The 115,343-nt window shown below is 38.8% G+C and carries 114 protein-coding genes and 1 other annotated feature (1 of these 115 only partly in view); of the genes, 10 read left to right on the forward strand and 104 right to left on the reverse strand.

Annotated features, from left to right (window positions below; translation table 11 throughout):
* Positions 1-157 precede the first annotated feature (157 nt).
* The 17 genes from AC4D4B_RS10220 to AC4D4B_RS10300 form a co-directional block, all read right to left on the reverse strand.
* Positions 158-388 carry a KH domain-containing protein gene (locus AC4D4B_RS10220; protein WP_490995912.1) on the reverse strand — a complete coding sequence of 77 codons (231 nt, stop codon included), beginning with the start codon at positions 386-388 and terminating at the stop codon, positions 158-160.
* Between the two features lie 14 nt (positions 389-402).
* Positions 403-675, reverse strand: coding sequence for a 30S ribosomal protein S16 (gene rpsP, locus AC4D4B_RS10225; RefSeq protein ID WP_490995913.1), 273 nt, complete (start codon positions 673-675; stop codon positions 403-405).
* A 95-nt stretch (positions 676-770) separates the two neighbouring features.
* Entirely contained in the window at positions 771-2,117 is a 1,347-nt protein-coding gene (ffh, locus tag AC4D4B_RS10230) for a signal recognition particle protein (protein ID WP_490995914.1), read from the reverse strand.
* Between the two features lie 11 nt (positions 2,118-2,128).
* A complete protein-coding gene (locus tag AC4D4B_RS10235) occupies positions 2,129-2,467 on the reverse strand; it encodes a putative DNA-binding protein (protein ID WP_490995915.1) in 339 nt (112 codons plus the stop codon).
* A 361-nt stretch (positions 2,468-2,828) separates the two neighbouring features.
* Positions 2,829-3,818 (reverse strand): signal recognition particle-docking protein FtsY, encoded by a 990-nt coding sequence (gene ftsY / locus AC4D4B_RS10240; protein ID WP_490999869.1) that lies wholly within the window; start codon positions 3,816-3,818, stop codon positions 2,829-2,831.
* Between the two features lie 13 nt (positions 3,819-3,831).
* Positions 3,832-7,401, reverse strand: coding sequence for a chromosome segregation protein SMC (gene smc, locus AC4D4B_RS10245; protein WP_490996026.1), 3,570 nt, complete (start codon positions 7,399-7,401; stop codon positions 3,832-3,834).
* Positions 7,402-7,443: 42 nt separating this feature from the next.
* Positions 7,444-8,169, reverse strand: coding sequence for a ribonuclease III (gene rnc, locus AC4D4B_RS10250; RefSeq protein WP_066100529.1), 726 nt, complete (start codon positions 8,167-8,169; stop codon positions 7,444-7,446).
* A 168-nt stretch (positions 8,170-8,337) separates the two neighbouring features.
* Positions 8,338-8,571 carry an acyl carrier protein gene (locus AC4D4B_RS10255; RefSeq protein ID WP_066100531.1) on the reverse strand — a complete coding sequence of 78 codons (234 nt, stop codon included), beginning with the start codon at positions 8,569-8,571 and terminating at the stop codon, positions 8,338-8,340.
* A gap of 73 nt (positions 8,572-8,644) precedes the next feature.
* A complete protein-coding gene (gene fabG, locus AC4D4B_RS10260) occupies positions 8,645-9,391 on the reverse strand; it encodes a 3-oxoacyl-[acyl-carrier-protein] reductase (protein WP_490999870.1) in 747 nt (248 codons plus the stop codon).
* Positions 9,384-10,343 (reverse strand): ACP S-malonyltransferase, encoded by a 960-nt coding sequence (fabD, locus tag AC4D4B_RS10265; RefSeq protein ID WP_490999871.1) that lies wholly within the window; start codon positions 10,341-10,343, stop codon positions 9,384-9,386. Before fabD ends, fabG begins: the two co-directional genes overlap by 8 nt.
* A gap of 52 nt (positions 10,344-10,395) precedes the next feature.
* Positions 10,396-11,373, reverse strand: coding sequence for a phosphate acyltransferase PlsX (plsX, locus tag AC4D4B_RS10270; RefSeq protein WP_490995919.1), 978 nt, complete (start codon positions 11,371-11,373; stop codon positions 10,396-10,398).
* Complete coding sequence (gene fapR / locus AC4D4B_RS10275; RefSeq protein ID WP_066100552.1) at positions 11,370-11,954, reverse strand: transcription factor FapR; 585 nt, start codon at positions 11,952-11,954, stop codon at positions 11,370-11,372. Before fapR ends, plsX begins: the two co-directional genes overlap by 4 nt.
* Positions 11,955-12,055: 101 nt before the next feature.
* Positions 12,056-14,104 (reverse strand): ATP-dependent DNA helicase RecG, encoded by a 2,049-nt coding sequence (gene recG / locus AC4D4B_RS10280; RefSeq protein ID WP_490999872.1) that lies wholly within the window; start codon positions 14,102-14,104, stop codon positions 12,056-12,058.
* On the reverse strand, positions 14,104-14,451 hold the full coding sequence (locus tag AC4D4B_RS10285; protein ID WP_490999873.1) for a hypothetical protein: 348 nt from the start codon (positions 14,449-14,451) through the stop codon (positions 14,104-14,106). The genes recG and AC4D4B_RS10285 overlap by 1 nt, the downstream gene beginning before the upstream one ends.
* A gap of 32 nt (positions 14,452-14,483) precedes the next feature.
* Positions 14,484-15,146: an L-serine ammonia-lyase, iron-sulfur-dependent subunit beta gene (sdaAB, locus tag AC4D4B_RS10290; protein ID WP_490995922.1), complete on the reverse strand. Its 663-nt coding sequence runs from the start codon at positions 15,144-15,146 to the stop codon at positions 14,484-14,486.
* A 95-nt stretch (positions 15,147-15,241) separates the two neighbouring features.
* A complete protein-coding gene (locus AC4D4B_RS10295) occupies positions 15,242-16,918 on the reverse strand; it encodes a DAK2 domain-containing protein (protein ID WP_490995923.1) in 1,677 nt (558 codons plus the stop codon).
* An 18-nt stretch (positions 16,919-16,936) separates the two neighbouring features.
* Positions 16,937-17,299 (reverse strand): Asp23/Gls24 family envelope stress response protein, encoded by a 363-nt coding sequence (locus tag AC4D4B_RS10300; RefSeq protein WP_490995924.1) that lies wholly within the window; start codon positions 17,297-17,299, stop codon positions 16,937-16,939.
* 244 nt (positions 17,300-17,543) lie between these two features.
* Here AC4D4B_RS10300 and rpmB point away from each other — a divergent pair, with 244 nt between their 5' ends.
* Entirely contained in the window at positions 17,544-17,732 is a 189-nt protein-coding gene (gene rpmB / locus AC4D4B_RS10305) for a 50S ribosomal protein L28 (protein ID WP_066100570.1), read from the forward strand.
* Positions 17,733-17,942: 210 nt separating this feature from the next.
* On the opposite strand, the gene spoVM is transcribed toward rpmB, so the two are convergent.
* From spoVM to AC4D4B_RS10390, 17 genes are all read right to left on the reverse strand, one after another.
* On the reverse strand, positions 17,943-18,023 hold the full coding sequence (gene spoVM / locus AC4D4B_RS10310) for a stage V sporulation protein SpoVM (protein ID WP_049671465.1): 81 nt from the start codon (positions 18,021-18,023) through the stop codon (positions 17,943-17,945).
* A gap of 74 nt (positions 18,024-18,097) precedes the next feature.
* Positions 18,098-18,742: a thiamine diphosphokinase gene (locus tag AC4D4B_RS10315; RefSeq protein ID WP_490999874.1), complete on the reverse strand. Its 645-nt coding sequence runs from the start codon at positions 18,740-18,742 to the stop codon at positions 18,098-18,100.
* 228 nt (positions 18,743-18,970) lie between these two features.
* A complete protein-coding gene (gene rpe, locus AC4D4B_RS10320; protein WP_490995926.1) occupies positions 18,971-19,618 on the reverse strand; it encodes a ribulose-phosphate 3-epimerase in 648 nt (215 codons plus the stop codon).
* A gap of 2 nt (positions 19,619-19,620) precedes the next feature.
* Positions 19,621-20,502 carry a ribosome small subunit-dependent GTPase A gene (gene rsgA, locus AC4D4B_RS10325; protein WP_490995927.1) on the reverse strand — a complete coding sequence of 294 codons (882 nt, stop codon included), beginning with the start codon at positions 20,500-20,502 and terminating at the stop codon, positions 19,621-19,623.
* Between the two features lie 18 nt (positions 20,503-20,520).
* Positions 20,521-22,554, reverse strand: coding sequence for a Stk1 family PASTA domain-containing Ser/Thr kinase (gene pknB, locus AC4D4B_RS10330; RefSeq protein ID WP_490995928.1), 2,034 nt, complete (start codon positions 22,552-22,554; stop codon positions 20,521-20,523).
* 5 nt (positions 22,555-22,559) lie between these two features.
* Positions 22,560-23,312 (reverse strand): Stp1/IreP family PP2C-type Ser/Thr phosphatase, encoded by a 753-nt coding sequence (locus AC4D4B_RS10335; protein WP_490995929.1) that lies wholly within the window; start codon positions 23,310-23,312, stop codon positions 22,560-22,562.
* A gap of 4 nt (positions 23,313-23,316) precedes the next feature.
* Positions 23,317-24,402, reverse strand: a complete 1,086-nt coding sequence (gene rlmN / locus AC4D4B_RS10340) for a dual-specificity RNA methyltransferase RlmN (protein WP_490551826.1) — start codon at positions 24,400-24,402, stop codon at positions 23,317-23,319.
* Positions 24,403-24,405: 3 nt separating this feature from the next.
* Positions 24,406-25,752, reverse strand: a complete 1,347-nt coding sequence (gene rsmB / locus AC4D4B_RS10345) for a 16S rRNA (cytosine(967)-C(5))-methyltransferase RsmB (RefSeq protein ID WP_490999875.1) — start codon at positions 25,750-25,752, stop codon at positions 24,406-24,408.
* A 3-nt stretch (positions 25,753-25,755) separates the two neighbouring features.
* On the reverse strand, positions 25,756-26,697 hold the full coding sequence (fmt, locus tag AC4D4B_RS10350) for a methionyl-tRNA formyltransferase (RefSeq protein ID WP_490995931.1): 942 nt from the start codon (positions 26,695-26,697) through the stop codon (positions 25,756-25,758).
* On the reverse strand, positions 26,694-27,179 hold the full coding sequence (gene def, locus AC4D4B_RS10355) for a peptide deformylase (RefSeq protein ID WP_490995932.1): 486 nt from the start codon (positions 27,177-27,179) through the stop codon (positions 26,694-26,696). The genes fmt and def overlap by 4 nt, the downstream gene beginning before the upstream one ends.
* A 22-nt stretch (positions 27,180-27,201) precedes the next feature.
* Positions 27,202-29,616 carry a primosomal protein N' gene (gene priA / locus AC4D4B_RS10360; protein ID WP_490999876.1) on the reverse strand — a complete coding sequence of 805 codons (2,415 nt, stop codon included), beginning with the start codon at positions 29,614-29,616 and terminating at the stop codon, positions 27,202-27,204.
* A complete protein-coding gene (coaBC, locus tag AC4D4B_RS10365; RefSeq protein WP_490999877.1) occupies positions 29,613-30,827 on the reverse strand; it encodes a bifunctional phosphopantothenoylcysteine decarboxylase/phosphopantothenate--cysteine ligase CoaBC in 1,215 nt (404 codons plus the stop codon). Before coaBC ends, priA begins: the two co-directional genes overlap by 4 nt.
* A gap of 178 nt (positions 30,828-31,005) precedes the next feature.
* On the reverse strand, positions 31,006-31,224 hold the full coding sequence (gene rpoZ / locus AC4D4B_RS10370) for a DNA-directed RNA polymerase subunit omega (RefSeq protein WP_066100606.1): 219 nt from the start codon (positions 31,222-31,224) through the stop codon (positions 31,006-31,008).
* Position 31,225: 1 nt separating this feature from the next.
* Positions 31,226-31,843, reverse strand: coding sequence for a guanylate kinase (gene gmk, locus AC4D4B_RS10375; RefSeq protein ID WP_490999878.1), 618 nt, complete (start codon positions 31,841-31,843; stop codon positions 31,226-31,228).
* 9 nt (positions 31,844-31,852) lie between these two features.
* Positions 31,853-32,116 (reverse strand): extracellular matrix/biofilm regulator RemA, encoded by a 264-nt coding sequence (gene remA / locus AC4D4B_RS10380; protein ID WP_066100607.1) that lies wholly within the window; start codon positions 32,114-32,116, stop codon positions 31,853-31,855.
* Between the two features lie 59 nt (positions 32,117-32,175).
* Positions 32,176-33,084 carry a YicC/YloC family endoribonuclease gene (locus AC4D4B_RS10385; protein ID WP_490999879.1) on the reverse strand — a complete coding sequence of 303 codons (909 nt, stop codon included), beginning with the start codon at positions 33,082-33,084 and terminating at the stop codon, positions 32,176-32,178.
* 61 nt (positions 33,085-33,145) lie between these two features.
* Positions 33,146-35,815: a calcium-translocating P-type ATPase, SERCA-type gene (locus AC4D4B_RS10390; protein WP_490995936.1), complete on the reverse strand. Its 2,670-nt coding sequence runs from the start codon at positions 35,813-35,815 to the stop codon at positions 33,146-33,148.
* A 136-nt stretch (positions 35,816-35,951) separates the two neighbouring features.
* Between AC4D4B_RS10390 and AC4D4B_RS10395 the strand changes: the two genes are divergently transcribed.
* Positions 35,952-37,655 (forward strand): Rqc2 family fibronectin-binding protein, encoded by a 1,704-nt coding sequence (locus AC4D4B_RS10395; RefSeq protein ID WP_490995937.1) that lies wholly within the window; start codon positions 35,952-35,954, stop codon positions 37,653-37,655.
* A gap of 43 nt (positions 37,656-37,698) precedes the next feature.
* Here the strand turns inward: AC4D4B_RS10395 and AC4D4B_RS10400 are convergent, their stop codons facing one another.
* The 44 genes from AC4D4B_RS10400 to AC4D4B_RS10615 all read right to left on the reverse strand — a co-directional run bounded on the left by AC4D4B_RS10400 (position 37,699) and on the right by AC4D4B_RS10615 (position 84,799).
* Positions 37,699-38,334: an SdpI family protein gene (locus AC4D4B_RS10400; RefSeq protein ID WP_066100617.1), complete on the reverse strand. Its 636-nt coding sequence runs from the start codon at positions 38,332-38,334 to the stop codon at positions 37,699-37,701.
* A gap of 26 nt (positions 38,335-38,360) precedes the next feature.
* Positions 38,361-38,627, reverse strand: coding sequence for an autorepressor SdpR family transcription factor (locus AC4D4B_RS10405; protein ID WP_066100620.1), 267 nt, complete (start codon positions 38,625-38,627; stop codon positions 38,361-38,363).
* Between the two features lie 314 nt (positions 38,628-38,941).
* Entirely contained in the window at positions 38,942-39,688 is a 747-nt protein-coding gene (locus AC4D4B_RS10410) for an SDR family NAD(P)-dependent oxidoreductase (protein WP_140461250.1), read from the reverse strand.
* Between the two features lie 138 nt (positions 39,689-39,826).
* The gene (locus AC4D4B_RS10415) at positions 39,827-40,528 is read right to left on the reverse strand and encodes a zinc finger domain-containing protein (RefSeq protein ID WP_490999895.1); all 702 of its coding nucleotides are present in this window, start codon (positions 40,526-40,528) and stop codon (positions 39,827-39,829) included.
* Positions 40,512-40,664, reverse strand: coding sequence for a hypothetical protein (locus AC4D4B_RS10420; protein ID WP_490999880.1), 153 nt, complete (start codon positions 40,662-40,664; stop codon positions 40,512-40,514). The genes AC4D4B_RS10415 and AC4D4B_RS10420 overlap by 17 nt, the downstream gene beginning before the upstream one ends.
* 255 nt (positions 40,665-40,919) lie before the next feature.
* Positions 40,920-41,549, reverse strand: a complete 630-nt coding sequence (gene pyrE / locus AC4D4B_RS10425) for an orotate phosphoribosyltransferase (protein ID WP_140461248.1) — start codon at positions 41,547-41,549, stop codon at positions 40,920-40,922.
* The gene (gene pyrF, locus AC4D4B_RS10430; protein ID WP_490999881.1) at positions 41,546-42,259 is read right to left on the reverse strand and encodes an orotidine-5'-phosphate decarboxylase; all 714 of its coding nucleotides are present in this window, start codon (positions 42,257-42,259) and stop codon (positions 41,546-41,548) included. The genes pyrE and pyrF overlap by 4 nt, the downstream gene beginning before the upstream one ends.
* A complete protein-coding gene (locus AC4D4B_RS10435) occupies positions 42,231-43,175 on the reverse strand; it encodes a dihydroorotate dehydrogenase (RefSeq protein ID WP_490999882.1) in 945 nt (314 codons plus the stop codon). Before AC4D4B_RS10435 ends, pyrF begins: the two co-directional genes overlap by 29 nt.
* The gene (locus AC4D4B_RS10440; protein ID WP_490999883.1) at positions 43,172-43,933 is read right to left on the reverse strand and encodes a dihydroorotate dehydrogenase electron transfer subunit; all 762 of its coding nucleotides are present in this window, start codon (positions 43,931-43,933) and stop codon (positions 43,172-43,174) included. The genes AC4D4B_RS10435 and AC4D4B_RS10440 overlap by 4 nt, the downstream gene beginning before the upstream one ends.
* Positions 43,930-47,142, reverse strand: a complete 3,213-nt coding sequence (carB, locus tag AC4D4B_RS10445) for a carbamoyl-phosphate synthase large subunit (RefSeq protein ID WP_490999884.1) — start codon at positions 47,140-47,142, stop codon at positions 43,930-43,932. Before carB ends, AC4D4B_RS10440 begins: the two co-directional genes overlap by 4 nt.
* Positions 47,139-48,227 (reverse strand): carbamoyl phosphate synthase small subunit, encoded by a 1,089-nt coding sequence (locus AC4D4B_RS10450; RefSeq protein WP_140461243.1) that lies wholly within the window; start codon positions 48,225-48,227, stop codon positions 47,139-47,141. The genes carB and AC4D4B_RS10450 overlap by 4 nt, the downstream gene beginning before the upstream one ends.
* The gene (gene pyrC, locus AC4D4B_RS10455; protein ID WP_490995944.1) at positions 48,224-49,510 is read right to left on the reverse strand and encodes a dihydroorotase; all 1,287 of its coding nucleotides are present in this window, start codon (positions 49,508-49,510) and stop codon (positions 48,224-48,226) included. Before pyrC ends, AC4D4B_RS10450 begins: the two co-directional genes overlap by 4 nt.
* Positions 49,473-50,411 (reverse strand): aspartate carbamoyltransferase catalytic subunit, encoded by a 939-nt coding sequence (locus AC4D4B_RS10460; RefSeq protein WP_490999885.1) that lies wholly within the window; start codon positions 50,409-50,411, stop codon positions 49,473-49,475. Before AC4D4B_RS10460 ends, pyrC begins: the two co-directional genes overlap by 38 nt.
* 150 nt (positions 50,412-50,561) lie before the next feature.
* A complete protein-coding gene (uraA, locus tag AC4D4B_RS10465) occupies positions 50,562-51,866 on the reverse strand; it encodes a uracil permease (protein ID WP_490999886.1) in 1,305 nt (434 codons plus the stop codon).
* A gap of 113 nt (positions 51,867-51,979) precedes the next feature.
* Entirely contained in the window at positions 51,980-52,519 is a 540-nt protein-coding gene (gene pyrR, locus AC4D4B_RS10470; protein ID WP_140461240.1) for a bifunctional pyr operon transcriptional regulator/uracil phosphoribosyltransferase PyrR, read from the reverse strand.
* 182 nt (positions 52,520-52,701) lie between these two features.
* A complete protein-coding gene (locus AC4D4B_RS10475) occupies positions 52,702-53,616 on the reverse strand; it encodes an RluA family pseudouridine synthase (RefSeq protein ID WP_490995947.1) in 915 nt (304 codons plus the stop codon).
* Positions 53,609-54,082: a signal peptidase II gene (gene lspA, locus AC4D4B_RS10480; RefSeq protein ID WP_490995948.1), complete on the reverse strand. Its 474-nt coding sequence runs from the start codon at positions 54,080-54,082 to the stop codon at positions 53,609-53,611. The genes AC4D4B_RS10475 and lspA overlap by 8 nt, the downstream gene beginning before the upstream one ends.
* A 274-nt stretch (positions 54,083-54,356) precedes the next feature.
* On the reverse strand, positions 54,357-57,131 hold the full coding sequence (gene ileS, locus AC4D4B_RS10485; RefSeq protein ID WP_490999887.1) for an isoleucine--tRNA ligase: 2,775 nt from the start codon (positions 57,129-57,131) through the stop codon (positions 54,357-54,359).
* Between the two features lie 69 nt (positions 57,132-57,200).
* Positions 57,201-57,434, reverse strand: a binding site (T-box leader).
* A 60-nt stretch (positions 57,435-57,494) separates the two neighbouring features.
* On the reverse strand, positions 57,495-58,007 hold the full coding sequence (locus AC4D4B_RS10490; RefSeq protein WP_139891289.1) for a DivIVA domain-containing protein: 513 nt from the start codon (positions 58,005-58,007) through the stop codon (positions 57,495-57,497).
* Positions 58,008-58,093: 86 nt separating this feature from the next.
* Positions 58,094-58,867, reverse strand: coding sequence for a YlmH family RNA-binding protein (locus tag AC4D4B_RS10495; RefSeq protein ID WP_490995950.1), 774 nt, complete (start codon positions 58,865-58,867; stop codon positions 58,094-58,096).
* 59 nt (positions 58,868-58,926) lie between these two features.
* Positions 58,927-59,187 carry a YggT family protein gene (locus AC4D4B_RS10500; RefSeq protein WP_490995951.1) on the reverse strand — a complete coding sequence of 87 codons (261 nt, stop codon included), beginning with the start codon at positions 59,185-59,187 and terminating at the stop codon, positions 58,927-58,929.
* A 7-nt stretch (positions 59,188-59,194) separates the two neighbouring features.
* The gene (locus tag AC4D4B_RS10505) at positions 59,195-59,638 is read right to left on the reverse strand and encodes a cell division protein SepF (RefSeq protein ID WP_066100673.1); all 444 of its coding nucleotides are present in this window, start codon (positions 59,636-59,638) and stop codon (positions 59,195-59,197) included.
* A 16-nt stretch (positions 59,639-59,654) separates the two neighbouring features.
* Positions 59,655-60,329, reverse strand: a complete 675-nt coding sequence (locus AC4D4B_RS10510; RefSeq protein WP_490999888.1) for a YggS family pyridoxal phosphate-dependent enzyme — start codon at positions 60,327-60,329, stop codon at positions 59,655-59,657.
* A 4-nt stretch (positions 60,330-60,333) separates the two neighbouring features.
* A complete protein-coding gene (gene pgeF, locus AC4D4B_RS10515) occupies positions 60,334-61,182 on the reverse strand; it encodes a peptidoglycan editing factor PgeF (RefSeq protein ID WP_490995953.1) in 849 nt (282 codons plus the stop codon).
* 27 nt (positions 61,183-61,209) lie between these two features.
* The gene (locus AC4D4B_RS10520) at positions 61,210-61,461 is read right to left on the reverse strand and encodes a YlmC/YmxH family sporulation protein (protein ID WP_066100677.1); all 252 of its coding nucleotides are present in this window, start codon (positions 61,459-61,461) and stop codon (positions 61,210-61,212) included.
* A gap of 333 nt (positions 61,462-61,794) precedes the next feature.
* A complete protein-coding gene (sigG, locus tag AC4D4B_RS10525) occupies positions 61,795-62,571 on the reverse strand; it encodes an RNA polymerase sporulation sigma factor SigG (RefSeq protein WP_066100680.1) in 777 nt (258 codons plus the stop codon).
* A 152-nt stretch (positions 62,572-62,723) separates the two neighbouring features.
* Entirely contained in the window at positions 62,724-63,443 is a 720-nt protein-coding gene (gene sigE / locus AC4D4B_RS10530; protein WP_490995954.1) for an RNA polymerase sporulation sigma factor SigE, read from the reverse strand.
* A gap of 68 nt (positions 63,444-63,511) precedes the next feature.
* Positions 63,512-64,441 (reverse strand): sigma-E processing peptidase SpoIIGA, encoded by a 930-nt coding sequence (spoIIGA, locus tag AC4D4B_RS10535; RefSeq protein ID WP_490995955.1) that lies wholly within the window; start codon positions 64,439-64,441, stop codon positions 63,512-63,514.
* A gap of 383 nt (positions 64,442-64,824) precedes the next feature.
* Positions 64,825-65,982 carry a cell division protein FtsZ gene (gene ftsZ, locus AC4D4B_RS10540; protein WP_490995956.1) on the reverse strand — a complete coding sequence of 386 codons (1,158 nt, stop codon included), beginning with the start codon at positions 65,980-65,982 and terminating at the stop codon, positions 64,825-64,827.
* 37 nt (positions 65,983-66,019) lie between these two features.
* Positions 66,020-67,309 carry a cell division protein FtsA gene (gene ftsA / locus AC4D4B_RS10545; RefSeq protein ID WP_139891296.1) on the reverse strand — a complete coding sequence of 430 codons (1,290 nt, stop codon included), beginning with the start codon at positions 67,307-67,309 and terminating at the stop codon, positions 66,020-66,022.
* Positions 67,310-67,720: 411 nt separating this feature from the next.
* Positions 67,721-68,467, reverse strand: coding sequence for a cell division protein FtsQ/DivIB (locus AC4D4B_RS10550; protein ID WP_490995957.1), 747 nt, complete (start codon positions 68,465-68,467; stop codon positions 67,721-67,723).
* Positions 68,468-68,935: 468 nt separating this feature from the next.
* Positions 68,936-70,024, reverse strand: coding sequence for an undecaprenyldiphospho-muramoylpentapeptide beta-N-acetylglucosaminyltransferase (gene murG, locus AC4D4B_RS10555; RefSeq protein WP_490995958.1), 1,089 nt, complete (start codon positions 70,022-70,024; stop codon positions 68,936-68,938).
* A 183-nt stretch (positions 70,025-70,207) separates the two neighbouring features.
* Complete coding sequence (spoVE, locus tag AC4D4B_RS10560; RefSeq protein WP_490995959.1) at positions 70,208-71,308, reverse strand: stage V sporulation protein E; 1,101 nt, start codon at positions 71,306-71,308, stop codon at positions 70,208-70,210.
* A 141-nt stretch (positions 71,309-71,449) separates the two neighbouring features.
* Entirely contained in the window at positions 71,450-72,802 is a 1,353-nt protein-coding gene (gene murD, locus AC4D4B_RS10565; RefSeq protein WP_490995960.1) for a UDP-N-acetylmuramoyl-L-alanine--D-glutamate ligase, read from the reverse strand.
* Position 72,803: 1 nt separating this feature from the next.
* Entirely contained in the window at positions 72,804-73,778 is a 975-nt protein-coding gene (gene mraY / locus AC4D4B_RS10570; protein ID WP_490995961.1) for a phospho-N-acetylmuramoyl-pentapeptide-transferase, read from the reverse strand.
* Between the two features lie 4 nt (positions 73,779-73,782).
* The gene (locus AC4D4B_RS10575) at positions 73,783-75,273 is read right to left on the reverse strand and encodes a UDP-N-acetylmuramoyl-L-alanyl-D-glutamate--2,6-diaminopimelate ligase (protein WP_490999889.1); all 1,491 of its coding nucleotides are present in this window, start codon (positions 75,271-75,273) and stop codon (positions 73,783-73,785) included.
* A gap of 215 nt (positions 75,274-75,488) precedes the next feature.
* On the reverse strand, positions 75,489-77,417 hold the full coding sequence (locus AC4D4B_RS10580; protein ID WP_490995963.1) for a stage V sporulation protein D: 1,929 nt from the start codon (positions 77,415-77,417) through the stop codon (positions 75,489-75,491).
* 124 nt (positions 77,418-77,541) lie between these two features.
* A complete protein-coding gene (locus AC4D4B_RS10585; RefSeq protein WP_490995964.1) occupies positions 77,542-79,746 on the reverse strand; it encodes a penicillin-binding protein in 2,205 nt (734 codons plus the stop codon).
* On the reverse strand, positions 79,746-80,096 hold the full coding sequence (gene ftsL, locus AC4D4B_RS10590) for a cell division protein FtsL (protein WP_490995965.1): 351 nt from the start codon (positions 80,094-80,096) through the stop codon (positions 79,746-79,748). Before ftsL ends, AC4D4B_RS10585 begins: the two co-directional genes overlap by 1 nt.
* 38 nt (positions 80,097-80,134) lie before the next feature.
* Positions 80,135-81,067: a 16S rRNA (cytosine(1402)-N(4))-methyltransferase RsmH gene (gene rsmH / locus AC4D4B_RS10595; RefSeq protein WP_490995966.1), complete on the reverse strand. Its 933-nt coding sequence runs from the start codon at positions 81,065-81,067 to the stop codon at positions 80,135-80,137.
* A gap of 31 nt (positions 81,068-81,098) precedes the next feature.
* The gene (gene mraZ, locus AC4D4B_RS10600; RefSeq protein ID WP_066102303.1) at positions 81,099-81,530 is read right to left on the reverse strand and encodes a division/cell wall cluster transcriptional repressor MraZ; all 432 of its coding nucleotides are present in this window, start codon (positions 81,528-81,530) and stop codon (positions 81,099-81,101) included.
* Between the two features lie 274 nt (positions 81,531-81,804).
* Entirely contained in the window at positions 81,805-83,430 is a 1,626-nt protein-coding gene (gene bshC / locus AC4D4B_RS10605) for a bacillithiol biosynthesis cysteine-adding enzyme BshC (RefSeq protein WP_490999890.1), read from the reverse strand.
* Positions 83,431-83,509: 79 nt separating this feature from the next.
* Positions 83,510-83,899: a DUF3397 domain-containing protein gene (locus AC4D4B_RS10610; protein WP_490995968.1), complete on the reverse strand. Its 390-nt coding sequence runs from the start codon at positions 83,897-83,899 to the stop codon at positions 83,510-83,512.
* Positions 83,900-84,799, reverse strand: a complete 900-nt coding sequence (locus tag AC4D4B_RS10615) for a 2-dehydropantoate 2-reductase (protein WP_490995969.1) — start codon at positions 84,797-84,799, stop codon at positions 83,900-83,902. It lies immediately after the preceding gene.
* Between the two features lie 282 nt (positions 84,800-85,081).
* Between AC4D4B_RS10615 and AC4D4B_RS10620 the strand changes: the two genes are divergently transcribed.
* The gene (locus AC4D4B_RS10620; protein ID WP_139891303.1) at positions 85,082-85,543 is read left to right on the forward strand and encodes an N-acetyltransferase; all 462 of its coding nucleotides are present in this window, start codon (positions 85,082-85,084) and stop codon (positions 85,541-85,543) included.
* A gap of 94 nt (positions 85,544-85,637) precedes the next feature.
* Here the strand turns inward: AC4D4B_RS10620 and AC4D4B_RS10625 are convergent, their stop codons facing one another.
* From AC4D4B_RS10625 to AC4D4B_RS10640, 4 genes are all read right to left on the reverse strand, one after another.
* Positions 85,638-86,192, reverse strand: a complete 555-nt coding sequence (locus tag AC4D4B_RS10625) for an RsfA family transcriptional regulator (protein WP_490995970.1) — start codon at positions 86,190-86,192, stop codon at positions 85,638-85,640.
* Between the two features lie 98 nt (positions 86,193-86,290).
* Entirely contained in the window at positions 86,291-87,049 is a 759-nt protein-coding gene (locus tag AC4D4B_RS10630; protein ID WP_490995971.1) for an enoyl-CoA hydratase/isomerase family protein, read from the reverse strand.
* Between the two features lie 58 nt (positions 87,050-87,107).
* Positions 87,108-87,281 carry a 50S ribosomal protein L32 gene (gene rpmF / locus AC4D4B_RS10635; RefSeq protein WP_066100735.1) on the reverse strand — a complete coding sequence of 58 codons (174 nt, stop codon included), beginning with the start codon at positions 87,279-87,281 and terminating at the stop codon, positions 87,108-87,110.
* Positions 87,282-87,333: 52 nt separating this feature from the next.
* Positions 87,334-87,867, reverse strand: coding sequence for a YceD family protein (locus AC4D4B_RS10640; RefSeq protein WP_490995972.1), 534 nt, complete (start codon positions 87,865-87,867; stop codon positions 87,334-87,336).
* A gap of 242 nt (positions 87,868-88,109) precedes the next feature.
* On the opposite strand from AC4D4B_RS10640, the gene AC4D4B_RS10645 reads away from it, so the two are divergent.
* Positions 88,110-89,321 carry a nucleotidyltransferase gene (locus AC4D4B_RS10645; RefSeq protein WP_490995973.1) on the forward strand — a complete coding sequence of 404 codons (1,212 nt, stop codon included), beginning with the start codon at positions 88,110-88,112 and terminating at the stop codon, positions 89,319-89,321.
* Between the two features lie 61 nt (positions 89,322-89,382).
* On the opposite strand, the gene AC4D4B_RS10650 is transcribed toward AC4D4B_RS10645, so the two are convergent.
* Positions 89,383-90,402, reverse strand: a complete 1,020-nt coding sequence (locus tag AC4D4B_RS10650) for a SepM family pheromone-processing serine protease (protein ID WP_490995974.1) — start codon at positions 90,400-90,402, stop codon at positions 89,383-89,385.
* Positions 90,392-91,222, reverse strand: a complete 831-nt coding sequence (locus tag AC4D4B_RS10655; protein ID WP_490999891.1) for a patatin-like phospholipase family protein — start codon at positions 91,220-91,222, stop codon at positions 90,392-90,394. The genes AC4D4B_RS10650 and AC4D4B_RS10655 overlap by 11 nt, the downstream gene beginning before the upstream one ends.
* A gap of 162 nt (positions 91,223-91,384) precedes the next feature.
* Between AC4D4B_RS10655 and ylbJ the strand changes: the two genes are divergently transcribed.
* Complete coding sequence (ylbJ, locus tag AC4D4B_RS10660; RefSeq protein WP_490995976.1) at positions 91,385-92,614, forward strand: sporulation integral membrane protein YlbJ; 1,230 nt, start codon at positions 91,385-91,387, stop codon at positions 92,612-92,614.
* 66 nt (positions 92,615-92,680) lie between these two features.
* Here ylbJ and coaD read toward each other — a convergent pair whose 3' ends face one another.
* Positions 92,681-93,163 (reverse strand): pantetheine-phosphate adenylyltransferase, encoded by a 483-nt coding sequence (gene coaD, locus AC4D4B_RS10665; RefSeq protein WP_490995977.1) that lies wholly within the window; start codon positions 93,161-93,163, stop codon positions 92,681-92,683.
* 29 nt (positions 93,164-93,192) lie between these two features.
* Entirely contained in the window at positions 93,193-93,744 is a 552-nt protein-coding gene (rsmD, locus tag AC4D4B_RS10670) for a 16S rRNA (guanine(966)-N(2))-methyltransferase RsmD (protein ID WP_490995978.1), read from the reverse strand.
* Positions 93,745-94,198: 454 nt separating this feature from the next.
* On the opposite strand from rsmD, the gene AC4D4B_RS10675 reads away from it, so the two are divergent.
* Positions 94,199-94,588, forward strand: coding sequence for a DUF7147 family protein (locus tag AC4D4B_RS10675; RefSeq protein WP_490995979.1), 390 nt, complete (start codon positions 94,199-94,201; stop codon positions 94,586-94,588).
* A gap of 34 nt (positions 94,589-94,622) precedes the next feature.
* On the opposite strand, the gene AC4D4B_RS10680 is transcribed toward AC4D4B_RS10675, so the two are convergent.
* From AC4D4B_RS10680 to AC4D4B_RS10700, 5 genes are all read right to left on the reverse strand, one after another.
* A complete protein-coding gene (locus AC4D4B_RS10680; RefSeq protein WP_066100758.1) occupies positions 94,623-94,895 on the reverse strand; it encodes a YlbG family protein in 273 nt (90 codons plus the stop codon).
* A gap of 395 nt (positions 94,896-95,290) precedes the next feature.
* Positions 95,291-95,728 (reverse strand): YlbF/YmcA family competence regulator, encoded by a 438-nt coding sequence (locus AC4D4B_RS10685; protein WP_490995980.1) that lies wholly within the window; start codon positions 95,726-95,728, stop codon positions 95,291-95,293.
* 193 nt (positions 95,729-95,921) lie between these two features.
* Positions 95,922-96,161, reverse strand: a complete 240-nt coding sequence (locus tag AC4D4B_RS10690) for a YlbE-like family protein (protein WP_490995981.1) — start codon at positions 96,159-96,161, stop codon at positions 95,922-95,924.
* Positions 96,162-96,179: 18 nt separating this feature from the next.
* Positions 96,180-96,581, reverse strand: coding sequence for a spore coat protein YlbD (ylbD, locus tag AC4D4B_RS10695; protein WP_490995982.1), 402 nt, complete (start codon positions 96,579-96,581; stop codon positions 96,180-96,182).
* 178 nt (positions 96,582-96,759) lie between these two features.
* The gene (locus tag AC4D4B_RS10700; protein WP_490995983.1) at positions 96,760-97,824 is read right to left on the reverse strand and encodes a CAP domain-containing protein; all 1,065 of its coding nucleotides are present in this window, start codon (positions 97,822-97,824) and stop codon (positions 96,760-96,762) included.
* 272 nt (positions 97,825-98,096) lie between these two features.
* Here AC4D4B_RS10700 and AC4D4B_RS10705 point away from each other — a divergent pair, with 272 nt between their 5' ends.
* Entirely contained in the window at positions 98,097-98,462 is a 366-nt protein-coding gene (locus tag AC4D4B_RS10705; RefSeq protein WP_490995984.1) for a YugN family protein, read from the forward strand.
* Between the two features lie 42 nt (positions 98,463-98,504).
* On the opposite strand, the gene AC4D4B_RS10710 is transcribed toward AC4D4B_RS10705, so the two are convergent.
* The 8 genes from AC4D4B_RS10710 to cyoE all read right to left on the reverse strand — a co-directional run bounded on the left by AC4D4B_RS10710 (position 98,505) and on the right by cyoE (position 105,759).
* Complete coding sequence (locus AC4D4B_RS10710; protein WP_490995985.1) at positions 98,505-99,002, reverse strand: hypothetical protein; 498 nt, start codon at positions 99,000-99,002, stop codon at positions 98,505-98,507.
* Between the two features lie 170 nt (positions 99,003-99,172).
* Positions 99,173-99,640: a DUF420 domain-containing protein gene (locus tag AC4D4B_RS10715; protein WP_490995986.1), complete on the reverse strand. Its 468-nt coding sequence runs from the start codon at positions 99,638-99,640 to the stop codon at positions 99,173-99,175.
* Between the two features lie 108 nt (positions 99,641-99,748).
* A complete protein-coding gene (gene ctaG, locus AC4D4B_RS10720; RefSeq protein WP_490995987.1) occupies positions 99,749-100,630 on the reverse strand; it encodes a cytochrome c oxidase assembly factor CtaG in 882 nt (293 codons plus the stop codon).
* Positions 100,631-100,753: 123 nt separating this feature from the next.
* Positions 100,754-101,086, reverse strand: a complete 333-nt coding sequence (ctaF, locus tag AC4D4B_RS10725) for a cytochrome c oxidase subunit IVB (protein WP_066100781.1) — start codon at positions 101,084-101,086, stop codon at positions 100,754-100,756.
* A 6-nt stretch (positions 101,087-101,092) separates the two neighbouring features.
* Complete coding sequence (locus AC4D4B_RS10730) at positions 101,093-101,725, reverse strand: cytochrome (ubi)quinol oxidase subunit III (RefSeq protein WP_066100784.1); 633 nt, start codon at positions 101,723-101,725, stop codon at positions 101,093-101,095.
* A complete protein-coding gene (gene ctaD, locus AC4D4B_RS10735) occupies positions 101,725-103,605 on the reverse strand; it encodes a cytochrome c oxidase subunit I (RefSeq protein ID WP_490995988.1) in 1,881 nt (626 codons plus the stop codon). The genes AC4D4B_RS10730 and ctaD overlap by 1 nt, the downstream gene beginning before the upstream one ends.
* A gap of 33 nt (positions 103,606-103,638) precedes the next feature.
* A complete protein-coding gene (coxB, locus tag AC4D4B_RS10740; protein WP_490995989.1) occupies positions 103,639-104,706 on the reverse strand; it encodes a cytochrome c oxidase subunit II in 1,068 nt (355 codons plus the stop codon).
* Positions 104,707-104,796: 90 nt separating this feature from the next.
* Complete coding sequence (cyoE, locus tag AC4D4B_RS10745) at positions 104,797-105,759, reverse strand: heme o synthase (RefSeq protein ID WP_490995990.1); 963 nt, start codon at positions 105,757-105,759, stop codon at positions 104,797-104,799.
* Positions 105,760-106,269: 510 nt separating this feature from the next.
* Here cyoE and AC4D4B_RS10750 point away from each other — a divergent pair.
* Entirely contained in the window at positions 106,270-107,214 is a 945-nt protein-coding gene (locus AC4D4B_RS10750) for a COX15/CtaA family protein (RefSeq protein ID WP_490995991.1), read from the forward strand.
* Between the two features lie 115 nt (positions 107,215-107,329).
* Here the strand turns inward: AC4D4B_RS10750 and pyc are convergent, their stop codons facing one another.
* The 3 genes from pyc to AC4D4B_RS10765 all read right to left on the reverse strand — a co-directional run bounded on the left by pyc (position 107,330) and on the right by AC4D4B_RS10765 (position 112,463).
* Positions 107,330-110,767 carry a pyruvate carboxylase gene (gene pyc, locus AC4D4B_RS10755; RefSeq protein ID WP_490995992.1) on the reverse strand — a complete coding sequence of 1,146 codons (3,438 nt, stop codon included), beginning with the start codon at positions 110,765-110,767 and terminating at the stop codon, positions 107,330-107,332.
* 99 nt (positions 110,768-110,866) lie between these two features.
* Positions 110,867-112,054, reverse strand: coding sequence for an FtsW/RodA/SpoVE family cell cycle protein (locus AC4D4B_RS10760; RefSeq protein WP_490995993.1), 1,188 nt, complete (start codon positions 112,052-112,054; stop codon positions 110,867-110,869).
* Positions 112,055-112,166: 112 nt separating this feature from the next.
* Entirely contained in the window at positions 112,167-112,463 is a 297-nt protein-coding gene (locus AC4D4B_RS10765) for an Fpa/YlaN family protein (protein ID WP_373925453.1), read from the reverse strand.
* Positions 112,464-112,638: 175 nt separating this feature from the next.
* On the opposite strand from AC4D4B_RS10765, the gene AC4D4B_RS10770 reads away from it, so the two are divergent.
* The gene (locus AC4D4B_RS10770) at positions 112,639-113,142 is read left to right on the forward strand and encodes a peptidyl-prolyl cis-trans isomerase (RefSeq protein ID WP_490995994.1); all 504 of its coding nucleotides are present in this window, start codon (positions 112,639-112,641) and stop codon (positions 113,140-113,142) included.
* A 137-nt stretch (positions 113,143-113,279) separates the two neighbouring features.
* Here the strand turns inward: AC4D4B_RS10770 and AC4D4B_RS10775 are convergent, their stop codons facing one another.
* Complete coding sequence (locus AC4D4B_RS10775; RefSeq protein WP_490995995.1) at positions 113,280-114,608, reverse strand: PhoH family protein; 1,329 nt, start codon at positions 114,606-114,608, stop codon at positions 113,280-113,282.
* A 361-nt stretch (positions 114,609-114,969) separates the two neighbouring features.
* Here AC4D4B_RS10775 and AC4D4B_RS10780 point away from each other — a divergent pair, with 361 nt between their 5' ends.
* The gene (locus AC4D4B_RS10780; protein ID WP_490995996.1) at positions 114,970-115,170 is read left to right on the forward strand and encodes a YlaI family protein; all 201 of its coding nucleotides are present in this window, start codon (positions 114,970-114,972) and stop codon (positions 115,168-115,170) included.
* An 87-nt stretch (positions 115,171-115,257) separates the two neighbouring features.
* On the opposite strand, the gene AC4D4B_RS10785 is transcribed toward AC4D4B_RS10780, so the two are convergent.
* Positions 115,258-115,343, reverse strand: the final stretch of a protein-coding gene (locus AC4D4B_RS10785; RefSeq protein ID WP_490995997.1) for a hypothetical protein. Its footprint extends 202 nt past the window's final position; the window shows 86 of its 288 coding nt (coding positions 203-288); the start codon falls outside the window, past its right edge; its stop codon occupies positions 115,258-115,260.

Consider the following 115,343-nt stretch of genomic DNA (forward strand, 5'->3'; position numbering starts at 1 on the left):
CCAAAAGCTGAAAGGCCCAAATTCAAGGAACGAAGACTAAAATCGCCACGTCCTGTGGCAACGTCTTCATGACCTACATCCTGCAGGCCCTCTTGCTCAGCCCTTAGTGAGTATACATGAATATATAAGAAAAAGGAGGGATTGCTCCCTCCTTTTTTCAATCGCGTATTTCCAGATAGACTTTTTTGTCATTCTTGGATGCAGCAGTATACACTACTGTTCGAATAGCTTTAGCTACACGCCCCTGTTTGCCGATTACCTTCCCCATGTCTTTCTGATTGACCGACAGGGTAAAGACAATCTTATTGGCTTGTTCATCCATTGATACGGTCACGTCATCCGGATGATCGACAAGAGGCTTTACGATTGTTTCAATCAATTCTATCATAACGGACCTTTATATTACTTGCTTTGCTTCGCGTTGTGGAATTTTTCCATGATGCCTTCTTTAGACAACAAGTTACGAACTGTGTCAGATGGTTTAGCACCGTTTTGAAGCCATTGTAAAGTAAGTTCCTCGTCAATTTTCACTTCAGCTGGGTTTGCAACTGGGTTGTAAGTTCCAACTGTCTCAATGAAACGACCGTCACGAGGAGAACGAGAATCTGCTACTACAATACGATAGAAAGGAGACTTTTTAGCTCCCATACGTTTTAAACGAATTTTTACTGCCATTTTATACTTGCACCTCCGAATAGTATCACACAAGATAGTATATTACCAAATCAATATACCCTTGTAAAGTGTTTTTTCTTAACACCCATATTTTTTTACATAAAAGGTAGCTTAAAGCCGCCTTTTTTCTTACCTTTTTGCTGCATGCCAGTCATTTGCTTCATCATCTTCTTCATGTCTTCAAATTGCTTCAGAAGTCGATTTACTTCCTGAATCGGTCTTCCGCTTCCTTTAGCAATCCGTTTACGTCTGCTGGCATTAATAATTTCAGGCTGATCCTTCTCTTTCTTCGTCATTGATTGAATGATTGCCTCAACATGAGCAATTTGCTTATCATCAATGGAAAGATTGTTCATCCCTTTAATTTTGTTTGCACCTGGAAGCATTTTTAAAATGTCATCCAGCGGTCCCATTTTTTTGACCTGTGCTAGCTGTTCGAGGAAATCATCAAATGTGAAAGAGTTTGTACGCATCTTCTTCTCGAGTTCGCGCGCTTTCTCCTCATCAACATCCGTTTGGGCCTTCTCAATCAGTGTGAGAACATCGCCCATCCCTAGAATCCTGGAAGCCATTCGTTCCGGGTGGAATGGCTCTAATGCATCCATCTTCTCACCCATACCGACAAACTTAATCGGCTTTTCAGCTACTGAACGAATTGATAATGCTGCACCACCACGTGTATCTCCATCCAATTTGGTTAAAATAACACCGGTGATTTCGAGTTGGTCGTTAAAGCTTTTAGCTACATTGACCGCATCCTGTCCTGTCATGGCATCTACAACTAAGAAAATCTCATCTGGTTTTACGGCTTCTTTAATTTCAGCCAATTCGCCCATCAGATTTTCATCAATATGCAAACGCCCTGCTGTATCGACTAAAACATAATCGCAATGCTCTTCTTTAGCTTTAGCAACCCCTTGCTTGGCAATTTCTACAGGACTTACTTGATCTCCCATAGAAAAGACAGGCATAGAGAGCTGACCACCTAAAGTTTCCAGCTGCTTAATCGCTGCCGGACGATAAATATCGGCTGCAACCAGCATTGGTTTTCGATTATATTTCTTGCGGAGCAGATTAGCCAGTTTACCTGTGGTGGTTGTTTTACCGGCACCCTGTAAACCAACCATGAGGATAACAGTTGGAGGACGATTTGAAACAGCAATCTTGCTTTGTTCGCCACCCATTAATTCCGTCAATTCTTCCTTAACGACCTTAATTACCTGTTGACCAGGTGTCAAGCTCTTTAAAACTTCTTGACCAATAGCCCTTTCATTGACACGTTTGATAAAATCCTTAACTACTTTAAAGTTAACGTCCGCTTCAAGAAGTGCGAGCTTTACTTCTCTCATCATTTCTTTTACATCAGCTTCCGTCACTTTACCCTTGCCTCGAATTCTTTGCAAAGTGCCCTGCAGTCGGTCGGCTAAACCTTCAAATGCCATTATGCCGCCTCCTAATCTAACTTTTCAAGAGATGCTATAATCTCAATCAGTTGTTCTTTAACATCATGTTCATTCATCTGTTCTGTTAAACTTCCTAACTTATTGAGCAAAAGGCTGCGTTCCTGTGATTTATAAAACAGTAAAAGCTTAGCCTCGTATTCTTCAAGCATCGCTTCTGTTCGCTTAATATTATCATAAACGGCCTGGCGGCTCACCTCATATTCATCGGCAATTTCACCCAGGGAATAATCGTCCAGATAATAAAGAGACATATAACTTTTTTGCTTTGGTGTCAGCAATGATTGATAGAAGTCATATAGGTAATTCATCCGCATTGTTTTCTCGAGCATTACTGACCCTCCAACTCTGTTAAGTGAAATACCTTTACAATATACAAGTTTAATCGGAAAATCAAAGAATGTCAAGAACCCTTATCTGAAGAGCTAAAGCTTGTGTTACCAATGGTTTACTGCCATATTTCAATTTTAAAATTACATGTAGAAAAGCGAAGTATTTATTATTTTAAAAGTTAGGTTAATCTCTAATGTGGCACCCATCGTTAAATTTCTTCTATCCTTTGCTCCTGCGTTCCCAACTGTCATATCTCGAACGATTCTCCCTACCTAAAAATCCTCTAAAATTACGTCATAGGCTCCATAAAAGAAAAAGGAGCCCGTGATCAACACTGGCTCTTCCCTTCAAAATAATGGTTTACTCTTCTGCTTCATCTACTAACTCAGCAAATAATCCATATACAAATTGTTCTGCATCGAATTCCTGCAAATCATCCATTTGCTCACCAAGGCCAGCAAATTTAACTGGAATGCCGAGCTCATTGCGAATGGCGATGACAATACCGCCTTTCGCTGTTCCATCTAGCTTTGTTAATACAATCCCGGAAACATCTGTTGCTTCCTTAAATGTTTTGGTTTGTATTAACGCATTCTGTCCAGTTGTGGCATCGAGAACCAGCAACACTTCATGTGGCGCACCCGGTACTTCACGTTCAATAACCTTCTTAACCTTTTCAAGCTCTTTCATAAGGTTAACCTTGTTTTGAAGCCTTCCCGCTGTGTCACATAGAAGGATATCGGCTTTACGTGATTTTGCAGCCTGTACAGCATCAAACATAACAGCAGCTGGATCTGAACCTGCTCCCTGTTTAATGACCTCTACACCAACCCGGTTACCCCATACTTCTAATTGTTCAATGGCACCGGCACGGAAAGTATCTCCTGCTGCCAAAAGGACCTTTTTACCCTCACTCTTATATTTATGAGCAAGCTTTCCAATCGTTGTCGTTTTACCCACACCATTCACACCAACAAACAAGATAACTGTCAGTTGATCGTCCTGGATGTTTACAGCACTGGATTTCTCCTCACCAGCCTGATAAATTTCAACAAGCTTCTCAGAAATAACGCTTCTCACATCTTTTGTATCTTTTATATTGCGGCGTTTCACTTCAAATTTCAGCTTATCAATCAATTCCATCACGGTTTCAACACCAATATCCGCCTGGATCATCACATCTTCAAGCTCTTCAAAGAAGTCTTCATCTACTTCTCTGTAGCGGGCAACTAAATCATTGACCTTTTCAGAAAATGAATTTCTTGTTTTAGTCAATCCCTGTTTGAACTTTTCAGATGTACTAGTTGTTTGTTCACTAAATTTTTCTTTTAGCTTCTTAAAAAAACTCATGTATTTACCACCTTTAAGTTGATTCAATTAATTCTTTTGATTCCTCTAACCGGACAGAAACCAGCTTCGAAACTCCTGATTCCTGCATAGTAACACCATACAGGACGTCCGCTTCTTCCATTGTTCCCTTGCGGTGCGTGATTACGATAAATTGCGTCTCTTTACTAAATTGCTTTAAGTATTGGCTGAAACGGTACACGTTCGCTTCATCAAGCGCCGCTTCCACTTCATCCAATATACAAAACGGAACCGGTCTTACGCGCAGAATAGCGAACAAGAGAGCGATGGCTGTTAGTGCACGTTCTCCACCTGATAATAAACTGAGATTTTGCAGCTTTTTACCAGGAGGCTGTGCAATGATATCCACACCGGTATTTAGTATGTCCTCTGGATCTGTTAACTTGAGCTCTGCTCGACCTCCACCAAACAGTGAAGGGAACACCAGATTAAATTCTTTTTTAATCGCATTGAAGGTAATCTCGAAACGGCGCTTCATTTCTTCATCCATTTCCTCAATCACATCAAATAATGTATCTTTTGCTTCCTGCAAATCATCTCTTTGAGCTGTTAAAAATTCATAACGCTCTGAAACGCGATCATATTCTTCAATCGCACCAATATTCACTGTGCCAAGCTCTTCGATAGAAAGCTTGATTAATTTCACTTTACGTTTCGCTTCTTCAGGTTCAACCGTAAGTGGGTATTGTTCTTTAGCTGCTTCAAAGGTGAGTGTATATTCCTCCCGAAGCGTATCCAAACGAGTATCCATTTCCACATCTAAACGATTGAGTTTGATTTCTTCGTCTTTTAATGTTTCTGATAACCCTCTATGCTGGCGTTTCCACTCTTTTAGTTCCAATTCATTTTCTTCAACAAGCTCTAATAATTCCTGTCGCTTTGCTCGTGAAGCTTCAATTTCACGAACCGCTTGTTCCTTTTGTTCCAGCTTCTCTGCTGCAGTTTGTTCCAGATTGGTTTCACCTGTGGAGCTTGATGACATTTCACCATTTAACAGGGAAAGATCTTCTTCATTTTCACGAATGTTTTGTTTAACCTCATTTAATTCTGATGTCAAACGCTCTACTTCATTCTGCTGATGCTGAAGCTGTTCGGTTTTTGATGCTAATTGAATCTTTAATTCATTCAATTCCTCTACGAGAGAATCCTTGCTCGATTGATCCATCTGCTTTTGCTCGGTATACCTGCTAATATCAGCATCCATTTGTTTAATGGATTGTTCATAGGAGGCGAGACTGTTTAGCAATTCCTTTATACGACTTTCTTTCATATGACGTTCTTCATCAAGTGACGATTTTTCCATATCATAAATCGTTAATCGTTCATTGACATTTCGTTCCTCAAGCTGCAGCTCTCTTATTTGTCCTTTAATGGATTCTTCATTTAAACGAAGCGTTTCACCAGCTTCACGAAGACGGGTGACTTGTTTCTCAGAATCAGCTAAATCTGCTTTGATTTTCTTTACATGAGCCTCCAGCTTGGCTGTCTGCTCGTCCATTTGCGCGATTTTCTCAACAAGCTCCTCTTTTTCTCCCTTACGCGAAAGAATAGATGAACCTGATTGTCTGTTCGCTCCACCTGTCATGGCTCCACCTGGACTGACAATGTCCCCTTCAAGGGTAACAATTCTATATCGATATCCTGTAAGCTTTGCGATTTCATTAGCTCCGACCAAATCCTGAACAATAAAAACATTGCCCAAAAGACTCGTCATAACTTCTTTATACTTCTCATCATACTGAACAAGATCAGCAGCAAGCCCAATAAAAGCCTGATGAGACCCAGCAGTCTGTAAAACCTGTGAAGGAACAGACTTACCTTTTATTGTGGATAAAGGCAAGAACGTAGCTCTTCCAAGTCGATTTCGTTTTAAGAAAGCAATCGCTGTACGGGCATGATGTTCTTCTTCCACGACGATATTTTGCAGAGCTCCACCCAGGGCCGTCTCAATGGCAACCGCATAATCCTTCGGCACATTAAGTAATTCTGCAATAGCGCCTTCAATTCCATGTAATTTTTTATTCTTTTCTTTAAGGATTTCTTTTACACCCTGGAAAAACCCGGAGTAATCCTCTTCCATCTCTTCAAGCATCTCTTTTCTAGATTTTGCTTTTTGCAAATACTGATATGCCTGATAAAGAGTTTTTTCCTGTTTTTCATATTGGGTTTTTAAATTTTCATGCGAATGCTGTAGTTCACGATAACGGTAAATCTGGTTTTCAAGATCCTGCTGGACAGCATGGAGGCGGATTTCCGTTTCTTTCAAACGAGCCGTCACCTGTTCCCTAGAGGATAATAATTTGCCATTATCAAGGTCTAATTTTGCATGCTTACTTTGCTGTTGGCTTAATTGCTGTTCTAAATAGGTCAGCTCATGTTTTGCCGCAGCCTGCTGGTTTAACTGTTCAATATATTCACTTTTCAGAGCATCTATTTTAGCCTCCAGGTCTCCAGCAAAGTTACTAAGCAAATTTTGCTTTTCCTGTAATTTTTGTTTAAAGTTTTTCGTTTCTGCCTGAAGAAGATGCAATGTACCCACTTTTTCATCTCGGATACGTGAGACCTGAATTAATTTATCTCTCCAGTTTTGCAGGCTTTTTTCTAAATGCTGCTTGTTTTGGCTTGCATTCTTCATTCGTTCAATTAAAACTTGTTTACGGCCTTCTACCTTTTCAAGTTCTTCACTGACAGATAACAAAGTAGACTGTAAGGACTGAATACGATTATCCAGCTCTGTCAATTGTAAGCGGGTCGCCTCTACTGTGGATTCCTTTTTCTGAATTAATAAACTGAATTCAGAATCCTTTACTTGATGCTCTTCAAGCTGCTTTGATAGTGCAGTCCATTTTTTGTGAAGGACTTCAATTTCATATACAAGCAAGGCAGCTTCAAATTCCTCAAGTTCCTCTTTTTGCTGAAGATAATCGCGGGCAATGGATGCCTGTATCTTGAGGGGTTCCACCTGTCCCTCCAGTTCATGTAGAATATCATGAACACGGTTCAGGTTAGCCCTGGTTTCCTCAAGCTTAACCTCCGCTTTCTTCTTCCTGGTTTTATATTTTAATACACCAGCCGCTTCTTCAAATATGGTGCGGCGTTCCTCCGCTTTACTGCTTAAAATCTCTTCTACTTTCCCTTGGCTAATGATCGAAAAAGCTTCCTTCCCGAGTCCTGAATCCATGAATAAATCAACGATGTCTTTCAGTCGACATGGTTTTTTATTAATGAAAAAGTCACTGTCACCAGAACGGGTCACCCTTCTTGTGACACTAACTTCATGGAAATCAATCGGAAGGAACTGACTTTCATTATTTAATGTAAGGGTAACCTCTGCAAAGTTAAGAGCTTTTCTGGAGTCACTTCCAGCGAATATTATATCCTCCATTTTAGAGCCCCTCAACGATTTTGCAGATTGTTCACCCAACACCCAACGGATTGAATCTGTGATATTGCTTTTTCCGCTTCCATTCGGACCTACTACAGCAGTTACGCCCGAAACAAATTCAACGGAAATACGTTCAGCAAAAGATTTGAAACCTACTATATCCAATCGTTTCAAAAACAATTGTTTATCTTCTGACATGGTACCCAACTGCCTTTTAATCATTTATTTACTGCTTTTCTGCAAGTGCATCAGTGCTTGCTGCGCAGCATGTTGTTCTGCTTCTTTTTTCGATTTGCCCTTACCTGCGCCAAATTCCTTCCCATTCAAGGATACTCTGGCGATAAATTCTCTGTTGTGTGCAGGACCTTTTTCATTAAGAATTTTGTACTCCAATGTACCAATTCCGTCTTTCTGAACCAATTCCTGTAACTGGCTCTTAAAATCCATCACATGAGAAAAAGCACCGTTATCGATTTTTGGGTAGACTGATTTTTTAAGGAATTCAATTACGACATCTAACCCCTGGTCTAAGTATAATGCCCCGATAAAAGCCTCAAAGACATCTGCCAAAAGAGCTGGACGTTCCCTTCCTCCAGTCATTTCTTCCCCTTTTCCAAGTAATATTAAAGGACCAAAGGAATATTCAGTGGCGAACTTAACAAGAGAAGGCTCACACACGATCGCTGCTCTGAGCTTTGTCAATTCTCCTTCACTCATCGTATTGAATTTTTTGTATAAAAATTGTGATACAGTCAATTCCAATACCGCATCCCCCAAAAATTCCAATCGCTCATTATCTTCATATGGCTTGCGACGATGCTCATTCACATAGGATGAATGTGTAAATGCTTGTTTTAATAAATTGATGTTTTCAAACGAAACACCAAGCCGATCCTGAAATGCAATAAAATCTGCATCATTGTTTATCTTTCTTTTACTTTTCTGCATATTGACCCCCTGCTAATCTGACTAAAAAGTTTCTCACATTTTAGTATATATAAATCCAAAGAAATGGAAAAGGTGCAAATTGATAACGGTATTCTTTGATATATACAGGCTTTTATTATAATAGCATGAAAAGCCCCGTATTTATACGGAGCTTTTCATAGGAACTAATTAGTTTTGGCTTTTTATGTAGTTCACAGCATCGCCAACTGTTGAAATTTTTTCAGCATCATCATCTGAAATTTCCATACCGAATTCATCTTCAAGTTCCATAACCAATTCCACAACATCAAGGGAATCAGCACCAAGATCATCTTTAAAAGAAGCTTCAAGTGTTACTTCGGATTCATCTACACCAAGGCGATCTACGATAATTTTAGATACTTTTTCTAATACGTCTGACACAACTTCACCTCCCTTCAAGCGTTGCATCTAGTATATTGTACAAGGGTTAATCGACATATTCAATCATGAGTTATTACATAACCATTCCGCCATCGACATGAATCGTTTGGCCTGTAATATATCCGGAATCTTCCGCAGCCAGGAAAACAGCTGTTTTAGCCACATCTTCCGGCTTCCCAAATCGTCCCAGCGGTATTTGCTTAAGCATTTGCTCTCCCAAATCTTCATTTAATGCATTTGTCATATCAGTCTCAATAAATCCAGGGGCAATCGCATTTACGGTTATTCCGCGTGTTGCCAATTCTTTAGCCGATGTTTTGGTTAACCCTATGACTCCAGATTTAGCAGCTACATAATTGGCCTGACCGGCATTTCCGCTTACACCCACCACAGACGAAATATTAATAATCCGTCCCTGCCTTTGCTTCATCATTTGCCTGGATACAGCTTTTGTACAAAGGAAAACACCTTTTAAGTTTGTATTGATGACAGAATCCCAATCATCTTCTTTCATACGGACCAACAAATTGTCACGTGTGATACCAGCATTATTTATTAAAATATCAATCTTGCCGAATTTTTCTGTGACAATTTTCACCATATCAGTAACAGACTCCGCATTTGTCACATCACCTTGGATGGATATTGCTTCTCTGCCTATCTCCGTTATTTCTTTAACAACATTTTCAGCTTTTTCGCTGTTCCCGGCATAATTAACAGCAACTGAAGCCCCTTCTTTTGCCAGAGCAATAGCAATGGCACGACCGATCCCTCTAGATGCGCCCGTCACAAGCGCAATTTTCCCATCCAATTTACCCATTTGCTTTAACCTCCGCATCAAGTGAACTGACCACATTTTTACATGATTCAATATCTTTGACTGAGTATACTTTAACACCGCGGTTGATTTTCTTAACCAGGCCTGAAAGAACAGTCCCAGGACCAAATTCGATAAAGGTTGTCACACCTTCATGAATCATATACTCAACCGATTGCTGCCATTTCACTGGAGAATACAGCTGTTTGACCAGACTGTCTTTTATTTCTTCGCCAGTTCCAGCCATGGTTCCCGTATAGTTCGATATGATTGGATAATCAGGAGTCCTAATTTCTATTGTATTGAGTGTATCCGCAAGCTTACTCGCTGCGGGTTTCATCAACGAAGAGTGAAAAGGACCGCTGACTTCCAGGGGAAGCACTCTCTTTGCTCCTTTTTCCTTTGCAAGCTCTCCTGCCAATCTTACCCCATCCATTGTTCCAGAGATAATAATTTGGCCTGGGGAATTTAAGTTTGCTAATTGTACAGGATCACCTTGATTCGTTATCGTTTTCGTTACTTCTTCTAGACTTGACTCATCCATACCAAGAACAGCACTCATCGTGCCTATCCCAGATGGAACAGCCTGCTCCATATATAAGCCTCGATTTCGTACGAGTTTTACCGCATCCTCGTATTGAATGGACCCAGCTGCAGCATAAGCCGTATATTCACCTAGGCTGTGGCCTGCCATATAATCAGGTTTTAAATCGGACATTTCACGAAATACGCTAAGAAGCGCTAAACTTGTAATTAACAGACTCGGCTGAGCATTGTATGTACGTGTCAATTTCTCTTGCGGTCCTTCGAAAATAAGCATACTGAACTCTTCAGCCAAGCATTCATCTGCTTTTAAAAAGAGTTTTTTCACATTTTGATAATTGTCGTAAGCATCTTTTCCCATACCTACAGTTTGTGAGCCCTGACCCGGAAAAATAAAAGCAAATTTAGTCATCATATCCCCCTAACTATTCGTCCCCTTACATTTCGTTCCCTTTTTTCTTCGTTTATTTTATTGCCTCATGAATTGTTTCTGCAACATGATGTTCGACCATAATTTTCGCCTGACGAATGGCATTATAGAATGCATTGGCATCTGAGGAACCATGCGCTTTAATGACAGGTGCTTTTAATCCAAATAGACCTGCACCGCCGTATTCAGAGTAATCCAGCTTATTTTTCAGCTCTTTAAAACCTGGCTTTAAAACAGCTGCGGCCAGTTTGCTCTTTAAATCGACCATCATTGCTTCTTTTAACATTTTAAATAAAGCAGAAGCCGTACCTTCAGTTGTTTTTAAAACCATGTTTCCGGTAAACCCGTCGGTTACGACAACATCAGCTACTCCATTTAACAAATCCCGAGCTTCTACATTACCGATAAAATTAAAGTCCGCATCCTTCAATAAAGCAAATGCCTGCTTGGTAAGCTCATTCCCTTTTTTATCCTCGGTACCAATATTCAATAAACCTACACGCGGTTTTTCAATATTGCGGACCTTCTCAGCATAAACAGACCCCATCAAGCCATATTGGTATAGATGCTCTGGCTTCGCATCAGCATTGGCTCCCACATCCAACAGAACAAATCCCTTTCCATCAATTGTCGGTAATGTCGGGCTAAGTGCAGGTCGATCAATTCCATCAATTCTTCCAACCACAAAGAGACCTGCGGCCATTAGAGCTCCCGTATTTCCTGCTGAGATGCACGCATCGGCCTGTCCATCTTTAACATATTGAGCAGCAAGCACCATGGAAGCATTTTTCTTTCTTCGCACGGCTCTTACTGGTTCATCATCACCCGTTATAACCTCATTCGTATGGATAATGGTTATCCGTTCATCTGAAGTTAAATGCTTTCTAATTTCAGCTTCATCGCCAATAAGCATAATTTCTAGTTCCGGGAAAGATTTAATCGCTTTTTCTGCGCCTTTCACAGACTCTTTTGGTCCGTGGTCTCCACCCATAGCATCTAATGCAATTTTCATTCTTGTTCATCCTTTTTCTCTGTAGTCGTTCGGTACATGGAAAACTCCCCTTTAAATACAAGCTCCTTACCTACATAGCTATGCACAGTAATCAGGGATCTTCCTTTATCGTTATCCACTTCAATAACCTTTGCTTTGGCAATTACACGATCGCCTTCATACACAGATTTTGTGAAGTGGATGGCAGCTTTTGCTGTTAATGCCAGTTCCTCATTCGTTACCGCAACTGCCAGTGAATTGGCTTGTGCGAATAAATGATGCCCTCTGGCTATTTTATTTCTTTTAAATACATGTTCAGGTTTTATATCCAACAAGGAAATAGCACTGTTATCTAAATCAAGATCAATAATATCCCCGATTATTTCATCAACAGGTAAAGATTTAATCTCGTCTGTCATTCTTTTCTCAGCGACAGACTTTATTCGTTCTCTCAATTCCGGGATGGATAGCTCGAGGCGATCCAGGCGAATCGTTTGGATACTAACCTTTAATTGTTCAGCCAGTTCCTCATCGGTAATAAAAGGATTATCCTGTATCATATCCTTTAATATAGCTTGTCTATCCTTCTTGTTTCTTTTCAAAAACTTCACCTTCCGAAGTGTTATGACTAGGTACTAATAGTAGTATATAATTTAGAAAACCAGATTGCAAGAATTTTTCGGGTTATCACGCAACCTGTCAATCAATCTAATTTCTCTCCCTCAAGAACTCCAGAGCCAGCCAGATAATCTCTTAGGTATTTATACTTTTCGTCAGTCCAGAATTCTTTTCCTGAAATTAACTCTTCGGCATCCTTCCTGGCCGTTTCAAGCGCACGGTAGTCATGTACCATGTCTGCTATCTTAAATTCAGGTACGCCACTCTGCTTTCTGCCAAAAAAGTCCCCAGGTCCTCGTAATTCCAGATCCTTCTCACTCAATGCGAAACCATCAGTTGTATCGCACATTGCATTCAATCGTTCAATTCCAACCTCTGTTTTTGGATCTGCAATTAAGATACAATAGGATTGATCTGCGCCCCGACCTACACGTCCTCTTAATTGATGAAGCTGCGACAAACCAAATCTTTCAGCATCATAAATCACCATCACAGTAGCATTGGGTACATTCACACCAACTTCCACAACGGTCGTTGATACGAGCACTTGAATGTCATTATTTCCGAAACCGCGCATGATTTCATCCTTTTCATCTGAATGAAGCTTACCATGCATAAGCCCAACAGAATATTTCGGACTAAAATACTGCGTCATAGCGGTATGAACATCCAATACATTTTGCAAATCCAGCTTTTCTGATTCCTCAATCAGAGGACAAATCACATATGCCTGCCGTCCATTGTCCAATTCCTTGCTCATAAATGCTAGAATTCTGTCTAACATATTATGCTTGGCCCAATACGTTTCTATTTTTTTCCTTCCGGATGGCATTTGATCAATGATTGATACATCCATTTCACCAAATACCGTTATCGCAAGAGTTCTTGGAATAGGCGTAGCGGTCATGAATAATACATCGGGGCTCTCCCCTTTTTCCCTCAATACACGACGTTGCTCCACACCAAAACGATGTTGTTCATCTGTAATGACAAGGCCTAGGTTTGTGAAATTAACATCCTTTTGTATTAAAGCATGTGTTCCTATTAATATATCGATTTCACCTTGTTCAAGCATCTCCATCATTTCTCGCCGGCGTTTTCCCTTCACACTCGATGTAAGAAGAGCTACATTTACACCAAAGGGCTGCAGGAGTTCAAACAGGGAATTGGCATGCTGCTCCGCCAAAATTTCAGTCGGTACCATTAAAGCGCCCTGATAACCAGCAGTTACTACAGCGTAAAGAAGGATTGCTGCCACTACCGTTTTTCCAGAACCAACATCCCCCTGGAGCAGTCGATTCATTCGATAAGGAGACCGTAAATCCTGCGCAATTTCATTTACGACCTTTTTTTGTGCATCTGTCAGCTCAAATGGTAGAGAAGCAATAAACTTCTTCAATTTCGTATTATCGTACATATGAGATTGTCCGTTTGAATTTTCCCTTTTAACTTTCCTAAGGGCTTGCATTTTAATTTGAAACAATAAAAATTCCTCGTAGACAAATCTCCTGTGTGCATGCTTTACTTCAGCAGCGTTTTGAGGAAAATGCAAGTAACGTAAGGCAAGGCCTCTTTCCGGTAATTTATATTGGGTAAGATAGTGTTCAGGTAGAATTTCTACAAGATCCTCTCTATGGGCAAGATACGCATTTTTAATCCATTTACGCAGTGATTTGACAGAGATATCACCTTTTGTATGATAAACTGGTTCAAATTCCTGCTCCCTCGCCTCTGAACCGAGTTTATATTCAGATGCCGTCAGGGTTAAGCGGTTTTTATCCCATTTACCTGTTACCGTTATCGTTTCATTCAGTTTTAATTTGTTTTTCATATAGGGTTGATTGAAGAATGTAACCGTAATAATGTGGCGTCCCGTTAAAAGCTTAACATTTAAGCGGGATTTTTTTCGTCCGAAATAGGTTAAATTAGGGGCTGATTGAATAACACCCTCAATCGTTAGACGTTCATCATGGGCTGCTTCCACGATATCTTTAATTCGAAAATCTTCATAGCGATACGGAAAATATTCAAGCAAATCCGCAACTGTATAGATGCCAAGGTTATTAAGCTGCAGAGCGGATTCAGGTCCTATCCCCTTTACTGTATCTACTGATAAATCATTTAGTCTACTCATTATTTATCCTTTGATGTTCTAAGTATTTTTTCATTCAATTCTTTGCCCGTTAGTGTAGCAGCTAATCCACCTTGAGCTGTTTTACGCAATGCAACCGGTATCGTTTGCCCGATGTTATCCATTGCTTCAATTCTTTCTTCACATAGGATGTTAAACCCTGAATGAGAACGAATGCCATCCCATCCTCTTTCGATAGTTTGTTCCAAAACAGCCGGAATTTGATCCATCTGCTTGATAAGCGTTTCCTTTGATAGTACGATGCACTTCATTTCCTGCTGAATCATGTCAAATATCTTCTCACCTTTACTTTCAGCAAGTTCAACTAATTCGGCAACATTGCGAAACATACAGTAACCTCCTAATAAAGGGTAGTCTGCTTTTAATCTGAAACTTTTGTAACTTGTGTTACATGATTCAGCAATGAAATTTCCTCTACTATATCATCACCGATATTTTGATCGACCTCTATTGTCATTAGAGCCATTTTCCCTACATCTTTTCGCGATACTTCCATATGACCAATATTAATCTCATGCTTGGCCAGGATATTAGAAACACTTGCTATAGCTCCGAAACGATCGTCGTGTACAACTAAAATGGCCGGGTGATGGCCTGATAAGCGTAATTCAAACCCATTCAGTTCAAGTATTTCTATTTTTCCACCGCCAATAGAAATGCCGACTAATTCCATTTCTCCGGCATCATCACCCATTCTAATTCTGGCTGTATTTGGATGATCTGTTACAGCATCTTCTTCTACAAAGGTAATTTCTATGTTCTGCTCTTTTGCTATGTCAAGAGATTGAATAAGGCGTGTATCCGAAGTATCGTAATCTAATAACCCAGCCACAATGGCGACATCTGTTCCATGTCCCTTGTACGTTTTAGCAAATGAACCATAAAATGAAATAATGGCCCATTTAGGCTGTCTATTAAACAGGCTTCTCGCCACCCGTCCTATTCGTGCAGCCCCAGCCGTATGAGAACTGGAAGGGCCAACCATGATTGGGCCGATTATATCAAATCCACTTTTATATTTCATTTCTTACCCTCTCCCAGTAAAAATTAAAAAATCTTTACATACTGAAATAGAAGGGGTATCCCCCTTCTATTAATGTGATGATCTATATATGCTTTTTATTCAGCAGCAAAAATATAGGAGTACAATGGCTGTTTTCCGTTATGCACTTCAACTTCTACTTCTGGGTAGCTATCCGCGCAGTATTGAACTAGACGGTCAACTTCATCCTGTGAGCTCTCTTCACCATAAAGAATCGTTAAGATTTCAGCATCATCCAGAATGTTTTCAAGCACTTGTTTAGCCGCTTCCACTCTATCCTTATTTTTCACTTTAATCTTACCATCAATTAGGCCCATATAGTCGTTTTTCTCGATTTCAAGCCCTTCAATGTTTGTGTCACGTACCGCAAACGTAACTTGTCCTGTTACGACACTCTCTAGAGCGTCCTTCATTATACCTTCATTCTCGCTCGCTGATGCAGCAGGATTAAAGGATAGCAAGGCAGTTAACCCTTGAGGAATCGTCTTACTAGGAATTACGGTAACAGCCTTTTCCATTACATCGGAAGCCTGTTCAGCTGCCATAATAATATTTTTATTATTTGGAAGGATGTATACATGATCTGCATTAACAGATTCAATTGCTTTTACGATATCTTCAGTTGAAGGGTTCATAGTTTGTCCGCCTTCAATCACCACATCTGCACCGATGCTTCTGAACAAATCAGCAATCCCTTCACCCATAGCAATCGCCACTACACCAAAATCTTTCTTCTCCATTTTTACAGGTGCAGCTTCTCGTAAGTCATTCGCAGTTTCGTTTAAGATCGTTGAATGCTGTTCACGCATATTCTCAATTTTGATTTTAATCAAGCTGCCGTATTGTTGAGCGTAATTTAAACAGTTCCCTGGATTTTCTGCATGCACATGGACTTTTACGATATCCTCATCTGCAATGACAAGCAGGGAATCACCGTATTGGCTTAAGTCATTTCTGAACTGCTCTTCATTGAAAGGATTCTCAGCAATCTTTTCAGGTTCAAAACGGACCATGAACTCTGTGCAATATCCAAATTCGATATCTTCTGTTTTCATATGTCCCTGAACATTGATATGATGCTCTGCCTTTACAAGCTCATCCATTTTAGGCATGGATTCAGGTGTTTCAGCAAGCTTTTCACCTTTCAATTCAGCCAGAAATCCTTCATAAACGAAAACTAATCCCTGACCGCCACTATCTACTACGCCTACTTCTTTAAGCACTGGCAATAAATCAGGAGTACGTTTTAATGAAGCTTTAGCCTCTTTCAAAATAGCTTCCATTATTGCAATGATATTTGTTTCCGTTTCAGAAGCCGCAAGGCCTGCTTTGGAAGCTTCTCTTGCAACCGTCAGGATTGTTCCTTCAACAGGTTTCATAACCGCTTTGTAGGCAGTTTCTACACCAGCTTCAAATGCCAAGGCAAATTCCTTACCATCAATGGTTGCTTTTGGTTCAATGTTTTTTGCAAATCCCCTGAATAATTGGGATAAAATAACGCCTGAGTTTCCACGCGCTCCCATCAACAATCCTTTAGCTAAAGAAGAACCAACCTTACCAATATGGTCCTGTACATTATTTTTCACTTCTTTAGCACCTGATGTCATGGAAAGATTCATATTTGTTCCTGTATCCCCATCAGGCACAGGAAATACGTTTAATGAATCAACTAATTTAGCGTTGGCAGACAGCCTGTTCGCACCCTGTATGACCATTTCGGCGAATCTTTTGCCGTCAATAGATGTTATAGCCACTCAAATTTCCTCCTTAAATTACGGATTCGTAACACGAACCCCTTGAACATAGATATTAACGGATTCTACCGAAAGTCCAACAGTTTGGCTTAATGTATATTTAACCTTAGATTGAACATTATGAGCTATTTCGGATATTTTTGTTCCGTAGCTTACAATGATATACATATCGATATGTAATTCATCTTCAACCTGTCTGACTACGACTCCTTTGGAAAAGTTCTCTTTACGCAGTATTTCACTTATTCCGTCTTTAATCTGATGTTTTGAAGCCATACCGACGATCCCGTAACAATCTACGGCTGCTCCACCAGCAATGATTGCTAATACATCATTAGAAATATCTATTTGTCCGTATTTTGTACTCATTTCAATGGACATGTTTGTTCCCCCTTTATAGTAACCATAGCTAGAATCCATTTTACTATAATCACTTTTGAATGGAAAGCCTTTATCCTTTTCCAATTAATCAAAGATAAAATAGTATGTCAAGGTTTTTTTCTTGAAAGACCCTTTCAATTGTATTGCATTATAGCGATAGGTATGTTAAATTATTAAAGTATCTTTTGAAGAGACCGACTAAAAAAGAAATGATTAATATAGGCAGTAAGGAGGGAATTGGGCTATGTCACGCAAATGTGTTATTACCGGCAGAAAAACAACTTCCGGAAACCATCGTTCTCATGCCATGAACGCTAACAAACGTACATGGAAAGCTAACGTTCAAAAAGTTCGTATTCTTGTTAACGGAAAACCGAAAAGAGTATACGTTTCTACAAGAGCGTTAAAATCTGGTAAAGTTGAACGCGTATAATAAACGAAAACAAGCATCCTTTTAAAGGATGCTTGTTTATTTTTCCCATTATAAACCCTGTTTAGTCTTGTGTTCTTGAATATTTTTATAAAAATAAAACCACTTGAGGAAAAATTTTATATTTTCCAGGACTAAGCGTAAGGCATGAAATTTTTATAAAGATTTAAATTAAACATAAGAAAAACACCCTTTTACAGGGTGCATATTTAATTATCCTTTCTTAAAAGCTCCCAACATCGCCTTGACGATTCCTCCTAAAAAGCGGGGCAATTTAATTGTATAAAATTTCATTGTGTCCCTCCTTAGCTCTGCCCGGTTCTCATTATTCATTTTTCATTTATATAGTAAAAATTCCAACACATAAATTAATCTGTGCTTCTTATCACCAATAATATGCCTTTCAAAAACGAAAAAGTACCAGTTTTAAAATTTAATTCATTGCTAACAGATATTGTCCGGCCACGATAAAGAGTGACATTTGATAATGGATATTTAAAGTTTACAAGGGTTATCCCCTCTATTTCTTCGGTTATTGGTATAAACGATATGTATTTAAACTTAGTCTCATCCAACACATAGGAACCGGGTTTAAAAAGTGTGATTTCATTGTTACGATCCACTATTCTTGTAGGAATCCCTGCTTTCATATGCTTATCCTCTGCCAGCATCATAATATTCGCCAATGTATGGTCCATTCTGCCGCCCGTAGCCCCATAAATCGTGATTCTATCCGGTGCTTGCTTATAAGCCCATTCAAGAGCTAATTCCAGGTCTGTAGCATCTTTTTCAGGAGGATACTCATAAAAATGTTCACTATGCTTCCGTACACGTTTGAGCTCATCCTTAGAGATTGAATCAAAATCACCAAACACACTATGCAGATGAATACCCGCCTCTAAAATTTGTAGCGAGCCCCGATCAACACCAACCCAAATCATCTCTTTGCTATTTAACTTCCTTAAATCTGGAATATATATGTCAGGTCCGCCGGCGACGATATTTATTTCCATAACGTCAGCTCCTTTACTTATTTTCACAAAAAAAGGGTTATCCTCTTTTAGTGAATGGACAACCCTTTACTTTTTTATTATATGATTCTTTACTAATTCAGATACCAGATCTGAATACCCTTGAGATCCAAAATCTGCTCACTACTTTTATACTTACACTGACCTGGCTAATAGGCTTAGAATCATTTGTAGGCCATAAATAAACGGCTTTACTAACCAATAAGAAAATCATTCACCACGGATGGCTGCAATTGCTTTCTTTCTATCTTCCTTATTATATATAGCCGATCCGGCCACTAGAACTGTTGCACCTTTTTCAATGCATAACTTGGCAGTTTCCTCATTAACACCGCCATCAATCTCTATTTCTATAGATAAGCCTTTTTCTTTGATCATTTTATCTACTTGCTCTATTTTATCAAGAACACTTGGAATAAAGGCTTGTCCACCAAAACCAGGATTGACTGACATGAGGAGGACCATATCAAGATCATCCAAAATATATTCCAATACGGCAGGTGACGTCGCTGGATTTAATACTACTCCTGCCTTTACCCCATAGGATTTGATTAATTGAATCGTACGATGCAAGTGTGTACATGCTTCCGCATGAACTGTTATATAGTCAGCACCGGCCTTTGCAAAGGCTTCAATATATTGGTCGGGATTTTCAATCATGAGATGAACATCAAGCGTTAATTTGGTGATAGGACGTATAGAGTCAACAATAAGCGGACCAATCGTGATATTAGGAACAAAATGACCATCCATTACATCGATATGAATCCAATCTGCTCCCCCTCTTTCTACATCCCGTATTTCCTCTCCCAATTTCGAAAAATCAGCTGATAATATGGATGGAGCAATTTTAACCATCGTTAATACCTCGGCTTTCTCTCTTTTATTTCCTCCAGAAACTGCAAATAATGCTCGTATCTATATTTCTGGATTTCCCCAGCTTCAACACTATGCTTTACAGCACATTTTGGTTCTTTTACATGCAGGCAGCCTCTAAATTTGCATTCTGAGCCTTTCTCCCTAATTTCAGGGAAACAGCCCGGCAGCTCCTCCGCTTCTATTTCTGTAAATTCTAGCGAACTGAAACCCGGTGTGTCAGCTAATAAGCCATCACCAAGGTCAATAAGCTCCACATGTCTCGTTGTATGCTTACCCCTGCCCAAATGGGAGGAAATGATATTAGTTTTTAAATTAAGAGTAGGATCAAGCACATTTAACAAGGATGACTTTCCTACTCCGGATTGTCCTGCAAATACTGAGATTTTCCCCCGCAAGAAAGGCATTAACTCTGAAACTCCCGCTTCTTCCAGGGAAGACGTTAATATAACATCATAGCCAATTGCCCTGTATTGATCGGCATAATCATGAATCCTTTTTTCATCCTTAGCTTCCAGCAAATCCATTTTACTGATACAAATAATTGGAGCAATATTCTTGGATTCAACCAAAACGAGAAATCGATCCAATAAACTTGTACTGAAATCTGGTTCTGCAGCGGAAAATACGAGAATCGCTTGATCCACATTCGAAATAGGAGGACGTACCAATTCATTTTTGCGTTCTTTAATTTCCATTATATATCCATCTGTTGGATTTTCCGCTTGATAAATAACTCTATCTCCAACAAGCGGAGTAACCTTTTGTTTTCTGAAAACACCTCGGCCTCTGCATTGAATGATTTGATCTTCATCCGCTACATAATAAAAGCCGCTCAGTGCCTTAATAATTTTTCCTTCAGGCATATATTCCCTCCTTTAAAATTAACTGTCCGAATAACTAATAACGCCCTCATCATAAACACTGTTATCCTTTATAATCTTATACCCTGCTTTTCCATCATGCGGGATAGTAAATTGCAACGTTTTTTTGACAGTTGAAGTCATTTCAAACGTTTCAACAGGTTCTGTCATATTGTTATTTAAGTCCTCAATTAGAATGGTCACTGTTTGTGGCACACCGGCTAATTCTTCATCATACGTTATGGTAACCTCTTTACTCATAACCTTAGGAGGAATTTCTTCTTCTCCTTTTGAAACTGTTACTTTGACTTCCGACCCAATCTCAACAGCAGTCCCGGCAGCCGGTTCCTGGGAAATTACTTGTCCCTCTTTAATTTTCGAACTGTACTCCTCTTTTGCGATTGTTATCTTTAACCCGGTATCAGCCTCATAATCATCCAGTGCTCTCTGGTTGTAATCCGTTAAATCTTTCAGGGTAATTTTAGCTGGTCCGCTGCTCAACGTTAATTTCAAAATTGTTTCCGAAGGGATGACCTCGTCCCCTTGTCTAGGATCCTGTTCAAGTACAGTCCCTACTTCTGAATCGTCATTTACTCGCTCTATCTCAATATCTTTGAATCCGAAACCCTCAATGAGTGATTTAATATCTTCATAATTGCGGTCCTCATAATCGAGAACTTCTACCTGTTCTTTGCCACTGCTGAAAAATACATTAATAACTGAACCTTCCTTAACGGTATCACCTGCTTCAGGATCAGTGTTTATGACATTTCCTGCGGCAATTTCCTCATCAGGCTTTTCAACCGTCTCACCGATTTCAAAACCTTGTTCAATTAGAGTCGACAGGGCGTTTTCCAATTGTTCATCCCTTACATCAGGTACTTTAACATCCTTTGCTGCGAGCATTCCCGGCAAAAATAAGACAGCCAGAACAGCAAGCAAAATTAGACTGGCTAAAATAATCCCAATTATTTTAGGCCATTTTTTCTTTTTCTTCGGCTGTTGCTTTTGCTTTGTTTTATCTTTCTTTTGCTTCTGTTTTTGCTTTTTGTTTTTTAAAAATCCTTTTTTACCACTTGATTGTTCCGCGGGTTCCATCATCACGGTATCTTCATCCGGAGTGAGGATTTTCGTTTCATCGTGATCTTCATACAATTCATCGTTTGTAATAATCGGAATCGCTTTTGTCACATCATCATCACTTGGTATGGTAAATTTACTTTCATTTAATCTTTCTGGATTTAAAGCCGTCTCTATATCTTGTTCCATTTCATCTACACTTGAATATCGGTGAAATGTATCCTTTGCGGTTGCCTTCAGAATGATATTTTCCACACTTTGAGGTATGGCCGGATTCCATCTTCTTGGAGACGGCGTCTCTGATTGAAGGTGCTTCAGGGCTATAGAAACAGCAGACTCTCCTGAAAAAGGCAGTCGACCTGTAAGTAATTCAAACATCACGATCCCCAAAGAATAGATATCGGACTTTTTATTTGCCATACCGCCTCTTGCTTGTTCAGGAGACAAATAATGAACCGACCCAAGAACAGAGTTCGTTTGAGTTATGGACGTTGCACTGAGAGCCATCGCAATCCCAAAGTCAGTAATTTTCACATTGCCGTCATGATCAATTAATACATTATGCGGCTTAATGTCTCTATGTACAATATGGTTCTGATGGGCATGTGTGACCGCTGATGTAATTTGTTTCATGATATCCAATGCTTTTTCAACTGGAATTGGCGAATAGGCCTGAATATATTGCTTTAAGGTCATACCATCGACAAATTCCATCACAATATAATAGATATCGCCTTCTTCTCCAACATCATAAATACTTACAATGTTTGGGTGAGTCAGACTTGTGGCGGATTGTGCTTCCCGATGAAAGCGCCTGATAAATTCCTCATCATTGGAAAAGTCCATACGAAGAATTTTTAATGCTACATCCCGATCAAGAATCATATCTCTTGCCAGATAAACATTAGCCATGCCGCCTCCGCCAATCATACGGAGGATTTTATATCTATCGCTAATTCGTTTGCCGGTCAACATATAACTCACCCTCTTTCACTTTCAAAGCTGTGCAGAAGGATTACTAGAGTTATATTATCTTCTCCTCCGTTTTCATTAGCTTTTTGAATAAATGTATCTGCAATATGGTCTAAAGAATCATTGCCTGTAATAATGGTTTCTATTTCGGTTTCAGATAGTTTATCAGAGAGGCCGTCTGAACATAATAACAGACGGTCCCCTTCCTCAAAACTGATTGTTTTAATATCAACATCCACACTATTTTCTGTTCCAAGAGCGCGAAGAATGACATTTTTTCTAGGATGATGTGCGGCGTCTTCTTTAGATATTTGACCGGAACGGACAAGCTCATTAACCAGGGAATGGTCTTCTGTTACTTGTTTAAATCCGCTATCATTCAGCAGATAACATCTCGAATCTCCAACATTCACAATGGTGGCTGTTTTGTCTGTACAAATTACGCCAACTATTGTTGTCCCCATTCCTTCACATTCCTCGTGTGACATGGAGTGCTCAAAAATTTCATGGTTAACCCGTTTAATCTGCTCCTCCAAAAACAATTCGATTGAACTTGGCGAATCAGACTGCAACTCGGTTTCCCATGCTTCTTTTAGTTTGGAAACAGCCATTTCACTTGCTACATCACCAGCTTTGTGACCACCCATTCCGTCGGCAATGACAGCAAAAACCATTTGAGGATTTTCCTTGTAAAATATACCACCCTGATCCTCATTATGGATTCTCACCTTGCCCCGGTCTGTCCTAAAAACTGCCTTCATCCCTTCACCTCGTCTCTTCTTTCCTCTCTTTTGCTCTTAGTTGTCCGCAAGCCGCATCAATATCATGCCCTTGCTCTCTTCTCGTAGTGACATTTATGCCTTGATCCTTCAATGTTTTTTCAAACAGATCGATTTGCTCTCTTGGTGTCCGGACATAATCCCGTTCTGGAACATAGTTAACCGGTATTAAATTCACATGGCATTTTATATCTTTGATAAGTGCGGCAAGTTCGAGCGCATGCTCTACCTGGTCATTTTCACCACCAAAGAGACCATATTCAAATGTAATCCTTCTGCCCGTTTTTTCAACATAGTACTTAACAGCTTCCATTAACTGCGGAAGCTTGTATGCTCTGTTAATAGGCATAAGCTTACTGCGAAGTTCAGTGTTTGGTGCATGCAGGGAAATCGCAAAATTAATTTGCAATTTCTCATCTGCAAATTTATATATTTTAGGAATGATTCCACTAGTTGAAACCGTTATATGACGTGCTCCGATATTTAACCCTTTATCATGGTTAATGATCCGTAAGAATCCCATCATATTATCATAGTTATCAAATGGTTCTCCGATACCCATGATGACTACGGAGCTAACACGCTCATTAGTTTCATCAAGGGCCTGCTGCACTTTTACAACCTGCGCAACAATTTCGCCTGCTTCAAGATTTCGCTTTAACCCGCCCAGAGTGGATGCACAGAATGTACAGCCTATTCTGCAGCCAACCTGTGTGGTTACACAGACTGAGTTTCCATAATCATGGCGCATTAATACGGTCTCGATTGAATAACCATCCTTCAATTCAAATAAGAATTTAATCGTGCCGTCTTTTGATGTTTGCTTGATTAGTGTATTTAAAGTGGTTAATGTAAATGATTCTTCCAATTTTGTACGTAAATTTTTAGAAAGGTTCGTCATATCTTCATAAGTAGAAACCCTTTTTTCATATAACCATTCAAAAATTTGTGTTGCCCGGAATGCTTTTTCTCCGTTTTCTTCAAGCCATTCTTTCAGTTGATCTAATTGTAAGGAATATATAGATGGGAGTTGCTCCTGTTTCTTTACTTCCTTAGCTGTTGTTTGTTCCATTCCTTATGCCTTCTTTCGAATAGAAGCAATAAAAAATCCGTCGCTTCCAAAATATTGAGGTAGTACTTGCAAACTATTATCCATTATATATGGTCTTACCGGTTCCGGCATTCTATCCTTTAGGGTAAGATCCTTTTCAAACTCAGGATGCGCCTGTACAAACGCATCAATCACATCATTATTTTCATCATTGCCAACAGTACAAGTACTGTAAACTATTGTACCGCCTTTTTTTACCAATTGGGACACTTGATGTAAAATATCAAATTGAATTTTCGCAAGCGCGCTCAAATCGTTCTCGCTTTTTGTATACTTAGCATCCGGTTTACGCTTTAACACTCCCAGTCCTGAACAAGGAGCATCGACAAGGACTTTATCAAACATCTCTGTTTCAAAAAATTCTTGCGTTTTTCTTGCGTCCATTTGTTTGGTTACAATATTCGATAAACCAAGGCGTTTTGCCTGCATATCAATTAATTTAGTTTTATGTGCATGAAGGTCAAGTGCGTAAATTTGTCCGGTATCATTCATCTTTTCTGCCATATGCATGGTTTTCCCGCCTGGAGCTGCACAGCTATCAAGAATCGTATCATTTTCTTTCGGTGCTAATGCATAAGCTACAAGCATAGAGCTCTCATCCTGTATGCTAAAAAGTCCTTCTTTAAAGCTAGCTGACAAAGCCATATTACCTTTGAGGCAGCGAATTCCTTCTTCTATTAAAAGACTTGGTTCAACCATGTATCCTTCGCTTTTCAGCTTTTCCATCAATTCTTCCCTGCTGATTTTCGTCAGGTTTACTCTTCCGGTTTGAACAGGAGCATGCAAGTTCTCCTCACACATTTCCTTGGTTTTATCCACTCCAAATTCCTCTGCCCACTTTCTTACAAGCCATAATGGATGGCTTGTTGCGACTGAGATCTTTTCCAGGGGATCTTTTATGTCATCCAAAGACGGAACTCCTTCACGCTGGATAGACCTCAGTACACCATTAACCAATGAGGCAATTCCGCGATGACCGCGTTTTTTCGCAATTTCCACTGCTTCATGAATCGCAGCCCGATCAGGAACCCGATCAAGATATAGCATTTGAAAAACAGTCATTTCAATGAGCAATAACACCCATGATTGAAGCTTTTTAGGGTTTTTAATAAACGGCCTTACATAGTATTCCAATGTCATTTTCCGTTGTATTGTTCCATACGTCAGCTCGGTCAACAATCCTACATCCTGCGGGGAAAGTTCATTTTCTTTTATGGCATGGTTTAATGATAGATTACTGTATGCCTGGCTTTTTTCGACAGACACCAGAATATCAAGCGCTACTTCTCTTACATTCTTTTTTTGTGGCATTCTTTATTCTCCCAATTTCATTCCTGTTGATATGATTGCAGTACCTCGGAGCATTTGTTCAGCGGTCATTCTCTTTTTACCAGCCAGTTGTAAATCAGTAATTTTAATTGCTGTATCATTACCTGTTTTCACAACAAATCCATCTTTTTCAATATCAAGTATTTCACCGGCACTTCCTTGCTTGGCGGTCTTCACTTTTTCGCCCCACCAAACCTTTAAAACTGTTCCATTTAACAAAGTATAGGCTACCGGCCATGGATGTAAACCGCGGATATGGTTATAAATTGCTTCTCCGCCTTGTGTCCAATCGATTAATTCCTGTTCTCTTTTAATATTGAAAGCAAAGGTAGCATCTTCCTCATTTTGTTTAATTGGAGTGATTTCTCCATTCAATAATTTTGGAATGGTCTCAGAAACCAGTTGTGCACCAGCTTTACTCAATTTATCATGTAAACTGCCTGTATGGTCAGTTTCCTCAATTGGAACTTCTACTTTTGCCAGCATGTCACCTGCATCCAGCTTTTCTACCATGTACATAATGGTTACACCCGTCTTTGCTTTCCCCTGCATGATTGCATAGTGAATAGGTGCACCACCTCTTAATTCAGGCAGCAAGGAAGCATGTACGTTTATACATCCATACTTTGGAGCCTCTAATAAACGATTCGGCAGGATTTGTCCAAATGCCGCGGTAACAATTAAGTCTGGATTTAAAGCAAGTACCTTGTCAACTTCTGAATCCACACGAATTTTTTCTGGTTGGAGAACTGGAATACCATGTTTCTCGGCTGTCACCTTTACAGGAGGTGGTGTCAAAATGCGTTTCCGGCCAACTGGACGGTCAGGCTGGGTTACGACACCAACGATTTCATATCCATCATTTATTAAACGTTCTAATACACCGACAGAAAAATCAGGTGTTCCCATAAATATTATTCTAGTCATTCTACTTCATACCCTTCTAACTCTTCTTCACTTATATAACGCACAACTTTTGAAGTAAATAAGATTCCTTCCAAATGATCCATTTCATGTTGAATCGCTCTGGCCAGGTAATCCTCAGCTTCTAAAATATACGTTCGTCCCTGACGATCCTGTGCCTGTATTTTAACATATGCAGGTCGTTCAACCTCTCCATACAGATTCGGAAAACTTAAACAGCCCTCTACATCACGATCCTTACCCTTCGTGGAAAGAATTGTCGGATTGATTAATTCAAATGTTCCTGACTCATCATCTACATCAACAATCGCTACTCTTATATTTTGGCCGATCTGCGGCGCAGCCAATCCCACGCCATCCGCGTCTATCATTGTGTCGTACATATCATCAAGTAACTTCGCTAATTTACGATCAAAAACTTCAACCTTTTTACAGGGAGTTTCAAGAATTTTATCCGGATGCTTTACTATAGGTAATACTGCCACTTATTCTTTTCCGCCTTTCTATTTACATCATAATGAACGGATTGACATCAATCGATAATTGTAACCCTGTTTGGGTGGCATTACGTCCATATGTTTCATTCAATTTTTTTAAAATTGTACTTAGATTTGGTTCCCGCTTGTATTTTATCAAACATTGGTACCTATATCTATTGTTGATTCTAGACATTGGAGAAGCAGATGGTCCAAATACAACCGTTTCCGGCCCTACCTGCCGCTTAATAAATGCCGTTATTTTCTCGGCTGCTTCCACCGTTTTCATCACATCTTCATGAGAGATTGTTAAAAGAGCGATATAATAATAGGGAGGATAGTCATTTTGTTTCCGTAAAAACATCTCTCTCATAAAGAAACCGTCATAATCCTGCTCTGATGCCAGTTGAATGCTGTAATGTTCAGGAGTATAGGTCTGGATTACCACTTCGCCTGGCAATTCGTGTCTTCCGGCACGCCCACTGACCTGCGTTAATAGCTGAAAGGTACGTTCTGATGAGCGGAAGTCAGGTAAGTGCAGCATCGTGTCTGCAGTAAGGACCCCTACCAAGGTCACTCTTGGAAAGTCGAGACCTTTGGCAATCATCTGCGTACCAAGAAGAATATCTGCTTGTCCATCTTCGAATTTTTTCAGCAATGCTTCATGTGCGCCTTTACGTCTGGTTGTATCCACATCCATTCGAATGACTCTGGCATGCGGCAGCAATTTCCCCAGCTCTTCCTCAACCTTTTGAGTTCCTGTACCAAAAAAACGGATATGGTCACTGCCACAGTCAGGACAAACCTCCGGAACCCGTTCTTCAAGTCCGCAATAATGGCACTTCATAAGCGCTTGGACACGATGATACGTCATTGATATATCACAATTTGGACATGTAACTACTAGTCCACAGTTGCGGCACATCACAAAGGATGAATGTCCTCTTTTATTTAACAAGAGAACAGTCTGTTCCCCTTTATCTACACGATCCTTCAGTTTTTCAAATAATAGACCGGAGAACATCGAGCGGTTTCCCCCTCTCATTTCATCCCTCATATCAACGACTGAAACAGCTGGTAAAGCCTGATCGTTCACTCTGCTATTTAACGTTAACAACGTATATACACCTTTTTTTGCTCTTGCAAAACTCTCGAGAGACGGTGTAGCACTGCCAAGTACAATCGGACAATTATGATAGGCCGCCCGTTTAAGCGCTACATCACGCGCATGATAACGCGGTGTTTCTTCCTGTTTATAACTACCCTCATGCTCCTCATCAATAATAATCAGACCCAAGTTAGTGAACGGGGCAAAAACTGCGGAACGGGCACCAACTACAACCTTAACCTCTCCGCGTTGAATTTTGCGCCATTCATCATATTTTTCACCATGAGACAGGCCGCTATGTAATACGGCTACCAAATCTCCAAACCGTCGCTTAAATCTAGTTACCATCATGGGTGTTAAAGAAATTTCAGGCACCAAAACAATGGCTTCCTTCCCTTTATCTACGATTTGCTTGATGGATTGTAAATAGATCTCCGTTTTTCCGCTTCCTGTCACACCATATAATAGGAAATTTTCATTTCGATTTTCCTTTATAGCTAACTTAATCGGATTGATAGCTGCCTGTTGGTTCTCTGTTAACTTCAGGCATTGATCCTTTGTAAATTGGCCTTCGGCGTATGGATTACGATATTCCTCTTTCTCAGTTATCTGAACGATACCCTTTGACACAAGAGGTTTGATAGCAGAGGAACTGTTAATATTCGTTTCTTCCAGCACTTTTGCCAGCAATTGCTCCCCTGGATGTTCTACCAGATAGGATACTAGTTTTTTCTGATTGCTGGCATTGGCATTTAAGTGTTCTAATTGTTCAAGCAACTCGTTCCTGGTTAGCATTGATTCTATATATTTTAGCTTTTTTATTTTTGTTTTATCAGATACCTGAACGGTAATTTCAAGATTTCCATTGTCAATTTCAGTCTTTATACAGGACAAAAGCTCGTCATTTTGAATCTTAATCCAGCTGACGGCTTCCGCTTTACTGAACAAATACTGAATCTGTTTTGGGAGATCATTTGTCTGCTTACCTGGAGCAATCCGAATTTGTTTTTCATACTTTGCTTTCAATGCTGCCGGAAGCATTGCCTGGAATGCTGATATTTTAAAACACATCGTCTCATCCGCGAGCCAATGTCCAACATCCAATAATTCGTTATTTAACGCTGGTTCAATATCCAATAGACTGCTGATTGATTTTAAACCCTTTACTTCTGTATGCTCCTTTAGCCTTACGACGAAGCCAAGTAATTTCCTCGGGCCAAACGGAACCGTCACACGCATTCCTTCTCGAATAATACCGGCCCATTTTTCCGGAATTTTATAATCAAATGGACGGTCCGTTTGCTGGGCCGGTACATCTACAATTACTTCCGCTATCATAAAGAGTGATCCTCATTTACTTGAAATGATTCTATTTCTTTCAATATTTCTTTGGCAACATCACCTTTACTTAATAAAGGAAGTTCTCTGAAACTGCCATCTTTTTTATATAGGGTAACAATGTTGGTATCCGTTCCAAACCCGGCACCTTCATGGGTAACATTATTAGCGACAATCATATCAGCATTTTTCTTAACCAGCTTTTTCTTTGCATACTCATCCAAATTATTCGTTTCAGCTGCAAAACCAATCAAGATTTGGTTCGTTTTTCTCTTACCAACCTCTCGGAGAATATCCTTTGTACGAGTCAGTTCAAGCGTACTGTCGCCTGCTTGTTTCTTCACCTTTTGATTCTCATAAACAGCTGGTTTATAATCAGCTACAGCTGCTGTACCAATAATAATATGCTGGTCATCCATTACTTCCATTACCGCTTCATACATTTCGGAAGCACTTTCTACTTTAATTACTTTGACACCTGCAGGAGCATTCAATGCAACCGGACCTGACACCAATGTAACCTCAGCTCCCATGTTTCTTGCCGCCTCCGCTAAAGCATATCCCATTTTACCGCTTGAAAAATTAGATATATAACGAACCGGGTCGATCCGTTCACGGGTTGGACCTGCTGTGATCAGGACTTTTCTGCCACTTAATGATTTCTTTTCTTCAGCAAAAAAATCTTCTAAATTAGCAACAATTGTTTCGGGTTCCTCCAGCCTTCCCTTACCAACATACCCACAGGCTAAATAGCCTTCTGAAGGCTCCATAAATAAATAGCCATCTTCTCGAAGCTGCGCCATATTTCGCTGCACAGCTTTATGGTGATACATATGGACATTCATGGCCGGAGCAATCATAACAGGTGCCGTTGCTGCCAGCAAGGTAGTTGAAATCATATCATCAGCAATTCCATTTGCCAATTTCCCTATAATATTGGCTGTAGCAGGTGCAACCAGAATAACATCTGCCCAGTCAGCAAGCTCAATATGAGCGATTTTACCAGGGATTTTCTCGTCGAATGTATCTATATAAACATCGTTTCTGGATAAAGCCTGAAAAGTTAACGGCATCACAAATTTAGTTGCTGATTCACTCATTAAAACCTTTACTTGCGCACCAGCCTGAACAAGTTTACTTGTTAATGCGGCCGATTTGTATACAGCAATACCTCCTGTTACACAAACAAGTATCTTCTTATTATCAAGCATCTAATCACTCCATAACTGGTATTCTTGAGAATTCCTATATATACATCTTTTATATCATATATTATCTATTAAATTTGCACTAATATGTTTTACTATAATTCGAAAACATATCATTAGCCAGCAAAAAAAAACAACCTTATTACCAATCGTAAGGTTGTTTTTTCGAAAGCATTGCCTATTAAAAGTCTTGACGACCTTCAGTTACCACTCGATACGTTAAGTCACCAGAATGGATTTCCTCAAGCGCTTTTCCAACATATTTATGAGATACCGGCTTAGCAATTTTTGTGCTTTCTCCAGATTCCTGCATATAACGTGCACGTTTAGCTGCAACGGATACCAAAGAATATTTAGAATCAATTTTTGTTAATAGTGAGTCAATAGATGGGTACAACATATTATTTATCATCCTCCAATAATTTTTTGTATCTTTTTTCTACTCGTTCACGACGTAGATGTTCAGCCACCACGATTGCATTGATGCGCTCGCATGCATGTTCTACACGATCATTTTCTACTACATAATCGTAAAGATTCATCATTTCGATTTCTTCACGAGCGGCTTTCATTCTGTTACGGATTAACTCATCTGTTTCAGTACCTCTTGTTACAATCCGATTTTCAAGTTCTTTAAGGCTTGGCGGAGCAAGGAAAATAAATAAACCGTCAGGAAACTTCTCACGAACCTGACGCGCTCCTTGTACTTCTATTTCTAGAAATACATCCTTGCCTTCATTTAAGGTTTTGCGAACGTAATCAATTGGTGTGCCATAATAATTTCCCACATATTCGGCATGCTCCAAAAGTTCATCATTGGCGATCATATCTTCAAATTGTTCCTTCGATTTAAAGAAATAATCCACCCCATCAACTTCTCCCTCACGAGGTTTTCTGGAAGTTGCTGAAATTGAATATTGAAAATCAACATCAGGCTGAGAAAAAATTGCTTTTCTGACTGTACCTTTCCCCACTCCAGATGGACCTGATAAAACTATTAATAACCCTTTTTCCTCCAAAACAATCACCTATCCTTCCAACACGCTCTCATCACGGTCATGTAACCTCGCAGCCACGGTCTCCGGCTGTACCGCAGAAAGAACCACATGGTCACTATCGGTTATAATCACTGCGCGTGTTCTTCTTCCATATGTAGCATCTATAAGCGAACCCTTGTCCCTGGCATCCTGAATAATCCTTTTAATAGGTGCAGATTCAGGACTTACAATGGTAACAATGCGATTAGCAGAAACTATATTCCCAAATCCAATATTAATCAACTTTATGGACATTGAAGCAGCCTCCATCCCTCTTACCTAGTGTATGCTTGTATGTACTGTCATAAACTGTATTATTCTACATTTTGAACCTGTTCCTTCATTTTCTCAAGAATTGTTTTCATCTCGACAACTTTTCTTGCGATTATGGCATCGTTTGCTTTAGAGCCGATTGTATTTGTTTCCCGATTCATCTCCTGGATGAGAAAATCAAGCTTTCTGCCAATCGGACCGCTTGCCTCTAATGATTCTAGAAATTGCGCGATATGGCTTTTTAACCTTGAAACTTCTTCATGTATATCTGCTTTATCTGTAAATAAAGCTACTTCTGTTAATAGCCTGTTTTGATCAAAAATATCTCCAACTGCTTCTTCAAGCTTTTGTTTGAGCCGGCTGCTATATTGCTTAACAACTTCCGGTGCACGTTCCCTGACATCCTCAACCTCTGCATCAAATTTTTTGATATGCTCGGTTAAATCGCTCTTTAGGAACTCACCTTCTGTTTCCCGCATATTTGACAAGCGAGAAGCAGCTTTTTCTACCGTACCAAGCAGCATTTTCTCGAGATCGGCATTAACTTCTTCCTTTTCATCAATAGAGATAATATGTTCGAGATGAAGCAAATCAGTCATCTCCGGTTCTGCAAACGCACTGTACTTATTATTGAATTCAGTAGATATATTCATGAATTGGTCAATTAAATCCCAATTAGGTGTCATCGTTCTTTTAACGGTTCCATCACCCTGAAGGCTGATAAATACTTCTATTCTACCTCTATGCAGCTTTTGCTGAATAATCTTTTTAATCCTGTCTTCATACATGAGCAGTTGACGAGGTGATCGGATACTGCATTCAAAAAAACGATGATTCACACTTTTCATCTCAATGGTTATGGATAATGCATCATTTTCTGTCTTCGCTCTTCCATACCCTGTCATGCTTAAAATCATCCGGCCCCAGCTCCAATCAGTAACATTATACATGCTAATATAAAATAAAAAGGTAATAGAGCTCACTCTACTACCTTAAAAATTATATCACAATTTATTTAGATTTACTTACAAAAAATGTACCTGCCAATAAAAAAGTTGGGATAGACGCCATTCCGACAATTAATAGCCAATCCCGAGGCGCTATCGGCACCGTATGGAAAACGGCTTGTAAAGGTGGATAGTACAAGGCAATCATCATAAGAATTAAAGAAGAAACGACTGCCCATACAAGATACATATTGCCAAATGGGTTTCTTGAAAAGATTGATTTTTCACTTCTGCAATCAAATACATGAATTAATTGTGCAAGGACCAGAGTTACAAAGGCTACCGTCTGAGCATATTGTAAATTATCAGGATTCGATTTATATACGGTTATAAACGCGAGCAATGTGGCAATACCAATCAAGAATCCTCTTGATATGATTTTCCAACCTAATCCTCTAGCGAATACCCCCTCTTTTGGATGACGAGGACCTCGCTTCATCACATTTTCTTCAGGTTGATCGAGTCCCAGTGCCATAGCCGGCAATCCATCCGTAACTAGGTTTACCCATAAAATCTGGATCGGCAATAAAGGTAAGGGCAGTCCAATGATCATTGCAAATAACATAACTAAAATTTCTCCTACATTTGATGCTAATAAATAGCGTACGAATTTACGAATATTTTCGTAAATATTTCTACCTTCTCTTATGGCCGATTTTATGGTTGCAAAATTATCGTCCAATAAAATTAACGAAGATGTTTCTTTAGCCACATCCGTACCGGATATACCCATCGCTATTCCAATATCTGCAGCCTTTATAGCTGGTGCATCATTCACTCCGTCTCCTGTCATAGCCACTATATGTCCTACTCGTTGAAAGGCACTGACTATTTTCAATTTATGCTCTGGTGAAACACGGGCAAAAACAGTCGTCTCGTCAACGATATTTTCCAAATCATCCACAGACATCGCATCTAAATCTTTACCGGTCAGCACACGGTCCCCTTCGCGGAATATTTCCAATTGTTTACCGATAGCCTTTGCTGTTATTAAGTGATCGCCGGTTATCATCACCGTTTTAATACCTGCATCGCGACATTCTAGCACCGCTTTCCTTACTTCTGGACGCGGTGGATCCATCATTCCTTCAAGGCCAAGGAATATCAATTCATTTTCAGCATCCGTTTGGTCAAGAATTGCTTGATTGGCCGGTACACTTTTGTAGGCAACCGCAATTGTCCTTAATGCTTGTTCAGCCATATGTTCAGTTGTATTCCCAATGGACTCACGAAGTTGCTCGTCCATATGCTGCACTCTGCCATTGGTCATAACCGTTGTACATTTCCCAAGTAAGACATCAGGTGCCCCTTTTGTAATGACAAATTGCCTTCCGTTATGATCCTTTACCAGCACACTCATTAATTTACGTTCTGATTCAAAAGGAAACTCCTTTAAAATCTTATACTTTTCAAATAAAAGCTGGCGGTCGATTCCCTTCTTCATAGCGGCAACAAGCATAGCTCCTTCAGTCGGATCCCCATCTATATAGTACTTTTTCTTTTTAAGCTTTAGCTCAGCGTTGTTACAAAGGATACCATAGGTGAGCAGTTGCTTTAACTCCGTATCATCCTGATGACCGCTGACACATTCAAACTTACCTGTTGGGTCAAACCCCTTCCCGGACACTGACCACTGCTGCCCTGAAACCCAAACCTTAATCACCATCATCTTATTTTCTGTCATCGTCCCTGTTTTATCAGAACAAATAACCGATGCACAGCCCAATGTTTCTACAGCAGGCAGTTTCCTTACGATCGCTTTCTGGCGAATCATTCGCTGGACTCCGAGGGATAAGGCTACCGTAACGATTGCCGGCAAACCTTCAGGAATAGCAGCTACGGCTAAAGATACTCCCGCAAGAACCATGGTGTATAAGTTATTTCCTTGTAAAACACCAATACCTACAACTAATAAAGTCAGCAGTAAAGCAACAACAATAAGTATTTTTCCCAGTTGTTCAAGTCGAAGCTGCAAAGGCGTCTGCTGCGTATTGGCACTTTGCAACAGATCTGCGATTTGGCCCATTGCCGTTTTCATTCCTGTCGCAACAACTATACCCTCACCTGACCCACGTGTTACCATCGTTCCCATAAATGCCATATTAACCTGATCGCCGATTCCCTCTTGACCATCACTTCTTGATTCTTCCGTTTTAGCGACCGGGAGAGATTCACCTGTCAATGCAGATTCTTCTATTTCAAGATTGTACTGTTTGAAAATCCTCATATCAGCACCTATACGGTCGCCGCTTGAAAACTTCACTATATCTCCTGGTACACATTCTTTAGCAGGTATTTTCGACCATAACCCATCTCGTAATACAATCATTTGCGGTGCAGCCATTTCCTTTAAAGCAGACAGCGATTTTTCTGCTTTCCTTTCCTGAAAAAACCCCAATAAACCATTAATCAATACAATCATGATAATGGCAATGGCATCAATATACTCTCCCAGCAAACCCGAAACGAGAGTAGCCGCAAGCAGGATAAGTACCATAAAATCTTTAAACTGCTGAAAAAACAGAATTAAAGCGGATTGCTTTTCTCCTTCTGCCAATTCATTTTCTCCGTATTGGTTTAACCTTTTTTTTGCTTCCTGATGACTTAACCCTTTTTTTGTATGTACTCCAAAAGCGGATTGTAGCTTTTCTTTGTCCATTTCTACAAGTTTCATGTGACGGATACTACCTCCTTAACAATCCGAATAACTTTCTTTGGTACATGTTTATTCAGAGTTGTCCTAAAAAATGCTATACTTGTTAGAATGGAGATTTATAATTTGAATACTTACTAAAGAAGGTGTCACACATATGTCCTTTGACGGTTTTTTTACAAGAGCAATGACCGAAGAATTATCAGCGACGTTAACTGGTGGACGAATAACAAAAATTCATCAGCCCTATAAAAATGAATTACTGCTAGTCATTCGCGCAGGCAGAACCAATCATAAGCTTCTGCTGTCTGCACATCCAAGCTATGCCCGTGTACAACTAACAGAAGAAAACACGGATAATCCTTCAGAAGCACCCATGTTTTGCATGCTGCTTCGTAAACATTTGGAAGGCTATTTTATAGAGAAAATCGAACAGCCTGAATTGGAAAGAATTATTAAATTTGAAATTAGAGGGCGCAATGAAATCGGCGATATAACTCAAAAGTTATTAATCATCGAGATAATGGGCAAACACAGCAATATTATTCTTGTTGATAAAGAAAGAAATATGATCATAGACTGTATCAAGCATGTACCGCCTGCTTTAAATAGCTACAGGACATTATTGCCAGGTCATTCCTATGTTTTGCCGCCAGCTCAGAATAAAGTCAATCCGCTCTCAGATATTGATAAAGGCTTGACATACATTGATTATTTTGCAGGCAGAATTGATAAACAATTGGTCACACAATTTGCCGGTATCTCTCCTCTGCTTGCGAAAGAAATAACCTACAGGGCTGGTCTCGTAAACAGGGAGACCGTTCCAGAGAGCTTTAATACGATCATGGAGCAGTTAAAATCACATAATTATCAGCCAACATTGGTTACAGGAGATAAGGAAGCTTTCTACCTCATCCCCCTTCAGCATTTGAAAGGTGATCAGAAGGAATTTCCTTCTCTAAGCTTATTGTTAGATCGCTTTTATTATCAAAAAGCGGATCGGGATCGCGTCAAGCAGCAAGCGCATGACCTGGAAAGAATTCTCTCAAATGAAAAAGAAAAAAATGAAAAGAAACTAATAAAATTAGAAGAGACTCTGCAGGATTCAGAGAAGGCAGAAATATTCAAGAAATACGGGGAACTGATAACCGGTCATATTTACGCTTTAAACAAAGGAATGAAGAGTGCTGAAGTAATTGATTATTATGATGAAAATCAACCTACTCTTTTGATTGAGCTCGATGTCCGAAAAACCCCTTCTGAAAATGCTCAATGGTATTTTTCTAAATATCAAAAGGCAAAGAACGCCAAATCCTTTGTAATCGATCAAATCGAAAAAACAAATGAAGAAATTCAATATCTCGATAATTTAATCCATCAAATGAACACCGCCTCACCAAGAGATTTGCAGGAAATCCGTGAAGAGCTTGAAGAAGGCGGATATGTAAAAAAAAGATATACCAAAAAGCAAGGGAAGAAAAAAGATTTGAAGCCTGTCCTTGATTCCTATTTGTCCAGTGATGGCATTGAAATTTTGGTAGGTAAAAATAATAAGCAGAATGAATATTTAACCAATCGCTTAGCGGCTAAAAACCAGCTTTGGTTCCATACAAAGGATATTCCGGGATCCCATGTTGTCATCCGCGATACAAATCCTACCGAACAAACGATAAAAGAAGCCGCCATTCTGGCTGCCTATTTCAGTAAGGCAAGGCAATCAAGCCAAGTCCCGGTAGACTCCACTCTAATCAGACATGTAAAAAAACCAGCCGGCTCAAAACCAGGCTTTGTAACCTATGATAATCAAACAACCTACTATGTTACACCGGATGAAGAATTGGTTTTATCCTTAAAAGCATAGAAAAAACGCAGCGGACTAAATCTTCCGCTGCGTTTTCATTATATTATTCTTTTGTTATTGCTCTAAATAGAAAATATGAATAGCCTGTTGGCACAATCACTATAATGGCAGTTACACCCATGATCATATAATACTCCCAATCTGCAGGCATGAAAATCGTAAGGAAAATGAGTAGGCCCCCACCCATAAATAACTTGCCGCCTAAACGATGCGTCTTTCTCCAAACTTCATCATTGCTGAGTGTCCAGGGCGTTCGTATACCAACAAAAAAATTAGTTCTTGCTTGCTGAATATAATTTCCAAGAATCATAAATAGCAGACCTACAATAGGCCCAGCCAAACGTTCCATTGGGATATCAATTCCCAGACATATGAGTAATGTAATCATATTGATAACAAAAAACAATGTAATAAGTGCATAATTAATGATCAGATAACCTTTTGAAAAATAATTAAAATTTTTCTTTTTCGGATCAATTTTAGGAATTACCATCATGAGAACATAAGTAAAAATCATAATGGAATGCAAGGTAAAAAAAGCAGCTCCCTTCGATTGAAATCCATCTGCTCCATCTTTACCCCAATGAATCGGCACCTCTGCAGGTAAGGATGGGAAAAAGGCCAGCCAGCTAATGATTGATATGGCAATTAAAGTAATTGGAAAAATATTCCTTTTCATAATTTTCCCCTCTTTCTTCATCTGTTTTAATCTTTTTGGGGCTGAGTAATCCCATATGCCCAACTGATCAGATCCTGCAGAACAGTTGTATTTAAAGAATAATACACATATTGCCCCTTTTTGATATGATGGACTAAGCCTGCGCTTTTCAAGATTTTTAAATGCTGAGATATGCTTGGCTTGGACATATCAAAATGTTCATGTATCTCCCCGGCTGTTAAATCACCATCTTTTAATAAATCAAGAATTTTTCTGCGTGTGGGGTCCGATAAAGCTTTAAAAGTCTCATTCATTTTCAATAACCCCCATAAATATTTGATGATGTATAAGTAATTAAGTAATTACTTAAATAATAAACGGTAAAGATAGCCTTGTAAATAGGTAGCAACCTAAGAATTAAAAAATTTAATTATGAACAGGATCAAAGTGTATCCACAGTTATATTAATCTGTTTTTGTTTTCTTCTTGAAATTTCCCTCTTATACACAACTCGCTAAAGTATGGAAGCAAAAAAAGACTGCAATAAAAAAATATCAGGGATCATCCCTGATATTTTTTAGCCTCCGTGATGGCCAGTCAGTTGATTTTCACCTATCGCCCGATTGAGCTATCTAGCTAATAGTCCCCCATCCACGACATACTCCGCTCCCGTTATATAGGAGGCGTCGTCCGAGGCTAAAAACAAGACTGGTTTAGAGATTTCTTGTGGGTCTGATAATCGTCCTATCGGAGCTGTAGCATACATATCCAGTTGTTCTTGTGTATAGGTTTCTTTTAGCAGCGGGGTTAATACACCTCCTGGACATATCACATTGATTCGAATATTCTTGTCGGCGTATTCTACGGCTGCTGCTTTCGTCAACCCGTTCACTGCATGTTTGGCTGCCGTATACGCCACATTGGGGGTTCCATTGACATGTCTTAATCCTGCGGTAGATGATATATTTACAATGGAGCCTCCACCCGCCTCGATCATATGCGGAATTAACGCTTTCATCCCATAGAAGGTTCCATGTTGGTCTATACTTATGATTTTGAGGTAGTCTTCATCTGCCAAATCGGTCAGCGAAGACACAGGACCAGCATATCCAGCATTATTCACCAAAACCGTCACAGGTCCAAAGGCTTCAACCGCTTGGTTTATGACATGTTTCCAATCGTCTGGATTGGTTACATCGTGTTTCACAAATAGTGTGTTCTCCCCGAGCTCTTTCGATAACGTCCTTCCCTCCGCTTCGAGTACATCCGTAATCACCACTTTAGCTCCTTCTTTGACAAACTCTCTTACGTGTTCAGAACCCATTCCTCGTGATGCACCCGTGATAATTGCCACTTTTCCATCCAGTCTCCCCATGCTCTTTTCCTCCTTTTTATTCACATTCACACTCATACTTTTACCCAATTTTTGGTATTTGCAAGCGTCTTTTAGTGGGATTGTCTAACTAAAACTGATGTTTCCTGGATGAACAAAATCAAAAAAAGACAGAATATTTCATTCCGTCTTTGACAACCTCTGACACGCAGGACAAATGTACGAGGTGGTGCTTCCTGTTTTGATCGATTGAATGGTCTCCCCGCATCTAGGGCAAGGTTCCCCTTTTTTATACGCTATCTGAAAATCACTCGTCGAGTACCCACCGTTGTGTCCATAAAAATCCTTTTCAAGAGAAAAACTCCCCTTGGATAAAGAATGGTGCAATTGTTCCTGCATGCTGTCATAGAGGTTTTTGACCTCTTCTTCCGATAGGTCGGATACTTTCTTCTGAGGATGAATTCCGCTTTCAAACAAGATATCGTGAATATACATATTGCCGATTCCGCCAACGTTTTTTTGATTCAACAAGAAGGATTTAATTCCCGCTTTTTTTCCGTTAACCAACCGTCTGATATAGTCATAGGTAAATTCCTCATCGAATGGAGTGAAGGCAATATCTTTGATTGATTTTTCTTCTTTGATTTCTTGTTCATTGGCGATATACACTTTTCCAAACCACCAAAATCGGATGGAAAACCCTGTCCCATCTTGAAATTGGATAAGGAATTGATATTTTTCCTGAACGGGATTGGATGAAATGTGTTCAAAATAAAGCAAATCTCCTCCCATCCCAAGCGAAATTAACATATTTTCTCCATTCGATAAGGAAACGATGATCCATTTTCCTTTATTTTGAACCGCTTTAACCGTTGATCCTATTACTCGTGATGAAAATACAAACGCCGAAACATTGCAGCACTTTTTGCTGCTTTATTTCCACCCGTTCAATTTGTTTACCCGTGAGAGAGTCATTCATCTGGGTGCTAAATTGATAGATTTCGGGTAACTCTGCCATTCTCCATTCCTCCTTTTATGCCAGTTTACCTTATCCGGAGACTATTACGAGAGCCGAATGAACAAAAAGACTGAATGAAACCACTCAGTCTTTTTCCTTATGATATTTCTTATTGGCGGCTCGCGGTATACTCTCCCTCTAATTCTAGCAATCGCTCAATCAGATCACCTATAATCAACATAACGTTTAACAGACATAAACAAAAAGGGGAAACTCAAACAAATTCAAATCATTTCTCGCTGACTCTTTATGTATTTAGTTGACCCAACTCTCATCATAAGGATTTTGCTTCCATTTACGGAGCTTATTCAGCTCCTCCTTTGTCACGTATTGGTGTTCTTCCGCAACTTCAATAAGAGTTGAATAATCGCTTAAGGAATAGTATGGAATCTCAATATCAGCAAATGCACTAGTTGCTTTATCCATTTCATATGTAAAGATTGATACAACCCCTAGTACATCACAGCCGGCTTCACGCAATGCCTTGGCACATGTGATTGAGCTTCCTCCCGTTGAGATCAAATCCTCCACGATGACCACTTTATCGCTTTTTTCCGCTTTCCCCTCAATTTGATTTCCTTTTCCATGCCCTTTTGCACTGGAACGTACATAAATCATCGGGAAATCCAGTTGTTCACTTACCCAGGCAGCATGCGGTATACCTGCTGTAGCTGTTCCTGCAATAATCTCTGCTTCAGGAAATTTTTCTTTTATTAATTGAGCCAGACCTTTCGCTATATCCTTCCGTACTTCCGGATAAGACATCGTTAATCGATTATCACAATAAATGGGAGATTTGATCCCAGATGACCAGGTAAAAGGATGGCTTGGCTGTAAGGCAACGGCTTGAATAGATAATAAACGCTCTGCTATTTTTCTTTTCATATCGTTCTCTCCCATTCTTCAACAATCTTATAATAGGCCTCTATTGGATTCTCTGCCTTTGTAATAATTCTACCCACAACGATATAATCACTTCCCTGCACACTAGCCATAAATGGTGTAGCCACTCTTTGTTGGTCTTCTGCTGTATCACTAGCCAGACGAATTCCAGGAGTAACGGTTATAAAATTTCGGCCAACCTGATTTTTAATTTGCTGGACTTCATGTACGGAACAAACCACTCCATCAAGGTCTGATTCTTTTGCTAATTGACTATAATGAATGACACTTTCAGCCAGGGTTGACTGAATGAATTGCTCTCTTTGCATCTGCTCTTCACTTGTACTCGTCAATTGAGTAACTGCTATACATAGCGGTCTTTTTTCTCCAGGAGGAGTACCCTTTTCAAGACCTTCAAGTGCATATTCCATCATCTTTCTTCCGCCTGCTGCATGAACATTAACCATATCGACTCGCAGTCTTGCCACTGTTTCCATTGCTTTCCCAACCGTATTGGGAATATCGTGCAATTTTAAGTCCAGAAAAATGTCATGTCCCAATTCTTTAATTGCCGTAATGATAGAAGGACCTTCCCCGTAATAAAGCTCCATACCTACTTTAACAGCCAGTTTTTCCTCATTAAATTTATGTAAAAAACGCAAGGTAAGCTCTCTATTAGGAAAATCAAGCGCGATAACCGGTGTACTGCGCATTCTTATTCCAACTCCTTCCTATACATTCAGATATATGATCAAACCCGAGTGATAAAATAAGATCTGGCAGAGCGTCAATAATCTCTGGAATTACAAACGGATTAATGAAGTTTGCTGTTCCAACCGCAACCGCACTCGCACCTGCATATAGGAATTCAATTACATCCTCTGCTGTTTCAATGCCGCCCATGCCAATGATAGGAATCGAAACCTGTGAGCTAACATCATGAATCATTCGAATCGCAACCGGCTTAATAGTCGGCCCTGATAAACCGCCTGTCCGATTCGCTAAAATCGGCTGGGCTGTTTTGAGATCAATACGCATTCCTATTAGTGTATTAATCATCGTCAGTCCATCAGCACCGCCTTCTTCGACTGCCTTCGCAATGGAAACTATATCGCTGACATTCGGAGACAATTTAACGTAGACTGGCACTGAAGATACTTCTTTTACCGCTTTAGTTAATTCTTTAGCCACAGACGGATCGGTACCAAATTGAATACCGCCGCATTTTACATTCGGACAGGAAATATTTAGTTCAAGAGCATGCACATTCGGAGCTGTACTTATCCGTTTCGCCGTCTCCACGTAATCCTCCATCAAGGTTCCTGCCACATTAGCAATAATCGGTACATCGTACGTATTAAGCCATGGAAGTTCCTCATTCATCACATGCTCCAAGCCAGGGTTTTGAAGTCCAATAGCATTTAGCATCCCTGCATTTGTTTCCGCTACTCTTGGGGTCGGATTTCCAAAACGCGGTTCAAGAGTCGTTGATTTAATGATGACGGCACCCAACTTGCCGAGATCATAGAACTGGCTGTATTCCCTGCCAAACCCGAAACAACCAGATGCCGGCATAATCGGATTTTTTAAGGCTAATCCAGGCAGCTGCATACGTAATTGATTATTCATATGACCACCTCCTCTGAACGAAATACCGGGCCATCCGTACATATCTTCCGGTAACCATTTTCCGGGGTACGGCACACACAGGCAAAGCAGGCTCCTATTCCGCAGCCCATTCTCTCTTCAAGCGAAATAAACACCTTTTTCCCTTCATATTTATCCTTAACGGCCTTTAGCATCGGTGTTGGTCCACATGCATAAACCACATCAATGTCCAACGGAGCTGAAGCATTTGTTACATATCCTTTTATTCCGTACGTCCCGTCTTCAGTTGTGACAATGGTCTCCCCGAGCTCAGCAAATTCGTTCTCATAAAAAATATCAGCTTTGGTACGGAGACCAAAAATATGAATGACAGATACACCTTTTGCCGTTAAATCTCTTGATAGCTGTAATAAAGGTGGTATTCCAATTCCTCCGCCAATCAAAAGTGCTTTTCCTCCCGGGTTCACTTCCTCAATCGTAAACCCATTGCCAAGCGGACCAAGCACATCGACTTTTTCCCCCGGCTTTTTTTCAGAAAGAATGCTGGTTCCCTTTCCTTCCGCTCTGTAAACGATTGTAAAACGAGATTGCTCAGGGTCAATCTGACATATGCTGATTGGCCTGCGCAGCAAAGGGCCTATCCCATCCGATACTTTGATATGTACAAATTGTCCGGGCATTGTCATGGAGGAGACAAGCGTCCCCTCCATAATCATTTCAAATATTTTCGGTGCAATCATTCGATGGCTGACGACTGTCATCATCTCTTTTTGAATCATAAGCTGATTGCCTCCTTGGCTGTTTGCATATGGTTCATTTTAGTTGTCGAAAACGTTAGCGATTCCAGTACTGTTAAAATGGCATTGGCCGTATCCAAGGAAGTCATGCAAGGAATCCCATTTTCAACCGACTCACGACGAATTCTAAAGCCATCACGTTCAGGCTGTTTTCCCTTGGTTAACGTATTAATCACCAGCTGTGCTTTGCCGTTATGAATCATATCCAATAAGTTCGGCTCTTCACTGCCAATTTTTCCAACAATTCGACATGGAATATTCGCTTGATCTAACGCTTGAGCCGTTCCCTCTGTAGCAATGATTTGATAGCCGATTTCATTGAAACGTTCCGCAAGTAAAACGGCCTCTTCTTTGTCTTTATCCGCAACAGTCAAGAGGACAGTTCCATATTGCTTTATCTGAATTCCTGATGCAATTAACCCTTTATACAAGGCCTTTTGTAATGTATCGTCTTTTCCCAGCACCTCACCTGTTGACTTCATTTCTGGTCCGAGCGTAATTTCAACCTGGCGTAGCTTCGCGAATGAAAATACCGGTACTTTTACGTAAACACCCGTCTTTTCAGGTACAAGACCATTTTCGAAACCATAATCTTTAAGCTTTTGTCCCAAAATGACCTTAGTAGCCAAGTTTGCCATTGGAACATTAGTGATCTTGCTTAAGAACGGCACAGTCCTGCTTGAACGGGGATTAACTTCAATTACATACACTTCATTATTGGAGACTACATATTGGATATTAAACAAGCCAATGATATTTAAACCCTTTGCCAGTTTAATCGTATAATCTATGATTTTTTCTTTCATACTCTCTGATAGATTCTGTGGAGGGTAGACTGCTATAGAATCGCCGGAATGAACGCCAGCCCGTTCAATATGCTCCATGATTCCCGGAATAACAACTGTTTCACCATCAGAAATCGCATCCACTTCAATTTCTTTCCCTGTTAAATAACGATCGATTAATACAGGATGCTTCGGATTTATCTTTACGGCATTTTCCATATAATGCAGTAAATCCTCCTGATCATCCACGATCTCCATTGCCCTTCCACCGAGAACATAGGACGGCCTTACCAAAATAGGGTATCCAATCTCATCAGCCACTTCGACTGCTTCCTCCACTGACAAGGCTGTTTTCCCTTTAGGCTGCGGGATATTCAGTTCCGTTAAGGCTTGCTCAAACATATCGCGATTTTCAGATCGATCCACATCCTCTAAAGACGTTCCCAGTATCTTAACTCCTCTTTCTACAAGGGCTGAGGCAAGATTAATGGCAGTCTGGCCGCCAAATTGTACAATAACTCCTTCTGGTTTTTCTAAATCTATGACATTCATCACATCTTCAATCGTTAAGGGCTCAAAATATAATTTGTCTGATATGCTAAAATCAGTTGAGACCGTTTCCGGATTGCTGTTTATAATAATCGCTTCATAGCCGGCCTCTTTAATCGCCCAGACAGAATGAACAGTTGCGTAATCAAATTCAACTCCCTGCCCGATTCGAATGGGTCCTGAACCAAGTACGACGACACTCCTCTTTGGTGTTACGATTGATTCATTCTCATCCTCATAAGTGGAGTAAAAATATGGTGTTTCAGATTCAAACTCCGCAGCACAGGTATCGACCATTTTAAATACCGGTTTAATTTGATTGTCCATGCGCCATTGATACACTTCCAATTCAGAGCTATTCCAAAGCTTTGCCAAGATATAATCAGAGAAACCAAGTTTTTTGGCTATTAATGTATATCCCGGATGGAAGGGGGCTTCTAATAGTTTAGCTTCCATTTCAACAATCTTTGCAAATTTATGCAGAAAGAATAAATCAATCCGAGACCATTCATGGATCAACTGAATCGTTAATCCGCGCTTCAGCCCTTCAGCAATATAAAATAGACGTTCATCTGTTGCTTTTTTAATTTGTTTTTCAATCTCTTCATCCATAATCATCTCAGCCTTGGGCAATTCAAAGTGTAAGATTCCAACCTCTAGGGAGCGAATTGCTTTTAATAGAGATTCCTCGAACGTTCTGCCAATTGCCATAACCTCACCAGTTGCTTTCATTTGCGTTCCGAGGGTTCTGTTCCCTTCCTCAAATTTATCAAAAGGCCAGCGTGGTATTTTGGTTACGACATAATCAAGTGCCGGTTCAAAGCTCGCATATGTTTTACCGGTTACGGGATTGATCATCTCATCAAGTGTCAAACCAACTGCAATTTTAGCTGCAAGCTTTGCAATGGGATAACCGGTTGCTTTAGAAGCAAGTGCAGACGAACGGCTCACCCTTGGGTTAACCTCGATAATGTAGTAATTGAAGCTATCTGGATCAAGAGCAAGCTGAACATTACAGCCTCCTTCAATTTTTAAAGAACGAATAATTTTCAACGACGCATTGCGCAATAATTGATATTCTCGATCGCTCAATGTTTGGCTCGGTGCCACTACAATCGAATCTCCCGTATGTATTCCGACAGGATCGATATTTTCCATGTTACAAACCACGATTGCATTATCATTCGAATCTCTCATGACTTCATATTCAATTTCCTTGAACCCTGCAATACTTTTTTCCAGCAAGCATTGGGTGACAGGACTGCTCTTGAGACCACCGGCTACAATCTCGCGTAATTCCTCTTCGTTTGAACAGATTCCGCCGCCTGTCCCTCCAAGTGTATAAGCCGGTCGTACAATTACAGGGTATCCTACAGTCTGAACAAAAGCCTCGGCTTCTTCCAGATTATGAATAATTGCGCTGTCAGGAACCGGTTCATTCAATTCGTTCATTAAGGTTCGGAATAGATCACGGTCCTCAGCCTGCTCAATTGCCGATAGCTTTGTTCCCAGAATTTCAACACTGCATTCCTCGAGCACTCCAGAATTGGACAGTTCTACAGCCAGATTTAGTCCAGTTTGCCCTCCAAGTGTGGGCAATAAAGCATCAGGGCGTTCTTTACGGATGATTTTACTGACAAACTCTAACGTTAATGGCTCAATATAAACCGCATCTGCAATTTCCGTGTCTGTCATAATTGTAGCCGGGTTGGAATTTACCAGGACTACACGATACCCTTCTTCTTTTAATGCCAGACAAGCTTGTGTACCCGCATAATCAAATTCTGCTGCCTGGCCGATTACAATCGGTCCGGATCCAATAACCAGGATGGATTTAATATCTGTACGTTTACTCATTTTACTGCCTCCTTCAGTTTGGATCTCTCAATCATGCTAATGAATTGATCAAATAAATAATTTGCGTCCTCCGGGCCAGGCGATGATTCCGGGTGATATTGGACGGTGAAAGCATCGTAGTATTTATGTCTTAATCCCTCAATCGTTCCATCATTTAATGCAATATGCGTAACTTCCAAGTCTGTTTGTTCAATAGAGTCATATTTTACTGTGTATCCATGGTTTTGCGAGGTCAGTGCAATTTTACCTGTTTTTAAATCTTTAACTGGGTGATTGGAACCGCGATGCCCAAATTTCATTTTTTCAGTTTCAGCATTACATGCTAAAGCGAACAACTGGTGACCGAGACAAATACCGAACATTGGCACTTTTCCGATAATTTTTCTTATCATTTCAATCGCTTCCGGAACATTTTCAGGGTCTCCCGGTCCATTTGTCAGCATGATACCATCCGGACGCAGCGTCATAATTTCTTCAAAGGTAGTATTATAAGGAACAACGATTACATCACAGCCTCGATTATTTAATTCTCTTAATATTCCATGCTTCATTCCGAAATCCACCACGACTACTCGATAACCGCGTCCTGGACTGGGAAACGCTTTTTTTGTAGATACCTTTTGAACCTGATTACGAGGCAGCACAGTTGCTTTCACTTGGTGGAGCATCGTTTCAGCATCTTTAGTTATTGAACAAATTACACCTTTTACTGTACCTCTTTCACGAATCATTCTTGTCAATTTCCGAGTATCAATCCCTGCAATGCCAGGAATATTCTTTATTTTCATATATTCATCAAGAGAAAAATCACTTCTCCAATTCGAAGGAAAATCAGCCACTTCTTTTACAATTAGGCCACTAAGACTCGGAGCGATTGACTCAAAATCATCCCTATTGATTCCATAGTTACCGATTAAAGGATAAGTCATCGTAATAATTTGACCACAATAAGAAGGGTCAGATAAAATCTCCTGATAACCGGTCATCCCCGTATTAAATACAACCTCACCAATTTTATCGCTTTCTCCTCCAAATGCTTCACCAATAAAAATTGTTCCATCTTCTAAAATTAATTGTCTCTTCATTCAGTTAGACTTCCTTTCTGCCAAACTACTTTACCTTCCACAATCGTCATAACCGGCCATCCTTGACAGCTCAGGCCAGCAAATGGTGTGTTTTTTCCTTTGGAAAGAAAGGTTTGAGGATTAATTACTTGCTCTTCTTCTAAATCAATCAGAACTAGATCCGCTTGTCTTCCTATTTCTATTTTTCCGTAGTTAAGTTTAAATGCTTGAGCTGGTTTTATCGTCAAGAAATCAATTAATTGTTTCAGGGTCATCGCTCCCTTTTTCACCAAATATGTATACAACAGCGGAAAAGCTGTTTCTAATCCAACTATGCCAAACGGTGCAAGCCTGATATGTTGTGATTTTTCTTCTTCTGAATGGGGGGCATGATCCGTAGCGATAAAATCAATCGTCCCGTCTAACAGGCCTTCTAGCAATGCTTTTTTGTCATCCTCACCTCTTAAAGGCGGATTCATTTTAAAATTAGGATCCAGCTCCTTAATGTCCATTTCGGACAGTAACAAATGATGTGGGGTTACCTCTGCTGTTACATGTATGCCTGCTTTCTTGGCATCACGAACCGTTCTTACAGACTCCTTCGTGCTGATGTGGCAAACATGATAATGGCACCCTGTTGTCTCAGCCAGTAATACATCCCTGGCAATATGGACCGCTTCACATACTGAAGGGATGCCGGGTAATTCATGTTCTCTCGAATAGATTCCTTCATGTACACATCCACTTTGAATTAACGAATTATCCTCACAATGAGCGACAATGGTCATATCCAGTTTTGCAGCTTTTTTCATAGCTTCAAGCATCATACCAGCTGACTGGATGCCGACTCCGTCATCTGTAAAGGCAAATGCTCCGGATTTTTTCAGAGATTCAAAATCAGTTAATTCCTTTCCGAGCTCCCTGACTGTAATTGATGCATAGGGCAATACCCTTGTGCTCGCCGTTTCTCTTATTCTATTATTTAACGAACGTAAATGTTCGGCTGTATCCGGAACGGGTCGTGTATTCGGCATAGCAGCTACAGTGGTAAATCCGCCTTTTGCTGCAGCCTGTGTACCTGTTTCAATCGTTTCTTTATGTTCTCCTCCCGGCTCTCTTAGGTGAACATGCAAATCGATAAAACCAGGTGCCAATAAAAATCCTTTAGCATGAATGATGTTTGCCTGCTGATTTGGCAATTCATCCTGGATATCGGAAATCACTCCGTTTTGAATTAAAATATCCTTTGTGACCTGTGTTCCATCCTCAAGATAAAATTGCGCACTTTTTATAATTGTATTCATGATTTGCCGCTCCTCCCCTTTGCTCGATACTATTTTTTAAAGCAGCCATTCTCACATATACTCCATTGGTCATTTGTTTAAATATTCGCGAACGTGCGCATTCAACTAAAGAATCATCAATTTCCACACCTCTGTTCACTGGCGCAGGATGCATAATTATACAATTACTCCTCAGCCGCCTCTCCCTTTCAATCGTCAATCCGTATCTGTTCAAATATTCTATTTTGCTCATAGGCATTTCCTCTGAATGACGTTCATGCTGGATCCGAAGCAACATAACTACATCTGCATTTTCGATAGCGTCATCAATTGGTTGATAGGACACATTACTTCCCGGAAGATTCGCCCAATCATGCGGGCCGGAGAATACAATCTTTGCACCTAGCCTGGTCAGTGTTTCCGCATTTGTCCGAGCTACGCGGCTATGCCTGATATCTCCTACGATCGCCACTTTTAAACCTCGGAACGTTTGAAATTCCTGCTTAATGGTCATCAAATCCAATAAACATTGCGTAGGATGATGCCCGCATCCATCACCAGCATTCATTATGGATAAATATACACCACTTTGTATTAAATTTGCAAAAAAATTATCTTCTGAATGACGAATTACTACGGTTTCCACTCCAATTGCTTCTAAAGTCTTCACTGTATCGGATAGGCTTTCGCCTTTTAATACACTTGATGTTTGCACTTCAAAAGGGATTACATCCAGCCCAAGCTTCCGCTGTGCCATTTCAAAGCTGATTTTAGTACGCGTGCTCGCTTCAAAAAATAAATTTGCTACAAAGTGTCTTTTTGCTGGCATCCACGTTTCCCCATTAGCAAATGCCTCAGCATCTAAAAGCAAGCCTGTAATTTCCTCAATCGACAAATCTGTCATCGTAAGTAAATGTTTCACAATCAACCAGCCTCCCATATTCTAAAAAAAAACCCTAATTCGTTTTTTACGAATCAGGGTTTTAGTTTATTTAGTCGATTCATCCCAATATCGCATACTGGAATTGTCGTACTTAACCTAATCCCTGTATTTTACTTGTTGGATCTACTATCAACCCTGACTTTCGCTGGTTTCCTTACCGGGAAGTACAAGATTTAAGATGACACCTACAATGGCGGCTAATGCCATTCCTGAAATGGAGGCATGATCGGTGATTTTGAGCATTGCACCACCTACACCAATGATTAAAATGACAGAGGATATGACTAAGTTTCTATTTTTAGATAAATCGATTTTGCTGTCAATCAACATCCGTAAACCACTTGATGCTATGATACCGAACAGAAGAATGGATACCCCACCCATCACAGCTGATGGAATGGATTGAATAAGGGCTGAAATTTTTCCAATAAATCCGAACAGGATTGCAAAGACTGCCGCTCCGCCTATAACATACACACTGAATACCCGTGTAAGAGCCATAACACCTATATTTTCTCCATAGGTTGTATTCGGAGGACCACCAAGACAAGAGGCAATCATAATGGATACTCCATCTCCTAACAATGAGCGATGCAATCCTGGTTTCTCAACAAAATTACGTCCTGCGATTTTACTAATAACCAATTGATCACCTATATGTTCTGATATAGGGACGATGGCAATCGGAATCATAACCAGAATAATCTCCCAGCTTAACGTTGGCGTATAATCAACAAATGGCATCGTGAAGTTTGGAAGCTGGAACCAGGCTGCTTCTTTTACCGGAGTGAAATCTACAATTCCAAAGAAGAGGGCTGTAACATATCCACCAATAATACCGATTAATACTGGAATCAGTGAAAAAAAGTTTTTTAAGACTACACTGCATGTGATCGTGATAGCAAGTGTAATTAAGGCAACCGTAATATGTTTTGTGCTGTAAACAAGCACTTCTGCATTCGGATTTTCATACATGGCCATATTGACTGCTGTTGAGGCAAGACCAAGACCAATTACCATAATGACAGGACCAACTACTACAGGCGGTAAAAAATTTAGGATTGTTTTAGTGCCTAGTTTTTTAACTAATAAAGCAACGAGTGCATAAACAAGTCCAATCAAAAAGCCGCCTACTAAAGCAGAGCCAACACCACTGCTTTCATTTAGTAAAGTAATCGGATAGATAAAGGCAAAGGATGAACCGAGATAGGCTGGTATTTGCCCTTTGGTGATCAGGATGTAAACCAGTGTACCAATACCGCTTGTCAATAGGGCAATTCCCGGATCAAGGCCTGTTAGAATCGGCACAAGAATGGTTGAACCAAACATCGCAAATAAATGCTGCAGGCTTAATATAAACCATTGCTTCGGAGTTGGTTTTTCATTGACATCGTACCTTATATGAGGATTGTTTGCTATTTCTGTAGAAGTCATAATTATTGCCTCCCTGATGAAAGAATTGGTTTCGACGGGAGATGATTATTTGCATAAGCAAATATCACTTGCTCCCCTTTTCAGCCTCACAGGACTGAATTAAAAAGGTTTATTTATTCAAAAATGGAGACTTGTTCACCGTCATCCATTTCTTTTAATTTGACGACAATCTTTTCATTTTTTGCAGTAGGTATATTCTTGCCTACATAATCAGCTCGGATTGGAAGCTCTCTGTGCCCTCTGTCGATCAGGACAGCTAATTGGATTTGAGCCGGTCTGCCGATATCTATAAGGGCATCCAGAGCCGCTCTCACTGTTCTTCCGGTATATAAAACATCATCAACCAGAATGACTTTTTTATCTTTCAAGCTAAATGGTATATCTGATCCATTTACCTGTGGATCCCCACTTTTTGTCTTTGTGCTTAAATCATCCCGGTACAAGGTAATATCCAGTTCACCAACAGGAATTTCCGCTCCTTCAATTTCATGAATTCTTTGTCCCAGACGTTTGGCTAGAAATATACCACGGGTACGAATACCGATCAACACACAATCACTAATACCCTTATTTTTCTCGATAATTTCATGAGAAATCCTTGTTAACGCTCTTGAGATTGCTTTTTCATCAAGCAATGTTGCTTTCTCTAACATATCATCGACCCTTTCCTAAAAATGAAAAAATCCTTTTGCCGCGTGGGCAAAAGGATATAATAAACCATAGAAAAAAGACATACTTCTTCCATTAGTTTTCACGTACCTTTTCAGCCTCACGGGACTGTATTTAAAGGACCCTATTCAGTTGTATCTATATTACTTTAGGATTGTTATCCTTGTCAACAGTCAATTCTTAAAGTTTCCAAATAATCGACAAAATATGCTGGCAATGGCGCTTCAAATTCCAAATATTCCTCTGTTCTTGGATGGATAAATCCCAGAACTGCTGCATGTAAAGCCTGTCCATTTAAATCAGGAGTTTTTCTTGGTCCATACTTAGGATCACCGGCAAGAGGATAACCAATATATTTCATATGGACACGAATTTGATGAGTACGTCCTGTTTCAAGCTGACATTCAATAAATGTAAAGTCCTTAAATCTTTCCAGTACATGAAAATGTGTAACTGCATGCCTTGAATTATCGTCCGTTACTGTCATGCTTTGACGGTCTCGTTTATCACGGCCTATCGGCGCATCTACCGTTCCTGCATCATGCGGAATGATACCGTGGACAAGTGCCTTATACTTCCGGGTAACTGTTTTTTCAGTTAATTGCTTTACAAGTCTCTCATGTGCATAATCATTTTTAGCGACCATGAGCAATCCTGAAGTATCCTTGTCGATACGGTGAACGATACCTGGACGCATCACACCATTGATTCCTGATAAATCCTTGCAATGGTACATTAAAGCATTTACAAGTGTACCTGATCCATGTCCTGCTGCCGGATGCACAACCATTCCTTTAGGTTTATTCACAACAATGACATCCGCATCCTCATAATAAATATCAAGAGGTATGTTCTCAGCTACAACATCTAGTTCCTCTGGCTCTGATGGTGTGATTTCAATAGAGTCACCAAGCTGACATTTATAATTTGCCTTTACCTGCTTTTCATTAACCAGAATATTTCCTTCTTTTATCCACTGCTGGACTTGAGAACGTGACCATTCTTCATTTAAAACGGAAAGGACCTTATCAAGCCTTTCACCTTTATGTTCTTCTGTTACTATCAGTCTTTGACTATCCATTCTTTAGCTCCTTAGCTCTTTTTTCCTCCAAAAACATAGCAATCACCAATAATCCAACTCCTACACAAAGAGCAGAATCTGCCACATTAAAGACAGGAAAACTGTATGAGAATATATACGTATGCACAAAATCAACTACTTCATTGCGGAAAATCCGATCAATAAAATTACCAATCGCTCCTCCAAGAATAAGTCCAAGGGATATCCCCGTCAACTTATCGGTACTGAATTTTCTTATGTAAAAGACAATTCCAATAATAACCACGGTTGTTACGATATAAAAAAACCACATTTGTCCCTGAAGAATTCCCCAGGCTGCCCCTCGGTTTCTGTGAGAGGTAATGTATAGAAAGTTTTCAATGATTGGTATACTTTCCCCTAAGGTCATATACTTAACGACCAACCATTTCGTAAATTGGTCAATCATGATAATGAGCAACGCAATCAAATAATACATATATAACATAAGCTTGCCCCCTGCCTGCTTAAAATGTACATACTGCCTAACAAATTGTAGCATATCTATCTAACAAATGTTTTAAAACTTTAACAAAAATACAGGCCCTTTCGAATAGATGAAAGGGCCTATAGAAGGAATAGCATCCCAGTATTTTGGAGCAGGTCGGTCTATCACCTCTACTGCCCACACATAAAAGCTCTTCAAATGAGAGAGTGCCTCACTTTTCACTGATTGCATAAGCACTCAGGAAATCGGCTCTCTATCATCTTAAAATACACGATTATCCGAGTTCTGGATATTCGTTAACTACCACTGTGGAGCAGCGTTCACATAAAGTTGGGTGTTTTTCAATTGTACCAACCTCTTCACTGATATTCCAGCAACGTTCACAAGTTTCTCCATCTGCTTTTGTGACTAAAATTGCCGCATGCTCTAACTTAATTGCTTCTTCCGGTGCATCGTAAATGTATCCGGCAACTTCCACTGAAGAAACGATAAATAATTGTTCAAGGCTTTCTTCAATGCTTTCAAGCAAATCTTTTGTTTCTTCACTTACATACAATGCTACTTTCGCATTTAATGATTTACCAATCACTTTTGCATTCCTTGCTTCTTCAAGCGCTTTAAGGACATCATCTCGTAAAGTCATGAACAGATCCCATTTCGCTTTAACAGCTTCACTATTTGAATACTTTTCAACGGACGGCATATCTGTCAATTGTACGCTCTCTGCATCAGCATCATCGATAAAAGTCCATACTTCATCAGCTGTATGCGGCAGAATAGGCGCAATCAATTTAACCAGTTTCAATAAGCATTCATGCAATACAGTTTGAATTGCACGGCGGCTATCACTGTTTTCCGCATCGCAGTATAGAATATCCTTTGCATAATCCAGATAGAAGGAACTTAAATCCTGTGTACAGAAATTATTAATACCATTATAGATATCAGCAAATTCATAATTGTCATAGGATTGTTTTACCTGATCAACCAAATCATTTAACTTAATGAGCATATACTGGTCCACTTCACGAAGATTCTCGTAAGAAACAGCATCACGCTCTGCGCTAAATCCGCTCAGGTTTCCAAGCAGGAATCTGAATGTGTTACGAATTTTACGATATACTTCGGACACTTGTTTCAGGATATTATCAGAAACACGTACATCAGCCTGATAATCGACACTCGCTACCCAAAGACGCAGAATATCTGCACCCATTTGATTAATAACTTTTAATGGATCGATTGTATTGCCAAGGGATTTACTCATTTTGCGCCCTTCACCATCCAGTGTAAATCCGTGGCTCAATACCTCCTTGTAAGGAGCTTTACCAGTAACAGCAACAGACGTGATTAAAGAGGAATTAAACCATCCGCGATACTGGTCTGAACCCTCAAGGTAAAGGTCAGCTGGTCTTCTCAAATCTTCTCTTGCTTCAAGAACTGATTGATGGGAGGAACCAGAGTCAAACCATACGTCCATAATATCTGTTTCTTTCGTAAATAAGCCATTCGGGCTGCCTTCATGTGTAAAGCCTTCTGGGAGAAGATCTTTTGCATCTTTCTCAAACCAAACAGTGGAACCGTATTGTCGGAATAAATCGGATACATGCTTAATCGTTTCATCCGTAATGATTGCTTCCCCATTCTCTGCATAAAACACCGGAATCGGTACGCCCCATGCACGCTGACGGGAAATACACCAGTCTCCACGATCACGAATCATGTTAAATAATCTCGTTTCACCCCATGCAGGTACCCAATTAGTTTCTTTGATTTGCTGCAATAAATCTTCACGGATATCATCAACAGAAGCAAACCATTGGTCAGTCGCACGGAAGATTGTTGGCTTTTTCGTTCTCCAATCATGTGGATAAGAGTGTGTTATGAAATCAAGTTTTAACAGAGCTCCGACTTCCTCAAGTTTATCTGTGATTTCTTTGTTTGCTTTATCATAGAATAATCCTTCAAATCCAGGAGCATCAGAAGTCATATGACCTTTTCCATCCACTGGGCAGAGTACACCAAGATTATATTTTTGACCTACGATAAAGTCATCCTCACCATGTCCTGGAGCAGTATGAACACAGCCTGTACCTGCATCAGTTGTTACATGCTCTCCTAAAATAACCAGTGAGTCACGATCATACAATGGATGTTTAGCGACTACATATTCCAGTTCAGCACCCTTAACAGTCTTCTCAACCTCAGCATTCTCCCATCCTAGTGTTTCTTTAACGGAAGGCAATAATGTTTCAGCCACAATATATTTTGTACCATCCACATTCACAAGTACATAATCAAGGCGTGGGTGAACAGCAATTCCTAGGTTAGCTGGAATGGTCCAAGGTGTCGTAGTCCAAATAATGAACTTCGCTCCCTCTTCCACTACTCCTTTGCCGTCCTTCACATCAAATGCAACAAAGATAGATGCTGATTTTTTGTCGTGGTATTCGATTTCCGCTTCAGCCAGTGCAGATTCACTGGAAGGAGACCAATAAACCGGTTTTAACCCTTTATAGATATAGCCCTTTTTCGCCATATCACCGAAAACTTTGATTTGCTCAGCTTCATATTCAGGTTTCAGCGTGATGTAAGGATTTTCCCAGTCCCCTCTTACGCCTAAACGTTTAAATTGAGTTCGCTGTTGATCAATTTGTGTATATGCATATTCCTCACAAAGTTTACGGAATTCAGCGATCGTCATTTCCTTACGATTTACTTTTTTGTTTTTTGTTAGAGCTGTTTCAATTGGTAAACCATGAGTATCCCAACCTGGTACATATGGCGCATTATAACCATTCATAGATTTAAAACGAACAATAAAATCCTTTAAAATTTTGTTCATCGCATGCCCGATATGGATGTTTCCGTTCGCATAAGGAGGTCCGTCATGCAGCACAAATTTAGGAAGGTCCTTTGTGCGCTCCTGTACTAATTTGTAAATATCTTTTTCTTCCCAACCTGCTTGAACTTCCGGTTCTCTTTTTGGTAAATTCCCACGCATTGGAAATTCTGTTTTAGGCATCAATAATGTGTCTTTAAATTCCATTCCATTCACTCCTTAAACTTCCGTTAAACGATTTTCATAAATAAATACAAAAAAGCCTCTTCATCCCGGTAAAGGGACGAAAAGGCTATATTTCCGCGGTACCACCCTTTTAGAATATTGCCTGACAATATTCCTCTTGGTATTCGTAACGTGAATGACTCGCCGCTATTTACTGCCAGTAAACTGGGTTCAAAAGCAGACTCAGGGATGATCTTCCAACCAGATTCTTTTACCGGGCTCCCACCTTCCCCGGCTCGCTACAAAAAGTATAATCTGATGTACTGTTCCCGTCTTCGTTTTATCAATTTTTTGATTAGATTTGTTAAGATATTATATTCAATAACTTATGATAAAGTCAAGACCTTACATTTCTTCTTCATTCAGGTCGATATCAAATTCAGTGGCATCCACGTCATATTTAAGAAGTTTATCCCAGTCTTCACTATTTAATAAATCAAGCTGGGCTTCAACTAGCATTTTAAAACGCATTCTGAATACTTTAGATTGCTTTTTAAGATCTTCAATTTCAATAGCAATTTTTCGTGCTTTAGATAAAGCCTCATTGACAATTCGGTCAGCATTTTTTTCCGCTTCCTTCATAATCAATTTAGCCTCTTTTTGAGAATTACGTTTGACATCTTCTCCGGCTTCCTGAGCAATGACGATTGATTTATTCAACGTTTCCTCAATGCTGGAGAAATGCTCAAGGCGTTGTTCCAACTCTTCCACTTTAGCTTCAAGATCTTTCTTATCTCGAAGGACCAACTCGTAATCTTTAATTATTTGGTCAAGAAACTCATTTACTTCATCTTCATCGTAACCGCGGAATCCTCTGCCGAATTCCTTGTTATGTATGTCTAGCGGTGATAATGGCATAGACTGCACCTCCGAATACTGATTCTTCTCTTAATTATTATACTATGCTTTCGACAGTAATGGTGATATTCCTTCTAAATTCCTGATTATTTTTGTATACCACACTTTATTTTCCATTTATCTTTCTTTGTTTTTCCTTCAATGGAAAATATCTTCATTCTTCCTATCCCACGAGTGGATAACACATCACTTTCTCTGATTTCATATGATGGATTATCGACTTGTTTCCAGTTTACCTTAACACGCCCCTGCTGTACGAGTGTTTGGCTCTTTTGCCTCGAAATATTAGCAATAGCCGACAATATCGTATCAATTCTCATGGAGGAAACCGTCACTTGGCATTCCTTCCATTGCTCAGTAACCGTCATGACTTGATCAGCAGAGATTTCCTGAAACTTTACCCCCGCATTGCCCATTTTAGATATATTCATTTCCAGATAGGATGCTACATCTTTTGCGACAACGAATTGTACTCGCTCCCCTTCGATCCAAATATCACCAAATTTTTCTCTCTTTAAGCCAACAGACATTAACGTGCCTAGAATCTGCCTGTGTTTCAGTGTCGTAAATTTTGTAGAATAAAACAATTCATAAATAGTCAGTTCGTAATCCTCGAATTGCGGTTCATAATAATCCGGATAGAGGAATGCTCTTTGTCGCTCGGCTGCTTCGCTTCCTCCAAAAAAGGAAACAAGAACATCTCCATTTGTACCAATTAGCATCCTTACAATCTCTGATTCTCTGGGGTCAAGAAAATCTGTCAATTTAGGGGCGTATTGCTCCTTGACTTGATCAATCCATCCAAGCACCTGATCGATAAATTCTCTTTCTTCCTGACGAAAATGCTGATAAATATCCATTTACATCCTCCAGCTAAAATATAAAAGCTCCCTGTTTAGAAAGGGAGCTAACATTCTTCTTAAAAAGCGCCTGCTAATGCGGAGATTCCTACTCGTGCCATATTTAACACAAGGATTGCTATAATTGGAGAAATATCAATCATGCCGAGTGAAGGTACAATTCTCCTGAACGGTTCCAAAAACGGCTCACATATGCGTGCCAAAAACATTCCAATTCCTGTATCCCTTGCATTTGGAAACCACGACATTAATATGTAAATAATCAAGGCCCAGGAATATATATCTACTGCTTTATAAAGTATATAAAAAACGATATCCATTATTTACTTACCACCTTATATCCTCCAGTTCATCTTCTTGAGCATATCCAGAGATGGAACCTGAAACATCAACATTATCAGGAGTACATAAGAATATATTTGACCCGATACGCTGAATATCCCCACCGATTGCATAGACTGTCCCACTTAAAAAGTCAACAATTCTTCTAGCCTGGTCTGGTGAAATCCTTTGTAAATTCACAACAACTCCACGGCGGTTTTTTAAATGGTCGGCAATCTCCTGAGCATCTGCATACGCTCTTGGTTCCAGCAATACTAATTTAGAAGATTTCTGTATGCTTTGAAGACTCACTATATTTTGTTGTTTTTGCTGCTGATCATGTTTATTCACTTTTGCCGGAACTTTTTCTTCTTCAACATATTGTTCCTCATACTCATATTCTTCATCCTCGAGTGCAAAGAACGTTTTCATTTTTGATACGATAGACATTATCTACACCTCTCTTTTATTCATTCCCTACCAAGGCAGTTCCAATTCTAACCATGGTTGCACCTTCTTCAATGGCAATTTCATAGTCATTTGACATACCCATTGAGAGTTCTGTGCATGGGGCATTGGGCAACTTCATATTTTGTATCACTACTTGCAATTCTTTGAGTTTACGGAAACAAGTACGTATTTCTTCTTCATCATCTGTGAAAGGAGCCATCGTCATAAGTCCCATTACCCTAATTTTTTTAAATTCAGCAAGATGTTGTACAAACTCAATTGCAACCTGAGGCTGTATCCCATGTTTAGTATCTTCTCCGCTTACATTTATCTGAACAAAACAGTCAATCGGGCGGGTGACTCTCTTTTCTATTTCTTCAGCCAATGATAAGCGATCCAGGGAATGAAGAACGTCCACACGATTTATGATCGATTTTACCTTTCTCGTTTGAAGCGAACCGATAAAATGCCATACTGGTCGTTCTTTTATACCCTCTTGCTTGGCAATTAATCCTTCCGGGCGGTTTTCGCCAAGGTTTGTAATTCCAGCTTTATAGGCTTCTAGAGCGCGTTTTGTTGAAACATATTTTGTAACAGCAATTATTTGTATATCTTGTGGATTACGACCTGCACGTTTTGCAGCACTCTCTATTTTTTCATGAATGATCTGCAGGTTTTCTGACACTTTCAAAGTTCTATTCCTCCTTCCAGCCGATTAACCCCAACATTCGACCAGTTTTCCCCTCATCACGTCGGTGAGAAAAAAAGTAAGAATCATCACAACTTGTACAAAAATCAGTTGTCATAATATTCTCTGGTAAAATACCGGCTTTCTGAAGAATTAAAGCATTCGCCAGCTTTAAATCAAGCTGATATTGATTCTCCGTAATTTGATTATAAGCGGTTTTTGTCTGTTCTTCTAGTATAACCTCTAAATAGTTAATTACTTTTTTGTCGACCGTATAACAGTTTTGGCAAATAGATGGCCCTATTGCAGCATATATCTCTGCAGGCTGTACGCCTTCAGCCTGTCTCCATATATCAATCATAGATGAACCTATGCCGGCAACCGTCCCCTTCCAGCCCGCATGTACAATCCCAATCAAATGATGGTTTGGCGCCATAAAATATACGGGTACACAATCCGCAAAGCAAAGCGTCAGTACTATTCCGCTTTCTTTTGTATATAAACCATCCGTTGCTTTTAATGCTGTTTTATAATCTAACGCTCCAAGCCCGGCATGACTTTTTTCAATTTTCACAATAGAAGCATCATGCGTCTGCTCAGCCCCAACCCATCTTTCAACAGGAAAATGGAGCTGGTCAGCCAGAATACGCCTGTTTTCTATTACTTTTCCATCCATATCATACACGTGAAAAGCTGTATTCATCGAATGAAACGGAAAATCGCTGATGCCTCCGTTCTTCGTAGTAAATCCCGCCAATAAATTCGGATGCTGATCCTTCCAATCTTTTATCGACAAAAATGATTCGGAAAACTGAACAAATGGTTCCAAGCTAATACCCCTCGATTTTTCTTTCATTTTATCATAATCCCGCATAATTTTCTTCTATTCATTAAAACTTCCGTATCCCTTGTATTCCACAAGAATCACATCTTCTCCAATCATTTTAATTTTATACCACGGAATGACAGTGTCTTCCTCTTTATTTAAAAACGAAAGCATTTTACTGTTTGCTACCGTTATACTTTCTATTTTCCCAGTACTTAGATTAATTTCTATATCTTCAACATTTCCCAATCGTTTTCCATCGAATGTATTTACGATATCTTTGACTTGTAACTCAGAAATTTTAATCATGCTCTATCTCCTCCACTCGGGATCTGTAGTTACAGGCATTATATGAATGGAAAGAACAATAAAGAACTTCTCTCTCCGGCACTCTTATCCATCAAATCTTGAACGTTTAATAAAACAGATTTTCATTTTCGATATTCTTTCATATCTGGCCATCTATATAACCCTAAAATCTTAAATAACAGATGTAAGTGCTGCAGGGTTTTTTTAGTTCCCTTTTTCAAAACCGGAGCCACCCGTTATTATAAATATTCCTACATACAAATAAAAACTATCCTGCAAACGAGGATAGCTTAAGGGCAATACATATTTAATTATAAGTTCATTAATCAGCAGCTAGATATTTTTATTCATTTGGCGAATAGCCGCTTTTTCCAAGCGGGATACCTGTGCCTGTGAAATACCGATTTCCTCAGCAACTTCCATTTGCGTTTTCCCTTGGAAGAAACGTTTCTTAAGGATCATTTTCTCACGCTCATTTAACCTGCGCATGCCATCTTTTAATGCAATCTCATTAATCCATGTGCTATCTTTACTCTTCTCATCACTGAGCTGATCCATTACAAAGATCGGATCGCCTCCATCATTGTAGATAGGTTCAAATAATGACACCGGGTCCTGGATTGCATCTAGTGCAAATACTACCTCTTCATACGTAACATCAAGAGCTTTTGCAATTTCTTCAGATGTCGGTTCTCTCGATGTTTCACTCATCAGTCTCTCTCTGACCTGTAAAGCCTTGTATGCAATATCTCTCAACGATCTGGAAACCCTAATCGGATTATTATCCCGTAAATAACGGCGAATTTCCCCAATGATCATTGGTACAGCATACGTAGAAAATTTTACATTCTGACTTAAGTCAAAGTTGTCAATCGATTTCATTAAACCAATGCATCCAACCTGGAAGAGGTCATCAACATACTCACCCCTGTTATTAAAGCGCTGAATGACACTTAGGACAAGTCTAAGATTACCATTAACCAACTTCTCCCGTGCTGATGATGATTCTCCAGATTGCATCTGTTTAAACAACTCTCGCATTTCATCATTTTTTAAAACAGGTAATTTTGATGTATCCACACCACATATTTCTACTTTGTTTCGTGTCAATCCATTCCCTCCTAGCAGGAGCTGCTGTACAAAGTAAAGTATCTCCGCAGGAGGGAATTATATGCATATAAAAATTATTTCCGTATAGTGACTAAATGAAAATCCCCTGATTCATAAAGCTTTTATACGACTAAATATTTTTTACACCTTTCTTAAACCATTTTATTAAATTCTTTTCTAAGTCTTTTTATAATTCGCTTTTCAAGACGGGAGATATAGGATTGCGATATCCCCAGTAAATCAGCAACATCCTTTTGTGTCTTTTCCTCTCCACCAACAAGACCAAATCTTAGTTCCATAATCTGCTTCTCACGATCATTCAATTGTTCGAGTGCTTTAGCCAAAAGTTTTTTATCAATACTTGTCTCTAAATTTTTTGTGATGATATCATCATCGGTTCCCAATACATCTGATAAGAGTAGTTCATTCCCATCCCAATCAATATTCAGAGGTTCATCAAATGAGACTTCGGAACGCGTTTTACTGTTTCGTCGTAAATACATTAAAATTTCATTTTCAATACATCTTGATGCGTATGTCGCAAGCTTTATTTTTTTTTCTGGATTAAAGGTATTCACAGCTTTAATAAGTCCGATTGTGCCTATACTGATTAAATCTTCAATGTTAATACCCGTATTCTCGAATTTGCGTGCTATGTATACAACTAAACGAAGATTTCGTTCAATTAGCATAGATCTTGCTGTTTCATCACCAGCAGGCAGTTTATGAATTAATATTTCTTCCTCTTCCTTACTTAGTGGCGGTGGAAGAGCCTCGCTGCCGCCAATATAATATACTTCATCTGACTTGAGCCTTAATTTCACTAAAACTTTTGTCCAATAATAGGATAGTCTAAAGCGGAAATTTCTCAATTGTTTAACCCCTTTCCTAATCCTTTAACGTCTATTTTCTTCTTGAAATGAGTATAGTGATTATTACATTAAGAGGCAGATGCTGAATCACCGGCCGGTACCATTTTTGGATGAACAATGGAATCGAAAAGCCCTTCTCCTGATAATTGCTGCATGGTAAAAGAAATTAAACATTTTTGAACCTCGCGGCATTCATTCGCTGCTTTTATGGATAGGGCATCTGGTTTAAACGCAATTAACAATTGACTGTCATTGCCAACAACCTTACATGGAATAATTCTCATTTTTTCTTGCCACTCATCAGGGAGATCAGCAAAATCGACATTCATATTCTGTATACCTTTATCAATCAACTTAGATACAGGCGCAGGTATCATTGTTTCCCTGCCATAGAGTGAAATAATTGCTACAGGCGAACCTGATATCGGATCGAGTAATTGGTTTCCTGTGTCAACAAGCCCTTCTGATTCAAATGAGACGCCATTAATTTCTACAACCATTGTCACCCTCTGCTCTTTATTCCATTTGGCAAGATCAAGGATGTTAATATGCTTTTTTGAAAAATGCCAAGCCAACGGAAATCCAATCATAACAAAAATCCAACTGACCGGGTCACCAAAGCTTCCTGCTCCACTTGCAAAACCGTTGAAATATTCAGTCACTTTAAAACTAAAAAAATAGTGACTGCCTAAGAGGATCCCGCCAATGGTAAAGGTCACCGCATATAAAGTTACTACTCTTTTTAAAAATGCTCGAATACTTCTAAAACCAAATGCAGTTAAAACCATCAAAATAGAAACCATGCATTTCAGCCAGATTTGATCTGCCAAATAGGAATAGGGTGTGATATATAGCCAAACAACCATAGATCCCACTAACCCTCCTGCCAGCATTCTAATCCATTTTATATGGTTTTTTAATAAAACTGCAGTCCAGACCAGTATACTTGTATCAAAGATCCAATTGAGAAACCAAATGGCATCAATATAAATAGTCATATTGTTTCCCCATACTTTTTTTAATAGAACATATGAAAAATTATAACCTGACGTAATCCAAAAGGTTGTCACTTCGTGTAAAGAGTGCAACCGTTTTTTATTTATATTTTCATCAATATTTGTCGATGGTTTACTGCAAAATTTTCATGGTCATATTTACTTTAATTAGCAGAACTACCGAAGTGGAAAAACGAATTAAAACAATCAAACAGGCCTGTAATTAAAATGTTTGAAAATAGATACCATCCAACTAAATTCATAGGACAAGCTAATAACCCTTTAGCCTTTTTCTACAAACCAGCTGGTAATAAATATCTATACAAACAAAAAAGAAGATGACGAGTAATTTACCATTACATCATCATCTTCCTCTATGAATTATATTATCTACGACGATTACGATTTCTTAAGAACGTAGGAATATCAAGTGTATCATCAGTATTGCTGCTCACTTGATTGTTTCTGCTAGGTTCTGAAGTATAAGATTCTTCACGCTTAGGTACTTCGCGCTTGATCGGATTCGGATTCGTTTGAGGAGCAGGTCGTGATTGGCCAAAGTTCGGTCTTGCCGCTGGACGTTGTTGTTCAATTTCATTGAATCCAGTCGCAATCACAGTTACTACAATTTCATCTTTTAAATTCTCATTAATAACAGATCCAAAAATCATATTTACTTCCTGATCGGAGGCTGATGCTACAATATCAGCAGCTTCCTGAACTTCGAATAAGCTTAAGTTCGTTCCTCCTGTGATGTTCATTAACACACCTTGAGCACCATCAATTGATGTTTCAAGCAATGGACTGGAGATAGCTTTTTTAGCCGCTTCTGCAGCACGGCTTTCACCTGATGCCACCCCGATTCCCATTAAAGCGGATCCTTTATTGGACATAATTGTTTTCACATCTGCAAAGTCAAGGTTAATTAATCCTGGTACTGCGATTAAGTCAGAAATACCTTGTACACCTTGTCTTAAAACATTATCTGCTTCACGGAAGGCTTCAAGCATTGGTGTACTTTTATCAACGATTTCTAATAATCGATCATTTGGAATAACAATTAAAGTATCAACAGATTCTTTCATAGCAGCAATTCCACCCTGAGCCTGCGTGGAACGCTTACGGCCTTCGAATGTAAATGGCCTTGTCACTACACCAACCGTCAGGGCACCCAACTCACGGGCAATCTGAGCTACAACTGGAGCAGCTCCTGTTCCGGTACCACCGCCCATACCGGCTGTAACAAATACCATATCTGCTCCTTGAAGGGCTTGCTCAATTTGTTCCTTACTTTCTTCTGCAGCTTTTTTTCCAACATCCGGATTGGCGCCAGCGCCAAGTCCACGTGTCAATTTACCGCCTATTTGCATTTTTATTTCAGCTTTTGATAGATTCAAAGCTTGGGCATCTGTGTTAACCGCAATGAATTCTACCCCTTGTAAGCCGTGTTCAATCATTCGGTTAACGGCGTTATTTCCGCCGCCCCCTACTCCGATTACTTTTATCGTTGCTAACGAATCAATATTTGTATCAAATTCTAGCATGGAAAGTCCTCCTATTATTTTCGGTAAAGTGTTTCCCTTATTCGAAAAATACTCCGAAGAATTTTTTCATTTTTGTACTCACTTTATCTTCCGGATTTTTTGGTGCTTTTTCTTTTGGAGCTGGTTTTTGAGCCGGACGCTTTTCTGTTGTTTCTCTGGTAGCAGCAACAGTATGCGCTCCTAACTTCAAGCCTTGCGATCTGGCTTTGTTACAAGCATATGTGATAAGACCAACAGAAGTTGTGTACTGAGGTTCTCTGACACCTATGTAATTTGGTTCCGCTCCACGAACGCGATTTTGCAGGATATTTTGTGCTAAATCCAGTATACCAGGGGTTTTTACTACTCCACCAGTGAGAACATATCCCCCAAGTAAATCAGTTACACCCATATTTACTATAGCATCTTCTACCATTTCAAAGATTTCTGTTAATCTATCTTCCATAATATCAGATACAATAAATTGATTGCAGGTCTGTTGTTTTTCACTGCCAATCACCGGCACTGTAAATGTTTCTTCTTCCGCATCATCATCAATAAATGCATGGCCATGTCTAACTTTAATTTGTTCGGATACATCTGTTGGTGTTTTTAACACAATACTGATATCTTTTGTAATATTATTTCCGCCAAGCGGGATAACTGTAGCTCCTTTTAACTCCCCATCTTCAAATACAGCGACCTGTGTAGAACCGCCGCCTATATCAACTAGGGCTATTCCAAGATTACGCTCATCCTTGGATAAAACAAGTGAGCCGGCCGCCATAGGCTGCAATGCAATATCAGTTATTTCTAATCCTGCACGTTCTACAGCGCGAAGGGTATTATGTAAAATGGTTCTTAGTCCGGTAATTAATACGCCCCTCATTTCAAGGCGAACTCCAGTCATACCTTTTGGGTCGCTGATTTCATCTATTTCATCCACTTTGTAATGAACAGGAATAACATCAATAATTTCTCGATCAGAAGGAATTGTGACTAATTCCGCCTGTTCTCTAACACGAGTTTTATCCTCTTCTGTAATCTCCCGATTGTCATTGGATACAGCGACTACCCCATGGCATGGCTGAAGCATAATATGATTGGCGCTGATTCCGACAATCACTTTACGAATCTCCATACCTACCATTCTTTCAGCTTGTTCAACTGCTTTTCGAATGGATTTGACAGTTTCATCTATATCAACAATCTGACCTTTTTTCAAGCCTTCAGATGCTGCATTACCCACACCGATTATGTTCAAGGAGTCATTTTCCATTTCTCCTATTATCACTTTCACAGTGGATGTACCGATGTCAAGGCTAACATAAATTTCATTGTTGTGCACCCTTTGGCACCTCCTTCAATAGCTATCTATATTATGTTTGAGCTTTTTGAAACCCTACAAAACAACTATTCGCCAAAACCCTTTATTATCCTGTTATTTCATGTAAATTATCAGGATGTATAAAGAATGTCTGTTTTTTAATGATAAGAAATATTTCAGAAAAACAATTTGTTACTTCATATTACCTTATTAACTACAAGTCTACACCAATATGAACGCCTAGAAAAGTCAAATTTGTAGCATATATCATATAAAAAAAGAATTTTCTCACATCCGACCAATTCATTCTGTTTTATTTTAGAAAATTAAGCTACTGAAATAATACGGTATGTCCTAATTGGCTGAAAATTTACATCCTATGATTCTTTTAATGTTTCTAATTATAATTCTTCGAAATTCTTCATTATGAATCTAATAAGAATGGAAATATGAACCAACCTCGAGATCGATAACCCCTTTGCTGCCTTCCTCTAATTGACTCACAATTGCAGCATAATGCACCAGTTTATCAGCAAGAGTTTCTCCACTCGCTGTTACTTCAAAACCGTCATTCATGTAAAGAGTGACTTTCGTTTTATCCGTCTTAGATGGATTATGGTGAATCTCTGATATTGAGTTCATCACATCCTCGGACATTTCTTCAAGCTGATCAATAACGATTGACAAAGGTTTCCCTTCTTTAAATGAAACGAGTAAAGGGCCCGAATCAGGAATATGGCTTAGCTTCTTGTCCAATATCTTACCATTTGATAATATCGGATAATATTCCTTTCCCTTTTGTACATAAGCGGTGTATTTATACTCACTGACTTCTAATGTTATATGGTTGGGAAATCCTTTTTTTAATCTGACATCCTCAATCTCGGGATGTTTTTTGATCGTTTTTTCAATTTTGTTAGCTTTAATCTCCCAAATATTATCATCTACTTCCAAACCGCTTTGCTCAATGATTTCTTTATCTGTCAAATACGCATTGCCTTCCACTTGTATAGATTGGATTCGACTTAATGGAGATTGCAAATAGATAATACTGAATATAAGTAAAAAGAAAATCGTTAACAGCCCGATTAGGCGCCTATTTGCTTTCTTTTTTCTCATCTGTTTCAATTTAGGAATTCGATCTTCAAGAGATACCAAATTCTTATCCAATACAAACACCTCATTTAACCAACAACTAAGAATCTGCATACCCTCGTCGTTTTACATATACATAATAAAATACTCACCATGATATATTGCGAAATTATATCGATAGAAGAAGATTTTATTTTTCAAGTTTCAAAGAAGATATTTACCAAAAATTGATAGACAACACATCAATTATGAGAAAATTATAACATATTATCTCTTATTTTTTTCTGCTTTTTTTATAGGATGAATCTAGAAATCCGCTTCCGATCCCATCGTTTTAAAAAACTTAGACGATTGGATTATGATGAATCGGAAGGGATCATGTACTGATTTATCTTAGCAGACCATCATTCGGTAAAGCCGGCATATCTAATAAATCCTTTAATGATGATTAGAACATGACATAAATCTAAGTCATCAAACGATAGCCATGCATGTTATCTTCCATACCCGAAAAATTTTTCTATACATTTTTTGATTTTTAATTCGTTTTATTTACTGCAGATCCTGCATGATTTTCAACAACCGCTCAGCTGAATCAGGTATACCCATTTGCTTCGCTGACTTCTTCATAGATTCAATCCTATCTGTATCGAGCATAATTTCATCAATCGCTTTTATTAAGGTGACCCCATTTAATTCACTTTCTTTTATCATGGTTGCTGCCCCTTTTTGTACTAAAGCCTGCGCGTTCTTTTCCTGATGATTATTCGTTACATATGGACTTGGAATCAGGATACTGGCTATTCCCAATGCTGTTAATTCAGCCAAAGTGGTCGCTCCTGCTCGCGATACAACCAAATCAACTGAAGGCAGTATTTCTGGCATATTGTGTATAAACGGTTTTACAATGACATTATCCGGAGTTCCTACTAAATCGAGCTCTTCTTTTACAGATTGATAATGAACATCACCAGTTATATAAATAATTTGATATGGTTTATCCTTTAATACTTCAATATTTTTTAAAACAGCTTCATTAATTGCTTTTGCTCCACGACTTCCTCCGAATATGAGCACAGAAGGAATGCCTTTCTTAATCCCTAGTTGCTGGATTGCATTTGAGCCAATATGTGACACAACCTCTGAACCCCTCGGATTTCCTGTAAAGACTACTTTTTCCTTCGGGAAATATTGCCGAGCCTCTTCAAAGCTTATAGCCACTTTATTAACATATCGACTTAAAAATTTATTTGTTAAACCTGGTACGCTATTTTGTTCATGTATAATCGTTGGAATTTTCATTTTGGACGCTGCATAAACAACCGGTCCACATACATAACCGCCGGTTCCGATGACGACATCTGGCTTAAACTCTTTTAATAGTTTTTTGCTGTTTGAAACACCTTTTAAGAAGCGCCATATAGTTTTGACATTTTCTAAGCTTAAAGATCGTTTAAATCCTGTAATCTCAATCGCTTTAAAATCAAGACCCTCTCGACTGACGAGGTCTTTTTCTAATCCTTTTTCGGTACCTATATATAGAAAAGATGCCTCCGGATTTAACTTCTTAATTTCTCTTGCCATGGCCAGTGCAGGATAAATATGTCCTCCCGTACCTCCACCACTTAATACTATTTTCATGATTGATTCACCTTTCACTTTACATACATTGTTTCTAACTATTTGATTTACCCATATTCTACTACACTCTAAACCAGGTTTACATAGGTTCTTCATTATATATATTACTTAAAAATACCATTATACTTAAATAATGATAATCTGTAAAAAAAAAGAAGCTAAATGAATCAGCTTCATGGCACTCTAATAATTAGAATACCTGCTTATATTCAGCAATACACCAACCGCCATTAACATCAAGGTTAACGAAGAACCTCCATAGCTTAAAAACGGTAATGTAATCCCAGTAACTGGCATAAGTCCTGTCACAACACCAATATTGATCATCACCTGTATAGCAATCATAATGATGATGCCAACCGCTAAAAAGGATCCAAATAAATCAGGTGCTCCAAGCGCAATTCTGATACCTCTCCATAGTAAGAGAGAGAATAATAGTATAACAAGCGAACCACCTATAAAACCCAATTCTTCGGAGAGAATAGCAAAGATGAAATCTGTTTGCGGTTCAGGCAAATAGAAGAACTTTTGTCTGCTTTGGCCCAGACCAAGCCCAAACAAACCGCCAGGTCCGATAGCATAGAGTGACTGAATGATTTGAAATCCACTTCCAAGAGGATCCTGCCAAGGGTCAAGAAATGATGTAATTCTCTTCATCCGGTAAGGTGCGGATATAACAAGTATAACAAAGCCAGCAACCCCAAGCATCCCAAGACCTACGAAGTGGCTTATCCTGGCACCTGCAATAAAAATCATCGCTATACATGTTCCTACCATTACAGTTCCTGTTCCAAGATCCGGCTGCATCATAATTAACCCAAATGCTAAAAAGACAAGACCTAAAGAGGGGGCTAATCCTTTTTTAAAAGAAGTTATGTACTTTTGTCTTTCAGATAAAAATTTAGCAAGAAAGACGATCATCGCCAGCTTCATAAATTCAGAAGGTTGAATGGAAAAAGCCCCTACTCCAATCCAACTCCTCGAACCATTTCTTAATGTTCCTATTCCTGGGATGAGTACCACCAGCAATAAAATAAAACAAATGATGATTAAAGGCTTTGCCCATCTTCTCCAATTCCAATAATCAATATTCATAATAACGAGCATAGCCACAATTCCTACACCTGCAAATAATAATTGTCTCTTTGCAAAGAAAAAGGTGTCATCAAATTTATAGGTAGCCCATATTGCACTGGCGCTATATACCATGATTAGCCCTATTGAAAGCAAGGAAAACATTGCGATGATTAAAATAAAGTCAGGAGTGGTTTTTTTTGCAGGCACTTCCATGCACCTCTTCGTTTTAAATTAGGGAAGTATTTCCAGGCGTGATAAATGCTAACAAAAAGAGACGACTTCAAAATCGTCTCTATTGCATTTAGGCAGTGCCTTTCATGAGAAATACTGACTCTCCGAACAAGCTCCCTATTTTAACTTATGCACGGCATCCATAAACATGTCTCCCCGGGCTTCAAAAGTTTTATATTGATCCCAACTTGCACATGCCGGTGAAAGTAAAATAGTATCGCCACTTTCTGAAAGTTTATATGCTTCATTGGCGGCTATAGCTACATTATCGACATGTTTGATTATAGATATCCCTGCTTTCTGTGCAGTTTTCGTTAATTTCTCAGCTGTTTCTCCAAAAACAATCATTGCCTTAACATGAGTGAGAAGCGGAATTAATTCATCAAATTCATTTCCTCGATCCAAGCCTCCGGCCAATAAAATCAGCGGGCTCTTAAATGATGATATAGCAGCTGATGCAGCCAGAATATTTGTTGCTTTGGAATCGTTATAAAATTTTCGTCCATTTATTTCTGCAACAAATTGAGTACGATGTTTAACACCGCTGAATGTTTTTAGTACATATTGAATCGCTTCATTAGCTACACCATATAATTTAACAGCAGCAACAGCGGATAAAATATTTTCGAGATTATGCTTACCAGGCAATACTATCTCATCTATAGCAATAATCTTTTCATCTCTGAACCAAATAAATCCGTCTTTCGTGTAAGCACCTGTTTCATCCACGGATACAGTGCTAAATGGAACTGAAATAGCAGCTGAGCCCTCTGCAGCCTTTTTAGTAGGCTCCTGGTTGGCATTAAACACGATGAAGTCAGTATCTTTTTGGTTTTTGGTTATTTGTGCTTTAGCAAATGCATATTCATCTTTCGTCCCATGATAATCCAAATGGGCATCAAATAGATTTAAATAGACCGAAATATAAGGTCTGAACGTTTGAATTCCCATCAACTGAAACGAAGACAATTCAATAACAATGACATTCTCCGCCGTTGCTTCCTGAGCCACTCCGCTCGCTACCGTCCCTATATTCCCGGCTATAAGCGGCTTTTTTCCTCCGCGTTCAAGCATCTCGTAAATCAATGTTGTAGTTGTTGTTTTTCCGTTCGTACCTGTTATTCCAATAAAAGGAGCCTCAGATATTCGGTAAGCAAGCTCTACTTCAGTAATAATTTCTATATTCTTTTTCAGTGCTTCCTGTATCATCGGATTTGTATATGGAATCCCCGGGTTTTTTACGATTAACTCGAACCCTTCATCCAATAATTCAATCGGATGGCTGCCGCAAACGACCTTAATACCTTCTTCCAGTAAACCTTGAGCTTCTGGGTTTTCATTCAAAGGCTTAAAATCATTTACAGTTACAAAAGCACCAAGTTTATGCAAAAGTGAAGCCGCACTTACCCCGCTCTTTGCCAGCCCGAGGACAAGCACTTTTTTTCTTAAATAATCATTTATTTGCTTCATATTATAACCACACCTCTAAGTAGATTCCTAAAATAGCGAAAAGCAAGCCAACCGTCCAAAACGTTACAACTACACGCCACTCTGACCATCCGCTTAATTCATAATGATGGTGTAATGGACTCATTTTAAATACACGCTTACCTGTCGTTTTAAAAGAAGCTACCTGAATAATAACGGATAAAGTCTCAATAACAAAAACACCGCCAATAATAACAAGAAGTAATTCTAATTTTAGCAATATCGCCACTGTCGCAATAGCTCCACCTAAGGCAAGTGATCCGGTATCACCCATAAACACCTTCGCAGGATGAGCATTAAAAACCAGGAATCCCAACACAGCCCCGACAACAGCTACACAGAATAAAGCAATATCATACTCTTTTAAATCCCAGGCTAATACAGCAAATGCTCCAAACGCGATAGCAGAAGCCCCAGATACCAACCCATCAAGACCATCAGTTAAATTGACAGCATTCGAAAAACCGACTAACCAGAAAATAATAATAAAGATGTAAAACCATCCAAAATCAATGCTGTAATCAGTCAATGGAATACTAATTTCAGTAGACATATTGCTCTGTCTCATAATGAAATAAAAGATACAGGATATAACTATTTGCCCAAGCAATTTTTGTCTGGATGTTAATCCAAGATTTCTCTTCATGACGATTTTAATAAAATCATCCAGGAAACCAAGTAAACCAAAACCGATGGTTACAAATAGCAGTAAATAGGTTTCAGTACCCGGATCTCTAAATTTACCAGTCATTACAAGGGTTGTAACAAGGATTGACAGTAAGAATACAACCCCTCCCATCGTAGGTGTACCTGTTTTTTTCTGATGGGATTTCGGTCCTTCTTCTCTAATACTCTGACCAAATTTCAAACGTCTTAGGAACGGTATAAAAATAGGGGCGAGAAGAACCGTAATCAAGAATGATACGAGTATAGTAAAAAATAAAACTTGCTCCAACATGGTTCTACTCCCTTTCGTCTCTTCGGTTCAATTTTAATTTCTGTTCAATTGCTTCTAATGCGACTTCTTTATCGTCAAAATGATGAACTTCCTTACCAATAATCTGATAATTTTCATGACCTTTTCCGGCAATTAGGACTACATCACCAGGTTCAGCACTGAACACGGCATCATAAATGGCTTCCTTACGATCTGCGATAACTTTGTAATCATAGCCGGCGACACCATTTTCCATATCAGAAAGGATCGATAAAGCATCTTCACTCCTCGGATTATCAGATGTGAATATGGCATTTGAACTATATTCACATGCTACCCGAGCCATAATTGGACGTTTTGTACGATCACGGTCACCACCGCAGCCAACAATCGTATATACTTTTTTAGAAGCAAACTCATTGATTGTCTTCAGAACATTTTCCAAGCTATCCGGTGTATGTGCATAATCTACTATCACTGTAAATTCCTGTCCTCCGAATACCGGCTCAAAGCGACCCGTCACTCCTTTAATATTCTGTAAAGACGATAAGATTTGATCGATATGAAGACCTGAAACAAGTCCAACAGCAATGGCAGCCAGACAATTGTATACATTGAATTTTCCAATCATCGGAATTGTTATTGGACAGCTATGGTCTGGCGTTGTCAAAGTAAATTTTGTTCCTTCTGAAGTAATAATAATATCAGTTGCCCTTACATCTGCTTTTTGAATAATGCCATATGTTACGACACTGGCAGAAGTTGCTTTTTCGAACATGATGGATGCTGAATCATCCGCGTTTAAAATGGCATACTTCGGCTGATTATCCTGATAAGTATTTCCTAAACGGGAGAATAATAAGCTTTTTGCATAACGGTAATTATCCATTGTTCCATGGTAATCAAGATGGTCCTGAGTCAAGTTTGAAAAAACAGCAATATCGTAATCACAGCCAAATACACGCCCCATATCGAGTGCATGCGAAGATACTTCCATAACTGCAGTATGTATACGATTGTTTACCATATCTGCAAAGGTTTTTTGTAAGGTTAGGCTATCAGGTGTTGTATTTTTTGTTTCGAACTTTTCAGATCCAATCTTCGTATACATGGTTCCGATTAAACCAGTTGTATAGTTTGCATCCTGAAATATTCTTTCTACCAGATGACTAATTGTTGTTTTTCCATTTGTTCCGGTAATTCCGATTAAATTAAGTTTTTGTGTAGGATGGCCATAAAAGAAATCGGCCAGTAAAGCCATTAATTTTTGTGTGCTTTTAACAATTACGACAGGTACAGAGAGTGATAGAGGCTTCTCTGCAACAATAGCGACTGCTCCATTTCTAACCGCCTCTTCTGCAAGATCATGGCCGTCGACAGTATATCCCTTAATACAGATAAACAAGCTGCCTTCCTTGACCTTGCGGTGGTCATTCTCAATGGATGAAATAAGAGGGTTGCCATCTCCCTGTTTCTGTTTAAACGGTATTCTAGAGATTAATTCATCGAGTTTCATAAAACTGTTCCTTTCTTTTTAAAGCAATCTTCACTATTGTATCGTAATTTTAGCCGTTTAGAAATAATAAAGTATATAATCTTCTAGTCCGGTAAAAGAATAACCGCTTACACTTTTTTTAAATGACTAAGAGGCAGCTGAATAGAACTTTTGTCAGCTGCCAATTTGTAATTCAATGCAGAAATATCCTGGAAGCCGCACCACTTTATGACCGATTATTCCTCTGCATCATCCTCTTCAAGATATATACGGATCGAGGAACCCTCTTTTAGTTTGACACCCGCTTGCGGTGATTGCTGAACAATTCGATTTCCGCTCCCAGACTTTTCGACTTTGAAGGTAGAGTATTGCTCACCCAAATCCTTTAATGTCATTCCAATCAAATCAGGAACTTCTTCCATTCTCGGATCTAAATAGTTCTTTTCTTTCTCCACTTGGTTTTTACGCGGCTCAATTCCAAGTGCCGGCATACTATCCTTCATGATCCTTCCAACAATAGGAGCGGCTACGACCCCTCCAAATTGCACTGTTCCTTTTGGATTATCAATCGCTAAATAGACAACCAATTGCGGGTCATCAGCTGGCGCAAAACCGATAAACGAGACAATGAAATTATTTTCTAAATATCTCCCGTTTTGAGCCTTCTGGGCTGTACCGGTTTTCCCGCCAACTCGATACCCATCAACAAATGCACCTTTACCTGAACCTTGTGCCACTACAGTTTCTAGAGCTTCGCGAATTTGCTTTGATGTTTCCTTTGAGATAACATTCCTTTTCGCCTTTGGAGTTTTCTTAATGATGGTTTCACCCGTAGCTGGATTAACAATTTCTTTTGCGATATAGGGGGTATAAAGTGTTCCGCCATTAATTGCCGCCGACACAGCCATCACTTGTTGGATTGGCGTAACTGAGACTCCTTGTCCAAAAGCAGTTGTTGCCTGTTCTACCGGACCCACTCGATTTATATTAAATAAAATCCCTTTCCCTTCTCCCTGCAAATCAATACCCGTTTTTTCTCCAAATCCAAAGTCATGAATATAATTAAACAATTTTTCTTTTCCCAGTCTTTGACCAAGCTCAACGAACCCTGGGTTACAGGAGTTCTGTACTACTTCAAGGAATGTTTCTGATCCATGTCCACCGCGTTTCCAGCATCTTAAACTGGCTCCGCCGACTTTTGTATAACCCGGATCATAAAAATGGTCATTTTTCAAATCCACTTTACCTTCTTCAAGTGCCGCAGCCAGCGTAATAATTTTAAACGTTGAACCCGGTTCATACGTACTCCACACAGGTAAATTACGATTATAAATCTCGGGTGCTACATTTCTAAAGTTTGTTGGATCAAAAGTGGGTCTGCTTGACATACCAAGTATTTCACCTGTATTTGGATTAACAGCTATGGCGACAATACCATCGGGATTATATGTTTCTTCGGCAATTTCCAGTTCTCGATCGATAATCGTTTGTATTCTGTTGTCAACTGTTAACTTCAAATCATATCCATTTGCTGGAGCTTTATAGTCATCAGCCATATTCTCCATCCGTTTTCCTTTTGCATCTGCATAAAACTTTACATACCCTTTTTCTCCCTTCAGCTCATCATCATAGGCCAATTCAAGTCCCATCAACCCTTGATTATCGATACCCGCAAATCCAAGAACATGCGCCAGAGTAGATCCTTTAGGATAATAACGAATGGAGTCCTCAGCAATATACACTCCTTTTAAATCTAAGTTTCTGATTTCTTTTGCTTTATTATGGCTGATTTTTCGGCCTTCAGGTATCTTTACGATAGACGTATTTGAGGTTATGAGTTTAAAAGCTTTATCTGTCCTCATATTCAATACTGAGGCAATTTGTTTAGCTGTATCCGCTGGATTCACCACCTGGCGAGGGACAATATAAACAGTAGGGGCGGATTTATTGGTAGCATAAACCACTCCATTACGATCCTTGATTTCTCCACGTTTCGGCTCAAATGGAACATTTCTGCTCCACGAATCTTTCGCTAAGCCCGTCAGAAAATCTCCTAAATAAAACTGAACATATCCAAGTCTGATGATGATCACCAGAAATACGAACAACCCAATTAACAATGCTGCGATTAATCGTTTTCGGACAGTAATATTTGTTGCTCTCATGCCCATCCCTCCAATGCACGACTCTTTTTCACTGTATGCTTGTACCCTTTCTTTTATGTCTATGCATTATCAAAAGAAAAAAAGAGCCTGACAGCTATAAAAGCTATCAGGCTCATAAATAAATCTAATCGGATTCTACTTCCTCATCCTTAGTTTTGGAGCTATTCTCTTTTGATTTTTCATAAATGGTTTTAGGATTCTCAAATTGAACAACCAGGAAAGCATCATCCTTCATTTTTGTGCCTGCTTTTGGTTTTTGAGTAACAGCATACCCGGAGCCTGAGTTATTTAACTCTACATCCATTAAGGAAGCTGCCTTCATAACATCCCTAATTGACCATCCTGAAAAATCAGGAACTGTTAAATCGCCATCAGTCAGAAGAAGAACTTTCTCTCCTTGTATAATCTGAGATCCTGCACTTGGCGATTGTTTAGAAACACTCATTCCGTTCCCTATAACAACAGGAGTTAGTCCAAGCTCTTCAACCTTAGTCTTAGCAGTTTCAACATTCGTTTCTTTTAATTCTGGAACTTTACTCGTTGATTTTTTCTTTGTATTATCTGACTTAATATTTAAGTACTTTAATGTATTTTCCATCACCGAGTTAAATACTTGGGATACTGGAGCTGAGCCAGATTCACTTTCGCTAATCTGCGGCTGTTGGATGGCGACATATACCACAACTTCAGGATTATCCTTCGGTGCCATTCCTAAGAAAGAGAACAAATAATTTTCATGGCCTGTAGCGTAGCCCGCACCAGTTTGACTGCGTATCTGAGCCGTTCCCGTTTTCCCTATAACATCATAGCCATCCAATTTATATGGCTTACCGGTTCCTTTTTTCGAGGTTACGACCGTTTCCAATATATCCCGAACCTCAGCTGCCGTTTCTTTCGAAATAGGAGTACCTGCTACGGTAGGCTTCGTTTCTTTTATGACTTTATTGGTGTTGGAATCAGAAATTTTTTCTACTACATACGGCTTCATCATTTTTCCGTCATTTGCGACGGCAGTTGCTGCCTGAATCATTTGGATCGGCGTAACAGTTGACCCTTGGCCAAAGGCAGTCGTAATTTGTTCAGATTTATATTTATAAACAAATTTTCCGGTCGTTTCACTAGGTAGATCAATGCCGGTTTTTTTACCAAAACCAAAGCTTTCAAAGTATGTTAAAAGTTTTTCAGTTCCGATTTTTTCATCAGCCAATTTAGCAAAAGCAACATTTGAAGAACGTTGAACCCCTTCTAGATAGCTAATCGTCCCCCACCCTGCTCCACCGTTATGGTCTCTTATCGGTCTAGAGCCTTTAATCTTAAACGTGCCTGATTTATATTGTTCATTAGGATTAAATACTCCTTCTTCAACAGCAGCCGCCAATGTAAAGATCTTCATGGTAGAACCAGGTTCAAAGGATTCTTCAACCGCTAGATTCTGCCAGGTATCTGCAAGTCCATCCCTAGTGTTTAAATCAAAAGTAGGGCGCTGTGACATAGCTAATATTTTCCCTGTCTTTGGATCTGCTACGATACCAATCATTTTAGTTGGATTGTATTTCTTATTGACATCTGACATTGCGTCTTCTAAAAAGATTTGAATTTTTTTATCGAGCGTCAGCTGAACAGAAGCTCCATTTGAAGGATCGTTCACTACCGTCTCTTTATTAGGAAGAATATTACGCCATAGATCACCCTCGAACTTGATAGATCCATCCTCCTCTTGTAAATACTTATCCAATTCTTTTTCTAGTCCTAACGCTCCAGTTGTTTTCCCTGTTTCTTCATCATTCTCTACAAATCCTATTACATGTGAGGAGAAGACTCCATTCGGATAAAATCTCTTGGTATCCTTTACAAATGTGATACCTGGTAAATTTAATTCTTCGATATCATTTTTTTGTTGATGGGTTAAATCACGCCCGGCAGCACCAAATTCAGTTTGATAAAGACCCTTTTTGTTCAAGCGCCTTAATATTTCGCTTTCATCCATATCAATATGCTCAGCCAATACTCTTGCTGTTTCTTCCTTATCTACAACATGTTTAGGCTTTTTCGGATCTTCAGTTACAGATGAATTGAGGAGGGCAATTAACTTATAGGTTGACGTATCCCTTGCCAGTACCTCGCCATTTTTGTCAACAATCGTTCCTCTTTGTGCTGACAAGGTCCGGGTGACTTCATACTTATCCTGCGCTTTAGCAGCAAGCTCCTGCCCCCCGGCAACACCAGTATATTGAATATACAAAAAGCGAAAAAATACTACACAAAAAAGCAGCCCAAATATTACAAATAAGAGTGCTGCTCCCCTATTACGGCTTTTTCGATTACTCATTAATCTTGCACTACCTTAACATTTTTATCTTTTAGTGTTAATCCCAATTCTTTTGCTTTTTGCCAGATTCGGTCATATGTACTTAACTCGGCCACTTGATCTGCATAATCTTTATTAAGCTTTTCCTGGTTCTCTATCTTGCTTTCAAGTGCAATAATTTCATTATTAGTGGAGTATATATTTGCTTGCGCGGAAATGATTTTTACAGCAAAGAAAGCGATAAACAATGAGAATGTTAAATATAGAATCTTCTCACCAATCGTAATGCCGCCTTTTACTTTTATCTTCTTTGTTTTTGTTCCTACATGACGTTGCTGCTCTTGCTGAAGTTTTCTTGCTATACTACTCAAGTTTATCCCCTCCCATTAAATAATCTTTCATAATCTATTTATTTCTTTTCTGCTATTCTTAATTTAGCTGAACGCGCTCTTTTATTCGCTTCGACTTCTTCTTCACTCGGTAAAATTGGTTTTCTGGTTATCAACTTTAGATCTGGCTCGAATTCTTTCGGAATAATCGGCAAACCATGTGGCATTGGCGGTAATTCCGAATGTTCTTTAAAGAAGCTTTTGCAAATCCGGTCTTCCAGCGAATGGAACGTAATCACTGAAATTCTGCCGCCTTTATTGAGCATCGGAAGCACTTTTTCTAAAGATACTTCAAAAACTCTTAGTTCATCATTCACCGCTATTCGTATCGCCTGAAATATTCGCTTAGCGGGATGTCCGCCTTTTCGCCTTGCTGGAGCAGGTATGGCTTCCTTAATAATATCTACCAAATCAAAGGTTGTACGAATTGGCCCAATCTCTCTGGCTTGTTCGATTTTGCGGGCGATTTGTTTCGAAAATTTTTCTTCACCATACTTAAAGAATATCCGGACCAACTCTTCGTATGTCCAGCTGTTCACTACATCATAAGCTGTTAAAGGAGATGATAGATCCATTCGCATATCAAGTAATGCGTCGTGGTTATAGCTGAATCCTCTTTCCGGGGTATCGAATTGAGGAGACGAAACACCCAGATCGTATAGAATACCATCTATCTTTGTAATACCGATTTCAGCGAGTTTTTCATCAAAATAAACAAAATTACTATTAATTAATGTTACTTTGTCCATATAAGGCTCTAGCTTCTTCTCTGCATGCTTTAATGCAGTCTCATCCTGGTCAAACGATATTAATCTTCCTTGTCCGGATAAAGACTTCGCAATTAGTTCACTGTGTCCTGCGCCCCCAAGGGTACAATCTACATAGATACCGTCAGGTTTTATATTTAGTCCATCCACAGCTTCTTTTAATAGTACAGTCGTATGATTAAACATTTCTTCACCTTCCTGAAAGGAAGTATGCGCATTAAATATCAAAACCAATCATATTTTCAGCAATCTCTGAGAAAGATTCTTCCGATTCCGAGAAATATTCTTCCCATATTGATTTACTCCATATTTCTATCCGGTTAGATACTCCTAAAACTACGCATTCTTTTTCCAATTTTCCATAGTTTAAAAGTGGTCCCGGGATGTTCACACGTCCCTGTTTATCCAGTTCACATTCAGTCGCACCTGAAAAAAAGAAACGGGTAAATGCTCTTGCATCCTTCTTCGTAAGTGGAAGGCCTTTTAGTTTTTCTTCAAGTTGAGACCATTCATCCAGTGGATATCCAAACAGGCATTGATCAAGGCCGCGTGTAATTACAAACATATCGCCTAAACTTTCCCGAAATTTAGATGGTATGATTATGCGTCCTTTTGAATCAATTGAATGATGGTATTCACCCATGAACATGTCCTTCACCCCACTTCTCCACCTTAGAGTACCACATTGCCCCACTTTTCACCACAATTTATATAAAAAAACTTTAATATTTGAATAAAATTTCAGACTATGATTCCTTGATCACCGGCAATCCCATAAAAACAAAAAAACTGCCTTTCTAAGACAGTTTTTTCTAGATATTATTATCTGTTTTTTTATAGTCCAATTGGACAAAAACTTCCATCATTCACTCTATATTTATTGTCAAACGAAGCAAATCTCCACTTAAGTTCTTACAGCATCTTTATATGGTTACGACATAATGCGACCCATCAAATTCGAGTGATTCCGCTAAGAGGCAATCAACCCATAATGTCCCATATTGATTGAAAAAGTAAAACGGATTGAGAATTCTTTCTTGCAGGCCGCCTGCCGGATGGAGACTATTTTCGACACGATTGTATTTTGCAATCGTTTCTTCATTTTTTCTCTCTAAATGGCTCTCCACCTTTTTCTGCATAAAAAGGAGCTGTTCTTTAATCAAGTGGCGATTTTTTTCGAAAAGAGGTTCCAATCCTTTATCGAAATCAACCGCTTTTTGTTGCCACGTAAGATGAGCAGATTCCAGATTTTTAATTATACTGCTATATGTATCTGGAGCCTGTTTACGCAATTCTTCCAGATAGAATTCCCTCTCCTCTGAACAGCCTTTTCTCAAAACTTTTTCCAAGGAAAGATTAAGTTCCTCTAATAATCTTTCAATATTTCCTTCCAATAACGTAAAGGAAAGTCGAGGCCATATCGGTGGCATCTTTTCTCCAGTCATGGCAAACGCGGGTTTAATTTCACTCCAATAGGCAATCTCGCCGGGTCCAGCTATAAATCCTAAGACAGGAAACATTTTTTCCTGTAAAAGTGGACGAGACACAACATTTGTACTGAAGTACTCCGGATGTTTAGATAGTAAACGATCCAGCTCTATTTGGGATAATTTAATTCCGCTACCCTTCCCAATTAAGTCACTTGAACCTTCTTCACGTTCTAATAGCAACCGGTTAAGAGTTGTAGGCTCGTAATAAAATAAGTTCGTACATTGTTCATCAAGGTCAATAATCGGATTATATCCGTTTTCTTTTAAAAGATTTTGCTGTTCAATCACCGCTTTGCTAATTCCTGATTCATACGCAATTTGCTGATAGACAGGCCCAGCCAGTTTCCTAAAGCTAGGATCACCAGAATCCACCATTAAGAGACCATGCATGCTAAAAAGATCATTAATAAGAATGGCGAAAAAGTCGGTGATGGTTTCGGATTGATCGATTGCTTTTTCCACCCATTCCAGCAATTCGTTCGTACGCTCTGTTTCTCCCCATAAAGAAAATACATCCTGCAACCACTCTTTTGCAGTATTCACATCCATACCAATATCAGATATCATTTTTTTCGATAGAGGTTTTTCCGGATACACGATTTTTTTAAATTCATGTCCTTCTTCAGCGTAAACATGATTAACCTCTTGGTAATCATGGTCCTCACCAGCGATCCAGAAGACTGGGACGACCCTTTTATTTAATCTTTCACTTTGTTCCTTCGCTAGTTTTATAATCGAGATAATTTTATGAATAGAATACAGCGGTCCAGTCAATAATCCTGCTTGCTGGCCTCCAACGATTACTAAAGCATCCTCACGCAAGGCATCAATATTTTCCTTTACTTGCTCAGATATTCCATATTTACTCATGAAGGACTCAATATAGGTTGCCATTTCATCGCGTGGGTATGTTCTTCCCGCTAGCCAATCCGCCCGATCTTGAATATGGTTCTCATTCTTCCAATCATACTCTGTAAAAGATTTATTTATACTTCCGGTGATATAGTCAGATGCAAAACTATTCATAGCTGGAAGATTTATTTTTATGTATTCCATCATCAAGGTTGTCTCCTTTTGAACAAATTCATATAACAGTATATCATTCCCTTTGAAGGCTTTAAAAGGTATTGCTTTTCGCCTATGTAAATACTTTTACTATTCTCTCCACAATCCCAATTGTGGCCAATAAAAAATAGGCGGCAGAGAATAACAGGAAAGAAGCTCTCCAAAAACCAGTAAAAACTCTTTTTAAGTCAACCTCTTCCCTTACTTTATAATGCATAAACAATACAGTGGAGGCGATTATAATCAAGATAATCATAATAACCCATAAGTATGAATGTTCAAAAAGAGCGATAACTGCATAATGAACTGCCATAATCAAAAAAATCGTCGTAGTATCGGCAGAAAGCCTGACTGCCTTTTTATTATTTTTAAGCATCTGCCTGGAAATTGTATATACGGTCAAATAAACAATAATTGGCATGATTACGCAAATAGCAATAAGGCCTGCTAATAAGCTGTCCACTCACATCTCCTCACTTTCTTCCATACCACACACCATATTAAATAGCATTTTACATTGAGGTGCAGGGATACCATTCTTATCTGCTTCGCGAATACAATATCCAAGGATTGTCTCTATTTCAGTTTTTCTATCCAGCTGAAGATCCCTTAACATAGAAGAGGTATTCTCGGCTGTTCGATCACATATTGTAATAATTCTCTCTAAATAAGCTTGATGCTCAGAGTCCGGAATTAAAAACGACTGACAAACCTCCTGACAGATGGATTCCACTAACTTAATGAAATATGTATTTTTTATTAATTCACCGTTACGAACTCCCAGAATACTGGTCAATGGGTTAATAACAGAATTAATGATTAGTTTTTCAATATGAATAGATCTGATATCAGGGAGCAATTGAACAGGAAAATCATCCGTATCCAAATATTCTATACCTGGCAGCTTCATTCCTCTATACAAGCCGATTTTTATCATTCCAATCCCTGTATGATGAACCGTATGAGTATTCTCCCGAATGGCACCATGCTCAACAATCCCAGTATAGATGGTTGAAACCCGCAATGCAGGTAAATGAGCGAAATGACTCATTCCGTTTTGCAAAAAGATCACTGCAGATGCATTCTCTTCTAGCAGGGACCATAGTTCAATGAGAGCCGTCTGCTTTACGGTTAGAATGATGATATCTTGTCTTTGAATCCATTCCTCCGAATCATCAATACATAACGCATTCATATTTTTATAAGTATACTCACCCTGCCTGTCAATCAGGGTAATTCCTTTTTTATTAATGTCGTCCGCTTGTAATGGTGTATGCGTGAATAGCGTAATTTGATGGTTATCACTCAGCTTTGAGGCTGTCAATAATCCAATTGCTCCTCCCCCTATTATCCCAATCCTCATGTTTTCCTCCAAGTGATCTTTTGCAATAATTTTAACATTAGCAATGTATGATGGAAAGATAACTACACCTAGTTTTGAATTAACATCATTTCGGCTGAATTATTTATGGATTCACTTCTATTTCTTTTTCGATTTACCGAAAGCATACATCGTCCAAGTACTCATTCATTCATCCAACCAAACGTAGCCTTTAGATGATTAAAAATTATGATTTTTCTATACATTTAGCTATAATGGAAATATAAGTATAAACTTTTCACATACATTTAAGGGGGCTATGAAGTGAGTGTAAAGGTCGAGAAATTACGCGTTAACTACCGCACGCTTGAAGAATTCAAGAAATTTAAGGAATATGGTTTGCAAGAATTATCCATGCTTGAAGATTTGCAGGCAAATCTTATAGAAGATAATAGCGAATCACCTTTTTACGGTATCTATTTTGGGGATAAATTAGTTGCCAGGATGAGTCTTTATAAAATCGATGCCAGGTTTGATAAATATTTTGACCCTCCACAGGATTACTATGAAATATGGAAGCTTGAAGTTTTACCGGATTATCAAAAAAAGGGATACGGCTCCATGCTCGTTCAGTTCTCCAAAGATCTTGGCCTACCAATCAAAACAAACCCAAGAGTCCATTCCCGTACTTTTTGGGAAAAACAGGGCTTCGAACCCGTAGAGTATGATATGGAAAGAGATTTAGGGGAGAACCCACTGATTTGGCAGCCTAATAATGATAAATAAATCTACTTTAAGCTTTCCAGCGAGAAAGCTTTTTCTTTTCATTTAACATTAATAGAAGCACACCTTTTAAAAAGGCATGCTCCTATAACAATCCTCATTTTTCCTCCGATAATTGACGTGCCCGATTCAGTAAATCAAGCAATCCACGGTAATCCTTCTCCATCTGTTTAAATCGTATTTCTACTGTATCTCTCTCTTGAACTAAATAATCGGCATGCTTTTTTAACTCTGAATATTCCAGCAGTAATTCCTCAGGCGAACGGAATGATCGTTCTTCCAACCTACTCTTTAAACTGGTTAAATAGGTAATAACTGTATCTAAAGAAAGATTAAGCTCAGCATCACCCTTTATTCCGACCAAGATTTCTTGATCCTCACGATGTGGCTGCTCCGCCTCCAATTCCGCAGTCCCTATCGATTTTTTAAGATCTTTACGTACCTTTTTAGCCAGCTCTATCCCTTCCGAATATTGTTTACGGACATAAGAATTCCATCTAAAGCCACACGCAGCCGGAGTTCTCGACAACCCTTTTCCAACCTCTTCAAATGCTTTTAATTGCGTGCTTCCCTCACGGATATGCCGTAATACGACCTCCGCCAAATATACATCCTCATCCTGCGACCATCCATCCTGTCTCGAACCTGTCATCCTCTATTCCCCCCAATAAGCATTCATAATATTTATTCATATGCGTCTGGTAGGAAAGATAGAATAAACAAGATTCTATTAACATGATAATCGGCTTCTTATTGAGACTTTTTCTGAAATTGTTGCACAGTCTGCATATGGATTGGTAATACCCATAAATCAGAACATCGTTTAATCTCTTCTTGCATCCGTTTATACAGATCAGATGCTTTCCTTTTGCGGATAGTTATACTTTTATATGCCATCAATGCCTCAATATCATTTTTAATAATAGGCTCAATAACGCTTAAAATGGTTTTCTCGTCTATTTCTGACACAATACCATTTACAAATCCATTTGAGTACGCTTCTTCTTCAGAAAACTTCCGCCCCGACATCAACCATTCCAGCCCCTTAGATTCTGCTACCTTTTCAAGCAAAAGAGCTCCACCTCCCCACCCAGTGGTTATTCCCTGCCCAATTTGAATAAAGCCCATCAAAGTTCCTTTTTTTACATATCGAAAATCACATGCTGTAGCCAGTTCTAATCCACCGCCCACAGCCGGCCCATTTAAAAAAGCCAAAACGGGCTTCGGCAAAGTAGCTATTTTATATAAAATTTCTCCCATACGCGATAACATGTGATAAGCGTTCTTTTGATCATCAAGAAGATGAAAAACCTTTAGATCACCACCCGAACTAAAAACATTACCGGCTCCAGTTATCACCATGGCCTTACTGTCATCATCCGTTTTCACATGTTCGATAGCCTCTTCCAATAAATCCATAACCTCAAAATTTATGGCGTTCCTAACATGCGGCCGGTTTAGCGTAACAAGCAAATACCCCTCTTTTTTCTCCACAATCACTTCTTTCACCGCGAATCCCCCTTAAAAACAAAAAGAACACAGGTTTCCCTGTGTTCTCTCAAGTTGATTATTTATTTACAACTTCTTTTCCTTTGTATGTTCCACATGCTTTACAGATACGGTGGGATAATTTCATTTCACCGCAGTTTGGGCATTCAACCATACCAGGGACTTGAAGTTTGAAATGCGTACGACGCAATCTCTTTCTAGTTTTCGAAGTTCTTCTGAAAGGTACAGCCATGTTTTACACCTCCTTAAAAAACGATGGTTCTATGGAAGACTTATGTAGTCTTTCATTTTTCACTGTTATCATCATTGTTGTCAAAAAAATGGGCCAACTTTGCCAGTCTTGGGTCAACCTTTTTAACTTGCTGGTCCTCTAAGATTAATTCCCAGTCATCTCCAGCTAGCGGAGCAGCACCTACAGGATGATCCGTATCACAGAATACCTGCAATGGAATCTCCGTGAGAATTATTTCTTTGATTACTGGCGTAAGATCCACTACATCTCCCTCAGCCACATGATATTCTCCATCCTCAATCTCCATACCTTCATATTGATTAAAAAGATAAGTCTCTGTTGTTTGAACATCGATTGGGAATGGGACATCAACTAAGGTTCTTGAACATGGTAATGTTAATGTACCTGATATTTTCAGATGAAAAGTAACTCGATTAGAACTCAAGTCAGCTTTCCCAAATACACGAATTGGTGAAATATCACGAATTTGTGGATCCGCCTTTTTCAGTTCAGAAAGATCTGCTGTCTCATCTACATTAAAACCATTGTCGCGAAATTTTTGCAGTTGTGGAATTGTCCATTTCATATTATATCACCTCAAGGCAACAAAGGTAATTATAGCTTTGGTAAATTCATTTGTCAATGTTTTTTCTTTACAGCCATATGCGATACCCTCATGCAAATTTTAAGCGCTTATCTAACTATTTTACCCGAAAAGTTTCATTTTGAAAACAGAATTAATCTCGTATAAGATTATGGCATGCTTGCTTCCTGATTCCTCCATCATATACTATTAAAAAAACAACCATTTATCAGGAGGTGTACAATATGAATGCCCTGGGACTTGTAGTAGAATATAATCCTTTTCATAATGGACATTTATATCATTTACAACAAGCCAAAGCTATTACAAAAGCTGATGTGACTATAGGCGTAATGAGCGGAAATTTCCTTCAGCGAGGGGAGCCAGCCCTGGTGGATAAATGGACAAGGGCTTCCATGGCCTTAAAGGCTGGTATTGATCTAATCATCGAGCTTCCATTTGTTCATGCCGTCCAAAAGGCAGAATATTTCTCCGAAGCAGCTATCTTATTATTAGAAGAAGTTGGCTGTCAGTCTGTTTGTTTTGGGAGCGAGCAAGGAGAAATAGAACCCTTTATAGATACATATTCAATTATTCAGGAAAATTCTAAGGAAATCGATCAATGGATACAGCACTATAGCAAGGAGGGATACAGCTACCCCAAGGCTGCTTCTCTGGCCTTTTCGGAATTACAAGCGCGTCATCCTTCTATGCTTTCTTTAGACCAGCCAAATAATATCCTTGGGTATCACTATGTATCCGCAATTTTAAAACACAAATTATCCATCGAGCCAGTGACCATTAAACGAACCGGTTCGGGGTATCACGATCCAACTCTCATGCCAGGCACAATAGCCAGTGCAACTGGTATACGGAAAGAACTAATGGAAAGCGGTAAACTGGATGCTATCTCATCCTTTGTTCCGGATACAACATTTGCCCATCTCCAAGCTTATACAACTGAGCAGCGCACGTTACATAATTGGGAGCTGTATTGGCCATTTTTAAAAGTTAAATTAATCACGACGCCCGCAGAATCTCTTGCCAAAATTTACGAAATGAAAGAAGGTTTAGAGAACCGACTAATTGAAGCCGCTGAACGCGCCAGTAATTTCATGGAATTTATGTCATTAATTAAAACGAAGCGATATACCTGGACTCGGCTGCAAAGAATACTAACCTATACGCTATTAAATTTCACAAAAGATGAAATGCCAAAAGACCTGACTCCACCTTATATACGCGTGTTGGGCTTTACAGCTGCCGGGCAGCACTATTTAAAAAGTATAAAAAAAGAAAAGGGAAATCAAATCGTATCACGCCTAGCAGCCTGTAAAAATCCATTAATAAATATTGATAAGCGAGCTGCCATTGTTCATGCTGCCGCTCTTCCCCCTGCTATTGCTATGAAAGCTCAAAAACGTGAATATATGTCACCCATCGTCTTAGCTGATTGAAAAAACGAAGCCATTGATTCACTGTCCGAATCAATGGCTTCTTCTTTAAAACCAACTTCTCTTATTTCATGCTTTTTAAATAATCCAGTGCATCATCAACTGTGTCCACAGGAACAATAATCATATCTGTTCCAATCTCTTCTGCTGTTTTTACAGCTAATTTATAATCTGATTCCTCAGCACCTTGTTGATTAGGGGCAAAAAACACTTCTGCATCCGCATTATCAGCTGCTACAATTTTCTGATCAATACCACCGATAGGACCGACTGTTCCATCATCAGAAATGGTACCTGTTCCTGCTATTTTCTTCCCTTTCGTATAATCCTCTTCCGTTAATTGATTAAAGATTTCCAAAGTAAACATTAACCCAGCAGAAGGTCCTCCAATGCTATCTGCGTCGATCTCGATTTCTCGGTCCGTTTCAACACTTCGATCTTCGACCAAGGTAATGCCCACACCAACCTTTCCAGTTTCCTCCAGCATCTCCAATTGCAGTGTCTTAACAATATTTTTATTATCACGCTTAATATCTAATTTTACTTGGTCTCCAGCTTTTTTCGAGGAAATATAGTCTATGAAAAATTCACTTGACTCGATTCCACTTCCATCGACTTTAATAATTCGATCTCCCGGCTTCAATACTCCATCTGCAGGTTTACCCTTGGCAATCTGCAGCACGTATATTCCTTCTACTTTCACTTTGGCTTCATAGCCTGCTTTTTTATACCCGTTCAGGATTGCAGATGTTTGGGAATCATCCATTAGTTTTAATTGTCTAACCGTATATTCTTCATCGGTTTCATCCTGGCTTCTGATTTCTTCCAGTTCATATATTTTATGATAATCTGCTATTTTAGCCCATGCATATGTATAAATATTCGCTCTGCCCATTCGGATTGTTGTCAGCATAAAAGAGCCGTCCGCTTCACTTCCATCTTCAACCTCTACAAATTGCTCCAGTGTCTCCGCCGACCCAGGGGTGGAAACATAATAAGGCAATTTATAAAATGCAGCCAGAAATGCCAACAATAAAACTGCGATCCCGATTTTGCCTATATTAAGTTTACGGTTATGCTTCATCTTTTTTCTCCTTCCAATGCTGTATGACCTGTTTAATCTCCGGCAGTCTTTTTCTTGCTTCTTGCTCCCCAATCATAATAATTTCCTGAATGTTTGTAAATGCCAATGAACTAAAAGACTCAACAGGGGGCTGAATCATTACATCAGCGTTAATCCCTTTAATTTTGACAATTTCCATTTGCAGTATATCTAAACTTTTAAAAATAACATCGTATATAGACCCAATATCTGCATCTCCTTTTGTTGCGGAAACATTGCTTGCAATCACGATATCCGCTCCCATTTCTTTCACAACCGAAACAGGGACCCGATCCATTAATCCTCCATCCACAAGCAATTTACCATTGATTCTTTTAGGTACGAAAATGCCGGGTATTGATATACTGGCTCTTACCGCTTCATATACAGGACCTTCCGTAAAAATAACTCTCTCTCCTTTTTCTATATCCGTTGCCACTATCGCTAAAGGAATTGAGAGATCCTCTATATTTTGATTTTTTGTAAATAATCGAATGTATTCCTCAATCTTTTTCCCAGCTACAAATCCTAATCTCGGTACAGTCAGATCCATAAAGTATTTTCTTTTAAATTGCAATGAAACTTTTTGTAACAGGTCTAAGTCTGATCCACTTGCATAAAAACTGCCTATTAAAGCCCCCATACTGCTCCCGGCTATGTAATCGATGTTTATACCTTCACTATTTAGCACTTTTAATAAACCAATATGTGCAAATCCCCTTGCACCGCCAGAGCCAAGCGCTAATCCAATTTTAGGTTCCATTTCTTTTGACTCTCCTTTATCCGTACTGATTCCAAGCATGCTCCTTTAACAGGAGTATTAGTTCTAAATTATTTTCCTATGAGTATATTTTGATATTGGGGACAACCCAGCCATCTGAAAAAACTTCTATTCATTTTACTAAATATATTTTAGCACCAGATTATTTACCACGCTTAAATTCAATAAGGGAAGGGATATAAATTGGATAAATCAATCTTAAAATCAATGCTTTTTGCATTAATTGCAGTTATTATGGCAGCTGCATTGATCTTGATGCCACAGGAAGCCTTCGAAGCCTCTGTTCGAGGGTTGAATATTTGGCTTGAAATTGTCTTTCCTTCCTTATTGCCTTTTTTAATTATTGCAGAAATGTTGATTGCATTTGGTGTAGTAAAACTACTGGGTGTCTTTTTAGAGCCTCTCATGCGGCCATTATTTAAGGTACCAGGTGCAGGAGGGTTTGTATGGGCAATGGGACTTGCATCTGGTAATCCATCTGGAGCAAAACTAACAGCCAGACTAAGAGATGAAGGTCAGCTATCGAGAATAGAGGCTGAACGATTAGTGTCGTTTACAAGTTCATCAAATCCATTATTTATTTTCGGTGCTGTATCTATCGGTTTTTTTAATAATGCTAAACTTGGAATACTATTAGGGTTAACCCATTATGCAGCGAATATTTTTGTTGGTTTAGTAATGAGGTTTTACGGGAGAAATGAAGAGAAAAACAAACTTGACCGCAGCAAAAAAGATACAACTATTTTCCCGATCATGACAGCTTTAAAAAGCATGCACCGCACCCGTCTAAATGACCAGCGGCCATTTGGAAAAATTTTAGGAGATGCAGTTAATTCCTCCATACAAACACTTTTGATGATTGGAGGATTTATCATCATTTTTTCCGTGATTAACAAGCTATTGTTTCACTTACATATTACCGGCTTCTTTGCATCCATTTTCAGCAGCCTGTTTCATACACTTCACCTGCCGTCCACTTTAAGCATTCCTTTTATTTCGGGGTTATTTGAAATCACGTTGGGATCACAATTAACAAGCCAAGCTGGTGGTGCAACATTATTGACACAAGCAATCATTGTAAGTGCTCTACTCGCATTTGGAGGATTCAGTATACAAGCTCAAGTTGCCAGCATCTTAGCTGAAACGGATATACGCTTTAAACCTTTCTTCCTCGCACGCATTATTCATACGTTTTTTGCTGCGATTCTTACAGTGATCTTATGGAAACCCGTATACTTGCGGTTATCTACTTCTGAAAATACATCAATTACCGAATTTGTTTTTTCAATGGAAACGCAGGGATTATCCAGCACTATCCTGAATTTCTTCCTTAACTACGGTGCATTAATTACTATTCTTTCTTTGGCCGGCTACACCCTTTTATTATACATACAGTATAAGAAATCCATATAAAAAGCCAATTCCTATTAAAGTAGGATTGGCTTCTTTTTAACAGTAAATTGATAGATTGAGCATATTTTATTCAGACATCTTTATTCTCAGCCGTTTTTGTACACATTCAGGAACAAGCTCTGAAACATCTCCACCGTACTTCGCTACTTCTTTAACGATCGAGGAGCTCAAAAAGGAATATTGATTATTTGTCATGATAAAAAATGTTTCAATTTGATCGTTCAATAACCGATTCATAGATGTGATTTGCATCTCATACTCGAAGTCAGAAACAGCTCTCAACCCTCGGATGACTGCATTAGCATTTCTTGCCTTAGCATAATCCACGAGCAACCCCTGAAAACTGTCCACTTTCACATTTGGTATATGAGCAGTTGCTTCTTCAATGATTTGCACTCTTTCCTCCACCGTAAATAAAGATTTTTTAGCAGAGTTATGAAGGACACCGACATATATTTCGTCAAATATGCGTGCTCCTCTTTGAATAATATCAAGATGTCCGTATGTTATAGGATCAAAACTTCCAGGACATACAGCTATTTTCTTCACCATTCTCCCCCCCATTTCTTCATAGATATTTAACGTTCGAAAAAGGACACAGCAGTAATACCATACTTTTCAACACGGAACTTAGTAAAATCGCCAATTTTTTCAGGCAATGTTAATTCTTCTCCATGTTCACATATTATCATACCGTCTTCTTCCAATAATTCCGCACTTTCAATTTCTTCAATAAGAGCAGGTATCATCGTAGCTATTTTATAGGGAGGATCCATAAAAATGAGATCAAATTGAGCTTTTCTCTTTCCAAGAGCTTTTAGTGATCTCAGTGCATCACTCCTATGAACCTCAGCTTGATTTTCGAATTTACATGCACTGATATTCATTTTGATAATTTGAATAGCTTTTGAGTCTTTATCAACAAAAACTCCTTTTTCCATTCCTCTGCTCAAGGCTTCAAGCCCAAGGGATCCGCTTCCCGAAAATAAATCCAGGACCGCTCCACCTTCAAAATATGGTCCTACAATATTAAATAAAGATTCTTTTACTTTGTCCGTAGTTGGCCGAGTTGTCATGCCTGGAACAGCCTTTAATGGCCTTCCCTTACAAGTACCTGAAATGACTCGCATAATCTGTCACCAAATTTCATATGTATTCAACTTTCTAAAATATCCTACCATAAAATCTTGATTTCACAAATAGAAATCAAATTTCTGCTAACAATGAATAGTTCAGTTCGATTTGGTCATACTACTAACAACAACATCTTCAGAGGTGTTGTTGCCAACCGCGGAGAAGACTTACGTTTCCCCATAAGTTCTTCCTCCGGTTTCTCCTCTCCCTTTGCCTTCTGCGTTTGTAAAAGCGCGTAGAAGGAAGCCCTGGCGCCCTTGTGTGCCAGGGCTTTTCTTTTGGGTGAATTAACTGCCACCTATTTCCACAGTGAATAAGTTTCAAAAATAACTAATTTAATTAAAAGACCAGTTGATGCGAACACTTATTGGGATACAGTAATATTCCTGATGTACATGACCGGATTATGATACACTTATCAATATCCGATTTACAGGAGGAAATACAAGAATGAATCAACGTTTTATAGAATTAGGACCCGGATATTCTGACCTTTATGAGCTATTGGAATTAGCAAAGGCTAATCAATATCGAATCAATCATTTTTTAAGCTTACAGTCAGATGGACCCAGCGGTAAAGTCATGTCGTTTGTATTGATTATGAAAAAATCAAGCTATGGCGATTTCATCCCAATTTATATTTGCAGAGAAGGAATACCTGTCCTAGATAATAAGCCAAGCAAGCGTTATGAACTATTTGACCAGGCAGCTAAGGAGCAAGGTAAAGAAATTATAACGTTGGAAGTCAGACATTCATCTACTTTTGCTGATCCTGACCTTTATTATCAGTATTTAATAGGTATTCTGCGCATGAATCGTTTTTTACCCCCATGGCAATAAAGAAAAACCGGACCCATCAGGATCCGGTTTTTCTTTAAATACCTATTCTATATTCTTCCTTTTCTTTTTCATGCTTTTTACTCTCAAATTCAGTTTTAATAAAAGGTTTTTGAGAAAATTCAACTTTTTTGACAAAAGCATAGGAAGATAATTTTTCTGAAACTGCTTCTATTTCGTCCATATTTACATATAATACGGCATATTTTAATTTGCGGGAAACATAATGCAGATTGCCTGTTTTACGCAGAGTTTTCACTTGTTTTAGACTATGTAGCCAAACAATCAGGCTTTGCCTTTCTACAAACATATACATACCCCTTTAGGATGCAATTTATATTTAGTGTACCATATTACTAAAAGGTGTATCAATATTTAGAGAGAATGGTATGTAAGATCTACTGAACAAATCGGAGAGATTTGCATCCAACTGAATTATATCCTTGGCAAGACTGCCTTATCAGAATTTATAACAAAAATGATTGGAGTACTTTAAATGAAACAGCATAGTTATATCTAAGTACGCAATAGAAAAGATACCAGCTCCACTTTCCTATGGAGGATCGAATAGGTTTATCATACACCCTTAATACTTGTTTCTAAAAAAACGTTTATTTTAGTTTTACAGAATTCTAATGTCGGCCATATACACAAAAAGACAACCCCATTTGATTCTGGGATTGCCCTTTTTTTATCTCGTTCCCGTTAGGAACATCCACAACTTCCCCCGCTGCCACAACCTCCGCTACAGGAGGATTCAAAAAACGGATTTCCTGTCGGGACTTTTATATGAGGGGATACTGAATGACCAATCAGCATACTAATTTCATCAAGTATTTGCTGTAAGTTTGTTTCAGCCAGTTTATATTCAATAATAGATGGATGAAGGTCCATTTCCCTTTTAGCCTCACGAATTGCTTTAGAGACAGTTCGATAATCCGGATGGTATCTTCCGAAACGCTGTACTTCCTCGTAAGCATCCTTTAAAGAATTAAACGCTTGAATTTTTTTCTGGGCCATTTGATCCTTCTTCATCTGATGTAAACTTAAAAAGTATTGCTTAGCTATATCTGAGTTCATTATATCTTTAGCCAATTGTTCAGCTTGGTCAATGATTTCAACCGTTTCAATAGTAGCAAGCATAAAAATACTCACCTCCAACCTTATCATACCACGTAATATCCAAGGATGCTATAACTTAGAAATATTATCCACCTATAAAAGTAGCAATTATGGCTTGTCCCCTATTACTTTGGTAAGTAGAAGAAGTAATTCGCAACTAAACCTCCCTTACTTCATCTACTCTTACAGAATGTCCTCATTTCTTTAAACAACGTTATTCACCATTATTCATTGATTGAAACATTGAAACCATCATTGAAGCCATTTGAACGCTGTTTGAAAGCTGATGAACCCGATCCGGAATCGTTTTTTTAAAAAAGTACTTAGCTTCAGTATCAAATTTCGAAAAATCCTGTGGATTTCTGCACAAACGTCTGTACCAGATTGGTTGTTGCCTCAAAAAACTCAGTAAATCTTCATCTGCCTCAATTAATTCATAGATATCTTGTCTCAAACTCTCACTCCTATCTACCTAATCTTGCCGAAATTTGAAAGGATGATTATTCTGGACGGGAGGTGGTGCACTTTCTGATTGTCCGGAAGATTGAAATTGAGAGATGACTCCCTGAACCACTCCTAAAACCTGACTAAAATTCCCAATTTGTTTTTGGATTTGATCAGGGTCCATTTTTTTAAGTTGATTAAAAAGCTGTGAAATAAACTCGCCCTTATCTGTTTTTTCAGTTTCTTCCTTCATATTTTTTTCCTCTTTATATTCATTCCACACTTCATCCTGATCACCAAGCAAAGACCAATCTTCATAAATTTCCTGCCATGTTTTCTTACCCATCCTTACATCTTTTACGATTTTCGGATTACTCTTAAGAAAAAGCTTAAAATTCTGGACAGAAGGATGCAATTTGGAATCATCCATTTAATTTCACCTCACCACATGACATACGCCTAGGGTAGTATATGTTTCGATAGATAGATAAGTGATGCATATTTCCAAAGAATTCCGTGCATAGACTTCATTTATATAAATAATATTTACACACAAAAAAAGAGCACTGAGGAGAAATACTTTCCTTCAGTGCTCTTTTTTGTATCATTTAATCAGTTAACGCAACAAAGTTTTGTGTATAGTATCTTTTATATACTCCCACACCAAGGTGCGTAAAATCTTCATTTAACATTATATCTCTGTGCCCTTTACTATTTAACCATCCTTCAACAGCCGCAATTGCATCTGTATACTGAGCAGCTATGTTTTCGCCAGCTGAATAGTAAGAAACACCGCCTTCCTTCAGACGATCACCAACATCTTTATCATCGGGTGATACATGATCAAAATACTCATTCACCATCATGTCTTCGCTATGTTTAAATGCCACAGCAGAAATTTTTTCATCAAATTCAAGGGTACCTAAGTCAAAACGTGTTCGAATGATGTTTGTCAAATCAAGAATTTGCTGCTGACTTCCTTCTTCAACCAGCTTCCATTCTTCATCCGTTAACTCTTCAGGTTCATGTAATTCTCCACGGTATGTCAGCTCATATGGCTTATGCATAATCAATGTCTTTGCATCCATAAACCGCACGCCTGATACCTGACCGAGAATTTTATCCAAATAAACCTGAGCATACATATCTCCAAACTTGATTAGAGGGCGATAATGAAGATCTTCTTCCGACAACTCAAAACGATATTCAGTGCCTTTCCAGTTCATTTCAATATAACTATTCATATTCAATTCCTTATATAAGGACTCCACTGTTTGATCAATAAAGAATGGATATAAATTAACATCTTCTGCTGAACTGTATAGGGTTACAATTTTTTTATCCTTTTCGTTTACGCCAAATTGTATATACTTACTTAATGTATCATTATAGATCCACCAATTATATCCATAAGCTGAAGGATCAATACGATCAGGCTCCCCGTATTCATCCAGTAACTGATTACTAGTTTTACCAATCCATTTAGATACACCCTGTTCAGGTCTGGATTCATTATCTGTTAACTCTCTAATCTTATCAGAAGTTTCCATGGTATTTTCATTAACGGAATTTTGATCAATGATAGCTGTATTTTCTTTGACATCATCTTTAACCGTAACATAGATGCCGAAGATTATTATTAAAATTAAACTAAAGAAAACCCTAAAGACCAATTTCAGAGGTGGTCCCTCCTGTCATTCTTACTTTATATTTTTTTATTATACCATTAGAATTCAAACAAACCTATCACTTAGATGTAAACAATGAAAAATAAGTATAATATAAACATTTTGAATAGCAAATTGAACGAATTTACCTTTCTGCCTCTATAAAAGAACAATTTATTGCAGATAAGGTAAATTAATACTAAAATTAAAATGAGAATTTCCAAAACTTGTTTCATACTGAAAAAGGCATTTTCTAAAAGGGGATAGGAGGAAATAAGATGAGATTTGAAAATACAGGACTTGAAAAATACCAAGTGAACCTAAACAGACTGGATGAGGTCATGAGTGAGAACGGTTTAGTCAGAGCCGAACAATGGGATTACGAACGCGTTTCCTACGACAAGAAATATGAATTAAGGGATGGTACTTTCTATTTACGCGTCTTTGGATATGCGGTCGAAGGTGACGTGGGTGCACATCGCGCAACCATACAACTCATGACACCAGTCCTTGGGAAGCATTATTATCCACATGGTGTCGAATATGGAGAAACAGAGAAATTTCCAACATCTCTTCAAAAACAATGCGAGACAGTTCTTGCGGCAGTGAAAGCTGAACTCGATATATTTGTAGAAGTGGAATAAAGGTTAACAAATAAGCCTGCAGATTGTGTGATTTCCGCAGGCTTATGTTATTTTTCTTTTCATTAAATAATAGTCTCCCTCCACTCTCTCTGCTTTAAAACCGTACTTTTTTAAGGTCTCCTTATAATAAGAACGCTTATCTCCTATTTCTGTTTGGATCATTTGGGCAATTCCTATTTTATGAATATAATAGAAAAAGCCCTCCATAACTTCAGAAACAAACTCTTTTTCTGTCTGAGCATCTGTAAAGCTTAAAGAAAAGGTTAAGTTTTCACCTTCTCCCTCCAACTCCAATTCTCCAATGAATTTTTGGCTTTGCAAATCAATAATAAAACAGATCCACCAACCTGCATCCCCACCTTCCAATTCATATAATTCTATTAAAAGAGGAAGTATACATTTCACTCGGTCAGATGGGAAAGATTCAGGAACAATTACCGGCGATACCATTTTGAAATCATATGGGTACAAAATAAGAGACTTTGCCAATGAGATGGAACAGGGGAAGATAAGAATGCGATTAGTTCTAATTTGTTTCATTACCGCACCTCCGATTAATTGCCTCTAAATAAAACCTATGATAAACATCAGCCATTCCTGAGAAAATATTTAACTACACCATTTTTACGACTCATGTAAAAGAAAGAAACGAAAAAAGGTCATCTCTAATTCTATGAGACGACCCGTTTTACCTATGCAACTTTTATTTTTTATGAACCAATAATCGCTTTAAACACACTTGTTGTTTTACCACCTTCGTATATTACATAAAGCAATAAATATACAGTGACACCAGCAACCGCGTTCACCATCCAAATGACACTTGTAGGCGGAGCAATTTTTCGATGTTTCTCAATCTTCCCTTTAAAACCATAATACAGACTGATAATCCCCATTACGGCTCCAATTGTAGCCAATGTAATATGTGAGATTAAAAAGATTGTATAGTAAATTTTTATTGAATCAGGTCCTCCAAATGCCGTGTTCCCTATAAATAACGTTCTGCTTGCATAAATAATAAAGAACACAATTGCAAAAATAGCTGCCCAAAACATTAATTTTTCGTGGACCTTTATATTCCCTTTTTTTACTTGCCATACTCCAAAGCCTACAAGGATTGCGCTGATTACGATACAAGCCGTGCTGATCGTAGGCAGGACTGGTAATGAACTGCTCATAATGGTGGAACCTCACTTTACTTATTCTGTTAACTCTATAATTGTAAAATATTAAATTTTAAAACTCAAATTATAATACAGTATTCACTAAAGTTTCACTTTTATTAATTAGTTCCCTAAGTGCGGATTCGCTTCCATAAAACGTTCTGTCTCTGCATCCGCCTGTTTGGTATCTTCTTTAAACCAAGTGAAGAAAGTTGTAGCCAGGATAATTCCATATACTATTTCTTGAATTATTTTCATAATGACACCGCCTGTTTGCTGATCTTCAACAGCCGGCATATTGATAAACATTTGAGGACTGCTTAAGTCCAATGCGGATAAGGTACCGGCAGGAACACACAGTTTCATTGCCTCCATCCACACAGCTGGATCTGCATAAGTTGCATACATGGGATCTTTAGAAAAGATGATAAGCGCACAGGCCGGTGTAATTAATATTCCATTGGCAAAAATATAGCCAATTTTCTTTAATCCTGATAATCTTTGGCTTTCTTCAATTTTATTAACTAGATGCCACCACATGAACAGCGAGGAAATAAACAATACCACAGTGAAAAGCCCATGAAGCAACATATTGACTTTGACGATATCAAAAATGGATGGAACATGGTAAAAAGAAAACAGCCCATTAAAGAAAATCAAAGTGATTAATGGTTGTGTAATCATTAAAAACCATTTTTTAAATACGAACTTTTTTAGTAACCAATCAGGCAATCCCAATAGAAAAAATGGCGGAATTACTAAAAATAAAAAAGCCATTTGAACCATATGAACTGTGAAAGAAAGATGTCCCAACAAATCTATTGGCGAACCCTTTATCATGTATAAAAGAATCATAGCTATCGAGAAGTATACAGCTTCTTTCTTTTTAAATTGGTCACCTGCTTTAAAATAGGTGATATAAAAATAGAAGGCTATGATCAATAGTGTCACGAGGAACAGGTAAGGACTCCACAGGGCCCTAAATCCAAATATATCTAATTCCATTTATCTCACCTCATAATTAGTTTTCCTGCCCAGAAATTCACAAGAAAATATCGAATAACCCAGAAATCATATAGTTCTAGTTTCTAAAAAAAATCGGCTTAACAAGTTAAGCCGATTCCATCTTTAAATCCACACAATTAATACAAATGCAAGGATAGTAGTCACACCGATCAGTAACCCGGTATACATAAATCCTGCCATCGTTCCATGACCTTCTTTATTCATATGCATGAAATAATAGAGCTGAAAAATGACTTGGATTACTGCAAGCAACAAGATGAATGGTAAAACGAACCACTTGGAAAATCCATCATAACCTACTGCAAAGAACGCAATTAAGGTAAGAAAGATCATCATAATAAATGTAATAACCTGCATCTTCATATCTTCCGCATTTTTCTTACGTCTATATTTAAGAGCTTCCTTACTAAGATGTGTTTTAGGTTGATTTTCCATTTAACATCACCCCACCATTCCCATTAAGTAAACGACTGTAAATATGAATACCCATACAACATCGATAAAATGCCAGTACAGACTCGCAACATAAAATTTCGGTGCATTATACAGATTTAAGCCACGTTTCGAATTACGGAGCATTAAGGTAATAATCCACAATAATCCAAAGGTAACATGGGCACCATGGAAGCCGACTAATGTGTAAAAGGCGGATCCAAATGCAGAACCTGTAAATGTATGATGGTATTCATGCACATAATGATTAAATTCGTAAATCTCTAAGCCCAGGAAAGCAGCCCCTAATAAAACAGTGATTAACAGCCAAAACTGCATTTGTTTAAAATCATAGTTTCTCATATGATACATCGCATAGACACTGGTTAATGAGCTGGTTAACAGCAGCATAGTAGCAATAAACGCCAGTGGCATATCAAATAAATCTTTGGCTAGAGTCATTTCCTTATTAGGTGGTACACTATCTTTCAAAGCTAAGTATGTTGCAAATAATGAAGCAAAAAGCACTGTCTCTGCAGCGAGGAAAAGCCAAAAACCTAAAAATTTATGCTTTCCGTCATCTGTGTGTTTCTCAGGGTGAGATGGCCATGTTTCTGGTGTGAATTTTTGCCCTGCATTCATTACACCTCAACCCCCTTATCATTTTTAGCATTAGGAGATACCAAATCTTCTTTGTGGATATGATATCCATGATCATCTTTAACAGAACGGATGAGCATCGCTGTAAAGGTAATTAACAAACCAATCACCATTACCGGAACTGTCCATTCTTTATCCGTTGCATTATAAAGCGCCCCAAATGCAGCAACAAACAATCCAAAAGAAATAATAACAGGAAGAATTGAATTGTTAGGCATATGGATATCACCAAGAGGTTCAGCCGGTGTCATCGCATTTCTGCCTTCCATTTTTTCAAGCCACCATGCATCATATCCTCTTACTAATGGTAATCTTTCAAAGTTGTATTCAGGAGCCGGTGAAGAAATTGCCCACTCAAGTGTACGTCCGTCTTGCCATGGGTCATTACCGACTTTAACATTTTTAACTGAAGTAACTACGATATTAACCAATAATATAATGACTGCTACAGCCATCATGAATGCACCGACAGTAGATATTAAGTTGCCATTATCCCATCCCTGTCCGTCCAAATAAGTGAAAACACGTCTAGGCATTCCCATTAATCCAAGGAAATGTTGAACAAAGAATGTTAAATGGAATCCGATTAGGAATAACCAGAATGTGATTTTACCCATGAATTCATTCAATACTGTACCGAATATTTTTGGCCAGTAAAAATGTGTACCTGCCAACAAGGCCAGCACTACTCCACCGACGATAACATAGTGGAAATGGGCAACAACGAAATAGCTATCATGATACTGATAGTCAGCCGGAGCTGCGGCATTCATAATTCCCGTTACTCCACCCATTACAAAAGATGGAATAAATGCAACGGCGTATAACATAGGGGTCGTAAACGTAATCTGACCACCCCACATCGTGAAAATCCAGTTGAAGATCTTTATACCAGTCGGAACAGCTATCGCCATTGTTGCTACTGCAAATATCGCATTTGCGACCGGTCCAAGACCAACCGTAAACATATGGTGAGCCCATACCATGAAGCCTAGGAAACCGATTAAAATGGTTGCAAAGACCATAGATGAATATCCAAATAATCTCTTTCTTGAGAATGTTGGAATAATTTCAGAGAATATTCCGAATGCCGGAAGAACCAAAATATATACTTCCGGATGTCCAAAGATCCAGAATAAATGTTCCCAAATAATTGTATTTCCACCCAAAGCCGTTACAAAGAAACTGGAACCAAACATACGGTCAAACATCATTAGTGTCAAACCAACTGTAAGCGGCGGGAAAGCAAATAGAATTAAGGCAGATGCCACAAATGTTGTCCACGTGAAAAGCGGCATACGCATAAACGTCATTCCAGGTGCTCTCATATTAATAATCGTGGCCAGGAAGTTAATTCCCCCTATTAACGAGCCCATACCTGATATCTGAAGTCCAAGTATGTAAAAATCTATACCGTGACTTTCAGAAGCCAACGATAGAGTTGCATAAGATGTCCATCCTGCATCAGGCGCTCCGCCCATAAACCAGGATAAGTTTAAAAAGACTCCTCCAAAGAAAAACAACCAAAAACCTAATGAATTTAAAAATGGAAATGCTACGTCTCTAGCACCGATTTGCAGCGGCATAATCGCATTCATAAATCCAAGCAATAAAGGCATGGCGGCAAGGAAAATCATGGTTGTTCCATGCATGGTAATAATTTGGTTAAACATTCCACCGCTGATAAAATCATTCTCTGGCTTTACAAGCTGAATTCGTATAAACATTGCCTCAAGCCCACCCAGCAAGAAGAAAAATCCACCTGCAAAGATATAGAGCTTGGCAATTTTCTTATGGTCAACAGTCGTTAAATAATCCCAAACGACACTAAGAAACCCCTTTTTTTGAGCAATAGTACTCACGTTTTAACCTCCCCTTTGAAAACTAGCAAACTCTTATTTTTGCGATAAGGTTTCCAGGTACTTAGTAAGCGCATCGATTTGTGAATCAGAAAGCTCTCCGTAAGTGTCAGTCATTTTGTTTCCTTCTTTAACTGACTCCGGATCCTTAAGCCACTTCTTCACATTTTCTTCATTATTTTCCAAATAACCCGCTACTACTTCACGATCAGCAAAGTTTGATAGATTAGGTGCTAATCGAGCCTGCTCCGGTCGCTGATCATTGGAATCGATCGCATGACAACCGATACAGCTTTTATTGAAAATTTCCTGGCCTTCCCTTGCTGTTGCATCAGTAAGTTTTACTTCCGTGTGCTTTGTTTCTTTCATGCTGGCTACCCATTGGTCAAATTCATCCCTTGGCAAAGCTTTCACTTTGAAATCCATTAATGCATGGGAAGCCCCACATAATTCAGCACATTTTCCATAAAAAATCCTGCCGGCTTCTTCACTTTTTCCATCATCAAACTCAAGCCAGAAGCTATTTTCTCCCTCTGTATTCGTATCAAGCTTACCCCCAGCTGAAGGAATCCAGAAGGAATGCTTTACATCTGACGCTGTTAAATTAAAGTAAACCTTTTCATCAGTTGGAACAACAAGTTCTTGCCCTGTCATGATACCTTCGCCAGGATATTCAAACTCCCACCAGTAATAATTAGCCCTTACATTTACAGTTAAGGCTGTAGGATTCCCATCCTTATCCTTTTCATCCTTGGCAGATACATCTGCAAAATCAAATGTATAATAAATCGTTGGAACTGCAAGGATGATTAATAAAACAATCGGGATAACCGTCCAAAGTATTTCTAATTTGTGGTTACCCTCAATTTGCTTAGGGATTGAATTATCTCCCTTTTTACGACGAAATTTTAAAATTGCAAGTACAAAAAGAATAACAACAACAATGATTACCAATACCATAATGGCAGTACTGAGTATCATTAAATCATACTGTTTCTTCGCTACCTCACCTGCTGGATCCAATGCTGATAGATACGGCTTTCCACAACCCGAAAGTATTAGCATCAAAACAGCAATTAAGGATGCAATGCGCCATTTTTTCATAGCAAATAATTACCCCTCTTTCGTAAAAAATTTCTTCTTTCCAAAGGAACATCTTATATATTGAATTTCTTTAAGAAAGAACCCCCAATGTTAAAAACGATTAATTAAAGAAACAATGACCATTGCCACAAAAGAAATAGTCATATAGTTTAATGAATAAATGAACATCTTATTGGCCCACTTTAAATCTTCTTCTTTGGAAAACTCCTTTTTTAATGAGAATCCCTTTAAAGTTAATATAAGCCACCCTATATTAAGAATTGTTGCCAAAACTACAAAAGAAACCCCGATTGGTTTCAGTATAAATGGAATTGGAAACAATAATGCTACCCATATAAGCATATGAATCTTCGTTTCTTTAAATCCTTTTACTACAGGCAGCATAGGAATTCCAGCCGCTCTGTATTCCTCCGTCCGCTTCATAGCCAATGCGTAGAAATGTGGAGGCTGCCAGACGAACATTAATAAAAATAATCCCCAGGCAATAGGATGTAATCCTGGATCAACGGCGGCCCACCCGATTAGTGGCGGTATAGCACCCGAAAAACTGCCGATTACAGTATTTGAGACAAACCGTCTTTTGGACCACATTGTATACAGCAATACATAGGCCAATACCCCAATTAACCCCATAAAAGCTGCCATTGGAGTAGCCATTAATAGAATCAATAATCCAGTTACCACAAGTGCCAGACCCATATACAAAACTTTTATAGGGTTCACCTTACCAGTAACTGTTGGGCGCTTCTTTGTACGAGACATAAACACGTCGATATCCCGATCTATGTAATTGTTTAAGCTGCCAGCGCCTGCTATTATTAGTGCTGACCCTACAATACCATATAGAACGAGATCAAGATTTCCAAGGAAACTCTGGTCAGTAAAATACAGACCGAGCCAAATACCTGCAAAAACAGTAATTAAATTTGAATTGACGATGCCTACCTTTACTAATACCAAAAAGTCCTTAAATGCTGTACTGTTCATATCTTTCTCCACGTCTAGTCCCTTCTGGTTTTCATACGAGGTCTGCGATGCCGGTTTAGGTTTCATGCTGTTACCTCCTATCTGAATAGTAGATTTCCAAACTTTTAGTTTCAAGCGATATATTCACAATTTATAACAGTGATATTTATATAGAAAAATTTGCCTAATATATATTTAAACACAGATTACACTTCTATTGTGAAAATAATTTGTCCATTTTTTGTCATAAGTGTGACCTAATCATTATATAGTGGTAATTTTATCCTGTAAATATATTTTTGTAACATTGTAAGTATGAAAACCTTATTTAACCAATTAAATCCCCTCTCTATTTCTAACAAACTCTTCTTTAAGTTTCAACTATAAACAATTACATGAATTTTCAATTATCACTAAATAAATAATTTCTTTGACTATTTAGAAACTTTTCTTTGAAATTATTGTAAAAATTATTTATGATATGTTAGTAATGATTATCAAACTTTGTAATATTTACCTCATTATACGGTTCCATTTATTAGGAAACAAATGTTTAAGCTTACTATTTTATAAAAACAAAGCAGGTGTTAGATTTACATGCAAAAATCTTTGAAATGGTTTGCCGTTATGACTTCCTTTGTCATGCTTGTGATCTTAATCGGCGGTGCGCTCGTCACAAAAACAGATTCGGGTTTAGGATGCGGACGCTCCTGGCCACTTTGCAACGGAGAATTGATTCCCACAGATATCACGCCCGCACTACTAATCGAATTCGCACATCGTCTTTTTACCGGCCTTGGATCCTTCATGGTAGTTGGATTAGCAATCTGGTCATGGAAAGCCATTGGACATATTAGAGAAACCAAATTTCTTGCTCTCCTGTCTATTGCATTTCTAATCATTCAGGCATTGCTGGGAGCTGCCGCCGTCGTTTGGAGTCATTCTGATTTCGTGCTGGCTTTGCATTTTGGGATATCACTCATCTCTTTTGCCGCCGTTCTACTTTTAACTTTACTTATTTTTGAAGTTGATAAAAAGTTCGATGCGGAGAAGCTGATAATCCCGAGGAAAATGTCTATTCACATTATCGCTCTATTTATTTATTCCTATATTGTTATCTATACCGGTGCGCTGGTGCGTCACGCAGAAGCAAGTCTCGTCTGTCCGGAATGGCCCCTTTGTTTTAATGATGGTACTATAGTCCCTCATAATATGTATCAGTTCATTCAAATGGGGCATCGTGCTGCTGCAGGCCTCATATTTATCTGGATTTTATATATTTTCGTCTATACTTGGCGCAATTATCGCCATATAAAAGTTTTATACTGGGGATGGACGCTCTCCCTTATTCTTGTCAGTTTACAGGTTATAGCAGGTGCTTTTATCATTTATACCCGTTTAAACCTGTATGTAGCCCTCTTACACGCCATATTGATTTCTTGTTTATTTGGAGTTTTTTCCTATTTTATCCTACTTGTAACGAGATCACGGAAAAACAAAGCTGCAGAAGCCTTGAATCCATCTGATAGGAAAACAAGCTGATTAGACTGTATAAAATCATCCTTTTGCATCACATTATACAAACCAGGGAAATAATCCAGAACATAAAAAGGAACGTGAGTTAAAAATCCACGCTCCTTTTTACTGTGTTTTAGTTTTATTTATCAAGCACAATCAACAAATCGCCCGTCTGTATGGCGTCTCCATCATTAACATAAATCTCTTTGATAACTCCGTCAAATGGTGCCTGAACGGTTGTTTCCATTTTCATTGCCTCCGTTATGATTAAATGGTCTCCTTTTTTGACTTTTTGTCCATGAGACACTAATACCTTCATCACGGTTCCAGGCATTGTTGCACCAATATGGTATGGATTGGAAACGTCCTGCTTTGGTTTCGACTGAATAAGGGTTTTAACACTTTCGTCCTTAACTACCACTTCTCGAGCCTGTCCATTTAGTTCAAAATAAACCATTCTTGTGCCATCTATACGTGGCTCACTAATTGAAATTAGCTTTATAATTAAGGTTTTTCCCTTTTCAATTTCCACTTCTATTTCCTCTCCGATGGAAAGTCCATAGTGGAACGTTGGTGTATTTAACTTTGTTATATTGCCATACTCACTATTCGAGTACACATAATCAAGGAAGACTTTTGGATAAAGTGCATAAGCGAGTGCATCAAACATCGTAACTGGACGTTTGATTTTCTCAAACAACTCTTCCTTTATTTTCTCAAAATCCACGTCCTCAAGCAATTCACCTGGGCGAACTGTAATAGGAGATCTATTTTTCAGGATCACCTTTTGAAGTTCTTTAGGGAAACCACCATATGGCTGACCCAAATATCCGCTGAACAATTCAATAACTGAATCAGGGAAATCGATTAAATGGCCTTTCTCCAACACACTGCTTTCTGTCAAATCATTTTGTACCATAAATAAAGCCATATCGCCTACTACCTTGGACGAAGGAGTTACTTTGATAATATCACCAAACATCATACTAACTCGATGGTACATATCTTTAACTTCATCCCAGCGTTCACCTAAACCAACTGCTTTCGCTTGCTGCTGAAGGTTGGAGTATTGACCACCTGGCATTTCGTGTACATAGATTTCTGTATGGGGAGACTTCATGCCACTTTCAAAGTCAGCATAGTAACTTCTGACCCCTTCCCAATACTCTGATAACTCTTCAACTGGCTTAATATCGATTTGCGGCTGTCTCTCATGACCCTCTAATGCATAATAAAGAGAATTCAAGCTTGGTTGTGAGGTAAGTCCAGCCATTGATCCAAGAGCCGTATCAACAATATCCACACCGGCATCAATCGCTCGTGCATACTGATAGATTCCATTCCCGCTCGTATCATGTGTATGAAGATGGATCGGTATGTCAACTGCATCTTTCAACTCTGAAATCAGTCGATAGGCTGCTTCCGGCTTCAATAAGCCTGCCATATCTTTAATAGCTAATAGATGTGCTCCCTGTGCCTCTAGCTCTTTAGCAAGATTTCTATAGTATTGTACATCATATTTTTGCCTGCTTAGATCGAGTATATCACCTGTATAGCAAATCGTTGCCTCGGCAATTTTTCCTGATTGGCGAACATAGTCAATTGTCTTCTCCATTCCCTTAACCCAGTTAAGGCTATCAAAAATACGGAATACATCTATTCCCGCACAGGCAGATTTTCCAACAAATTCCCGGATAACATTATCAGGATAATTCTTATAGCCAACTGCATTAGATGAGCGCAGGAGCATCTGGAATAATACATTAGGGATTTCCTGTCTAAGCAATAATAATCTTTCCCATGGATCTTCCTTTAAGAACCGGTAGGCTACATCAAATGTTGCCCCGCCCCACATTTCAAGTGAAAACAGATTCGGCATAAGCTTTGAGGTTGGTGCAGCAATCTCTTGTAAATCCTTCGTTCTGACTCTGGTAGCTAAAAGTGATTGGTGTGCATCCCTGAATGTAGTATCTGTAATCAACACATTTTTTTGCTCTTTAACCCATTTAGCCAGTCCCTCAGGTCCCAATTGATCCAATAATTGCTTGGTTCCTGTCTTAGGCACTAGAAAATCATGAATTTGGGGAACTTTTGGTTTTTCGAAAACTGGTTTCTCCTTAACACCTATGCCCGGGAACCCATTGACAGTCACATTAGCGATATAATTCAGCATTTTGGTTCCACGGTCTTTCCGGTTAGAGAAAACAAAAAGCTCAGGTGTTGTATCGATGAATGATGTATCGTATTCTCCTGCAATAAATTTTTTATGCTTTACCACATTTTCAAGGAAAGGAATATTTGTTTTAATTCCTCTGACACGGAATTCTCTTAAATTACGCAGCATTTTTATAGCTGCCTGATCGAATCTGGTAGCATGAGTGGATACTTTAACAAGCAAGGAATCATAATACGGTGTAATAACCGATCCATGAAAAGCATTACCAGCATCCAGACGAACACCAAATCCTCCGCTAGAGCGATAAACTGCAATTCGGCCTGTATCCGGCATAAAATTATTTAAGGGATCTTCCGTCGTCACCCTTGCCTGAATGGCATATCCATTAATATGTATATGATCTTGTTCAGGTATATTTAAAGAAGCACCGTGTAAACTGTGTCCCTCAGCTATGTTAATTTGAGATTGAACAATATCAATACCCGTAATCATCTCGGTGATTGTATGTTCAACCTGGACACGAGGGTTTACCTCGATAAAGAAAAATTCGTCTCCAGAAACAAGGAATTCTACCGTACCTGCATTTACATACTCTACATTCTTCATTAACTGAACGGCAGCGTCACATATCCTTTCTCGTAAGGAATCTGTAAGTGACACACAGGGTGCTACCTCGACTACTTTTTGGTGACGGCGTTGCACAGAGCAGTCCCTTTCATACAAATGAACAATATTTCCGTTTTGATCACCCAGTATTTGAACTTCAATATGCTTGGGGTTCTCAATAAATTTTTCTACGTAAACTTCATCATTGCCAAAAGCCGCTTTTGCCTCTGATTTTGCTCGATTATAGGCTTCTTCTACTTCCTCTGGATCACGAACAATGCGCATTCCCCTGCCGCCGCCTCCAAGTGAAGCTTTAATAATAATCGGGTAACCATTAATTTCTCCAAACTTCGTAACTTCCTCCAAACCAGAAACCGGTCCTTCACTTCCTGGAATAATGGGGATACCCGCTATTTTCGCTTGCTCTTTTGCCTTAACTTTATCTCCAAACATATCGAGATGAGTTGTTTTTGGACCAATAAAAATAAGTCCCTCTTCTTCACATCGTTTTGCAAATTCGATATTTTCAGAGAGGAAACCGTATCCAGGATGTATAGCATCTACATCACTCATCTTAGCAATCTCAATAATTCCTTCAATATCAAGATAGGCATCAATCGGCTTTTTGCCAGTACCAACTAAATAGGCTTCATCTGCTTTATATCGATGATAGGATTTATAATCCTCTTTTGAATAAATAGCAACAGTTTTAATATCCAATTCACTACAAGCACGAAAAATACGGATGGCAATTTCTCCGCGGTTGGCAGCCAATACTTTTCTTATTTTTCTCATCCTGAGCACCTCACAGCTTCCCGAAAATTATGACAATATAGTAATTTGTTGTAAAAATAATGAGTAAGAAGATTATTCTTACTCATTATTTTTAGCAGCTTATCCCTGGAATGTCTCCCCTTTTTCAACTGGTTCCTTTTTGTAGGCTGCATCATATCTCGTCATCATAGAGACATTGACGAGTAATCCGACAGATATCAAAAGAATAATTAAGGAAGAACCACCATAACTGATAAATGGTAAAGTAACCCCAGTAATCGGTATTAAACCAGCTACTCCTCCTAAATTAACCATAGCCTGAATTCCAATCATACTGGAAATACCTACTGCTAGCATACTCCCAAATGGATCATTCGATTTTATCGCGGTATGAATCCCTTTTAATACAATCGTAGCCAAGCATATAATAACAAATCCTACCCCAATAAGTCCTAACTCTTCAGAAATAACAGACATTATAAAGTCAGTGTGCGGTTCAGGCAGATACCCATATTTCTGCGTGCTTTGTCCAAATCCCACACCGGTAATGCCGCCATTGCCGATTGCCACATAAGAATTGACCAACTGATATCCTTCATATTTCTCACTGGAAAACGGGTCTAAAAATCCAACGAAACGTTCAAGCCTTTTTGGAGTAAAAATCTTGTCTTTAAAAAGGAAAATGATCGGTGTCGCAACAAGAATAGCTCCGAACAAAATCGATAGCAGTTTACCTAAACTCTTAAAATTCATACCAGAGCATAAGATAATCGTACAAGAACTCATAAAAAGAATGAATGCCGTCCCGATATCCGGCTGCAAAACAATCAATAAACAGATAACTAACAAGAATAATAGTGGTGGTACGACACCCTTATTAAAGACATTGATATATTTTTGTTTATTCGAATAGACTGCTGATAAGTATATAATCATACCTAACTTAATAAACTCTGATGGCTGCAAACTCCCTAGCGCTCCAAGCTTAAACCAGCTCTCTGCATTTCCGGCGGTGTGGCCAATAAAATTTAAAGCAACGAGAGAGATAATCGAGCCTAGTACGATGATCACCAAAAACTTTTTATTTTTAAAAACCGGATAAGGTATAGCAGCTACAACGAAAAACAGGATAAACCCGATGATTAGATGCCTAAATTGTTTTATGTAGAAAAAATCGCTCGGAAGTCCAAATCTTGACACAGCCGTAACCATACTGGCGCTATAGACCATTACAAGACCAAAGATACTTATAGCGATAATGACAGCGATGAGAGTAAAATCATACGATTTTAAAATACGTTTTATCATATAGGTCTCCTTGAATAAATTTCATTTTTAAAAATATGCTTGTTTAAAAATTATATAAAGAAAAACAAAAAAACTCAAACAACATCGGCATCGTTTGAGTTTCGACTGCTACTTATTTTCTTAAGGAAGCATCATGAAGAGCAGAAAGTTCTTGTTCAAGGAATCCCAATAGCTCTTTACCGTCTTTCTCTTCTATTAATCCCAATCGAACGGCAAAGTCAATTTCTCTGGAGAGACCAAACATTTGGGTATCTAAAACTTCTTCATATAACGGACACTGAGGCATAGTCAAATTGTCCATTTGCACCTTTATTAGTTTAAATATTTTATCAGCGTCAGCCTTTAACAATGCGTAGGCCTTTTCTTGATGATTGACAAGGATATCAGATGTCAATGTGCAACCCCCCATTATGGCCCAATGAACCAATCTATTATAAAATTCTACCCTTAAAATCGTAAAATTGCAAGAAAAGGTAATGTCAAGGAGTTTAGTTTTTTCTAAAAAAAGATAACCTTCCTGCAGCGAATTACTGTACATACTCATTCAGCAGCTATAAGATTAAAATTGGAAAGGAGAGTCAATTATGAAAGATATTCTACAAATAAAAGGGAATGTAAAATTCCCGATTTATCTCGACCCTGGCACTTGGATTTTTGATGACAGGAAATTCGATCTTGATGCTTGGCATCCAGAAAACAATCAGGAAGAAAATCTAGAACACGAGACTTATTTAAAACAGGTATCATCTCAATGGGATAAAGAAATCATTGAAGGGGCATCCCCACCGCCAAATAAACCTGTAATAAAAACGAAGAAACAGCAGCTTACTGAAAACAGTTTCGGGATTGTATTAAAGCCTTTTTTCTTGAACACTGAACCTGACAGTACTTCTGCCACTATTATTGTACATACGGAAAATTCTGATTTAGCATTCTCTTTTGAGGAAGCGCTTCAACTCGTCGCTGGCTTTTCTATTAAAGGGCGACCAATCAAATCGGATGAGGGTGGACCTATTCATATTTACCACGGAGATGGCTCCAACCGGCAAGCACCCATAAAAAACGTAACAGGTTTTACAATTCAATAAAGAGTTCAGGAGCCGTATATACACCTATATGGCCCCTGATAGCTACGATCTACTAAACACAAACACTTTAAATGATTTGGAGCAGAAAGTATCCAACACATTCCCGTTAGGATAATTAAGATAGAAGAAAAACTCACTCATAATAAATCTGCCGCTAATTGAGCTAATCCGGAACGTTCTCCCTTCACTAAATTCACATGACCTGCGATGGCTTCATTCTTAAATTTTTCCAAAACATATGTCAATCCGTTGTTCCATTCATCCAAATAAGGATGATCGATCTGAGCAGGATCTCCCAGTAAAATAATCTTACTGCGCTCACCCACACGTGTCAGTATGGTTTTCACTTCATGTTTAGTAAGATTCTGAGCTTCATCCATGATAATAAAGCTATCCGGTAAGCTGCGCCCTCTTATATATGTTAAGGCCTCCACCTCTATTGAATTAATACCAGCCAAAATAGAGTCCAATTCACCTGGCTTTTTTGTGTTAAATAAAAATTCGAGATTGTCATAGATTGGCTGCATCCACGGACGTAGTTTTTCTTCTTTTTCACCAGGCAAGAAACCCAAATCTTTCCCCATGGGTACAATTGGCCTTGCAACAAGCAATTTATTATACTCTCCCAGATCCTCCGTTTGAAGCAGACCTGACGCCAGTGCTAAGAGCGTTTTCCCTGTACCTGCTTTCCCAGTTAATGTGACTAACTGGATATCACTTCTTAATAATAATTCAATTGCCATATGCTGCTGCACATTTCGTGGCTTTATACCCCATACATGCTCCTGATTATATCGAAGCTTTTTTATCCTTTTTTCATGTCCGCTAATAATTCCTAAAGCAGAAAGTGATGTGATTTCTGTACATTTCATAATGACGAATTGATTTAAATATATTCCCTCTGCTATGTCTGCAGGAATTGGTATCTCTCCCTTGGAATAGAATTCATTTATCTCAGCTCGGGATACAAATATCTCGATAAAGCCAGCGTACATCTGATCCTCATTGATAACTCGGTCACTCAAAAAGTCCTCTGCTAAAAGTCCAAGTACATCAGCCTTTACCCGCATTAGAATATCTTTACTTACTAATATTACGCTCCGCCCATGTTCTTTCGCCTGTTCTTCCAGCGATAGATTTTTTGCAATCGCCAATATACGATTGTCATTTGTTTTTTCAGCAAAGTATTCTGCGACATTGTGGGGGGAGCGATGATTCATCTCTATTTTCAACATCCCACCATTCGATAAAGGAATTTTATGATGAAGCTTACCTTTTGTGCGCAGCTGATCAATCAGCCTTGAAACATAGCGAGCGTTTTTCCCTACTTCGTCCAAGTTCCGTTTTTTTGAATCAAGTTCCTCCAATACTACTGCTGGGATGATGACCTCATTATCCTGGAATGAAAAAATCGACATTGGATCCTGCAATAATACATTTGTATCTAGAACATAAATTTTTCTCAAAATATATCCTCCTGTGTCATAATTTCATTTACTATCCAGAGCTTTGCAATACCCTGATTCGAGTTATTGCAAATACATTATCTAATAAGCACGAATCGTATTTTTTCAATTTTAATCAATAATAGCCGGATAGAATTTTGTTTTAATGGATGGACAAATCTGATGCTCAAATATATGTATTTACATACAAAAATAGAAGAAAATAACCCATTTCCTTTGAATTGTTTTATTCTTTTCAGTTTTATGAAATTTTAATCATTCATCTTATCCGTTTCACATACCATGACCATTCCATAACCATGTATGAAGAATTCTTATATGGTATAATGACTATACATGCAATAGATTGGGGTGTCCTTTAATGCGAGTTAAATGTGTGATCTGTGATAAAATCGAATCAATTAATGATGAAACACTAATGGCTAAACGACTTAGAAATCGTCCAATTCATACATATATGTGTCAGGAATGCAATAAACGTATAGAAGAACGAACAATTGCACGAAAAAGCACTGGGAATTTCAGATTATATCGAGCGGCTAAAGAAGAGGATACATGGTAAAAGCATTGACCTGAAAAAAATGGGCTGTTTACATGTAATCTAAAAAAAAAACAGAGAAGAATGAGATTACTCATCTTCTCTGTTTTTTTATGATGGATAATTACGGTAATGATCCGGATTCTGGAGGATTTGATTAAGCATAACCTCAATCATATCCTCCGGAAACCTGAATT

The sequence above is a fragment of the Pradoshia sp. Z6_59 genome (assembly GCF_058267515.1).

Coding starts and splice junctions, on each gene's coding strand:
- AC4D4B_RS10475 (WP_490995947.1), bottom strand. CDS start 53,616: ATGGATAGTCAAAGACTGATAGTAACAGAAGAACATAAAGGTGAAAGG.
- rnc (WP_066100529.1), bottom strand. CDS start 8,169: ATGCAGAAAAGTAAAAGAAAGATAAACAATGATGCAGATTTTATTGCA.
- AC4D4B_RS10640 (WP_490995972.1), bottom strand. CDS start 87,867: ATGAAATGGACAATTCCACAACTGCAAAAATTTCGCGACAATGGTTTT.
- AC4D4B_RS10520 (WP_066100677.1), bottom strand. CDS start 61,461: ATGATTAAAATTTCTGAGTTACAAGTCAAAGATATCGTAAATACATTC.
- AC4D4B_RS10705 (WP_490995984.1), top strand. CDS start 98,097: ATGAGATTTGAAAATACAGGACTTGAAAAATACCAAGTGAACCTAAAC.
- spoIIGA (WP_490995955.1), bottom strand. CDS start 64,441: ATGACTATTTATATTGATGCCATTTGGTTTCTCAATTGGATCTTTGAT.
- recG (WP_490999872.1), bottom strand. CDS start 14,104: ATGAGTAGACTAAATGATTTATCAGTAGATACAGTAAAGGGGATAGGA.
- rpoZ (WP_066100606.1), bottom strand. CDS start 31,224: ATGTTGTACCCATCTATTGACTCACTATTAACAAAAATTGATTCTAAA.
- AC4D4B_RS10770 (WP_490995994.1), top strand. CDS start 112,639: ATGAAAGATATTCTACAAATAAAAGGGAATGTAAAATTCCCGATTTAT.
- fmt (WP_490995931.1), bottom strand. CDS start 26,697: ATGACTAGAATAATATTTATGGGAACACCTGATTTTTCTGTCGGTGTA.
- ftsY (WP_490999869.1), bottom strand. CDS start 3,818: ATGAGTTTTTTTAAGAAGCTAAAAGAAAAATTTAGTGAACAAACAACT.
- AC4D4B_RS10495 (WP_490995950.1), bottom strand. CDS start 58,867: ATGGATATTTATCAGCATTTTCGTCAGGAAGAAAGAGAATTTATCGAT.
- mraZ (WP_066102303.1), bottom strand. CDS start 81,530: ATGTTCATGGGTGAATACCATCATTCAATTGATTCAAAAGGACGCATA.
- pyrE (WP_140461248.1), bottom strand. CDS start 41,549: ATGAAAAGAAAAATAGCAGAGCGTTTATTATCTATTCAAGCCGTTGCC.
- uraA (WP_490999886.1), bottom strand. CDS start 51,866: ATGACTTCTACAGAAATAGCAAACAATCCTCATATAAGGTACGATGTC.
- AC4D4B_RS10440 (WP_490999883.1), bottom strand. CDS start 43,933: ATGATTCAAAAAGAGATGATGACAGTCGTCAGCCATCGAATGATTGCA.
- ctaG (WP_490995987.1), bottom strand. CDS start 100,630: ATGGAATTAGATATATTTGGATTTAGGGCCCTGTGGAGTCCTTACCTG.
- AC4D4B_RS10760 (WP_490995993.1), bottom strand. CDS start 112,054: ATGATAAAACGTATTTTAAAATCGTATGATTTTACTCTCATCGCTGTC.
- AC4D4B_RS10410 (WP_140461250.1), bottom strand. CDS start 39,688: ATGGGGAGACTGGATGGAAAAGTGGCAATTATCACGGGTGCATCACGA.
- coaBC (WP_490999877.1), bottom strand. CDS start 30,827: ATGCTTGATAATAAGAAGATACTTGTTTGTGTAACAGGAGGTATTGCT.
- murD (WP_490995960.1), bottom strand. CDS start 72,802: ATGAAGCAAATAAATGATTATTTAAGAAAAAAAGTGCTTGTCCTCGGG.
- AC4D4B_RS10685 (WP_490995980.1), bottom strand. CDS start 95,728: ATGCTTGCTACTATTGAAACGGTTGAAATCATTGACCAAGCTGAACAA.
- AC4D4B_RS10400 (WP_066100617.1), bottom strand. CDS start 38,334: ATGAAAAGGAATATTTTTCCAATTACTTTAATTGCCATATCAATCATT.
- fabD (WP_490999871.1), bottom strand. CDS start 10,343: ATGACTAAATTTGCTTTTATTTTTCCGGGTCAGGGCTCACAAACTGTA.
- AC4D4B_RS10390 (WP_490995936.1), bottom strand. CDS start 35,815: ATGAAACTTGTAGAAATGGACAAAGAAAAGCTACAATCCGCTTTTGGA.
- AC4D4B_RS10395 (WP_490995937.1), top strand. CDS start 35,952: ATGTCCTTTGACGGTTTTTTTACAAGAGCAATGACCGAAGAATTATCA.
- AC4D4B_RS10680 (WP_066100758.1), bottom strand. CDS start 94,895: ATGTTTGTAGAAAGGCAAAGCCTGATTGTTTGGCTACATAGTCTAAAA.
- pknB (WP_490995928.1), bottom strand. CDS start 22,554: ATGTTGACCGGCAAACGAATTAGCGATAGATATAAAATCCTCCGTATG.
- AC4D4B_RS10575 (WP_490999889.1), bottom strand. CDS start 75,273: ATGAAACTCGATGAATTAATCTCTAGAATACCGTTTAAACAGAAACAG.
- AC4D4B_RS10285 (WP_490999873.1), bottom strand. CDS start 14,451: ATGTTTCGCAATGTTGCCGAATTAGTTGAACTTGCTGAAAGTAAAGGT.
- remA (WP_066100607.1), bottom strand. CDS start 32,116: ATGTCCATAAAGTTGATTAATATTGGATTTGGGAATATAGTTTCTGCT.
- AC4D4B_RS10650 (WP_490995974.1), bottom strand. CDS start 90,402: ATGAAGCATAACCGTAAACTTAATATAGGCAAAATCGGGATCGCAGTT.
- AC4D4B_RS10500 (WP_490995951.1), bottom strand. CDS start 59,187: ATGGATATCGTTTTTTATATACTTTATAAAGCAGTAGATATATATTCC.
- AC4D4B_RS10315 (WP_490999874.1), bottom strand. CDS start 18,742: ATGGAAATAAATATCGTCGCCGGCGGACCTGACATATATATTCCAGAT.
- sdaAB (WP_490995922.1), bottom strand. CDS start 15,146: ATGAAATATAAAAGTGGATTTGATATAATCGGCCCAATCATGGTTGGC.
- rsmD (WP_490995978.1), bottom strand. CDS start 93,744: ATGCGAGTCATTTCAGGTACTTGTAAGGGAAGGCCATTAAAGGCTGTT.
- AC4D4B_RS10235 (WP_490995915.1), bottom strand. CDS start 2,467: ATGCTCGAGAAAACAATGCGGATGAATTACCTATATGACTTCTATCAA.
- AC4D4B_RS10505 (WP_066100673.1), bottom strand. CDS start 59,638: ATGTCTATCGTATCAAAAATGAAAACGTTCTTTGCACTCGAGGATGAA.
- AC4D4B_RS10435 (WP_490999882.1), bottom strand. CDS start 43,175: ATGAATAATCAATTACGTATGCAGCTGCCTGGATTAGCCTTAAAAAAT.
- AC4D4B_RS10405 (WP_066100620.1), bottom strand. CDS start 38,627: ATGAATGAGACTTTTAAAGCTTTATCGGACCCCACACGCAGAAAAATT.
- pgeF (WP_490995953.1), bottom strand. CDS start 61,182: ATGAAAGAAAAATCGAGGGGTATTAGCTTGGAACCATTTGTTCAGTTT.
- rpsP (WP_490995913.1), bottom strand. CDS start 675: ATGGCAGTAAAAATTCGTTTAAAACGTATGGGAGCTAAAAAGTCTCCT.
- murG (WP_490995958.1), bottom strand. CDS start 70,024: ATGAAAATAGTATTAAGTGGTGGAGGTACGGGAGGACATATTTATCCT.
- AC4D4B_RS10335 (WP_490995929.1), bottom strand. CDS start 23,312: ATGAAGGCAGTTTTTAGGACAGACCGGGGCAAGGTGAGAATCCATAAT.
- pyrF (WP_490999881.1), bottom strand. CDS start 42,259: ATGCGCAGTACACCGGTTATCGCGCTTGATTTTCCTAATAGAGAGCTT.
- AC4D4B_RS10220 (WP_490995912.1), bottom strand. CDS start 388: ATGATAGAATTGATTGAAACAATCGTAAAGCCTCTTGTCGATCATCCG.
- plsX (WP_490995919.1), bottom strand. CDS start 11,373: ATGAAAATTGCATTAGATGCTATGGGTGGAGACCACGGACCAAAAGAG.
- pyrC (WP_490995944.1), bottom strand. CDS start 49,510: ATGAATACAATTATAAAAAGTGCGCAATTTTATCTTGAGGATGGAACA.
- AC4D4B_RS10615 (WP_490995969.1), bottom strand. CDS start 84,799: ATGAGGATTGGGATAATAGGGGGAGGAGCAATTGGATTATTGACAGCC.
- priA (WP_490999876.1), bottom strand. CDS start 29,616: ATGATAGCGGAAGTAATTGTAGATGTACCGGCCCAGCAAACGGACCGT.
- rsgA (WP_490995927.1), bottom strand. CDS start 20,502: ATGCCTGAAGGAAAAATTATTAAGGCACTGAGCGGCTTTTATTATGTA.
- AC4D4B_RS10750 (WP_490995991.1), top strand. CDS start 106,270: ATGCAAAAATCTTTGAAATGGTTTGCCGTTATGACTTCCTTTGTCATG.
- fabG (WP_490999870.1), bottom strand. CDS start 9,391: ATGGGTAAATTGGATGGGAAAATTGCGCTTGTGACGGGCGCATCTAGA.
- AC4D4B_RS10655 (WP_490999891.1), bottom strand. CDS start 91,222: ATGCTTGGAATCAGTACGGATAAAGGAGAGTCAAAAGAAATGGAACCT.
- AC4D4B_RS10450 (WP_140461243.1), bottom strand. CDS start 48,227: ATGAAGAGACAATTAATTTTAGAAGATGGAACAATTTTTATTGGTGAA.
- ftsZ (WP_490995956.1), bottom strand. CDS start 65,982: ATGCTAGAATTTGATACAAATATTGATTCGTTAGCAACGATAAAAGTA.
- rpmB (WP_066100570.1), top strand. CDS start 17,544: ATGTCACGCAAATGTGTTATTACCGGCAGAAAAACAACTTCCGGAAAC.
- bshC (WP_490999890.1), bottom strand. CDS start 83,430: ATGATGGAATACATAAAAATAAATCTTCCAGCTATGAATAGTTTTGCA.
- ctaF (WP_066100781.1), bottom strand. CDS start 101,086: ATGGAAAATCAACCTAAAACACATCTTAGTAAGGAAGCTCTTAAATAT.
- rpmF (WP_066100735.1), bottom strand. CDS start 87,281: ATGGCTGTACCTTTCAGAAGAACTTCGAAAACTAGAAAGAGATTGCGT.
- pyrR (WP_140461240.1), bottom strand. CDS start 52,519: ATGTTAGAGAAAGCAACATTGCTTGATGAAAAAGCAATCTCAAGAGCG.
- mraY (WP_490995961.1), bottom strand. CDS start 73,778: ATGTTGGAGCAAGTTTTATTTTTTACTATACTCGTATCATTCTTGATT.
- ileS (WP_490999887.1), bottom strand. CDS start 57,131: ATGGAATTTAAAGACACATTATTGATGCCTAAAACAGAATTTCCAATG.
- AC4D4B_RS10675 (WP_490995979.1), top strand. CDS start 94,199: ATGAATCAACGTTTTATAGAATTAGGACCCGGATATTCTGACCTTTAT.
- AC4D4B_RS10715 (WP_490995986.1), bottom strand. CDS start 99,640: ATGAGCAGTTCATTACCAGTCCTGCCTACGATCAGCACGGCTTGTATC.
- AC4D4B_RS10580 (WP_490995963.1), bottom strand. CDS start 77,417: ATGAGAGCAACAAATATTACTGTCCGAAAACGATTAATCGCAGCATTG.
- AC4D4B_RS10585 (WP_490995964.1), bottom strand. CDS start 79,746: ATGAGTAATCGAAAAAGCCGTAATAGGGGAGCAGCACTCTTATTTGTA.
- rlmN (WP_490551826.1), bottom strand. CDS start 24,402: ATGGAACAAACAACAGCTAAGGAAGTAAAGAAACAGGAGCAACTCCCA.
- AC4D4B_RS10300 (WP_490995924.1), bottom strand. CDS start 17,299: ATGTCCATTGAAATGAGTACAAAATACGGACAAATAGATATTTCTAAT.
- AC4D4B_RS10645 (WP_490995973.1), top strand. CDS start 88,110: ATGAATGCCCTGGGACTTGTAGTAGAATATAATCCTTTTCATAATGGA.
- AC4D4B_RS10765 (WP_373925453.1), bottom strand. CDS start 112,463: ATGGGGGGTTGCACATTGACATCTGATATCCTTGTCAATCATCAAGAA.
- cyoE (WP_490995990.1), bottom strand. CDS start 105,759: ATGAAACCTAAACCGGCATCGCAGACCTCGTATGAAAACCAGAAGGGA.
- ffh (WP_490995914.1), bottom strand. CDS start 2,117: ATGGCATTTGAAGGTTTAGCCGACCGACTGCAGGGCACTTTGCAAAGA.
- rpe (WP_490995926.1), bottom strand. CDS start 19,618: ATGGTTAAAATTGCTCCATCCATATTATCAGCTGATTTTTCGAAATTG.
- lspA (WP_490995948.1), bottom strand. CDS start 54,082: ATGTTATATATGTATTATTTGATTGCGTTGCTCATTATCATGATTGAC.
- coxB (WP_490995989.1), bottom strand. CDS start 104,706: ATGAAAAAATGGCGCATTGCATCCTTAATTGCTGTTTTGATGCTAATA.
- AC4D4B_RS10780 (WP_490995996.1), top strand. CDS start 114,970: ATGCGAGTTAAATGTGTGATCTGTGATAAAATCGAATCAATTAATGAT.
- ylbD (WP_490995982.1), bottom strand. CDS start 96,581: ATGGATGATTCCAAATTGCATCCTTCTGTCCAGAATTTTAAGCTTTTT.
- rsmB (WP_490999875.1), bottom strand. CDS start 25,752: ATGCCACAAAAAAAGAATGTAAGAGAAGTAGCGCTTGATATTCTGGTG.
- AC4D4B_RS10730 (WP_066100784.1), bottom strand. CDS start 101,725: ATGAATGCAGGGCAAAAATTCACACCAGAAACATGGCCATCTCACCCT.
- rsmH (WP_490995966.1), bottom strand. CDS start 81,067: ATGTTTAATCATACGACTGTACTATTAAAAGAAGCTGTGGATGGACTA.
- AC4D4B_RS10625 (WP_490995970.1), bottom strand. CDS start 86,192: ATGACAGGTTCGAGACAGGATGGATGGTCGCAGGATGAGGATGTATAT.
- spoVM (WP_049671465.1), bottom strand. CDS start 18,023: ATGAAATTTTATACAATTAAATTGCCCCGCTTTTTAGGAGGAATCGTC.
- AC4D4B_RS10385 (WP_490999879.1), bottom strand. CDS start 33,084: ATGTATAATGTTACTGATTGGAGCTGGGGCCGGATGATTTTAAGCATG.
- AC4D4B_RS10490 (WP_139891289.1), bottom strand. CDS start 58,007: ATGCCATTATCACCGCTAGACATACATAACAAGGAATTCGGCAGAGGA.
- pyc (WP_490995992.1), bottom strand. CDS start 110,767: ATGAGAAAAATAAGAAAAGTATTGGCTGCCAACCGCGGAGAAATTGCC.
- carB (WP_490999884.1), bottom strand. CDS start 47,142: ATGAGTAAACGTACAGATATTAAATCCATCCTGGTTATTGGATCCGGA.
- AC4D4B_RS10420 (WP_490999880.1), bottom strand. CDS start 40,664: ATGGCAGAGTTACCCGAAATCTATCAATTTAGCACCCAGATGAATGAC.
- AC4D4B_RS10710 (WP_490995985.1), bottom strand. CDS start 99,002: ATGAAACAAATTAGAACTAATCGCATTCTTATCTTCCCCTGTTCCATC.